The sequence below is a fragment of the Halobellus ordinarius genome, assembly GCF_031823395.1.
Lineage (GTDB): Archaea > Halobacteriota > Halobacteria > Halobacteriales > Haloferacaceae > Haloquadratum > Haloquadratum ordinarius.
On record NZ_JAVQKJ010000008.1, the window covers coordinates 1 to 115,343 of the forward strand.

Sequence of the window (115,343 nt, forward strand, 5' to 3'; positions counted from 1 at the left end):
TTCGACAACCACCGTGAGTGACGGCTACTGCATCTTCTGACTCCACATACCTGCCTCTGATGGCGTGAGACTACAAACAATCGACCCTACCCCGTCGTTGTCTTGCGTTCAACAAGGCAAGGTATTAGCAGCTTCACTTCACTCGCTAACATCTTAGTAGGCCACTACAGCGGTCATCCATCGGCTCATACTGGTTTCGATCCTCATCTGTTCACAGCTGCAATCACTTACTTTTGCGGCTATCGAGACGCGGTACTTGGTCTGCTTGCTGGTTCTGACACGCTGTAAGCATCAGGTATTCACAGTCCCACAGCCCACCAAGTTGTACAGGTAACGCACGTTCCTTGTTCAGCTCTGGTTCCACAGGAACGCTGAGCGCCTACCGGACTGGGTATTCCTGGCGCGTATATACTGCCTCATCTGGCTTGCGTAACACAGACACCTATCGTACCTGTGTCGCCTGCTGTTCCTCGTGAACCTAAGGAACCTAAGGTTCGCGCAGTCCCCGAAACTTACTGAGTACGGACAGCCCCAACGTCCACCATCGCATACCCGGTTCGGTCCTGCATTTGTTCGATAGCCTGTTCTTGCTCCGAAAGAACACGGTCAATTGTCTCTACTGCTGTTGGCTTTTCGTCTGTCCCGAGATCCATAATGAACCCACCAAGCATGAAGAGTGCCTGTTCATACCGACGTGGATCACCGTCTGGGCAGCTTTCGCGGAACGCCTGACAAAATTCACCGTACTGGTTTGGGCTTTGACTGGCAGCGCGATACAATCGCTCACCACGCTCTCGAATCCCCCAGAGATACGCGTAGGCATTCCACACACGCCGGTCATAGATCGGGAATGTCGCCGAGGATGCATTCGGCCCGCTCGCCGCAAGATGAAGCAGAAACGACGGCGTCACGAGTCCAGACCCCGAAATAATCCCTTCGTCCCGAAGCCGATCACGAACGTTTCGCACAGCCGTTGACGGTCGTTGCTCTACGTATCGATCCATATCGAGCTGCGAAATGACTGGAGCAATATCTGTGAACGGAATCCGGCGGCTCAGGTCCTTCCATTTCCACAGTTGACGCGCTCGTTCAACGAGATCAGGCTCAGCTAACGCCTGTAGGTACTGCTCGTTATCTTCCTCATAGACTCGATACATTGACGCCCAATAAGGCACGTTCAACGGTGGGTCGGACATACACATCAGCAGTGGAGCCAGCGGAATAGAGATTGTGCCAGGTACCTGCTCTGAGATCATTATTCTCAACTGCGTAGAGTCAGTCGTAGCTACGCCCGGAGCTACAGTGTAGGTGACCTAGCTCACCTTAGTAGGTGAGTGTTGACTGGAAATCGATCTCTGCAATACTCTCCCAAAGATACTTAGATAACCACACAAGTCAAAAAATCGTAAAATGGGGCTACTTGGGAAGTACGCAGTATATCAATGGGTGTCGGGTGGCAATGGTGGTGGTGGGGATAGCGACGGAATCGCTGTCCTTGTCATTATTGGCGCGATTATCGCGGCGATCGCCGGCATTCTATGGGCTGTGACAACAATTCTCTCGATTGTATGGAACTTCATTTATGGACTTGTTCGTCCGGTCCTCATTGTGTTCCCCCCTGTTACTGTTCCGCTTGCAGTGATTCTTATTGGCTGGCTATTCACGTTGATCGGTCCATACCCGACTGAGAAAATGGAAGCATTCTTAGATGGTACTGACGACAAACTCTCGTTCACTGGGAGAAGTGCCTGGGCACTCATCGCCATCAATAGCATATTCATTATGGGGCAGTTCGATCTGTTCCCAGAAGCTAATGGCGTAGTCGGAATTATTTTCGCGCTGGTAGTCGCCCTCTTTTTATTGTACGGCTTGTACGAGGTATTCCATCTCCCCTACCGATGTACTCGGTTGTTATTGCACGCGCCCGGGGGAACTCGCTACGTCATTGCGTTTCTTTCACCGGTGATATTTATGTTAGTATCGGGTGCATTCAACGTCTCACTTAATATCCCTGTAGTGTCCTCGATAAGCCTAAACTCGGAGATCGCTGTTGCTGTTGGTGCACTTACTATCCTTAATGCAACATATCTGGGTGGAGTACTCGCCGTTCTGTGGAAGCAAGACGAAATCCATCGTGAATCACCCCAAACCAAATCGGATACTCATCCAGACGATTCGTCCTCTAGTGTATCACCGACTAGCAGACATACGAGAGAGTAGGAGCTACCGGCGCGTGATAACAAGGCAGTACTGGAGTACAATTCAATGTGACTGACTGCGAGATCTGGAACGACCCGGGGTAGTTCGATGAACGCGATGCGGACAGAAGATACATACAGGAGTGATCACGCGACAGTTGTCATTACTGTCCAGATTTGAAAGATAGAACCCATTTAAAAGAAAGTGGGTGCGTGATGGAACGGTTCCAAGGACGGATGTCGAGTCAAGCGAAGTGGTGATCGACCCGGACAGACAGAGGGAGATCGATTCGCAGGGCCGAAGGAAAAGACACGGATTCAGAGTCTGGGACGCATAATGACAGTACGACTATACCGAACCCGTGTGATGGGTACTATACTTCACACATAGTTTGATAGCAATTACAGACTACTCTTCGCCTATGAAATGCCTAGGATGAGAAGCGAACCGACGTTCGTAGTCAACCCTGACGGAGACATCAGCTACGTGAACAAGGCTGCTCTGTCTCTCTTTGGAGCCTCGCCAGACCGTTCGATAGTTGGAACCTCAATCTTAGAATACATCTCATCGTCGTATCACGCGCCGCTAATTGACCAGTTCAAACGTATCGATAGCGGAGACGCATCGGCGATGGGACTGACACTCAAATCGAGTCTTGAAAGCGATGATTCCCGTGAATTCATCGCGCTAAGTACACCTGTTGAATGGGATGGTAGCGAGCAGATTCAACTCTTGCTTTTTGAGACAGATGAACAACTACCATCTGGTCTTTCCGCACGGACGATGGACGCTTCACCGATCGGGATTACTATCGACGACGCCACTCTCAACGATGAACAGGTCGTCTATGTCAACGACGGCTTCTGTGAACTCACAGGGTACGAACGCGAAGAGATTCTTGGAAGAAACTGCCGAGTCCTACAGGGCGATGAGACTGACGAAGGAATCATCGCTGACATTCGACGGGCGATCGACGCTGAAGAGCCTATTACCACCGAGATTCGCAACTACCGCAAGGACGGCTCAATGTTTTGGAATCGGCTCACAATCACACCTATTGAGGACGAAACGGGGACTGTCACGCATTTTCTTGGCTTCCAAGAGGACGTATCCGAGCGGAAGCTCTACGAACGGGAGAAAACGCTCTTTGAGATGCAGGCTGACGCAAGCGAGCAATCGGTTTTCATTACGGACGCCGCGGGAACGATTGAGTACGTCAATTCCGCGTTTGAGCGAACGACTGGCTATTCGGCCCACGAGGCTATAGGGCAAAATCCACGGCTTCTGAAATCCAGGCATCAGGATGAAGAATTCTATCGGGAGTTATGGGAGACGATCACCGCCGGTGAGGTTTGGGAAGCGGAACTCACCAATCGGCGCAAGTCTGGTGAGTTGTACCAAACGACCCAGAAGATCATACCGGTGACTGCCCCCGATGGAGCTATCACCAATTTCATCGCCATCGAAGAGGACATCACCGACGCGCAATTCATCGAGCAGGTGCTGCACGTGATGGATCGGGTGATGAGACATAATGTTCGGAACTCCGTAACAGCGATCAGTGGCTATGCTGACCTATTGGAAGACAAGTTGGATGAAGAAGAGCACAAAGCAGCGATCCAAACGATTCGGGACCACGCTGAGAAGCTCGGCAAGCTGAGCGAAGAAACCAGAGCTATTCGGGAGTTGTTCCAACGCCGTCATGCAGAACATTCCCTCTCGGTAGATACGATCGAGGGATTCGTTGCAAAGCGGCAGGAGATGCATCCTGACGCAGTACTTGATCTCTCGATAGATGTTGAGGACGGAACAGTTATCCAGAACGGAAGCTTGCTTCAGTTAGCGATTGATGAAGCGTTGGAAAATGCGATTGTTCATAACGACCGAGACGACCCTCGGGTAGAGATACAAGTGACGCAGACAACAGATGGAACGGAACTATCTGTGGAGATTGCGGATAACGGTCCCGGGATGCCGGACGATCAGTGGGACGTGATTATGGCCGGCGAAGAGACGCCACTCTCGCATACAACAGGCATTGGACTGTGGCTGATCTATTGGACGCTGACTGCGCTGGGCGGTACTATGGACTGCGCCGAGAACGAGCCACGTGGCACTATCCTCACCTTCCGAGTGCCGCTTGCCGTGGGTGGACGGATTGAGGACTGGAATTCGGACACTTGAACACGTCGGTACGTAGAACTTAGTCACTTAACGCCTGGTGCACATCTTCTTCGGTGATCTTGGCATCACCGTTGCGGAACAGGCTGTTTCGGGCCGCCTCGTCAACGAGACTGGTCAAGTCTGCGGCAGTCATTCCGTCTGTTCTTTTAGCGATCGTCCGAATCTGTTTCCGTGTCAGACGGCAAGGTCTGTTAGACAACTGTGCTTGCAGGATTGAAGCGCGGGCGTCACAATCCGGCATCCCGATATGGATCTTCTTGTCGATCCTGCCAGATCGAATTCCCGCGTCATCCAGAGACTCCAGGCGGTTCGTTGCACCGATGAATACGATATTGTGCTCATCCGTGTTCTCCAGCCGGTTCAGGAACTCATTGACAACTTTCGTGTCTTCCTCGTGTGCCCGGCCAGCACCGCGGTTCTTCAGCACTGAATCTAATTCATCAAGGAACACCACGGCTCCCCCACCCTCTTCCGCAACGGCTTGTGCTTCCTCGAAGAGTGTCTGCACCTTCTGGGACGACTCGTTGATCCACTTGCTCTGTACGTCGGATCCGCTCAGCTTCACGAACGGGAGTTCGAGTTCCGTGGCGAGGGCTTTCGCCAGGAAGGTCTTCCCCGTTCCAGGCGGCCCGTGGAAGATAATGTTCGAGGGAGTTATCCCGAGTTCGACTGCCTTCTCGCGGTGCGTCGTGAGCGGCTTAATCACGTCTTTTTCTAATTCTGCTTTCTCATCATCCATTCCCCCAACGTCATCGAAATCCACGCCTGACCTCACCGTCCAGTCGAATTCCAATTCGGTCAGGTCGATACGATTACTCTGGGTAGACTGGCTCTCTTGTCGATATTCGGCTCGTGCTTCATCTGGGGTCATCGTCAGAGTTGACGAGTCTGGTGCAGGCTGGTGGCGGTTCTGCTCGTCCGATGCCCACTGCATCGTTTTGTCTCGTACAAACTGAGGGTCAAGCCCATCCTCATCTGAAGTCGCTGGCGAAGGGGTCGGGTCTGTTTTTGGTCGCCATAGTCGATACGACGCATACGTGACAGGGACGACGAGTACTACTAATGCAGCGCCTGACTCCAAACTCGGGCCAAATCCACCTGCAGTACCCCAGCTAATGACAGTACGAATTGTTCCTGCACTCGATCCAATAAGTCCGGCACCACCAACCAGCGTGTAGGTAGTCCTACCTAGCAATTGCGGCGGTTCAATCGACTCCAGTATTTCCAACAGGACTGCTAATGTCACTATTGCGGCAACGATAATGGCAAGCAAGGCTCCACCAACGGAGAGCGGCCACACGATACCACCAATGTAGGGGTTCGAAAGCTGGGAATGTACTACAGCATATCCGCCCCTGACGACCACATACGCGAGGATAGCACTACTTCCATAGGCGCAAACCCCAGATACTGAAGGTCTCATTGACGAGTACTATCAGTCTGTGGGATGGAGAAGCGGCAGGAAATCCATCTCAGCCGGCTCAACGACGTAATTCTCCGTATCCCAATAATCGGAGCTTGGGGTCTGTTTTTCGACTCTCTCTTTCGGTGCACAGCCGATGAGCCGGACACGAGCGCTCGATGAAGTCCAACTGATCACGTGAGCGCGGATGTATAGATCTGCCTTAAGCGGCTTATCAGTACACACTAACAGATCCGGGCGACGAACCTTTCGAGTCGCGGTCGCTTTGACATCAATATCCATCTCGAAGAGCGAATGGTCTTTTCCATCATCGCCCCCGCTGTAGGTGCCTGTGTCTATGCCAATCCCGTACAGCTTTGCAACGGCGAGTTCGCCGAGAAGGCCGATCTGATGGCTGGTGAGGGCATCACGGTTACCAAACACAGTACCCTCATCGACCGCTGAGCCGTTGCGCTTCTCCGCAAGGCTCAACGCCTGCTGAATGTCTTCTTTCGTCAGTTCGACGACGGGGAGTGCTTCGAGCGGTACCTCTGCGGGAGTCAGTCCGAGAGATTTTTCTCGGGACAGGTGCTTCTGTGTCATGGGTGCTTCACTTCTAGGTGGACACCCCCGGTCGCGTCTCATCCACGCGGCCTTTCTGCGAGGCGAAACCGGGTTGATGTCTGCACCCGATTGTATGCTACCCAGTAAAAAGTAGGCTTGTATTTCTATCCAGAACTCTGTATTAGAACGCCAAATTTCGGTGGTTTCCAGGGGAAACAGGGGGGTTCAGGGAATACGAGTCAGTAAATCAGATTCCAGATTCTCCGACATAGACTCAATTTCATTCGTACTCCACTCAATCTCCCAGGTTTCGTCAATATCGGTGAAAACGAGAGAGACGCGGACTGGTCGCTCAGTTTGCTGTTGATGCAGGGCAACAGCGTAGGCCTTCATCTGGTTCTCGTAGTACTCCGCATCATCCTCGATCTCCTCTGGCGTCACAGCTCCCGTCTTGTAGTCGATGATGTGGTATGCATCGTCGCTCACGAGGAGATGATCAATATAGCCGGCAATCTCGCCGCGATCGAACTCCCCAGTGACGTACAGCTCGTCATACTGGTGTTCAACTTCAACTTCCGCGGCCTGTTGGTCAACGTATTCGATTCCTCGTTCCGCGTGTTCACTTACGCGGCGCTGCAACTCATCCGTGAGTTCGACAGTGGCGTCCTCATCAACCAGTGTCTGCTCCATAAGATTCGGCCAACGTGATTCCGGGGGGCGTAGCTCACAAATCCGGTGCACCATCTCTCCGAACACCCTCGGATCGATTCCTGCCTCGCCTGTCGTTGACTCCTGCTCGTGATCGGGGTCGCTCTCACTGTCCTGCCCTGCCAAATCATCCTCTCCGTGACGATCGTCTGGGCTATCTTCCGCCTTTTCGACGAAGGCCGTTCGAGTCTCCTCATCAACTTCCAACTCCCCATATCCGCCGAGTAGTGCAGCTAGATCAGTCGCTGACAAGCGGAATGTGATGTCACGTTCCGGTGGATCCGGTGACAGCTCCATTGTTGGATCCACGCCCCTCGAATCCGGTTCAAGCTCGACTCGGGGAGTCGGCAACGAAACCCGGTACGAACCCTTACCGTATGACCGGATGCTGGTGATTTCCGAATCTAATTTGCTGCATACTTCGTCGGGGAGAAGAGCCGGCTGTACCCAATCTCGCCAACTTGATGCCGACTCCGGATCAGCGTCAGCGATCGCAGCAAGCGACAGTTCTTCAGCGTCATCGGCGAGTTCGTGATGTCCGCACAGTAGTAGGTGATCACGAGCCCGGGTGCAAGCCACATAGAGCACTCTCTTTTCCTCGGCTCGCTCTTCTTGGCGACGACGTTCTCGAACTGTTTCACGGGCAATTGTATCTTTCATTTCGAACGGATCGTCAGGGCTCGGGGCTTTCATCCCGACCGCGTGTTCGTCGCCCACACGTTCGAATTCGACTTTCCCGCCACCGAGCGAAGCATCGTCTTTGAATCCACGGCTGAGTTCGGGGACAACCACGAACGGGAACTCCATTCCCTTCGAGTCGTGAATCGTCAGAATCTGTACTCCCTCATCGGTCGTTTCTGCCTCACTCTCGCGTCCACCGAGTTCTACCCGGCGTTCGATCCGGTTCACGAGCGTGGTGAGGCTGCGAACACCATCGTCGCTCCATCCGCGCAGTTGCTCCCGGAACTTCTCGACGTTTGCCATCGCTTGCTGAGAGCGATCGCCGGCACTCACATTTACCAGATACCCCGTGTCTTCGAGGATTTCAGTGAGGAACGCAGCCCACGATCCGTCGAAGCCGACGGTTCCATCATCACCGAGGCCAGCACGACGACGCCACTTACAGAGCAATTCGTTGGCTGCAGTCAACTCCTCTGCATCTGTCGTCGCAAGGGCGTCCCATAGTGTTTCGTCGTGGATCTTGAGCTGTGCGAGGGTATCGTCGGTGAATCCGAATAGTGGTGATCGAAGTACTGCGTAGAGAGCGCGCTCATCCTGCGGATCGGCCAGTGCTCGGAACAGGTTCAGCAACGCGGTGATCTCGGTCGTCTCGTAAAAACCGATTCCGGACGCGACAGAATACGGGACTTTCGCTTCGTCCAGCGCTCTCTCGTAGGCCTTGAGATGGGTTCGACTGCGGATGAGGATTGCAATATCATTCGGTTCAATATCACGTGGTTCAGGCGTCTCTTCGTCAGACTCGGAGCCCTCGGGATAGACCTGGTATGGCTCAGCAAGCACCTGTGAGAGGCGCGCCGCAAGGGCCATCGCTTCCAATTCGACATCGCTCTCGGGTTCAGCATCAGCGAAGTCCTCATAGTGGCCGAACCGGGCGTCTCGAAGCTCTGCGTCAGTGGGTACGAGGAGATATTCGGCACTCCCTATGTCTGCTGGATCCTCTCGCGCTGCGGTCAATCGCTGTGGCTCTGCTTCGTACGGCTCTCCGTCTTCGTCGAGGACAGCCTGGAACAGCTCGTTAATTGTCTCCAGCACTGTGGGGAGTGTCCGGAAATTCGTGGTAAGCTGATCATCTCCTTGATCGCTATCCGGTGCTGTTTCCTCGTAGATGGTTTGTTCGAGCGTTTTTGCGATCTCCTGGAACTGCGTTACGTCGGCATTCCTGAACCGGTAGATGCTCTGTTTAACGTCACCGACCACGAAGACATTCCGTGCGTCGAACGTCTCCGTTTCAGTTGCCGTTAGGAGTTTGATGAGATCCCACTGACGAGGGTCTGTATCCTGGAATTCGTCCAGCATAACGTATTCAAACTGCTCACGAAGTTCTTTCCGGACGTGCTCATTACTCTCGTCGTCAAGGAACTCAACAGCATACGTGATGAGATCGGAGAAATCGACGGCATTCTGTCTACGCTTTCGATCTTCGTATTCGTTTATAGCGAGGAGCGTCAACTGTGCTAATGCTTGAACTAGTGGGAAGCTATTCGCCTCTAGCTCCGGATCGACGCTGACTGCGTAATCTTCCGGTTGGAGTGTCTCGACAAGCTGCTCTATTGCTGCATCGAACTCGTCTTTCCACGGACTATCTCCCCAATGTGTCTTCGCTCCAGTATAGTCTGCGTAGCGTTCGCCGCCCCCTTTCGTGAGATGAATACTAAGCTTCGAGATTGTCGTCTGTTTTGAGCGAGTTGGTACGCCGTCGTCGAAGTCGTCACTGACAATCTCGAAGATCGCCACAACTTGCTTCCAGGCTGTTCCCTCTGTCGAGATGTCCGGGGGATTCTCCACCATCTCTCGAAGCGTTGCGAGAGCCTCGGTGAACTCTGGATGGGCGAGTCTTTCGGCTGCCTCGTCCGGGTCAATAGGATGGAGTTCGGACTCAACGAACGAGATGTATTCTTCCTCGGTCGCGTCGGCCCACCGTTCGGCCCATTCGATGCTCTCCGGGCGCTCATTTACGAGGTCGGTTAGTACGTCCTGCAGTTGATTACGGGAAAATCGACGCGCGAGCGTTCGGACCGCGTCGTGATTCTCGCGTTCTTCGAGGACAGTGCCAACAGTATCGTGAATCAGTGCAGTTGTCTCGTTCTCGTCGAGGGTATCGAAGCCAGGGTCGAGACTGTCGACACTCAGCGCGTGTTCTCTTAGGAGTCGGGCGCAGAACCCGTGCAGCGTGTGAATATATCCGTGTTCGAGTTCATCAGCGACCGTTCGCCAGGCTTCGAACTCGTCCGCATCAAGTGATGCAATCCGGTCGGTGATCTCACTACGGACATTATCTTCAAGCTCGTTTGCTGCTCGCTCCGTGAACGTGGTCGTGAGGATATTCTCCGGGAGCAACACCTCGCTCCCTTCTCCCCCGTCAGTCGCTGCTTCTAACGACTTCTCAATCATCCGCAGGTATCGGGCCGTCAGTGTCGTAGTTTTCCCAGTACCTGCTCCTGCGGTGAGCGTCACGTTTCGATTAAGCGCATCGACAGCTCGCTGCTGTTCGTCGGTCAGATCGTCGTACGAAACCATCGTTACTCCACCCCCACGACATCTTCAGCATCGACATCACGGGCCATCGGGGGAACATACGCCGAGATTCCATCGTTATCGATGTGCTGGATCGTCTCCTGCCGCTGATGCGACCGCACATCGCAAACGTGGGCATAGTCACAGTACCGACATCCGGCATCTGACGGATCGAGTACCGTTGGTTGGAAGCGGCCTTCTTCGATTCCGGCTGCAAGTTCACCGAGTCTTTTCGTAGTCGTTTCTTCGACGAAGGTTCGGAACGCTTCGTGCGTTTCAAAGTGTGGATACGAATGACGTAGCAACGGCGTCTCCACTTCGTCGCTTCCCTGCCAAGTAGCCATCTCCTGTGACGTGATCTGGCCGCTTCGAGAATTCACGGACGTTGGCGGGGAGACCTGATAGTAGGCTGCGCCGACGGTCTCAATCCCATCAAGGGCGTCTTCGGCCATCAAGGCATAGAGTGGCAGTTGGAAGTTCAGACCGAGTAGCGCCTCGCTTTCACCGGGGATCGATGTTCCAGTCTTGTAGTCACGGACAACTGCCTGGAGAGGGCTAGTTCCGGGAACGGTATCAACACGGTCAATCAGTCCGTGAACTGGGACTGATCCATATTGCGTCTCTATAATTGCCGGATCGTCTGAAATTGGCGTCCCGGCATCGTATGGCTGGCCGACCCGTGCCTCGAACCACGTCGGGCGGCCAGTCGTTTTCGCAGGCTCGTCAAACTCGTGTTTGAGGAATCGATAGAACAGCCCTCGGGCGACTGGCTTCCCTGCGTCTGTTTCTCCTTTGGGTCCGTAGTATCTGTTCTCCTCTGGCGTTCCAAGTCCAGCGAGGACTGACGTGAGCCACTGCTCGTGAAACGCAGTTTCTGGATAGTCAGCGAACGCGTTATCGAGTCGAGTGAGAGCGATCTCAAGGAGTTGGTCTTGGCGCTCATCGAAATCGCCACCAGGATTGACGGGCTCTCCCGACTTCGACTGCAGGGAGAGATAGTAGTGTTCGAGCGTGTCGTGGATATAGGAGCCACGAACGCCAGGATCTGGCTCTCGCGTTAGCGGATCCGGAGCTTTGATCCCGAGTACTCGTCGCATATAGTACTTGAATCCACACGCAGCGTAGGTTTCGAGTCGACTGGGACTGTAGGGTTTGCGCTCGGTCGCTGCGTGAACCTGAGCGACCGTTTCTGGGGAGAGTTTCCCGTCGTAGGGCGATAGTGTCGCGTCTGCTCGCGCTGAGGAGCACTCTACGCCATTTCTGATGCGGGTATGTTGGTTGGGGCCGAACGTTCCTGCGTCGGCTGCCTCGTCGATGAGCGCCTCTTGTTGGGCGTCTGATGCCGAGCCCCAGACCTTTCCGATGGCCCGTTGAACGTCTTCCTGACTTCCCGCTGCAGCGTGATCTCCGTCGATTGTTATCTCGTCGAGATCGATGAGCCGACGGAGTTCAGTCATCACGTCAGCCTCAACGTACGGGTCACCGTTTTGGCTACGCTGTGGTGCCGATAACTGGAGCGATGACTCATTTACGGCGATTGCACCGAACTGGTAGCGAGCTTCCTTCCCGGCATCCTTCTGCTCGAAGTCGGGATGGGCCTCATAAATCGGCTGAGCGAACGAAAGTTGTTCTATATCCGACGGGAAATGCGAAGCAGTCATACCGAGCATATAGACGTGATCAAACTCGTGTAGGAACGCTTCGCCCAACCCGCAGACGGTGACACTCTCATCATCGGGACGACCACTCCCTCGAATCGACACCCCCGCAAGAGCCCGTTCGAGCCGCTCGGTGGGATCTCCGATGTCGGGATCCGCTACGGGTGCCGAAAGCACCAGTGTCTCAAGCACGCGGTCGAGCCGATTCTGGGCACTTGATTCTCGGGCCCGGAATTCGGACGATACGGCATCGCTCTCCAGGGTCGCCAACACTCCAAGTCGTTCGAGAAGTGCATCCACGTGACCGGGGAGTGATTCAAGCTCTACCGTTGACAGCGCCTCTGCGTCCTGGACGATCGACTCAATAGTCGCAGCGACAGTTTCGTCAACGTGTTCGAGAACTCTATCGAGCCCAGTCGTCTCAACACGAGCGGCAACGCGGGTGAGTTCCTGATGATCAATCGGTTCTCCTTGATCCGACACTGAGACAAGAGGATTCGTGAGTAGCGCGAGAACCGTATCTATCGATCGCGGCTTACTGGCAAGCGTACAGATCGATTCGACGACCTCTCCCAGTGCAGTCTCTGTAAGCGGGACTTCTGTCTGTATCGTGTACGGGAGCTCATACACATCGAATGACTCCCGAATCTGGTCGGCATACTCGCTTGGGCTCGTCGGTACAACGCCGATAGTGCTCGGATCAACGCCGTCAGCGAGTTGGCTACGGATCTGCCTCGCTACGAGCCGGATTTCGTCCGAAACCGTTTCTGATTCAACGTAAGAGAGCCCCAGCGCTGCCGGATCGATGTCATCAGTCGAGGGAGCATTCTCAGGATGCCGATAGAGATTAGCCGTAACACGTCGTCGGGCGTCTACTGATGGCGTTGAGTCCGGTTCATAGTGCTCTCGTGAGAACCCGAGTTCGAGATACGTTTCGAGCGCCCGAGCGGCACCTTGATCGATCCCGGAGACAGTATCCGAATCGGCCTGCGTCGGCAGTATTGCGACTGTGGGCCACGTATTGCTAATTCGTTCCAAGAAGTCGCGTTCAAGCGCATCGAACTGCGTGAATCCACCAAGAACGACTGCATCCACAGCAGGTAGTAGTTGGTCAAGCGGCGTCTCCATCGTGATGACGTGATGCATCCGCTCTGTCCGGTACGTGTCAGGAAGCTCGTCAGCCAAGATTTCCTGCCGAACTGTCTCGATTCCTTCAGCCAGTTCTGCGGCGTGGTGAGCCCGGTCTGTTAGTCCCTCTTCGAGGAGTCGCTCGCGCATCGCTTCTGAGGACAGTAGGCCAGCAAATTCGAGTTCAGTATAGAGATTCTCGGCCGCATCAACGAGTCCTGCACGAGGGAACCGGTCGCCAACATAAAACGGGTTTGCTGGGGAGTCTATCTCTTCAACTCCGAGTTCCACAAGCCGGAAAAGAAGAGGTCTATCGATGTAGGTTACCCTTCCCTTGTACTGATTTCGTTCATAACATTCCGAAACAACATCGTCGAAGGTACGGATGCTGAGACTCGCAGAATGGCCGTGGCCCTTCCAACGATCTTTCGTTATCTCTTTCGGATGTTCCTGTTGACCGATGTAGAGAATGCTTTCGGGATGATCGCCCACCGTCGTCGAAAGTGTTCTGAACGCCTTGTGCTCCAAAAGCGAGAATGTAGGACCGGTAAAGACCTGTGTAGAAGACATACTCCGGTAGTGACTCAAGACGGACAAGAAAGTTTGGCAGAAATTTAGCCATCTGAATGTTATCGCAGTGAATCTGATTAGGATTCCCATCAGAGGCTATCTGTCGAATTCGGATGGAAGTTTTATGTTGGCGTGCCTGCCACTTGAGGAATATGAGTAAACAAAGGGGAGAAATAACGCCGCTCTTCGAGGCCTGTCAACCTCGATCCGACGTTATCGACGGGACGTTGGAAGAAGAGCAGTTTGCGGCTGACTTAGCAACCGTCGCACACGAATCTGACGAGGCGGCGTCAGTGTATCGGAACACGGGTGAATTCTTTGATACCACGTATCCAACTGAGGGCCTCACGACCCTCTTGAGTAACCTCTCCGGACGGTTCCTGAGAGCTAATGGTCGAGATTCGCACGGATACAAGAGTAGCATTCTCTGTCTCGATACAACGTTTGGCGGTGGGAAGACCCACCAGCTGATCGCATCGTATCATCTCGCTACGAATCCATCGGAGATCGGTAACCTCTCCAAATTCGTCGATAAAGACCAACTCGCTTCTGATTACCTTGATGCGGTTGACGAGGGTCTCGATGCAAATACGGCGGTCTTCGTCGGCGGGCACGTCGACGCGCAGAGTGCACGAAGCAGTCGATCCGATCCCGAAGCCCCAGATACGAACACGATGTGGGGGGAAATTGCCTACCAGTTGTTCGGGCTGGAAGGCTACCGTCAAATCGAGAGCTACGATCGGGACCGGGATGTTCCGGGCACGAACACTCTCAAGGATCTGCTCGATCTCAGTGATCAGCCCTCTGTCGTTCTTATCGACGAGATTGCAGAGTATCTCGAAGATACCTCGTCAACAACGCTCGAAGACGCGACGCTTGCGAGTCACACTGTGTCGTTTATGAAGAAGTTGCTGACGACGGCGGCACAGGACGACTCTCTGACCGTCATTTACAGCGTCGCCGATTCAGCATTCACTGACGAAGCCGAAGAGGTTCGTGGACTCGTCGATGAACTCGACCAAGTCGTAAAGCGCCAGCAGAAGATCCTCACTCCAACGGGTGAAACTGAAGTCGGTGCCGTTCTTCAGCATCGTCTCTTCGACGAGATTGATTTCGATGTGGGGAATGATGTCGCAGAACGGTACTTCCACTTCTACGACCAAGCACCGCGTCAATTCCCGCAAGAAGTCCACGAGGACAGCTATCGGACGAAACTTGAACGTGAATATCCCTTCCACCCGAGTGTCATCGAAACGCTGACCGAGAAGATCGACACGATTCCAGACTTTCAGCGCACGCGTGGGGCGTTAAAGCTCCTCGGACGGGCGATTCACTACCTCTGGAATCACCAACCCACGGAGTATGACCGACATCTCGTTCGGCTCTACGATCTGACGCCTGCGGACGACGCACCCGACGGGAGCATCCGAGCGACGCTGAATGAATCGTTATTCGAATTCGTTGATCTGAGCGCTGCCGTTACCGCAGACATCTATAACCGCGACGAGACCGCTCACGCCCAGCTTGAAGATGAGAAGTGGACTGAGAAGGGAATCCCACCTATTGGGTCACATATCACGACGACAGTACTCTGGAACAGCCTCGCGTTCGGCGAACAGGCCTCAGGAATCGCACGAAGCGCGCTGAACGAGGCAGTCGGCCATCCTGACATTTCCTTCGACCACTACGACAACGCCCTGAAAAACCTCGCAGGAGACGATATGAATGTCGCCTGCTACTACCTCTACGATGAGGACCAGATCCGGTTCAAGGCCGAGCCGAACCTGATTCGGATCATAGACCAGCGGATTCAGAACACGGCCGAGGAAAAGGGCCGAAATCGGTTTGAAGCACGGCTGGAGCGCGAGGTCGGAACTGGTGGGTTCAACATCGAGATGTCCCCCGAAAATCCCGCTGACGTTCCTGACACTTCGTCGCGCCCCACGCTCTGTGTGATGCATATGCTGACTGCTCCTGTCAAAGCGCAGCGTGGACAAGAAACTCCAGTTCCAGACAAAATCCAAGAGCTGTACGAGAAGACAGCCGCAAAACATGGCGGCAAGGTTCAGAACCGATCGTATAAGAACTACGTCCTGTTCCTGGCTCCCGACTCGGAACTGTTGGATAACGCGGTCGACCAAGCGACTCGGCTGGAAGCAATCGAGGATCTGCGGGACGACTCCCAGCAGACAGCAGACCTCTCCGACGAACAGCTCCAGGAACTCCGCGAACGCGAGGACGAAGCGCGTGGGTTGCTCGGGGAGAGCGTTCGAAACGTGTATAGACACCTGTACTATGTCGGTGACGACGGTCTCACCCACGTAACCATCACATCGGTGGACGCCGGCGGCGGGACGAAGCTGGTGGATGCGGTCCGGGCGACAATGGAAGATATGAACCGCATCATCAGAGATGATGATCCACCGAAGGGAAAGGTCTGGTTCGAGCAGAAGCTCTGGCAGAGTCAGAAGAAGCGGATGACGACAGGAGCACTCGAAGCGCAATTCGCCAGGAAACCGGGGCTGCCCTTCCTCTTAAGTACGAAGCCGCTGCGAAAGACCATTGCTCGAATGGTCTCCGATCACGGATACGCGTACTGGGACAGCGAAACAGGAACCGCTTACTGGAACGCACAAACGCAGGCAACGAACTGGAACCACGATCAGCCACTTCCCGAATCCCCGGACGTGGCGACATCAATCGCCGATTCGCAGGTCAAGATAGGTGACGAATACGAGTTGTTCGAGAGTATCGACGCCCTTCTCGAACAGCACGGCAATGAGATCGAACCCCCGAAAGCCACGGAGTGTGACGAGTGTGGTGCGGAATTACCGAAGAACAGCCCTCACTCGCTGTGTGAGGAGTGTCGGTCGAAACCAGCCGAGTGTCGTGAGTGCGGGAAGACGATTGAGGGTACGACCAAATCGGACGAGCCGATCACATGCGAGGAGTGCCGGAGTACCGGTTCGGAGCCCTGGAGCAAATCGACAGGATCTGTGAGTGCAAAACGAGCCTTCAGCGAGATCCGCAGTCACGCGGCCTCGCAGGCCGGAAGTGACTCAACGCCGGGCGTGTCGTCACTCATCGTGGAGATTGAGGGTGATGAGCCGTTCAAGCACGGGTCGTTCATAGCCAAGCGCTCGCCACTGAAATCCCGAAGTGAGGACATCACAGTAGATCTGGAGTACAAGAGTCGCGCCAGTATTGGTGAAGGCAACGCGAACTTTAGTGCGAATTTCACTGGGCCGTTAGAGGCGTTTACTACGCTCAACCAGACCCCAGAAGGATTCAGTGACCGTGCCGGTGGGCAAAAACGTATTGAACTCAAGTTTAAGTGGCAGGTAGACAAAGCCGAATCCATCACGGACGAGGAAGACGACATCTTGGCCGACCTCAGTGATGACTTGGATGGTACAAACATCACGGTCCGTACGCAGGCGAAAGGTCCGAGCGACGTTGAAGAGAATAAAGAATGAGTATCCAACACAATCAGGAACAGATTGATTCGTTCGCGCTCGGGAGTAGCGTTTATGGCGGGCGTCCAACCTTCGCCCTTGTACGGGACGAGGATGGAAAAGACGTGACGTTGACGCTGTACGAGCTGCTACCAACGGAACAGGCGAACGCCCGACGCCGCCGCCTTGAACGTCGTCGCCAGCAGGCCTCGAAAACTATGCCGTTCGGTGAGATCATCGATGAAAATGTCGATGGTGTTGATGACTGGACGTGGGACAATTGGGTGGCTGTGAAAGTGCGGCAGCTTTCGGGGAGTCGTTTACGGAGTATTCTTCAACTAGTGGATGAGAGTCTGAGGGGTTCAGAGCACAATCACACAAAAATCACTAGTACTGGTGATTCAGCAGTTCTCCTTTATGAAGGGGCTGGAATTAGACTTTCACTAGGTTTCATCGGCATCAAACCATTGAGAAGGGTTGATCGGATGCGTGCGTTATCAAGAGGCATATCAAAGATGAGTTTAGAGGAGTGCTATTACTGGTATGCCAAGTGTCGGTCACCTAACTGTCCAGGTGGGGAGAAAGCACTCCGAACGCTGTTAACGGGAAATAGAACATAAATATGACACAACATCCCACATCAGAAGAGAAGATGAATCGACTGAAGATACAGGCTCAACTTCCGATTCGAGCGGTTGGAATAGAAACTCAACGGGAACGGAAAAATTACTCAGATCTCCCCCCACAAAATTATATCCACGTCTGGTGGGCTAGGCGCCCTACCCCAGCAACCCGGCTTGGAATTTTATCCTCAGTTCTTCCGGCCGAGGTGGACAATGATTCTCTACTTAAATGGATGGGGATGAATCCATCCAACCTAACTCCCGGTTCTTCTATTGAAGAACACGTCAGAAATAAAAATAAAACCGTAGATAGTCGAGATGGATTCGTCTATGAGCATTACGGGTACAGAAAAGCATACAAAAATCTCCCTTCCGAAGAGGAATTTAAAGAACTGCATAATACTATAAAAAGTGCCTGGGGTGGAGAATTACCCACAGTTCTTGACGCTACCGCTGGTGGGGGTTCGATCCCCTTCGAAAGTGTTCGATATGAACTTCCCACTATTGCGAATGAGCTAAATCCAGTAGCTTCTGTGATACTTAAAGCAGTACTTCAACATCCTCGTGCCGGGAAAGACCTGTCTGGGGATATTGAAAAGTGGGGCAATTACATAAACGACCAGGCACGTGAAGCACTTTCTGAATATTTCCCTTCATCGACGGGAAGTGAAAAACCACTAGAATATATTTGGGCTCATACAATCACCTGCCCCGATTGTGGTTTGACTGTTCCGCTATCTCCCAACTGGTGGCTTCATAAGGAATCTGGTAGTAGCGGAATCGCTGCTCATCCGCAGATTGACGAAGAGTCTGATAGAGTAGAGTTTTCCGTAGTGAACCTTCCCAGGGATATTGAAAAGTCTGAATTCAACCCCACAGATGGTACCGTGTCATATGGAAAAGCAACATGCCCACGTTGTCAGGTAACTATTGAGACTGACGAGGTTAAGGAGCAAGCAAACTCGGGTGATATGGGGACACAACTCTACGCTGTCCATATCGAAAAGAAGACGAGTGGCGAAGAGCGGATCTTCCGTGCCCCACGAGAGGTTGACCGCGAGGCAAATGAATCTGCGAAAGAAAGTGTAGAGGGCGATCCCGAACTGGCCACTCTACTGACGACAGAAATCCCAGATGGGAAGGAAACCAAACGTCTGAAGCCGTTCGGAATAGAGAATTGGAGAGATCTTTACTCTTCCCGCCAGCTGTTAGTTCACTACACCTATTGGCAAGCATTTGAAAAAGCTAAGGAAGAAATTAGGTCGGAATACACCCAAAAAGAAGCGGAAGCAATTCTCACATATTTAGCAATTGCTGCTGACAAAGCGGTTGATTATAACTGTCGACTATCACTTTGGGATAATTCAGTACCAAAGATTGCGCACGTATTCAGTAGACATGATTTCGCTTTTGCATGGTCGTTTGCAGAAAGTAATCTCACAGTAGAGGGACTGGGCTATGATTGGGTCTTAGAGTCCACTGTAGAAGTTTATGAAGAACTTCGTGAACTGTCTGGACATAGTAATGCACCCACACAGGTATATCAGGGAGACGCTGCAGATCTACAACTCGATGACGAAAGTGTAGAAGCCGTAGTTCTTGATCCCCCCTACTATGATAACGTAATGTACGCCGAGTTATCCGACTTCTTTTATGTATGGCTAGACCAATATTTGGGAGATATTTACCCGGACTTCTTCACTGGTCAACTGACAGAAAAGGACGATGAAGCGGTTGCAAACCCGTCAAAGTTTTCGGGGATAACAGGCGAAAGCCAGTCGAAAGACGACTTAGCAAAAGATGATTATGAGAATAAGATGTCTGATATATTTGCGGATATAAATCGTGTTCTCACTAATGATGGCATATTTACTCTTATGTTCACCCATAAAAAAACAGAAGCGTGGGATACTCTTACAACTGCACTAATTGAATCAGGCTTCGTAGTTACAGCGACTCATCCCATCAGCACTGAAAATCCAAATAGTCTACATCAAGCAGGAAAGAACGCGGCTGAGAGTACTATACTTCTTGCGAGTGAAAAACGAGATAGTGAGACAGAGGACTACACCCTGTGGAGTGACATACAAAGAGAGACTCAAAAGGTTGCACGAGATAAGGCCCGTGACCTAGACGAAAGTGAGGTGGACTTTGCGAAGGTGGACGTAATCTTGGCTTCTTTCGGTCCTACACTCGAAGTCTTCACAAAGAACTACCCCGTTGTGGACGATGAGGGGGAAGAAGTAACTCCTCAGACTGCACTGGATCAAGCACGGATCGCAGTTAGAGACTATTTCATAGATAAATATCTGAATGAGGGCGTCCGCGAAGTGGATCCAAAAACGGAGTGGTATATCCTTTCATGGCTAGTTTTTGAAGCACAAAGATTCCCTTACGACGAAGCACGCCGCCTTGCTATTGGTATCGGTGAAGATCTTGACTCTCTCAAGAAACCTCATCGGATGTGGCGGAAAAGAAGTGGTGACGTACTTCTTCGGCCGCATGAGGATAGAGTCCAGGATGTGAACAAGGATTCAGATAACCGCTCTGGACGGAAACCCGTCAATCCGGACTCATTGTCATTTGCCACGTCCCTTGATAAGGTCCATGCTGCGATGCATATACTCGACGCCAAAGGGTCGACTGAAGCGTGGAACTGGCTAAATGACCGTAATTGCGGTTCCGATCCTTCATTCAAAGCAACGCTTGAGGCTCTCCTTCGTGTGCTTCCTCACGACTATGATGATTGGAAACTCGCTCGGGATCTCGCTGCTGGAGAAACCGGAGAGCTACTAGATCTCGAACTTGATGCAGATATATTCCGCGACGAAGAAGACGAGGACGGGTATCAAGGTGATCTAGACGACTTTTAGTCCAGTAACTCTTCATTGCGGAGTTTTTTTGCGCCCCGAATGCGATACGTCTTCAGTAATACCCATTGAGGTTTCAATCTCAAACGCTATTTGTCCCAAAGGAATGTGCTGCGGTCTCTATACGATCAACAGGCTATTGTGAGCATATCTCTCATCTTATGTTCGAAATCGGGATAGCTGAGCATTTCTATGGAATAATCGACGATATGAACTCTGCCCGCTTGTTTACTGTAGGGTAGGAGTGAACGCAAAACTGCCCGTCTTTTTATAATCCATACCCCTCAAAAGGTCGTAAGGAATGACGGAGCCTCTTCGTGACTACGATTGGCAGTCAATTTACGAGAGCCAACCGGGTGAGGACATCTCCTATCTCGTTGATGAGTTCTACGTCCCCGCTCTCGAACGAAGCAACCGCTACGACCGTATTGCAGGATACTTCGACAGTGGTTCGCTTGCAGCTGCTGCCAACGGAATTGAGACATTTGTTGAGAACGATGGTACGATGCGTCTCATCGTCGGTGCACAACTCCAGCCGAAGGACCGTCCCGTCTTGGAAGCCATAGCAGACGATCTCAAGGAGTCACTGGAAGAATTGGATGATGAGGATTTGGATCTCCGTCTGCAATTGCTAGCGTGGCTTCTCCGCGAGGACCGCCTCGAAATCAAAATCGCTGTGCCACAACAGGGGGACTGGGGAATCTTCCACCCGAAACTCGGTATCTTCCACGATGGCGACGATTGGATCTCGTTCGAAGGTAGCATCAACGAGACTGCTGGGGGCTGGACGCGGAACTATGAGCGTTTCAAAGTCCATCGGTCGTGGGAAAACGGGCAGTCGGACTATGTTGAGGGCGACCGGAGCTCGTTTACCCGCTTGTGGAACGATGACCACGAGTTCGTAGATGTCTATGATCTTCCAGAGGCTCTACGTGAGGAGATTATCAATTGGAAGGCACCTGATACGGATACGGAGATCCATACTGTCGTCGAGCAACTCAAAGAGCCGGATGGACCGACTGCGGCTGACAAAGGCGTCTTGCTCGCTGACGGTGCACAGGCACCCGGTGGTCTCCAACTCGCTGAGGAAGCGAGTACGATCGAACCGTGGCCGCATCAACGCGTTGTCTCTGATACGACGGTCAATACCTATCCGAACTCGTTCCTACTGTGCGATGAGGTCGGACTCGGAAAGACGATTGAGGTCGGCCTTACACTCTCTCGACTCGGGTTGACTGGAGAACTCGACAACAGCCTCGTTCTCGCACCGGCAAGCCTCGTTGTTCAGTGGCAAGAAGAACTCTGGGAGAAGTTCAATATCAATGCCTATCGGTACGAACGAGGGAGTGACTACGACTACGCTTTTATCGACTCCTTTGGACAGGAACACCCCGTTCCGGGGGCTGTTGATCTCGACATCGATGCCGATCGTCGTGACGAAGCGTGGACGACGAGTCCACTCTGGCGGTTTGTCCATACACAACAGGATGAGCCGGGACCAACAGTCGTTATTATGTCCTGGCACACGGCTCGCCTTACAGATCGGTGGGACCAGGTTGCCCCCCAAGATAACGGCACAGTTCGACGCCGTGACGATATTTCAGCCAGCTGTCGAGGGAGAGGGGTGGACGAGCGAGAGGGTGTGTGGGACGCAGTCGTGGTAGACGAGTCGCATAATGCTCGCCGAGGGAGCAATTTCTACAATCTACTTGAACGGCTCCGTGAGCACACACACTGCTACTATCTCCTCACCGCGACGCCGATGCAGTTGCATCACAGGGAGTTATACGATCTCCTGACGCTGCTTGACATTCCTGAGGAGTGGGACAACCGCGACAGTTTCGTGGAATTCTTCGAAACACGGCAAGCGCTTTCAGAAGTCTTGGACGGTGGAATCGACCTCTCCAAGCGTAAGTCCTCGGGAGAAATGTCTCAAGCAACTCTTGATGGAACCTTCCAAGATCGATTCGAGAGATCCCCGGAATACGCTGACTTCGTTCTTGAAGGACTCGTTGACGAACTTGGGCTCGAAGACGAGGGCCGGGGGGTCGCAAAACAACAATTGCTTCAGGCCTGCAATCTGGCGCGAAGCTATGGCCAGCGATACGGCAATTACCGCGAAAAAGTGGATTCGGCGATCGATGATCGTATCGATCCGTTCGGGGCTAACGAAGACAGGAAGCTCCAACGGCTCTTGTATCCAGAAACCGTCCTTGATGCAGAGATGATCATCGCATCGCGGAAGGATCGGCTGGATGCACTGGATGAACTTAGCGAGGATGGTTGGGATGTCCTACAAGACGTGTTCTCCTGGGCAACGCCCGTTGATGCCTGTATCCACCGCAACACCCGCGACACACTTCGGAAATACCAGAAGGTCGGCTTGCTTGACGAAACCGTTCCGACTCGGAAGCCTGAACGCCGCCGTATCGAGCTTAATGACGAGACGAGACGGGTATACGACCGTATCGACGAATACACTCGAACCTTCTACAAGAAGGCCCAGCAGTCAACTGAAACCGAAACTCGCGCGATCGGGTTTGTGATGACAACTTATCGCCAGCGGTTGACCAGTAGCGTCTATGCGATTTCTCAGAGCCTTTCGACGCGCCTGGATAAGCTCCGGAAACAACGGGATGTAATGGAGCGGCGGAAGCGTATTCGAGACCAGTCCGACGAAGACAGGCAGGCTGCGCTGGATACGTTGCAAGACTTCGATGAAGAGGAAATCGCTGAAATGGAAGACGCTGGTGAGAGTCTCCTTGATGTTGATCTGACGGAACTCGCTCCTAGCCTTACAGACGAAGGCATCAATCTGCTTGAAGAGGAGATCGAAGAACTGGAATCGTTCATCCATGAAGTCCAACAGATCGATGAAGACCCCAAAATGTACCAGCTCTATGACGATCTCGATATGCTTGATCGGCAGGGGCGAAACCGGATCATCGTCTTCACGCAGTATAAGGACACGATGCATTTCGTTCGTCGGAAGCTTCGCTGGAAGTACGGCGAGAATATTGCATGTTACTCCGGCGACGGGGGTGAGATGTACGACGAAGACGCAGACACATGGCGGAACGTCGGCAAGGAGCGTGTCAAACGAGAATTTGCAGACAGCGACGGTGATGTCGACATACTTATATGTACCGACTCAGCGTCTGAAGGACTTAATTTACAGGAATGTGGGGCCTTAATAAACTATGATTTGCCTTGGAATCCGATGCGCGTAGAACAACGAATCGGACGAATCGACCGTATCGGACAGCGATACGACGAGGTGATTATTCTCAACTACAGCTACGAGGATACCGTCGAGTCCGACATTTACGATCGACTTGACGATCGAATCGGTATGTTCGAGTACGTTGTTGGAAATATGCAGCCGATTCTCTCAAGCGTCGGATCCAAGATCCGTCAGGCAACGATGGAACAAGGAGTGAAGGCAGGAAGTGAGGAATACAAGCGGCTAGAACAAGACATCGAGAGCGAAATTGACGAACAAGAACAGGAAGATGACCCAGTCGAACTCAAAGATTCGTTAGCGGACCTTGACAGCGAGACGCCACTCCGCGACCAAGTCATCCGTGAAGCCCAACTTGACGCTTGGAATACGTACTCTCACCCAGATCTCGGAACTGTTGGGCATCCGGATGAAGCCCGAGACCCGGTCTTCACAGTTGAGTCTGCAGAAGCTGTATTCTTGGATAATGAGATACTAAAAGACGCAGGCATAAGTTTCGAGTCCCTCTCAGAGCTGGAAACTGAGTTTGATTTTGACGATGATAAGCACGGTGATGCTATCTACTGTCTTCGTTCATCAGACGAGGTCTCCATTGGTACGGAACCTGAAGAGGGAACCTTAGCTGAGACCATCCATACCGATCACCAGGGGATTGGAGTGACGTTTTCTGCGGAAATCGCAGATCAGTACTCGTCGCTTCGATTCCTCGCCCCGGGCAGTCCGTTATTCACACAGCTGGCACGGATTCTAATAGAAGAAGACCAGCATACAGTAGCGACTTGGGCATACGGACGTGGTGCTGACGGTATTGAAGAAACCTCTCAGAGACCCTGGTTAGTTTGTGGATGGACGGAACAAGAACAGGATACAGACCTTGTTGCCCTCTCTGACAAAGGTCGGATGGTTGAATTAGGGAAAGACGTAGAGGATTTGGAGAAGTGGGCTCAAGAATTTATAGAAACTCGGACAGCTTGAATGCTGATTGTGATTGGAAATCTTTTGTACCAAAGCTGTAAATATAGTTGCTTATATTATATTTCCTGATGACGCGGGTTCTCCATACAGCGGACATCCATCTTACTCCTGACGACCAGGAGCGAATGGACGCACTGAGAGCGCTCCTCAACCTCGCTGAGGAAGTGGAAACTGACGTTGTCACAATCGGTGGTGATCTTTTCGACCAGCCCGAAAACGTGGAACAACTTCGCACCGACTTGCGGAACGACCTTTTTTCGAATCGGCCATTCGAGATCATTCTCATTCCGGGGAACCACGATATTGAGGCGTATCGTGGTGATGTCTTCTTTGGTGACTCCTGTACCGTCATTACCGAGAAACCGTTCGGGCAATGGACTGTGTCTGATGGCGATCTCCGGATTACTGGGTTGCCGTACAGAGAACGCCCTGACGACGATCTCCTACTGTCACTCCAAGATAGGGAGCCATTCGAGGGGACAGAAGTCCTGCTCTTACACTGTAGTCTGGATGCACCGTTCGATGATTACGAGACTGGTGATGAAGGAGCGCACCGTTATTTCCCAGTCACGGAAGACCTGCTCACGGAGTTGGGGTTCGATTACTATCTTGCCGGCCACTATCACAGCCCACACCAGGTATCCTTCTCGGATGGGTCGGAGTTCACCTATCCAGGGACACCTGCGTCGACACGCACCTCTGAAACTGGCCAACGCCGTGTGAGCGTGCTTGACCCCGACGAAGGAATCAGTTTCGAACCGCTAGATACCTTCCACTACGTCTCACGCAAGTTCACGGCCACGCCGGGAGCTGAGCAGGAGTTGCTAGACGACATTCGGGCGTGGGCTCAACAGCACGTTACTGATTCTTCGGAAGCCTCGATCCACATTGACGGGTTTGTCGAGATGGACGAAGAGAAGTTCCACGACGAACTCACTGCAGCAGCTTCGCCGGCGAACGTGACGAACGAGACGCGTAACGTCGAACACATTCTATCACACCCACTGTACAGGTCGTTCGAGGCAGAAGTAGAAGAGACGGACTGGGACGACGAAACAACCGCGAAGGTGACTGAACGAACACTCGAAGTATTCAGTCAGCTCACGGCTCAGGGGGAGATCTAGTATGCGTCTCACGACAGCAGAGATCGATCGGTACGGGCCACTCTACGACTGCCGGCCGCCCTGTCAAGACGGAATCTCGGTCATATCCGGACCGAACGAGGCCGGGAAAACGCTGTATCTCGAAGCCCTGCTTCAGCTGCTTGAACCCGACGTTGCGGACGTAATGGATCCGAAACCTCGCGTGGGTCAAACACCAACGGGGCGTGTCGTCGTCGAACACAACGGCGAGCAGTACGAATGCGATGGAAAAACGTCCTTATGCGAGATTACCCAGATCGAACCGGCGCATCTACAAAGCGTGTTCGTCGTCCAGGACAACGATCTCCAACTCCCCAGCGACCAGGAGTACTACACATCGCTCATCGAGAAGCTGGGTGACATCCATACGACGGAGATCAACGCGATCCAATCAGCACTGAAAGATCGTGGACGCCTCACCAACAGACGGCTCAACATCTCCAGCGACCAATCCTATCACAACGCTGGCGATGTACACGATGAGGCAGAGACGCTTGCAGAGGAAATCCGAGACTATACTGAGGAGATCGAAGAGGAAGGATTGGATGAATTAGATGCGCGACGACTCCGTATCAAACGGGATCTTCGTGAAACGCGCAAGCAACTCGACGAACAGCAAAGAGCGAAAACCGTAGCGGAATTCGAACGCCTGTCGGAACAACTCGATACGTATCGCTCAACCAGCGACCAACTCGCCGAACTTGAAGAGTACGACCGGGACACACTTGAGGAGCTCCGCACGCTGTCGAAAGATCTGCAGCGCGATAAGGAAGACTTGCAGGAGCTCGATGATAACGTCGAGAAGAAACAGGATGAGGTCAATGAGACGGCGAAAGAGCTAGATGATCTCACCGACCAGCAGTCCGATCTCGAACGTCGTGAGTCAGCAGTTGATGAGGCACGGACTGCGTTGGAGACCTACCGAGAGCGACAGGGTGAAGCAACGGGTGCTGAACGACAAGTTGAATTAACGAGACCGGCAGCACTCGTCTCATTACTCGGTGCAGGCGGCGCAGGCGTCATCGGAGCAATCACAGGTACGCTATTAGCAATCGGGTTAGGTGTCCTACTCTTGCTCGTGTCGGCCATTAGCGGCGGCCTGTACTACCGGGCGAACAAGCGCCTTACTGGGGTTGAGACCGCCCGTGAATCTGCGGTTCAGACGGCTCGGGACGCAGGGTTCGAGGTTGAGACTGTTGATGAGGTTGCGCCTGCGATCGAAGCGTTTGAGGGTGAACTTTCGCGTATCCGCGAGCGCACAGCCAAGAAGGAACAGGAGCATCAAAACGCTCAGGAGACACTCGAAAGGCTCCAAGAAGAGAAATCGGAGCTGGAGACTCAGATTGAGGAGCAGGAGAAGGAACTCGCTGAACGGTTTGAGGAAGCTGATGTCGAGTCGATTGACGAGTTTGAAGAACAGGTCACCGCCCGTGAAGAGTTAGAACCGGACCAACAATCCGCTAAGCAGAGTCTCGTTGATCGCTTTGAGGAACCGGACGCTGACGAACCTGCGGACAAAGCGGCCGCTTGGGAGCGTGAGCTTGACGAGTTCATCAGCGATGTCGAGACAGACGAGGTTGACGCTGAAACGTACGATGAGGAGACGCTTCAGCAACTCGAAGCCCAGGTAGAGCGCCTTGAGGAGAAACGTGATGAGTTGCAGGTACGCCTTGACGAACACGACGATACGCTTGATGAATTTGACCGGCGGGCCCGGGATCTCAACACTCAACCGTTTATTGGCCGTGGTCTCGGACTAGATACGCGTTCGAAGGAAGGCCTCGAAACGCTTGCTGAGGATCTGGATTCTGTCGTCCAGCAACTCGAAGAAGATGCGGAACTGTCACGGAAAGCGTTGGAGATTTTCGGACGGATCGAGTCGCAAGAAGAACAGAAGCTATCGGAGTTATTCGACCCAGACGGTCCCGCATCCCGAACGTTCGAACAGCTAACTGGTGGTCGCTATACCCAGGTCGCATATAACCCAGAAGCTCACGATCTCGTCGTGGAGCGTCAAGATGGGCGTGAGTTCGGACCTGAAGTGCTCAGTCAGGGAACGAAGGATCAGTTGTACTTCGCAACTCGGGTATCGCTGGCACAACAACTCCTGGGGAGTACGCCTGGATTCTTACTTCTCGATGACCCGTTCCTCGCAGCGGATCCAGATCGCCTTGATCAAGGTTTTCAGACGTTGCAAGAACTGGCGAATAACGGATGGCAAATCCTCTATCTCACCGCAAAGCAAGAGGTGAGTGAAACGATGGTTGAGGAATATGATCTCAACCATACGAAAATGAATCCCCCCATCGCTGAGTAGTTAAAAAGGAACTTGGAGTGCATAGCAAGGCTCGAATTCCAAGCACCTCTCCTAAATCCTATCAACACCTATTAATTCTGTAGGGGATGGCGAACTCCTCTTCACCTGGGCAAGTATCGAGTCTCAATAGGATTAATCTAGAGTTCCGAATGGTGAGCCGGCAACCCTGCTAAGCTGCGTTTCAGCCCAGATAAGTCAGATTTTTAAAATGAATGGGGATTTTCTTTATGTCACTCACCGTTATATTCAATAACAACCATTTCACCCACGGGGAGAGTGTTGTATCCGTCAACGTCAACGAGGAGTTCCTGTACTTCGTGGGCAACGTCTGCATCTGGTCGCCCCGGGGCGATGTCACGAATTTGAATTTCGTCGTGCATTCCCCATATCTCAGACATTCTCTGGATGTTGCTGATTCTCTCTGCTAGCCAGTCAGAACCCATCTCGTCAAGGTTAACATATATAATGTATTCCATCGATCTAACAGCCTCGTCCCGGTAGTTCTGCTCTACTTCCTCGTCGTTTCGCAACATCGAAATCAGGATTTCAAGGGTTCCATCGCTGATCCAGTCGGGTTGGTCCTCGTTGTACCACATAATCATATCCTCGACTTCGTCCCAGTCGATCGGGTTGGCAATGTCGATCCCGACTGTCAAGTCATCGGTTTCGATGATTGCGTCGAACCGCTGGTTGTCGATCGTTTCCTTGTTCGCGGGGTCTGTGGTTGTTCTCGTCATAGTGTCGGTCACCGGCTCGCGCCCAAGCACGCCCACGGGAACGATCCGCGGTTTCGCCACTGATCACGTGTTTCGATTAGTTTGGTTACTCGTACGTGACGGAAACCATCGCTTCGATCGGGGTACAGTACGCGTTCGGGACTTCCTCGGTCAGTCCCATAGCGTCGCCCCACGCCTGCTTGAAGTCTTTCCCCTCGTCGTCGTCCGACTCCGAGGCGGCGCGCGCAGCCCAGTCCGTGTTGTGAGAGTCTGCAAATCGATATGTATTGCACCCTCTGCAACGATCTTCACGTCCGCATCCAACGCATCGCGGGCGGATATTAGCACGCGATGGAATCGGGCTGCGATCTTGTGGTCATCATTCTGGAGCCCACAAGGATCGTCTTTCATATGTGTATCAGCTGTTCTGACTGTTTCCACGTGTCTTGGTACGTCTTTCATTGGTTGTTCGGAATGAATTTCAATTAGATGTGGTTCAACTCCTACAGGTACTCTGAATTAAGATCACCTAGTCACTGTAGTTTTGAATCCGTTCAAGCGGTGATACACATTCCCGATCCCATTCCCACTGCTCAGGATTTTCGAGCTTGTCCTGTACATATGCTAACCCGTCTTCAACCTGCAGTGAGTGTGATCCGAGGACATTCTCGTCCATATAGATCGTCGTTTGTGATGTGGAATCCCATGTGACGGGACCATCGAAGGTAGCGAAGATGGAGAACGGTACGAGAAGCGTCTGCTCTCCTCTATCTAATGCGATCTTATGCTCTGAGCTGAACAACTGTAAGTAGTCCTCAAAGCCATCAGCTTCGCCTGTATAGACTCTGACTCTGATACTTCTCGGCCGTTCATATGTCAGCAGGTGATCAACAGTGATCGAGGCAACGTTATCGAATTCATCTATTACTTTTTCAACTACCGCTTCTAATTCGACCTCGACTACCGTATCCTCGTTTGGATCTTCTACCGCGTTGTGTGTTGTCATGGTTTGTCTCTCTAGTTTCCCTCGACAACCAGTTGCTGAATCCACTGATTCAGTCTGCGTACCGCATCTGTGCTGGACTCCAGTTGCGAGGTACATAGATCACTAACAACCCCGTACTTATAAATCTTCTACATATTTCAGTTTACTACCTTACTTACTCAAACATATTATTGTCTATATCAGGTGGAGAGCTAAGACATTCAGATTTAACTGGCTGCAGTACTATGCTTGCATATGTACGACAAACCCCTTACCGTTCCAACCGATCTTGAGATTCTTGAACTCCTTTCAACAGGAGATCGACAAACGCCTGCTAATGTAGCCGCCCATCTGGATCACGATTCACGGTATATGAGTGAAAGACTGAGAAATCTTGAGGAACGGGGATACATCCGCGATGCACCACCAGCTGACCGGAGTGGGATGTATGAACTCACTAAGCTTGGTGTGATTGCCGCGTTTCACATCCACGCATATGTGCGAGATTACCACAATACGTTCCACGCTAGAACTGAAGTTATACTTGAGAATCAACCTGAGAACACGTTCTATCCAGATCTCTTCGCAATCGACGACGCAGATCGAACTGCCCTTCACGAACTCAATAACGTGGAAGGACTTACTGTCCCGTCAGAGCTACATATCGAAATAGTCCACGACGCGGGGTATGCTCCACAAACCGCGAATGAAGCACTGTACAGTCTATTTTATCACGGACTTGCAGAACGGGTCGACAATATGGATGTCTACCGTATTACTGAACGTGGTGAGAAAGCCGTTGATCTTCTATTTGAAGATGTGACAGATCCTGTGGAACTCACCGACCGTCTCCGAGAAACATACACTGACGATGAAATGGAACGGGTCAATATCTTCGTGGATGAAGTGAGGTAGCTTGTGGGCTTCTTTGGGAGAGTCCCTCTTGATGCGCCAGATTAGGCGACCACAGTACTTGTCCTTGTGGGATGCGCGTAGTTGTCTCTTTGACCCTAGTGGCGGAGAATGAGTAGCAGAGAGGATCGATCCAAGGCAGGAAATGCGAAAAAAAGCAGTACTGACAGTAGACGCGTCTGACTCAGCGCACGACCATATCGATGTCGCGTGTGGTAGGTTCGATGAGCAGTGAATGACTTTCCGACTTTATACAACGATCCAAGAGCAATATCCCGTATGCGGTACGATTGGTTGCTGCAGCTTGCGGAAGCGACTCTTCGCGCTCGACCCCACGGGGTCGCACGCGAATGTATGCAGATGCCTCGATGTATGTACACCCCCTTCGACGCGAGCGAAACGAGGTATATAGATCGAAAGGCTGTCCGTCGGAATCACACTGATACCAGGCCAAGAACTGTTGAGCCGTTTATAAAGAATCAGTGCTCGGTCACCTTAGAACGACAGCAACTACCCTACCGTATGGACATTTGTACATAAATGGCTGACAGAACTACACTCAGACTTAGTGACGAACGGAAGCGCAAGCTGGACCGCGCCAGCGAGATCGTCGCAGGCGGGCCAGATGATGATCCGCCGATGAGTGATGTCATTGACGCAGCGCTGACGCACCTCATCGAAAGTGAAGAAAATCTACAGGGTGTCCGTGATCGCTACCCGCCGCAAGAAGTCAAAGACTGCTGTAACACGTCGGTGCTTGGACTCCGGTACCGGACTAGTATAGAATCAAATTGGCGATAACTGGCATCTCACAGCCTTTGATTCTCCATTATCTGATTGCTGTCGATAAGAATGAAATTACGTCACTGCTTCCACAACCCTTCGCTCAGATGAGGGAACAATATTTTCTGTCTTTATTTCTACTATTTCGCGTTCCCCAAGCTTTTGACTACACTCCGGTGCCATAAAGTAGATGCTATCAAGGTTTAATTCCGCTTGTGTTTCAACAGAGGCCTGCTTCTGTGGATGGCTCCAAAATAGCTCGCAGGAATAGACTTTGGCACTCCCAAAGGTATTGTGCGATTTAGGTTGCAGAATGATGGGGGCCTGAGGGGCTGTCTTTTCAAATATTTGAACAATTGATGATTTTATTTCTTCATACTCCTCTTCCGATAGAATGTCAATATGACCGTGGTCAAGTTCATTTCTGATTTTGACTAGTTGCATTCCACGGATAATATTTCGGTTAAACTCTTTCGCAATTTGATCGCGGTCTTCAAGATCAACGTCAGAAAAGTCATCCATTTGGAAAAACTGAACTAGGTCCCCCAATGTGAGGTCTTTTTCAGGATCTTGAGCGATAATCTCTTTCCAAGATGATCCGTGGACTTCTCCGTAATATTCTACTATAACTTCCAAGTATTTCTCAAATGTTGAGAAAAGCTTACTAGCCACATCTGAATAATCGCCAGTTGGACTACTGTTCTCCTTAATTTCAATCCGTTCGAGATTTCTGTGAGTGTAAATGGGGAGATAGTTTCTCCATACCGTGTCTATCGAGACTTCCGAAAGTCCTGTATCAGAAACTACTTCCTCGGAGTTATCTGGGGTGAAAGACTCGGCTACTCCGACTTTAATAAATCTTCTTAGGAGATCTTCATTTACGCCACGTGTTTTTAATCGTTGTGCAGATAGAATAGCGGTTGCTGCCGGTTTGTAGTCAAAGGAAACTGAGAGTTTCCTATTCCCTTCACTTTCGGGTTCGGATAGATTCGCAAGTATCGAGTCGATTGGAGATTTCTCAGTATTATTGAAATCATTGAGAAGATCTATCAACAACGATAGATCTGCTGCTTCATACTTAAGCTCAGAAACTGATTCTCTTATGTCTTCCAGAATTTCACTTGCTTTTTCTATATCGTCTCTAAGAAGTTCTGACTTTGCACGACATATCTTAGATCGGATACTGTGATACTGTCGTTGCTGCTCTGTAGAAACGTACTCTGAATTTTCTGCAACTTCCGAATAGCTATCAGCAGCATTATCGAAGTTCGCCTGTGTCTCTGCCAAAACTGCAGTGATATGTTCTTTGAATCCAATTGCGCGATCTCGTTCGTCATCATCGCCAAGCTGGGCATATAAACTAATAACTTCGTTTATGGCTTCAATCGCCAGTTCATAGTGCCGAGTGCTAATTCTCTGGTTTGCAAGCAGTCTAAATTGTTTAGCACGAAGGTTGGTAACCGCAGACTCTACCGAAATATCAGTCCCCTCAAACGCCTCTTCCAGTAGAGTAATCCTCTCTTTGAGGAGAGAGAGCTTGCTCCGGATTTCTTTGGAGTCTACTTCTTGAATATCGACAGAGAGAGATTGATTCTCGTCAAATTCATATTCTATGGGTCCGCCGCTCACTTCGGCAAGTGTCTTATACTGAAGAGGGGTCACCATCAAGTCGGACCGTTCCTCGTACCATTCTTCTTTCTCGTTAATAGCAACTGATAGGGCCGCTTCAAATTCGTTGATTGCATCTGATAAGTGCCCATAAGAGAGGAAGTTGAAGCCCTGGCGTAGATGCTGATTGTACTTCGATAGCTGTGCATATTTTTTGTCTCCAACTGTCGTTGACAGCTCAGCAGCACCATAATTAAGAATCGGAGCTAACTCTAGATGATCGTCTTGTTGGGTATATACTCGCGTTTTCCAGTGCAGATACCTTCCCAGTACAAACTGTAGGGTTTGGTGCGAATATTCGATAGATGGTGAGATGAGATCACGCCATAGATTAGCTGTTTCTTCAAACGTATCCCCACCAAGTTTCGCGTCTTCAATTGCATCATCATAGTCTTCAACTTCTGCTTCTGTTGCTAACTCTGTTACAGCTGAAATTGGCAGGTTTTGTTCCTCAACTTGTGACTTAGCAATATAGAACTCTAGCTGGTGATCATACAGTAGATTTGGACGTTCCTCGGCGATTTGAACTTGGTTGAGTACTTCGTATAATTCTTCAAATCTCTCGTCTTGTTCAAGATCGCGCAGAGCCAACTTGATAGCAAAATCTTCATCAACGGGTTCCAACGATTCTTGTTTGCTAAATAGCTCTAATTTCCTCTGTAAATCCTGATAACTTGTAATTCTATGATATATCCCCCCGGAATCCCCAATCATCATATTCTTAAAAAATTGTGCACGAGTACTGCCAATTGTTGCACCGTATTGGTAATTCATACTTGATAAATCAGACATTAGTGCAACGAAGGATTTGAAGTCCAGAACTCGACGGGCTTCTGTGGTAAAGTCAAAAAGAAAATCTGGAGAATTACCTTGATAGAGTTCCGAAATTCTGTCCCAGACCTCTTGCTGCTGGCCCTTTTCAATAACATCAGTACATAATTCGAGCTTCTGGGCGGAGAGAAGACTGATATGTGTCAAATCGTACCTCACATCTTCTTGCTTATTACCAGGAACCCACGGAGAGAGTTGTATACCTAATTCGGTTTGATCATCTTCTGAAAACACCTTGAGCGTTGTGTGAAGATCACCCTCTTCATTTGCGGTGACAAAGCTAGGTTCGACAGCTTGGGCTTCCCGAGGTTGAATCAAAAATTTTGGAGAATCACCACTTTCAGCGGCCACAGATATATTCAAATCTAGAGTGAGTTCTATCCCATCTTCATCAGTAATATCTTCTAATGAAAATGAGATCTCATACTCTCCATTGAGATTATGCAGGTAGCCCTGCTGATTGAACATGGAACAGTATCTACTGACCCATACAACGAGAAAGTTTGGGATGGTTGAATTGGATACTTAACGAACCATATATATCGTGCACTAGTTGGTCAAAAGAACGCTCACTATGCGAACCGATGATTATTGTGGCATAGCTACAGAGGAATATTTTGCCAAAATCCCATCTAATACTCGGTGCAGGCTGTGACTTCACTAGGTTTCTTTGGGTGCCCATCCAAGCCGAGATTCCAAAGCTCAGTCATATCGACAAGCATCCCCACGGTCATTAACTTCTCAGCCGCCCTTTGAAGATCAGAAACCTTCCGGTCTTGAAGACCCCAATAATCATCAGACCTTCTTCGACAAGAAATGCGTTTTCGGCTACTATCGATTCGAATCTGACGATCCTCTGGATGGTCAATTACGATGTCGTGCCGTTGGTCAAGTTCGTGCGAGGGCTCCCACGGCTCGTCTACACACTCAAGAAATGACTCGTATTCTGTCTCTGTGTATGGAGAGGGATGGTTGGACATGCGTATTGATTTTTTAGTCACGCTCACAAGAAAAGGGCCGCATATCGAAAACAGCAGCAAATTATGTTCGGGCGACAGAGTAATTCTCTTCTCGACATTTAGTCTTGGAGCCGACTGTCAGTGGTAGATGGACATACACTTTTCAGTTAGCCCTCTTCATCTCAGGTTATGATAGGGAAGAAAGCCAAGATCGGCATCCTCGGGGTTTTGGCGCTGATCGGTATTGCAGTTGCAATCCCGAGTGGGCTAACCTCACTAGTCGTCACGGGGATAGCTGTTGTTGGAATTGCCGTGGTTCTAATCACGTCCGTATTGCGATGAGCGACAAAGACGACAAAAGCGGGATCAGAGAAGCACTCGCCCAAGGGCTAGATCGGGACACGTCTGAGGTAAGTAACGTTCTTTCCGCTCTCAAGGACACGCCACTGAATTATCTAGAGTTAGTTCAGGAAGGTGCCGCGTTCCTCAAAGAGCTCGCTCTCACTGAAACCCCTAATGACCCCGAGGAAATCAGTGAACTCAGTCGAGACGAGATTGTATTTGCGACCTATCGAGCAAACTTTTTCGAAAAAATCCGGATGCCGGCACTCGATGACGAGCAGCTCGAACATCTCCTTATGCGAGCCCATGAGTTGTGGGGAGAATCTCCGAGCGAACCTAGGGGCCGGTGGGTTGACTGGTGCTTATGGACTCACCTTCACAGACGGCAGAATGGTGTGCCGATTTCTGAAGTGGTTGCTGGTGACAGGACTGCTGAGGATTTGAAGCAATCTTGGATCGACCGCCACCAAGCGCGCGAAGAACGGCGGCGGTTACAGAAGGTAGACAATTATGATCGATACGAAACCCCCGAAGAGGTTCCGAAATCGGTGCATCAAATCATTATGAGTCCGTTTATTGAGGAAGAAGGGATGGTGGAAGTCGAGATCGAGTCCGATAGTCCCACCCAAGAGGTATCCGAGGATCAGTAAACGACTCTACCCGAAGCAATCGTCATACTTCGCCGGTAGGATCTCGCGCGCGGACAAGAGATAGCCTGCTGCCGGCACATCCAACGACCCAACAATTATGACCGATGCGCGTGAGTTTGGATGTACGCGAACCGCCGGACGGCACCGGCCTCATCGGGAAACGTTCGATCATCGAACGAAATCAAATCTGGCATCCAAAGTCGGTTTATAAGGAACCCGACGCTGTCTGTCGGATGTTGGTCGTTCGAAAATCGGATGGGCGCTGCAGGATTTGAACCCGCGACAACTTGGTCCGAAGCCAAGCACTCTGTCCAAACTGAGCTAAGCGCCCTCGCTCGCAGATACCGGGATACGGTAATTTAAACCCACGGATTCGCCCCGGACGAGTCCGCGTCCTTTATCTCGAAGCCGCGGAACGGACGACCTATGGAAAGCGGCGGAACGGTCGGAACAGAAACTGCCCGGGGTCTCCTCGAACTCACACGCCCGGGGAACGCCATCGCCGCCGGCGTACTCACTTTCACCGGCGCGTTCGTGGCCGCGGGATTCGCTTCGAGACCGCTCGCTGTCGTTGCCGCCGTCCTCGCAACCGTCTTCGCGACAGCGGCGGGGAACGCGGTGAACGACTACTTCGACCGTGAGATCGACCGCCTCAATCGCCCGGAACGTCCGATACCGCGCGGTGCCGTCACTGCACGCGAAGCACTCGGTTTCAGCGTTGCACTCTTCCTCGGTGCCGTGGCCGCCGCGGTCGTGCTCCCGATCCTCGCGATCGCCATCGCCGTAATCAACCTCCTCGCGCTCGTGGCGTACACGGAGTTGTTCAAAGGCCTGCCAGCAGTCGGCAACGTCGTCGTCGGCTATCTGACCGGTTCGACGTTCCTATTCGGGGCTGCGGCAGTCGGCCAACTGGATCAGCCGGCCGTGCTCGTGCTGTTCGCCCTCGCCGGATTGGCGACGGTGACACGAGAGATCGTCAAAGACGTCGAGGATCTCGCGGGCGACCGCGAAGAAGGGCTTCGGACGCTCCCGCTGGTCGTCGGCGAATCGACGGCCCTCCGGATCGCCGGCGCTATTTTGGCCGTTGCCGTCGCGGCCAGTGTCACTCCGTACCTGATGGGAACCTTCGGAGTCCTCTATCTGGCGCTCGTCGTGCCTGCCGACGGGGTGATGCTCTCGGCAGTCGTTCGATCCTTCGCTGACGCCTCGCTCGCCCAGCAGCGACTAAAACGCGGGATGTTTCTCGCGACGGCGGCGTTCGTCGTCGGTCGGGCGGTCGAAGTTGTCGGCGGAGTCCCGGGAAACTGATATTGTCGGCTGTACGACTGCGAAGAATATCGCGACTCCGGGGTCGCGAATCTCTTGCAATAGTTACAGCCGACAGTATGACATTCGACTGGCGGACCGCCGATCCGTCGACTGATCGTGCCACCTTTCGTTAGGAGTAATCAAAAAGAATATTATCTGTACCCGCTATCGTCTATTCGTCTAATGACTCCCGGCGAGTCGATCCATCGGACGATCAGTATTTCCCCTTTAGCCGGCGGTTCGGCGCCGAGGAGTTCAGATGTATGACCTCGGCACGGACCTCGATGCAGAGGTCCCCCCCGGAACGAACGTCCTGGTGAGCGGCCCGCCGCTTTCCGGGAAGCGGTCGCTCTGTCTGGACATCCTGGCATCCGGGACGGAGCAAGGTGAAGGTGCGATCATCGTCACTACCAAAGACAGCGCAGACCGTGTGCTGGACGACTTTGGATCGCGTGTCCCCCTCGAAGACCGGCCGGTCGCGATCGTCGACTGCGTCACCCGGCAACAGGGAGTCGCGGAGATCCGCGACGACGACCGGATCAAGTACACCTCCTCGCCGGTCGATATGACGGGAATCGGGATCAAAATCTCGGAGTTCCTCCAGTCGTTCTACCAGGACCGCGGCATCGAGCGGAACCGCGTGATGCTCCACTCGCTTTCGACACTTCTGATGTACGCTGATCTGCAGACGGTGTTCCGCTTTCTCCACGTCTTCACCGGTCGCATCCAGAGCGTCGACGGGCTGGGCGTCTTCGCCATCGACGCGAGCGCCCACGACGATCAGACGATGAACACGCTGAAACAGCTGTTCGACGGCATCATCACGACGCAGGAGGACGGGCCGCCGTCGGTCCGGCTCGCAAACGACTGATCAATCAGTCACGACAGTTCCGCTGAAAGGGAGACGAACGACTAGTCTTCGCTGACTCCACCCGCTCTCTCTCGCAGTCGATTTCCGCAAGGTAAGTAACTGTCAGTTCAGCCCGTGAGAGGTCCACGGCGCGTCTCTCAGCAGTTCCCGGGTTCACTCACCTAGAGTTCTCCTGTTCGTCGTCTTCCGCCTCGAGTGCCTCAACGACCTCGGGAAGTTCCTTATCGAGAAAATAGCGCAGCAGGCGATACACGACGAGTGCGAACAGACCGAGTAAAACGAGATCGAGGAGATACAGTTCCAGCAGTTCCACGGGGGTCAGATCGGCGAAGTCGATGTCGCCGAATAACAACAAAGCTTCGATGGTGGCCACGAGAATGAGGAGGGGCGCAAACAGAACGTATAGGCCGATGAATAGAAGCGTCAGTTTTTGTCGTCGATCTTCCCAATTCATAGTCTCGGATTTCACCGTTCGTGAGTTAAGTCTGTGGGCGTCAATGCGGGATAGCTGCCGGTTCGTCGGACCTGAGATGTCGTTTGCCATTCCTGTGGTGAGGTTTACAACTGAACCGCTGTCCGTCTCCTCGCTCACCGCATCGCAGCAGTCCCCCCAAACCCTCGCTAGTCGTCCTGCTCCGTCCGACGCGGCAGTATTTTACCCTTGCACACGTCCGTTGTCGTATGCACGTCACGGACGACGGCGGACTACGATCGATCTTCGATGCGGAGACGGTCGCGGTTGTCGGCTGCTCGACCACCCCCGGGAAGGCCGCCCACGACATCCCCGCGTACCTCAAGCGACACGGATACCGGATCGTCCCGATCAACCCCTTCGCCGACGAGGTGCTGGACGAGCAGGCCTACGATTCGATCGCGGAGGTGCCCGAATCTATCGAGATTGACGTTGTGGACGTGTTCCGGCCCAGCGAGGAGGCGGGCGACATCGTCGATGCCGCCATCGAGCGCCACGAGTCGGTCGGGGACGTCGACGCCGTGTGGCTCCAGTTGAACATCACCGACGCCGAGGCTGGACAGCGTGCCACGGACGCGGGGCTCGACTTCGTCCAAGACAAGTGTATGAAGGTGGAACACGCCCGGCTCGTCGACTGACACTGATTACTGAGACGGGGGATTGTCAATCCGTCCGATCCTGACCGGCCGCAGTACGTCCGGAAGGATCGTTACCGTTCAGATATCGGACTCGGTCTCCTCGACCGTGTCCGACTCGGATGTGTCGTCCGCCTCCGAGGCCTCTCCTGGGGCGTCGGCTGCGGTCGACCGTTCGGCTTCGGAGATATGCGCGTCCGCAGTGACGCGCTCGACGTCGATGTCTTCCCGCTCTGCGAGCGCTTCGAGCAGCGCACGCATCTCCGCGGTCTCCTTTTCGAGGCGATCGACGCGGTCGCTGGTCTCCTGGGTCGTCTCACGCATCTCGACGACCTGATCGCGGAGGTCGTTCAATCGCGTGTAGACGTCCTCTGCCATATCCGTCACTTTCTGGAGCTTCTTTGCCGTACCTCCGAGTCCCATAGCTCCTACTGCGACCCCTGGGTTTGAGTGCGTTCCGCCTCGCAGGTGCAGAAGAGCGGCAGTCGTCACCGAAAGGGGACGCTCGCCGTCGCGTCCGCACAGTCGTTCCTCACAGACCGTCTGCGTCGATCCGACCGATCAGCCTTCGAAGCCCGCCGTAGACGGCGACGGCGATCACGACGACGGCCGCGACCGCGACGTACTCCGTACGCCCGCCGCTGTCGATAGCGAGCCGCGACGCGGTGTTGACCGGGCCGTTCGGCAACAGCGTCGTCCCGCCGAAGACGAACAACACCCCCACAGAGTAGAGGAACTGTGCGGCGCGTCGTTCGGGTGCGAGCAGCGCGATGGCCGCGCCGAGCCCACAGATCACGAGGGCGAGCCCCGCGACCAAGGCGAGCAACGCGAGGACGTTCGCCACGGCAGTGCCGTTGAGTTCCAACAGGAGCACCCACAGCGCGGCCTGTGCCGGGGCGAGTCCCGCCGCTGCGAGCAGCTTTCCGTCGACGACGTCCGCGAGTGAGACGGGCGCGACCCGGAGCAACTCCAGTGTCCCGCGGTCGATCTCCTCGGTGAGAGAGTCGACGGTGACCGACCCGGCGATGAACACCGGCAAAAAGAGCAAAAGCGGCAGCAGCACCGTGTAGGTAAAGCCGAAGTACGGACTGGACGACGCCTCCGGCGGCAGATCCAGCGGCGTCGACGACAGGAACGCCGCCCGGTCGGTTCGCTCTGCGCGTTCGAAGGAGCGGACAACGTCGCGCAACTGCACGACGACGATCGTCGTCTGCACGTTCGAGTCGGGCGCGACGGCCCTGACGAACACGCGCTCGTCGCGCGTCTCGGCGACGATCACCGCGTCGATCCCCGTCGCGCGATACTCCTGGAACGCCCGCATCGCGGTCTCCTCCGAGCGGTAGAACTGGGCGTCGACGCCGCGGACCTCCTGCGAGGCCCTGATCAGATCCTCCGCAGCGTCGCCCGTGACCGCGACGTCGACGTCGTAGCCCTCGACCTGTCCCGGGTCGTACAGCGAGACGAGGCCGACGACCAGAAACGACGAAAACGCCGCGATGAAAAGTTGTAGCGTCAGCGCGAGGACGATCGTCTTCTCCTTCCGGAGGCTGCCGAGTTCGCGGCGGGCGATCGTCACCCGCGGGTCCGTGCGGTCAGCCAAGGGAGGTCACCACCGTGAGGTTGTAGGCCGTATGCACGAGGACGCTGCCGACGAACGCGGCGGCGTACCACCGCAGGTCCCGCATCGCGCCGAGGGAGGCCAGTCCCGCAGTGACTGTGTGGAGAACGAGCGGGGCGAAAAGCAGCCCCGCGGCGGAGAAGATGCCGATCCCCGAGGGGGCGAACGCGGCCTGGCCGAGCGCCAACTCCGGAAGGCCCACCACCTGCGCGACGGCGGTGAACTTCTCGCCGACGAAAAAGCCAAGTCCGGAGAGCGCGCCGAGGACGAGCGCGACACGCGGGACCCGCGGGAACGTCCCGCTCTCGAACGCTGCGAACACGTGGAGGCTCTTTGCGAGTTCCTCGACGACGGCGACGACGAAGAGGAGGAGGGGAACGGTGATCGAAACCGGAAGCGCAAACAGTATGGCGATCGCGAGCAACTCCGCCACGAAGACGAAGGGGATCGAGAGCCCCGAGAGCACGGCGACGTCGCGCGGCCGGGAGACGCGCGCATCGAGGGCGTCGAGGAACTTCAGCGGGACCGCCCGCTGGGTGAAGAGATCCTCCTCTCGGTAGATCCCGATCCCGAGCAGGAACAACACGCCGGCACAGAGGGTGAACGGAACCGTCGCAAAGAGGAACGCGCCGGGCGTCACCGACGCGAAGGACTGGAGGTCCCGGACGACGACCGTCAGCGGCGAGATGAGCGCGATCGGCGTCACGTTCGTGAAGATCGCCGGGACGAACGTGTACGCGGTCAGGAACACCGAGACGGTGACCGTGACGAAGGTGAGTTCCTTGAACGAGCGGGCGAACATCGCCCCGGCGAACGTCGCCGAGAGAAAGACCAGCGCGATCGGGAGGACCGCGGCCACGGCGACGACGCTCCCGCCGACGGCGACGGCGATGAGCGCCGTCACCGCGACCATCGCGCCGAGGTACGGCAGCGTCTTGCCCGCCACGATGTCGCCCGGGGAGACCGGCGCGACAAGCAGGAGTTCGCCGCGGCGGTTGATCCGCTCGTTGAGCATCGTGCTCCCGTACGCCTGGACGACGAAGTTCATCGGCACCAGGAAGACAAAGGCGAGGACGAGCGAACCGAACGGGAACGGCGGCTGAATATCGGCAGGCCCGCCGGAGCCCCCGCCACCGAGCGGGTTGATGCCGCCGAGTGCGGGGACGCCGAGGGGTCCGCCACCTCCGTTCGTTGCGGATCCGTCACTACCGCCGTCGTCGCTCCCTGCGGTGTCTGTTCCGCCATCACCGCCCCTGCCGCCACCGCCGTCGGTCTCGGCGCTGGTCCCGCCGCCGGCGCCGTCGGTCTCGGCGCTGGTCCCACCGCCGGCGCCGTCGCCGTCTGCAAGCGCGCTGTCCGGGATGCCGTCCGAGCGGGAGACGTACTGCAGGACGGCGACGACCGGAAACGCCGCGGAGCCGTTCTCCTCGGCCTGCATCCGCCCGGTGTTGTACTCGCGGACCGACGTTCGGAGTTCCGCGAGCGCCGCGCGACCTTTCGGCGTGTCGGCGGCGCGGAACTCGCCGTCGCGGATCAGGACCTCGACGTCGCCGTCGGCGAGCGCGTCCGGTTCGGGCGGCCGCGGATCGAGCGCCACGCTCCGTTCGACCGGTTCGCGGTAGGGGCTGTCGGCGGCGACCCCGACGCGGTAGATGTCGCGGTCGAGCGCGACGCCCCCCGCGAGCGCCCCGGCGCCGAGGATCGTCCCGGCGACGAGCAGGGCGAGGACGCCGAGTACCGCTGTCCGCCGGTCGACGATCCCGACGGACCGCTCGATCTCCCAGCGAGCGATGCGCCGGATGGCGGCGAGATGGTCCCGAAGCGACCGCTTCACGGTCGGCTGCCCCCGTTGCGTTCGGCCGTCGCTGGCGGGTTCTCTCCGGCGAGGTCGAGGAAGATATCCTCCAGGCTCTGCTCTCTCGTCCGGATGTCGACGACGTCCCCGCCCGCCTCGGCCGCGCGTTCGCGAACCCGGCCGACGGCGTCCATATCGGGGACGACGCTCCGGTACCGCTCGGATTCTGACCGCTGATCCCGCTCTGCGCCCTCGACCGGGACGGTCGTGAAGACGTGGTAGCTCGTCGTGCCGTACTGCTCGCGGATCTCGGGGACTGTTCCGCGGGCGATGATCTCGCCGCGGTTCATAATCACGATCCGGTCGCAGATGCTCTCGACGTGATAGAGGTTGTGCGCGCTGAAGACGACTGTCTTGCCCTCGTCGGCGAGTTCCCGGGTGAACTCCAGGACGTAGTTCGTCGTCAGTGGATCCAGCCCGGACGCGGGCTCGTCGTAGATGAGCAGGTCGGGGTCGTTGACCAGCGAGCGGGCGATCGCGACCTTCCGCTTCATCCCCTTCGACATATCGCCGAGCCGACGCTCCCGGTGTTCGAGTTCCAGCCGATCCAGCGTCTCCTCGGTGCGTTCCTGCGCCGCCGTTCGCGGGACGTCGTAGAGGTCGGCGAAAAAGGAGAGATACGAGCGGGGCGTCATGTCCTCGTACAGCGGCGACTCCTCGGGGAGAAAGCCCAGGTTCCGGCGCATCTCCGGATCGCCGGCGTCGTAGCCCGCCACCCGCGCGACTCCCTCGGTGGGCTCAACCAGGCCCGCGAGCATCTTCAGCGTCGTCGTCTTGCCCGCTCCGTTCGGCCCCACGACGCCGAAGATCTCCCCACGTTCGACGGCGAAGTCGCTGCCGACGACCGCGGGGAACTCCCCGTAGGTCTTCCGCAGCCCCTCGACGCGAATCATCGCCATTACCGGCGCGACGGCGGCGCTCGAAATAAACCCGACGGCTCCCCGGTCCGGAGTCCCGGCGGATCTTTAGAACCCCGGTCCGGAGTCCCGCCGGATCTCTGGAATCCCAGTCCGAGGGATCTCCGGTCCGGGCCGCCGGCGGCGTCGGCAGGGTGGCGTCGTGCCCCCGTCCGACGCCTTACAGCTGGATGACAGGCACGGAAATACTCAAGTTCCCGACTGCGGAGGTACAAACCGACGGAGGTAACCGTGACTGACGAGGGGGATGCGGACGACAGCCGCCAGCGACCGACCGACAGCCAGGGGGCCGTCGAACGGGGGATCGAAGCGGTCGCTGACGATGCTGAGTCGCGAGCGGCCGCCCCCGACCCCGACGACCTCGAGATCCCGTTACCGTGGAACACAGTCTCCAACGAAAGCGACGATGAGGAGGCCGCGGACGAGCAATCAGACCGGGATGCGGACGGCGAAGAGTCCGACGTGACTGCGACGCCGGATGCCTTCGAGGATCTGCGGTTCGTCGGGCCGAAGACCGGCGCCGTCCTCCGGGCCTCTGAGCTCACAATCGAGGACCTCACGAAGAAACGCGTCGCCTACCGAGATCTGAAGGAAGCAGGCGTCAATCCCGGCGTCGCGGCCAAGATCAGGCGCGAACACTCGCTTTCGTGGTCGCTCGACGGGGGCGGGACCGACCTCGGCCGTCGCTCCTCGCAGGTGCGCGGCCTCGACGACGACGAGCGGGCGTGGATCGCCGACTCGTCGGGGTGGTCCGAATCCGGGGAAACCGAAGCCGACGGCTCCGGCGACGCGGCGGACGCGGAGGCAGCGTGGCGCGAACGTACTGCCCACGGCAGCGGTGGGACTGCGGAAGGAGCGGACGAGAACGCGAACGGTTCCGACGAGTCCGCTGGAATCGATACCGGGGAGGCTCCCGCGACGGACGCCGAGGCGGCGTGGCGAAAACGCAGTGCACCGACGCCGTTGACCGCCATCGAGGGTCTCGATACGGAGACCGTCACCGCACTCAGGGAGGCCGGCATCGGATCGGTCCGGCGGCTTGCGACGGCGAGTCCGGAGAGCGTCGCCGACGCCCTCGATGTCGACGTCGACCGCGTCGCCGCGTGGTGTCGCCTCGCGCGCGAGCACGATTCGTGGTAAACGCCGGCCGACAGAACGTCACTGGCCAACCGAGCACCGGCCGACAGAACGTCACTGGCCAACCGAGGACCGGCCGACAGAACGTCACTGGCCAACCAAGCACCGGCCGACAGAACGTCACTGGCCGACGGCGTGCGTTCGAGCCAGCACACCGGCTGGGTGGCATCCACCAAAAAGTACCGCAGCAGTTCTTGTACGGCTATTCGACTGAACTTCCGGGAGTAACGGGCAACAAAGAGTTTATCTACCGAGTGAGTGCATTTCGAAGCGAACTCACTGTCGTCCCTGGCACGAGTGATCCGATGGTCACCAGAGAAAACCCGACACCGGATGAGACCGGACAGACGAGCGATACCGTCGACGCCGTCCTGGACGTCGTCGCGCGCAGTGCCCCGGAGATCCGTGAAGGCCTCCCCGGCCGCAGGGTCGCTTACGGCGAGGAGAACCCTTCCGGGGAGACCCAGATGGCCGCGGACGTCTTCGCCGACGAACTCCTCTGTGAGCGGATCAGCGAGATCGAGAACGTCGGCGTCTACGCCAGCGAGGAACGCGAGGAAGGCATCGACGTCGGCAACGGCCTGTCGGTCTGTGTCGACCCGCTCGATGGCTCCTCGAACCTCAAGCCGAACGCCGCGATGGGGACCATCGTCGCCATCTACGACGACGACCTGCCGGCGACCGGCCGCGACATCGTCGCCGCGGCGTACGTTCTCTACGGCGCGACGACGACGATGGTCACCGCCCGGGAGAAGACCGACACCGTCACCGAGTACGTCATCCACCCCGACGGCAACTACCAGGTCGTCCACGAGGAGCTCTCGCTTCCCGATGATCCGACAGTCTATGGATTCGGCGGCCGCGTTCCCCACTGGGTCGAAGAGTTCCGGGAGTTTGTCGAGAGCGTCGAGTCGGACCCGTCGATGAAACTTCGGTACGGCGGGGCGATGATCGGCGACGTGAACCAGGTGCTCACCTACGGCGGCATCTTCGGGTACCCGACGCTTGGGAACGCTCCGGAGGGAAAACTCCGCGTCCAGTTCGAGGGCTACCCGGTCGGCTACATCGTCGAAACCGCCGGCGGCGCATCCTCCGACGGCCACCAGTCGCTGCTCGACGTTGAGAAGGACGAACTCCACGCGCGGACCCCCGTCTACGTGGGGAACCGGGAACTGATCGACGACCTGGAGTCCTATATGGTCGACCGCGATTGACGAAACGAAAACTAACGTATAGTTTCAAACTTTTATCTGAATTCCCGGAAAGTACTATCTCTGAGTTCTCTAAAGCTATATAGAAAAGAAGAAACTAGTTCCTGTTTCACCGAAGAACCGTCGAAAAGTTCCTCGTAGGCGTCGGTCCGCCTCCGCTCGACGGCGGCGTTGCGAGTGTCACCACGAGCAGCAGCGCGAGCCCAACGGACAGAGACAGGGGGCAACGGTGTGGTGCTGAACCCACGGTGCTGTGGCAGAAAGCAGACAAGCCCCGACGATCGTCGTCTCGGCGAGTGTTAGGCCAGCACGTGTGCAGTCTCGTAGTGAGTCCGGAACGCGAACCAGAGGCCGTGGCGGCCGGGGATCCGCTCACGCGTCTCCGAACCGGCCCGCAGTTCGTTGCGCGTCACTCGCCAGCGGGTCCCATCGTCCCCGGCGAGCGTGATCCCCTCTTCGTCGTCGACGCGGTCGACTGGCGTTGACGGCGACTCGTAGACGGCGACGTCGCCGGTCGCATCCAGCAGCGCAATCACCTCTCGACCGTCGATTTCGCCGACGAGAACCTCTTCCTCGCCGAGATCGTCGACCGGGACGACCCACACCGCTTCGGGGTCGCTCCCGGTGATCCCGTACACCGACGCCTTCTCGGGGAGTTTGCCCTCGGCCCGCCTGACGCCCGGTTGGACGATCTCCTCGCGGTTCCAGTAGTGCTCGAAGAAGTCGTTGTTGCCGTCGTAATGGGAGTACTCGTAACCGTAACCGGTGTCGATGTCGAGTGCGAGCGTCTCGGGATACTCGGCCTTCCAGTCGCCCCACTCCGTCTGCGTGACCGCGAACTGGTCCAAGAAGAGATCCGGCGACGCGGCCAGGGTGGGGCCGCCGATCGGCGTGCCGGCGTGTTGGTCCCACAGCGTCTCGGTCTCCTCGTCGTACATCACCTTGTTTCCCGAGGCGAGCATCCCAGTGCTGCCGAACGTGCGGACATCGCTGTCGCCGTCGCCGACCCGTCGGTCGTAGAGGATCGGCGCGTTACAGAGCGTACAGTAGGTGAGGCTCACCGGCACGTCGTCGAGCTCGGCGTTCAGCAGTTCGTGCGGGAACAGGATCCACCGCGGTACTGCGTAGGCCGTTCCCCCGATCTCGAAGCCGAACACGACGTGGTCGTTATGCAGGTAGCGCTCCGGAGTGTCGGCGTCGTTGTCGGCGGTTGTATCGTCGGTTCCCCTCTGCACTCTACACCCACCTGCGTCGACGGCGTCGCCCGGAACGAACGACGGCGCGTTGAGCGCCGCGAGGAAGGAGCGATCGCAGTTGCCCCATCGGATCCCCTGGAGGTCGAACTCGCGGGGTTCACAGTCCAGCAGGCCGCCGACCGGCGGGAGATACGATCGGTAGAGGCGGAGTTTCCACCCCTCGAAGCCCGCAAGCGGTTCGATCTCCTGCTGGGAGTACCACGACTCCCACTCGACCCAGGCGTGTGCGGAGTCGAAGTCGGGTTTCGCGAGGCTCGCCAGGGCGTCCGCGACGCCTGGCCAGCGCACCTCCGGCAATTCGAGATACCGCGGCGGGTCGTGCTCGCGGAGCACCGCCGGGAAGCCGAACTCCGCCCAGTCGTTCGCGATGCTGTCGATCACCAGCAGTTCGACGAGATGCGGAACGACGCGCTCGTCACCCTCCTCGGCGAGTTTCTCGATCGCGGCCGCGTGGGCGTCGACGTCGCGATCGAGAAGTCGGTCCGTCAGCGACTGCAGACGATCGGTCGTGGTATCGTCGGTGTGGTTCACAGTGCCATCCCGCACGTCGCGGAGGACTATAAAAAATACGTGCTGTGGTGTTCCACGCCGCGGGGTCAGCAGGCGCCGTCGCCGCAACCGATCCGATCTCCGACAACGGCGGCTATAAGTGTCCCTTGCCCTCAGTAGTAGGCATATGCCCGACCGCGACAGCGATGCCGTTCCGGACGGCGGCGTGCGGAGCGCCGCGCCGGCCCGGGACGCCCGATCGGACTACCAGTACGTCTCCGAGATCGTCGAACGCCCCGATCTGGTCGATGCGCTCGCGGCCCGCGTCGACGGCGAGGTCCGGTTCGACACCTACACCAGACAGCTGTACGCCACCGACGCCAGCGCCTACGAGGTGACGCCGATCGGCGTCGTCTTCCCGACCTCGACCGCCGACGTCGCCGCGGTCGTCTCCTACTGCGCCGAGGAGGAAATTCCGGTGCTCCCGCGCGGCGGCGGCACGAGCCTCGCCGGCCAGACTGTCAACGAGGCGGTCGTCCTCGACTTCACACGCCATATGGATGCCATCCGTGACGTCGACTCCGACGCCCGCGAGGCACGCGTCCAGGCTGGAACGGTCCTCGCGGATCTCAACGACCGCGCTGCGGGGGACGACCTCACGTTCGGCCCCGACCCCGCGGCCGGCGACCGCAGCGCCATCGGCGGCGCGATCGGCAACAACTCCACGGGCGCACACTCGCTCGTCTACGAGAAGACGGACCACTACGTCGAGGAAGCGGAGGTCGTCCTCGCCGACGGGACGGTCACCACGTTCGGCGAGGTGGCGGTCGAAGAGCTCCGCGAGCGCGCCGATCCCGACGGTGACGCCGAGGAGCGGATCGCTGCGGGCGTCGTCTCGGTGCTCGACGAGCAGGCCGAGGAGATCCACGAGCGCTACCCCGAACTGAAGCGGAACGTCTCCGGCTACAACCTCGATCGCCTGCTCGCGGAGGCCGAAGGCGAGTTCGGCGAGGCGGGCGTCGTGAACCTCGCGCGACTGCTCGCGGGCTCTGAGGGCACGCTCGCGGTCGTCACCGAGGCGACCGTCTCCCTCGAACCGGTCCCGGAGACGAAGTCGGTCGCGCTCCTGACCTACGACAGCGTCGTCGACACCGTCAGCGACGTCGTCCACGTCCTCGAACACAACCCGGCCGCGGTGGAACTCATCGACGACGTGCTGATCGGATTGGCGGCCGACACCTCCGAGTTCGCCGACGTCGTCGCCAAACTCCCGGACCGGACCGAAGCGGCGCTGTTGGTCGAGTTCTACGCCGAGGACGAGGCCGAAGGCCGCGAAAAGGTGCGACAGCTCCTGGCGGATCGGGTGCCCGGTCGGGCTGACTCGGATGAGGATCAGGAGAACGTTGACACCGATACGACGACTGATGAGGACGCCGAAGCGACGAACGATCCCGAACGATTCGCGTTCGACGCGCTGGAGGCCCACGACGACGAGGACCGCGCGGAACTGTGGAAGCTCCGGAAGTCCGGGCTCCCGATCCTCCTCGGCCGGACCAGCGACGCGAAGCACATCAGCTTCCTCGAGGACTGTGCCGTCCCGCCTGAGCACCTGCCGCGGTTCGTCACCGAGTTCCAGGAGGTCCTCGAGGACAACGACACCTTCGCGTCCTTTTATGCCCACGCCGGCCCGGGCGTCCTGCACGTCCGGCCGCTCATCAACACCAAGTCCGCGACCGACCTCGACGCGATGGAGGCAATCGGCGAGGCGGTGACGGACCTGGTCGTCGAACTCGGCGGCTCCGTCTCCGGCGAGCACGGCGACGGTCGCGCGCGGACCCAGTGGAACCGCAAACTCTACGGCGACCAGCTCTGGGAAGCCTTCCGGGATCTCAAGACCGCCTTCGACCCCGACTGGCTGCTCAACCCCGGCCAGGTCTGCGGCGACGTCGCGTTGACGGAGAACCTCCGGTTCGACCCCGACTACGAGTTCGCGGCCGGCTTCGACTCGGCACTGGAGTGGGACAACGAAAACGGGATGCAGGGGATGGTGGAGCTCTGTCACGGCTGCGGCGGCTGTCGCACCCAGCAGTCGGAGGGCGGCGTGATGTGTCCGACCTACCGTGCGGCCGACGAGGAGATCCAGAGCACGCGCGGCCGGGCGAACATGCTCCGGCAGGCGATGAGCGGCGACCTCCCGGACGATCCGACCGGCGAGGAGTTCGTCACCGAGGTGATGGACCTCTGTATCGGCTGCAAGGGCTGTGCCAACGACTGCCCGAGCGAGGTCGACCTCGCGAAACTCAAAGCCGAGGTGACCCACGCCTACCACGAGGAACACGGCTCCTCGCTGCGCTCGAAACTGTTCGCGAACGTCGACACTCTCGCAGAACTCGGCAGCACCTTCGCGCCCGTCTCTAACTGGGCTGCGAAAGTGCCCGGCGCGCGCACGGTTCTCGAAAAGACGATTGGAATCGCCAGCGACCGCACGCTGCCGACGTTCGAGCGGGAGACGCTCCAGGACTGGTTCGCGGCCCGCGGTGGCTCCCGTGTCGACGCCGACGCGGCCGACCGCCACGCCGTGCTCCTGCCGGACACGTACACGAACTACAGCCACCCGGACGTCGGGAAGGCAGCGGTCGAAGTGCTGGAGGCCGCGGGCGTCCACGTCGACGTCGCCGACGTCACCGACAGCGGCCGGCCGGCGTTCTCGAAGGGCCACCTCGACGTCGCCCGCGAGACCGCCCGCGAGACCGTCGACGCGCTCGCACCGCGGATCGAGTCGGGCTGGGACGTCGTCGTCGCCGAGCCCTCAGACGCCGTAATGCTGCAGTCCGACTACGGCGACCTGCTCTCGGGCTCGGCGGTCGAGACGGTCCGGGCCAACAGCTACGGCGTCTGTGAGTATCTGGACACCTTCCGACTCGACGAAAACATCGACTTCGCACCGCCGGCGCGGTCGATCGCGTACCACGGCCACTGCCACCAGAAGGCGACGAAGAAGGATCACCACGCCGTCGGCGTCCTCCGTCGTGCGGGCTACCGCGTGGATCCGCTGGACTCCGGGTGCTGTGGGATGGCCGGGAGCTTCGGCTACGAGGCCGAACACCACGCGATGAGCGTCGCCATCGGCGACACGCTCAAAGGACAGGTCGACGACAGCGACGCCGAGGCCGTCGTCGCACCCGGCGCGTCCTGCCGGACACAGCTCTCGGACCTGGGAGCGTCTGTCGACCGTTCGCTATTGCCGAGGGCCGAGGGGAGCCGCGAGGAGCCGCCGACCCCGATCGAGGCGCTTTCGGCCGGCCTGGCCGACCAGTAGACCGTCGGACGGACTGTTTTCGACACTGCCCGCGCACGTCCTGCGATCGCAAAACGGACAGCAGACGCTCTCATACTGATTACTCTCACTTTTTACCGCCGAGCACCACGCCCGTTGGCGGCGTTCGGCGGCAAGAGACGAGAGTAATCAGTATCAGGCGGGGTCGCTGTCGGGGACACCGTCGTCCTCCGCGTTGTTTCCGCTCTCCGGTGCCGTCCCCCGGTAGAACAGGCCCGCCCCGAGGAGCGTGGCCCCGCCGATCAAAAGCAGCGGCGGGGCGTTGCTGCCGGTGCCTTCCGTCAGCACGTTCAGGACGATCGGCACCGAGAAGGCCGTCGCTGCCTGGGCGGCGGTGAAGATCCCGACGATAGCGGTCGCGTTCGCGGGGCCGAACCGATCGATGATGATCGGCGAGAAAAGCGGCGCGATGGCGCCGAGGCCGATACCGAAGACCACGAGCAGGACATACATCGGCAGCGGAGCGGAAATGACAGGTAACACGCCCATCGCCAGCGACGCGAGAACCACGCCGAAGGTGAGCGTGATTCGCATCCCGATCCGATCGGCGAACTCGCCGCTTGCAACCCGCGCGGCGACGCTGACGACGCCGACGATCCCGAAGGCGGTCGCGGCGACGGTCCGCTCGATCCCGTTGGCGGTCAGGATCCCGACGAGGTCCGCCGAGAGCCCAAAGTACCAGCTCCACAGGAGCGCGAATCCGACGACCGCCGCCACGAAAGGAGGGTCGGTCAGGTTCCCACGCAGCCACGACACGTTCACCGGCACGCCGTGTGCAGCCGCCCTGCCGGACGGTCGCCGGTAGAGGAGACTGGCGAGCAGGATCGTCGCCGCGGTCACGCCACCGACGACGACGAAGGCACTCCGGATGTCCGTCCGTTCGAGTAGCCACACCCAGACCGGCGGCAACACGAAGATCCCCAGGCCGTTGCCGGTCATCGTGATGCCCATCGCCCGGCCCTGGTACTGGTCGAACCACTGCGGCACGAGCGAGATGACGACGACGAACATCGTCCCGCCGGCCATTCCGATCAACGCGAAGGTGGCGGCCAGCCCGAGATACGAACTGGTGATCTGGAGGAGGCCGACGGCGACGGCGAAGACGCCCCCGGCGGTCGCGACGACGGGACGGAGCGGCAGGCGGGCGATGACGACGCCGATCAGCCCGCCCGCGATGTAGAAGACCGCGATCGTGATCGAAAAGACCGAGGAGACCCGCAGCCCGGAGAGGCCGAACGCCGACGCGAGCGCCTCCGAGTAGACGGTGAACGTGAAGATGAGGCCCCAATCGAGGATCAGGATGACCAGACCGAGCGCGACGATGAGCCAGCTGGTCAGCGAGTCCAGGGCGTCGGGTTCGGTTTCAGTCATAGGTGAGTTTGCTGCCCAACCCTGACACGCAACTGCGGGCTGGTGGGTTCGTCCGTACCGTGATTCTATGCTCTTTTATCGTTTTCTTTCCCCGGCTGTCGTCCACTCTCCGACGTGACTCCGTCCCGGTATCACCGATGTAACCGGGTTACAGTCGATGAAACTCCCGATTTGACCAAACTTTCATTACTGATACGGCGTAACACGACTGTATGGCACTCGAAGGACAGTCACCGTACAGCATCGAAGCCGATTGGAGCAAACTGTATATCGACGGCGAGTACGTCGACCCCGAAAGCGGCGAGACCACGCCCGTCGAGGATCCCTCCACCCGTGAGGTCGTCACGGAGGTCCCGCGCGCATCGGAGGCAGACGTCGACGCGGCCTACGAGGCCGCCGTCGAGGCACAGAAGGAATGGGAAAACCAGCCCCCGGCCGCCCGCCAGGAACACGTCCAGGGACTCATCCAGGCGGTCGACGAACACGCCGAGGAGATCATCGAACTCAACACGACGGAGATCGGCGGCATCCACGGCGTCGGCGAGACCGCAGTCCAGATCACACAGGACCACCTCGCCGAGGCCGCGACGCTGCCCCGACGGATGAAGGGCGAGACGGCCGCCTCGAACATCCCCGGCAAGGAGAACATCGTCTACCGCGAGGCCAAGGGCGTCGTCACGGTCATCTCGCCGTGGAACTTCCCGCTGAACCTCACTGCTCGCGCGCTCGCCCCCGCCGTCGCCGCCGGGAACTCGGTCGTGCTCAAACCGTCGACGGACGCGCCGATCATCGGCGGACTCCTCTGGGCCCGACTCGCCGAGGAGGCCGGCTTCCCCGACGGCGTGATCAACGTCGTCACGGGCAAGGGCTCCGAGATCGGCGATCACCTCGCCGGCCACCCCGACAGCGACGTCGTCGCGTTCACCGGATCGACCGAGGTCGGCCAGCACGTCGCGGGCCTCGCCGCGGAGAACCTCGCCGTGCCGGCGATGGAACTCGGCGGCAACAACGCTCACATCGTCACCGGGGACGCGGACCTCGACCAGGCCATCGACACCGCGGTGTTCGGCTCGTTCATCCACCAGGGACAGGTCTGTATCTCGATCAACCGCCACATCGTCCACGAGTCGGTCTACGACGAATATGTCGAGCGGCTGACCGAGCGCGCGGAGCAACTCCCCGCCGGGAGCGCACACGACGAAGTCGTCCTCGGACCCATCATCAACGAGTCCCAGCGCGACCAGATGCTCGACTACGTCGAAGAGACGATCGAGGCCGGCGCGACGCTCGAAACGGGCGGCGAGACGGTCGAACTCGACGGCGTCGAGGACTCGCTCGTCGTCAGGCCCACGGTGCTTTCGGACGCCACGAACGATATGGCGGCCTCCTGTAACGAGCACTTCGGCCCCATCGCGCCCGTGATCCCGTTCTCCGACGTCGACGAGGCGATCGAACTCGCGAACGACACCGAGTACGGGCTCGCCGGCTCGGTCCACGCGGGCGACGTCGGCACCGGGCTGCAGATCGCAAAGCGGATGGACACCGGCAACGTCCACGTCAACGACCAGGGGATCAACGACGAGGCGCACGTGCCCTTCAGCGGGACGAAGGCCTCCGGCATCGGCGGCTACAACTCCACGGACTTCCTGGATGAAGTGACCGAAAAGAAGTGGATCTCGCTGCAGCACGAGCCGCGGGAGTTCCCCTTCTGAGATCCTCCTGAGATGCTCCAGGAGACGGTGTGTGTCGTCGCCGGCGGCGGCAACGGCCTCGGCCGGGCGGCGGCACACGAACTCGCAGACCACGGCGCCCGCGTGGTGGTCAACGACCTCGGCACCGAGGTCGACGGGACGGGCAGCGACCCGTCAGTTCCCGAAGCCGTCGCCGAGGAGATCCGCGAACGCGGCGGGACCGCCATCGCCCACCACGGCGACGTGAGCGACTTCGCGTACGCCGAAGAACTCATCGCGGACACGGTCGCGGAGTTCGGTCGCGTCGACTTCGTCTGCAACTTCGCAGGCATCCTCCGCGACGGGATCAGCTACAAGCTCTCGGAAGACGAGTGGCGGAAAGTCATCGACACGAACCTCACCGGCCAGTTCGCGCCGCTTCGTGCCGCGGCGACCCACTGGCGCGAGGCGAGTAAGGCTGGCAACGCGGAGGACGGCGACGGCTTCGATCGGTAGCGCTCGTATCTCGCGGTCAGCGGCGGGGCGGCGCGCGGCGCCCTCGGCCAAGCCAACTACGCCGCCGCGAAGGCCGGCATCCTCGGGATGGTGCGGTCGGTCTCGACGGAACTGGTCCGCTCGGACGTCCGGGTCAACGCCCTCGTCCCGAACGGCTACACCCGGATGACCGAGACGGTCCCCGAGGAGCACCGGCCGTACACCGAAGCGGAGATGCCGCCCGAACGCGTCGCGCCGCTGGTCGCGTACCTGGCGAGCGAGGCCGCCGAGGACATCACCGGCTGTACGCTGTATGCGGGCGGCTATCGGGTCGGCGTCTACTCGGACCCGGCGATGGACGCCGTGGGCGTCAACCCCGAGGGGTGGACGCTCGACTCGATCGCCGAGCACTTCCGCGAGGACGTCGCGGCCGACGCGGAACTGACGCGGACGGAGTCCTACCTGTAACGCCTTCCGGAACTCGCGTCGCCGCCGGGCGGTCGGAGTGCAGCCGACATCATCCTCGAACGACGCCGTCTCGGCCGGAAAGGCATCTTTTATCACTGATTCCGACGATTGTCCGTGTATGCGATTCGTCCGCTACGACGACACCCAGCTCGGACTGCTCACCGACGACGGCACCGGTATCATCGACCTCACCGACCGGCTCGGGCTCGAAAGCGACGAGCCGCTCGTCGAGTACATCGAAGGCGACTACGACGCGTCCGAATACGAGGACGAAGATCCCGACCACGACGTCGCGGACGTCCAGGTCGGCTCGCCAGTCGGCCGGCCGGGGAAGGTCATCGCCGCACCGCTGAACTACGAGAAGCACATCGAGGAGGCGATCGCCGACAAGGACATCACCACCGAGGAGTGGTTCTCGATCAAGGACAAGGGCTACTTCCTGAAAGCGCCCTCCAGCGTCGTCGGCCCCGACCGCGGCATCGAACTCCCCTTCTCCGACCGCCGGACGGACCACGAGATCGAACTGGCGTTCATTATGGGCGAGGAGACGAAGGACGTCACCGCCGATGAGGCGTGGGACAAGGTCTTCGGATACACGATCCTGCTGGACATCTCTCTGCGCGGCGGGCAGGACCGCTCGAACCGGAAGTCCTACGACACCTTCTGTGTCATCGGCCCCTGCGTCGTCACTCCCGACGAGATCGACGACCCCCAGGACCTCCAGATGGAACTGCACCTCAACGGCGAGCGCCGCCAGTACGAGAACACCGGGGATATGGTCTACACCTGCGCTGACATCGTCCAGTACGCCTCCCTCGGCGCGACCCTGGAAGTCGGCGATGTGATCACGACCGGCACGCCGGAGGGCGTGAGCGAACTCCACGGCGGCGACACCATCGACGCCGAGATCGAGGACGTCGGCTCGATGACCGTCGACGTCACCGAACGCGACGTCAGCTACGCCGAGGCCAACGTCCAGAAGGGCGGCCAGGAGTAACGGCGGCTCACGGCACCGACTAACGCTGTTCGGTTCCCGGTTTTTTACTTCGCTGAACACCGAGTCCGGGGCGACACTGGCAGCCCTGCCGCTGCCTGTGGGCTGTGATCATCAATAACCGCACCGAAATACTGTGATTATCAGTAGCCGTACCAAAATAGAAGGGTGAGCGATCCCCGAGGAGCTGCGGTCCCGACGTCGAGCCCGATGACGACGGTGTGTCTACGACGACGGTTCGGCCTCGGCGTAGAGGTTGAACGCCTCGAAGACCGGCTTGTCGGTGATCGCGAGCAGGGTCGCCTCGCCGTCGGGTTCGTGGTGGTGGATCTCGTCCGGCGGGACGATGAAGATATCCCACTGGCTCCACTCGAAGGCTTCGTCACCGATGTGAGTGGCACCCTCGCCGTCGATGACGAAGAACACCTCCGTCATATTGTGGAAGTGCGGATCGGTCGCCTCCTGCATCAGCTGGGCGCGGAACGACATCGTCGGGAACAGCGGCGGCTCGCCCGACGCCGGGTTGACGTACGTGAGGCTGTAGCCGTCGTTCGGGTCCGGGTCGTTGTTGTCCGCCCGCTGTTCGAGCGACTCCACCATATTCGCCCACTGGAACCGGTACGGTGGCGTCGGCTCCTGGTTCCCCTCGAAGGGGCCGGGAATGCCGTCTTCTTTCAGATCCGACTCGGCGCGCCCGCGGCCGTACTGTGAAGCCCAGTAGCCCTGACTCTTCGTGACGGGCTGGCGTTCGAGTTCGTGGTACTCGAAGGTGTTCTTGGCGTTCAGCGAGTCGAGCACGAGCGGGAGATCCAGGACGTCGAGCCACGCTGCCGTCTCGTCGCTGTCGTTGACGTGGTCGTGCCACTCCCACTGCGGGGTGGTGATCAGGTCGTTGTCCTTCATCGGGAACTCCTCGCCCGCGACGACCGTCTTCATATCCTCGTGGCCGTCGATCGCAAAGCGCAGGGCGTTGGCCCCGTGACGGTGCGAGGGCGCCGTTTCGCCGGGCGATACCGTCTGGACACCGACGTAGATCGTGTTCGAGATGGCGTTCGCCGTGTTGATCGGGACGGCGACGCGCCGCTGGAATCCCGGTGGGAGTTCCGAGATAGGGACGTCCGCCTCGATGGCGTCGATCGCCTCCTTGATGTCCTCCCACTTCCAGATGTCCGCCTCGGGATCCTCCAGGACGGTGCCCATATCGTCCTCGATCTCCCAGAGCGGCTGGAGGCTGTGCTCCTCGAGGATGTCCCAGGTCTCGGAACTCATCTCTAGGAGTTCCTCTGGCTCTTGCTGTGCCATACCCAAGTGTTGGGAAAACTCGATAATAAGTGTGTTGGACGTATGCACGCCGCGAATCGCCGGCGTCGAGGCTGCAGCGGTTTGCAGTGTCCGAGTACCGAGTCGCCGGCCCCCCTATGCGACGGCCTGTGCCTCGAACACTTCCTCGGTGTCGAACAGCGATCGGCAGTCCTCACATACCATCTGTCGCTGGATCGCGTACTCCCAGAGTTTGCCCCCGCACTCCAGACAGTCGAAGTGCGCTTCGACGAACGGGTCTTCATCCGCGTACGGGTTCGTGAACTCCGCCATACACCGCTGTAACGGCGTAACTGTCAAAAGGGTATCGCTCGGAGCGGCGAGAATCCCGTCACACGGCAGGGATCGGCCGCAGCATACTGATTACTCCCCGTCGGCGTACTCGACGAACTGAGAACGGATCTCTTCGGGGATCTCGCGGGCGCCACCCCCGTCGGTTCCGGCACAGACCCGCTGCTCGTAGCCCGAGAACGCGAGAGTGTCGTCGCCGACGTAGGCCTCGTACTCGAACCGGACGGCCCGCGTGCTCGGGTCGGGGGTGAGCGTCATCCGGACGTCGTCGCCGGCGTGTAACGGATGGTCGAACTCGAAGCCCATATCCACGAGCGGGAACCCGAAGTCGTAGTTCGCCGTGAGTTCCCAGAACGGGTAGCCGATCTCCTGCATAAACATATCCGAGGTCTCGTGGAGCGCATCGACGATTCGCGGGTAGTGGGCGATCCCGTGCGGGTCAGTGTCCGAAAATCGGACGGTCCAGGTGCGTTCGAACATTAACGTTCCTCAAGCACGACGAGTGCATCGAGCGCAATCACTCCATCGGTTGCCGCCAGAAGTGGGTTGACGTCGAGTTCGGCAATCGGCTGTTCGACGACTAGATCACCCACTGCAGCGACCGCCGCCGCCAGCGCGTCGATGTCGGCGGGATCGCTCCCCCGGTAGCCTTCCAGCAACTCGACGGCCTGCAGTTCCTCGATGGCCGAGCGGGCCTCCGCGCGGTCGATCGGCGCGATCCGGTGGCTCGTGTCCTCGAAGATTTCGGTGAACACGCCACCGAGGCCAGTGAGCACGACCGGACCGAACGACGGGTCACGGACCCCGCCGACGATCACCTCGGTGCCCTGTTCGAGGTCCATCGCCTCCTCGACGAGGACGTCCGCGTCGATATCCCGCTCGGCGGCGGCGTCGAAAATCTCCGTCGCGGCCGAACGAACTGCTGCGGCGTCGTCGAGTCCGACAGCGACCCCGACGCCCCCGGCCCACTCACTTTTGTGAGTGACCGCCGGCGAGGAGACTTTCACGACGACCGGATAGCCGATCTCGGCGGCGGCTTCGACGGCGGCGTCTGCGTCGGGGCAGACCGTGAACCTGGTCGTCTCGATACCCACCGACGCCAGCAGTCGCTTGCCTTCGGCCTCCGTCAGCGTTTGTCGGTCGTCCTCGCGGGCGGCAACGATCGGTGCCGGCGTCGAATCACTCATCGGGACGCACCTCCGGGTTGCGGGCTGCCGTAACTTGTGGCTCCCCACCGATTTCGCCATCGGAGGCTCCGCCGTCGGGCACGGGGTCGCTGCCGGTCGCGCCGTCGCTGTGTAGCCGTGCGTAGCGGGCGAGTGCGCCCGCAGCGTCCGCCGCCCGCTCGGGGGTCTCGAAGAACGGGATGCCGACGTCCCGCAGCCGTTCGCGCTCGTCGGCCATCGACTCCTCGATCCCCTCGGTGGCGAACAGGACCGGCTTGTCGACGCGCTCGGCCAGGCCGTCGAGATCGTCGACCGGGAACCCCAGCGCCGCCTCGAACAGTTCGTAGACGAGTACGATGTCCACGCGGTCGTCCTCGGCGACGGCGGTCACGATCTCGCCGAACTCCGGCATCGGCCGACCGGTGTCCACCGGGTTGTCGGCGTAGGTGATCCCCGGGAGAATCTCGTCGACCCGCGCTTGGGTCTCCGGGGAGAGTTCCGGCAGTCGCCCGCCCGCCCGCTGGATCCGGTCGGTGATGATGATCCCCGGCCCGGCCTGGGCGGTGACGACGCCCACGTTCGGACCGTCGGGGGTCGGCGAGTTCCCGACCGCCGCGGCTGCATCCAGGAGTTCGTCCGTCGCGTCGACCGTCGGGACGCCGTACTGCGCGAACCCGGCGGTGTAGAGTTCGTGATCGCCGGTGAGCGCGCCCGTGTGGGACTCCGCGAAGTCGCCGACGTCGGACTGGCCGACCTTGTAGGCGATCACCGGCGTCTCGCTCTCGCGGCAGGCTTCGAGTAGCCCACGGCCGTCGTCGGTCCCCTCGACGTGGAGGACGATCGCGTCGGTCCGCTCGTCGCCGTCGAAGTATTCGATCGCCTCCGCGAAGCCGACGTTCGCGCGGTTCCCGAGGCCGACCTCGGCGGAGACGCCACGGTTCTGTCGGCGAGACTGGAACGCCAACACGAGCCCGACGCCCCCGCTCTGGGCGACGACCGCGATGTTCCCCTCCGGGATCTCCTCGACTCCGCTGGCGAACGAACACCGGAGGTTCAAGGCGGGGACGATGAACCCGCTCGTGTTGGGGCCCAGAAGCGAGATATCGTACTCCTCGGCGACCGCGACGGCGGCGTCCTGGAGGTCTTCGCCCTGCTCGCCAGCCTCGGCGAAGCCGCTGGCGTAGATCACCGCGGCGCCGATCCCGGCCTCACCGCACTCTTCGAGCACGTCCGGGACTGCGGGGCCCGGCACACAACAGAGCGCGAGATCGACCTCGCCGTCGATCTCCGTCACCGACGGGACGAACTCCTTTCCGAACAGTTCACCCTCCGTCGACGGGTTCACCGGATACACCGGCCCGTCGAACCGGACGGCGTTTACCATCGCTTCGTATCCGATCTTGCCCTCGGTCTGTGAGGCGCCGACGACCGCGATTCCCGAGGGTTCGAACAGGTGTGTGAGACTCACACCCGCCACTATACTCAACTCCGTCAAAGCGTTTTCCCACTGGCCGCGCTGTGCTCGCCGGTCGGTCTGATTCGGGAGTTGACAGCGGTTCCGGCGTTCTCTCTTCGACCGCCTCCGGTAGCTTCCGGGCCGGCCCCTCGGCTACCGTTTCCCGCCGAACTCGACGAACGCCGCGATTTTCTCGCTTGCGTTCTCGGTCACGCTCGATCCGTGGTAGACCAATCCGACGTCGAAGTCGAACGCCAGGAGTCGGTCGAGCGACTCGTCGGCGGTCGCGAGATCCGCGGAGTAGTGTGCCGTCGGGAGGACGAAGTGACCCGCCGGCAGCCCCCGGGCGTCCGATCCGAACAGCGCATCACCGATCACGGCGATCCCGTTCGGCTCGTCGACCAGCGCGTGGTGGGCGTCGGTGTGGCCCGGGACGTGGACGGCGGTGAACGGTCCGATGCGGTCGCCGTCGCCGAAGCGGTGATCGACGTCGACGTCGACCTCGACACCCTCGGGAACCCATGTTTCGAGATCGAAGCGCTCTGTGAGTCCCGCGAGGCCGCCGACGTGGTCGGGGTCGCCGTGGGTGACGATGATCCGTTTCGGGGTGACGCCCAGGTCGTCTGCGGCCGCCGCGACGGCGTCGACGGTGTCCTCGAAGCCGGCGTCGACCAGCGTCGGCGTCTCGCCGTCGAAGAGGAACACCCGCCAGCGCGCATCCGGGGACTCCTTTACCGTGATGTCGTAGACGTCCGGTGCGATCTCGACGATCGTCTGGTCACTCGTCATCGTGGGACCATACGACGTCACCCCTGTTAAAAATATAGTCGCGTTTGCGATTGCTCACCTCCTCCGTTCGCACGCAGTCGTGCGATCCTGTGCTCGAAGACTTGCAGCCGGTTCCATAGTCCGTCGGGGCGGGAGATCCGGGGGACTGCGACCGCACCGACACTCTCATTACGGTTCACGGTGAGCGACCGACACGGAAAATGACGGACGGAATTGGGCTGCGACCGGGACGGATGTTCCCCTTCGATCCGGCCTGGCTCTCGGTTCCGGCCGGGCTGCTCGCGGTCGGTGCGGTCCTGCGGTACGCGCCGCTTGCCGCCGACACCGCCCGGATGCTCGCGATCACGTTGTTCTGCGTCGTGCTGTGGATCGGCTCGCCGGTCGAACCGTGGTTTACCGCCCTGCTCGGGATCGGTCTGATCGGCGTGACGTTCTCGACGGACCTCGCGCTGTTCGGCTTTCGCTCGCCGGCGACGTGGCTGGTCGTCGTGGGACTGCTCATCGGCGAGGCCGCACGGGCCAGCGGGCTGGCGGAACTCGTCGAACGGCTCGCCTTGAACCTGATGCCCGAGCGGATCACCACCGACGCCGTCGCGGTGTACCGCTATCTGCTCGTCGTCCTCTCCGTTGGCAGTTTCGCGCTCGCGGTGCTTGTGCCCTCCTCGCTGGTTCGCGTGCTCATCCTGGCTCCGATTCTGGGTTCGATCGGGGAACTGTTCACCGAGCGGGAGGCGAGGATCGGCATCTTCCTCGGCCCGCTGTTTGCGACGTACTACGGCGCCTCCGGCGTGTTGACCGGCTCGCTCGCGAACATCATCATCACGGGTCTCGTCGAGTCCGGCGGCGGACCCGCGATCTCCTGGGCAGAGTGGTCGCTGTGGATGGGGCCAGTGATGGGAATCGGTCGCGTCGTGGTCATCGTCGCCGTCACGTACCTCCTGTACCGGCCGCGCGATCGGGACGCGATGGCTACCCCGGAGAACGTCGAATCGATCGCGGCCTCGCCCCGGGAGCGACGGATGCTCGCGTTCCTGCTCGTCGGTGTCGCCATCTGGGCGACCGACTTTATCCACGGGCTGCACCCAGTGTTCGGGGCGGTCGTCGTCGCGCTGCTGTCGTTTCTGCCGCGGATCGGCGTCATCGACCACGAGTCGGTCGGGGAGACTGATTTTTCGATCATCTTCTTCCTGGGAGCGATCTTCGCTATCGCCGAGGGGCTCCAGCGGACGGACTTCACCGACCTGGCCGCGGAGACGTTGCTGTCGTATCTGCCTGCCGATCCGTCGTTGCCGCTCGTGTTGGTCTTCGTCGTCGCCGTCTCGATGCTGCTTGCGTTCGTGATGGAGGGGATGGCCGTCGCGAGCGTGATCACGCCAGTCTTCGTCACCTTCGCGGAGAGCGCGGGGATCTCGATCGTCCCGGTCGCGATGGTCGAAGCCGTGGCGCTGAACAGCTACTTCTTCCCGTATCAGTCGGCCGTCCTGGTTGCGATCCTCGGGCTGGGCGTCGTCGACACGGTGGAACTCAGCCGGATGGCGAGCGTCTACACGATCGCGACGCTCGTGATTCTTTTGCCGATCCAGATCGGGCTGTTCGCGCTGTTTTTCTGACGGCGACGTCGTCAGTTTTGCTCGGAGGCGACAGCCCCGAACGCGTCGCCGTCGATTTCGGGAAGTCGCCGCTTACGAGAAATACGTCTCGACCAACTGGTCGCGCAGTATCGTCCCGGTGTCCGACCGCGGGAGCGCCTCGTCGGTGATCGCATACGCCCGTGGGCGCTTGAAGTCTGCGAGGCCGTCGTGCTGCAGGCAGTACTCCGTGAGCTCCTCTTCGCTGACCTCTTTGCCCTCATCGGTGACGACGACAGCCGTGACGACCTGTCCCCACTGCTCGTCGTCCTGCCCGAACACGCAGGCTTCGGCCACGTTGGGGTGGTTGCGGAGGACCCGCTCGACCTGGGCAGGGTAGATGTTCTCTCCGCCGCTGACGATCATATTGTCGACGCGGTCGACGATGTAGAGGTAGCCCTCCTCGTCGACCCGGGCGACGTCGCGAGTGCGGAGCCAGCCGTCGAAGAACGACTTCTTCTCGGCCTCCGGGTTGTCGATGTAGCCGGTCGACATACCGGGACCGCGGGCGATGATCTCGCCGCGCTCGCCCGCGTCGACGGTCGCCTCGGGGTCGGGGTCCTCCGAGAGCGGTACCGACTCGACCACGCGGATCTCCCAGGCGAACGCCTCCTTGCCGATGGTTCCGGGGTGTTCCTCCTGCGCGCTCGGGTGGGCGAAGGTGAGGTCCGGTCCCGCCTCGGTCATCCCGTAGGTGTTGTACACCTGCTCGCTGAGGTGCTCGTGGGTCTCCTCGACGAGGCTCTCGGTGACGATCGCCCCACCGGTCCGGATGTACGAAAGCGAGTCGGTGTTGTAGGGGGTCTCGGCGTCCCGCTGGACGTCGTTGAGCGTCTTGAGCTGTGTCGGGACAGCCAAAAGCCCCGTCACGTCGTGCTCCTCGATCAATTCGAGCGCCTCCTCGGGGTCGTACTCCGAGTGCAGGACGACGGTCGCGCCCGCGACGAAGTGGGGGTAGAGCCACGCGTCGGTCGTCACCATATGGTACCACGGTGAGGTACACAGCGCGATGTCGGTCTCGTCGAAGCCGTGTTCCATAATTCCCTGGATCGCCCCGTACCAGAGCTGTTCCTGGTCGAACGGCACCGCCTTCGGGACGCTCGTGGTGCCGCTGGTGTACAGTACTGCACACTCGTCGCCGTCGGCGTCGACGGGCTCGGTCGACGCATCCGCGAGGACGGCCTCGTAGGATTCGACGTCCTCGTGGTCGATGTCGCGGTCGCCGGCGTGGATCGCGGCGTCGAAGGAGCCGCGGTCCAGCAGTTCGAGCGCCTCGTCGGCGTTTGCGTCGTCGAAGACGAGCGCTTCGGCATCCGCGGTTTCGGCCATCTTGACCAGTTCGCCGACCGTCGCCCGGTAGGAAAGTTGGACCGTCGCGCGGCCGCGCTTGTTCCCGGCGAACATCGATTCGATCGCCGAGACGTGATTGATCGCGAGGACGGCACTCCGCCCCGTGTCGACCCGCTCGTTCAGGGCGTTCGCGAGCCGTGTCGCCCGCTGGTCCAGTTCCGCGTACGTGAACGAACGGCCGCTGTCGGTGATGAGGGCGGCCTTGTCGGGATAACAGCGTACCGTTCGGTCGAGGGCGTCTCCAAGTTTCATAGTGGCGTGTTAGGTGTTTCCAGACCAACAGCAGTGTTAATTGTTTTGATCGATGAACGGGATCCGCAGGTTCGCGACTGGAAACCGCCGATATCGCCGCAATCGAGTTGTCGACGGTCTCACTGTCGTGCGATCAACGACCGTAGCGACCGTGACCACGATCCTATTTCACCCTCCCCGTCGAACTGCCCCGTATGTCCGACGGGGCGCGTCGTCGGGGTCGGCCGGTCACGGGACTGCTCACCTACGTGCGCCCGACGTTTATGCTCCCCGCGGTCGGAATGTCCGTCTACGGCGCACTCCTGGCTCCAGCGCGGGTATTCCAGCCGGAAATCGCCGCGCTGCACGCCGGTACTGTCGGCCTCGCGCTCTTCGTCGCCCACCTCCGGGACGGCTACATCGACGGCTACCGTCGCGACGAGGAGACGCCCCGACTCGACGCGTCGGCACTGCAGTCGGGGATCCGACTGGGAAGTGCGGTGCTCCTCGTTGCCGCTGGTGTGCTCTTCGTCGCTGCCGGACCGCTCGCTGCGCTCTCGGCCGTCGTCCTGCTGGCGCTCGCGCTTTTGCACGCGCCGTATCTCGACCGACACCCCGTGACTGTCACAGTCGACTACTCGGTCGGGATCGGGGTGACGATCCTCGGCGGGTACACGGCACAGGCGGCCGGCTTCCCGCTCGCCGTCATCGCCGTCGCCGCGCTCTTTACCACATTGCTCTCGGGCATCAAGATCGGGATCGACAGCCTCGATACGGCGTTCGATCGGTCGATCGACAAGCGGACGGTCCCGGTCGCTCTCGGCCCGACGAGTGCCTCCGGGGTCGCCGCCGCCGTCTTCCTCCTGGCAGCGCTTGCGACTGTCGCAGTCGGGATTGGTATCGATACCGTCGGTTCGCGGTTCGCGGTTGCGGCGGCGGTCGTTCCGCTCGGCTGTCTCGCCACCACGGGCCTGGCGGCTCCCGAACCTGCAGTGCGGATCCAGATGGGACTGACGTACGTCTTCGCTGCGTTGCTTTTTCTCTCGGCGTGCGGCCAGGGGTGTGCAGCAATAGCCCCGGTGCGGAACGTGGCCGCGACGGCTATCGGCACCGCGCTGTGACTCTCGCGTCTCTCCTTCGTGGGATAGCAGCGATCCACGAGCCTACCTGTATGCGATCGTCAGGTCGATCTCGTCGGCCGCGGCCCGGAGTCGTTCGAGAATTTCTCCCTCACAGCGCTCTTTCGACATCCGGTGTGCGGGGCCGGCGACGCTCAGTGCCGCCTGCACGTCGCCGTCGACGGTCAACGGCACGCCGATCGCGTGGACGCCGGACAGATCCTCGCTGAGATTGAGGGCGTATCCCCGTTCTCTGATCGTCTCCAGTTCCGCCGCGAGGCGGTCTCGGTCGGTGATCGTGTTCTCCGTCCGCGCAGGCAGACCGTGTCTGTCGACGATCCGGTCGACCTCGTCTTCGGGGAGATGCGCCAGGATCGCCTTTCCGCCGGAGTTGTAGTGCATGTGCACGCTCTCCCCCAGAATCGTGTTCACGTTGATGTCGTTGTTGCCGCCACGACCGTAGACGTAGATCGCTTTCCCGCCCTGGTGCGCGATGAGCCAGACCATCTCGTCGGTCTCGCGTTCCAGCCTGTCGACCGCGAACATGCCGGACTCGAAGACGTCGAGTTGCCCGCGGACGTACTGTCCGTACTCGAAGAAGGTGAGCCCGAGGTGGTACTCGTTGCCCCGCTTGACGACGAAGCCACGGTCGCGAAGCGTCGTCAGGTGGCCGTGGACGGTGCTCTTCGCGACGTCGAGACGGGTTGCGAGTTGTGTCACGCCCGCGCCGTCCAGTTCTCGAAGCTGTTCGACGATGTCGAACAGCGTTTCGTCCGATTTGATCCCGCCGCCCCGTTCCTGTTCGCGTCGCATAGCGACAATTGCCACACGACGAACAAGTAAGTACCGCGTCGGCCTCGGTAGGTGCCGACTGTGTAACAGTATCCGCTCTGTGTTCGATGTGATCGAACAAAAGCCCTATTCGTCGGCTACGTAACAACCGTACGGCTGTTACCGGCGCTCGAACCGGGAACCCGGATCGTAGTGAACCCTGTAACCTCCCGAATACGGACGCTGAAGTCTCCGGCAGAAGGAATTCGGTTCCCCAGAGCACCAGTCTGTTCGATGCTGTCGAACAAGCCTTAGTCGGACCGGTCACGGCCCAATCGCGCTGCCCGGAAGCGCGCCGCCAGATCTACGTACGTCTCGTGGGTCCGATCGATCGTTGCTAACTGCTCTTCGGTCAGCGGTTTGGTTTCGGCGGGCGTTCCGTACGCCATATGCCCGGATGAAATCGTCTGATTATGCAACACTACCGCGTTCGCGGCGACGATGCAGTGGTCTTCGACCGTTGCCCCGCGCATCACCGCGCTCTGCATCCCGACGAGCGAGTGGTCGCCGACCTCCGCGTAGTCGACGACAGCGCCGTGGCCGACGGTCACCTCGTCGCCGAGCGTCGCCCCGTGGAGCGTCGTGAACTCTTGGACGTTCGTCTCGGTTCCCACCTCTACCGGCGTTCCGTGTCCCCGGAGACAGACGAACGGCCAGAGACTCGCTCGCGCTCCGACGCTGACGTCACCGACGAGATACGCCATTTCTGACACGAAGGCGTCGTCAGCAACAGCCGGTTCCGCGTCCTCGAAGGTCCGTTGCATACCGCGCCCCTACACCGGTCGCGATCATAAACCTGGGTGACGTCACGCCGCCAGTCCGGTTGGCCCCCCACCGATCCGTGCACCCCGCGACCCGTCCGTCGTTCAGACCGGCGACATCCCCCGAATATCGCCGAAATATAAGTAGGTGGCTGATCGAGTGGGAAATATGGTCCGAGTACTACTCGCACTCGACGACAACATCCCACAGGCACACGCACAGACGAACGCAGTCGAGGATCTGATCGGCGGAGAGGAGGGGGTCACGGTGTACATCCTCCACGTCTTCAGCGACAACCCCGAAGGCGCGTCCGTCCAGCAGGTCGAGGCTGTCCGGGAGGCCCAGGAACGACTCGAAGAGGCGGGTGCGGAGGTCCAACTGCTCGAAACCAGCGGATCGCCGGCCGAAGAGATCCTCCGGCACGCTGAGGAACACGACGTCGACCGGATCTGTGTGGGCGGCCGCAAGCGCTCGCCGACCGGCAAAGCGCTGTTCGGCAGCGTCACCCAGCAAGTCATCCTCGACACCCACCGCCCGGTGCTCGTCTGCGGTAGCACCGAAGAGGAGTAGGCGCCCCTCCCTCTCGAGGGACGATTCCGCTCCTGTCGACGCCCCCGGAGCGACGCGGTTCCCTCGCCGTCCGTTCGGGGAGTCCCCCGAGAGAGTGTTCGATCCATAGTGTCGACCCCCCTCCTCTCCCGTTCAGTCGTCGCCGATTGCGGAGCCGAGGTTGCGTTCGAGCGCCTCGACGTTCCGGCGGATCTCGGCGACCTGCTCGGTCTGCTGTCGGTTCGCGGTCGCGAGTTCGGCGATCTCCTCTGCGATCCGCTCGACGCCCTCGACGGTCGTACTCAGCATCGTGGAGATGTCCTCGGCGCTGGTCGCCTGCTCGTCGGTGGCTGTCGCGATCTGTTCGAGCTGTTCGGAGACGTCCGCGACCGCCTCCTGGATCTCCCGTTGGTTCTCGTTGACAGCCTCCATCTGCGTCTCGATCTCGTCGATCCGCTCGGCCGTCTGCTCGACCCCGTCGATCGTGTCCGTCGCGATCCCTGCGATCGACTCGACGAGTTCCTCGATGCGGTCGGCCTCGGTCTTCGACTCCGCCGCCAGCGACTTCACTTCGTCGGCGACGACGGCGAACCCCTCCCCGGCCTCTCCCGCTCGGGCGGCTTCGATCGACGCGTTCAACGCGAGGATGTTGATCTGGTCGGCGATGTCGTCGATGAGCGCGACCACGTCGTCGATCTCCTCGACGCGCGATTCGAGATCCTGGGCGTCGGAGGCCATCCGATCGCTCGCCTCGGCGACTGCCTCCACCGTCTTCAGCAGTTCCGTCGTCGATTTCTCCGAGTCGGCGGCCAGTTCCTCCGTCTCGGAACTCTGGGTGCTGATCGTCTCGACGCTGGCGGCGACCTCCTGGGTCGTCGCGCTGAACGTCTGGATCTCGTCGTCGACCTCCCGGACGTGCTCGGCCTCCGCTTCGGCGGTGTCGGCGATCACGTCGACGTTAGAGGTCACCTGCTTCGAGGCCTCCTCGAGACTCTCGACGGTTCCTTCCAGATCCCCGCTGACTTGCTTTTGGACCGATTCAATCGATTGCCGCTTCTCGACGAGGTCGGTCACGCGGTAGAGAATCTCGAAGGCGCCGACCGTCTCGCCGTCCGGGGCTGTGAGCGGGACGCCCATCGCGCGGCCGTGCTTTTCCTCGCCCGTCGGTGTGGTAATCGTCCGAATCTCCGATTCGCGGATCGTCTCTTCGGTGTTCGCTACCTCCTCTGCGAGCGTCTCCGTGACGTCTTTTGTCCCGATCACCTCGTAAGCGGGCTGACCGAGCGCTTCCTCTGCCGGCAGGCCGGTAAACTCCGTCTGCATCTCGTTCCAGTGTGTCAGCCGGCCGTCGCCGTCGACGACGATCACTGGTTCGGGAATCTCGGCAGCGAGTTGATTGAACAGATGGCGCCAGTGGTCCCGTTCGGCGCGGTAGCGTTCGGCCTCGTCGGCGCCCTCGGGGATGTCGGGGGCGAGCGACGCTTCCTCGGTCATCGGAGGTTGCTGTGTCATTGAACGGGCGTGGTCGGTGCCGGTATTTAATCCTCCGCGCCCGGTTTTCACTGCTGATACTGATTGTCCTCGCGGCGCTGGACCAGCGCCGTCGTCTCGAAACTCACGACCACCTCGTCGTCCCCGTTCAGACACTCGATGGCCGACGTGACAAAGCCCCAGTCGTCGCGGCCCTCGGAGGCGCGCTTCGAGAGCACCTCCGTGCGCAGGCTGAGCGTATCTCCGGGCGTGACGGGGTTCCGCCAGCGAATGTTGTCGGCGCCGACGCCCGCGAGCGCGGCCAGCGGATCCGGCCGGTCGGCGATCATCCGCATACACATCGCCATCGTGTGCCATCCGGAAGCGACCAGTTCACCGAACATCGAGTCGGCTGCGGCCGCCTCGTCGAGGTGGAACGGCTGAGGATCGTACTTCTCGGCAAACTCCATAATCTCGTCTTTCGTCACGGTGTAGGACCCGAACGAGTCGGTCGAGCCCACCACGACGTCCTCGAAGTACCGCATATTTCGGCCAGGCACGCAGGGATAGAAAACCCTTCGCCTGGAGCGACCACTGCGGGCCGTCGCTCCACCGCCGGCGTACCACAAACGTTTATATATCAGAGGTCACAGAATCCGGGTATGGGACAGCAGACGGATCTCAAAGAGGCGGCTGAAGCGGCAGAGGAACTCCCTGATCCCCACGACATCGTCGGCAAAGACGAGGAGATTCCCCTGCGTGAGGTGTTCGACGACACGTTCGTAGAGGAGAACACCGACTTCGAGACCTTCGACGAGCTGGTGGCTGCGAGCCCCTCCGATGCGTCCTCCGCGGACGATCTCGGTCGCGTCGGCGACGGCGAGTGGGACGAGTTCGTCGCGGAGTCGACCATCTACGACGACGAAAAGGAGTTCGTCTTCGCCGCACGCGACCACTGGGTCGGCGACAAGCTCGGCCTGAACTGACGACAGCGGGTCACCGTCGGTCCCGGACGCCCGGCGTTTCATCGACGCCCCCGCGTCGCAGACGACGATCGATTTTGCGTTAGTGATTCTGCCGTACCCATCGAAAACGGCCGCATACGGCCGTCTCCCTCGAAGTACAACCACAACGATTATGAGGTGTCTGTCACAAGGTTACAGTAGACGATGAGTTCCAGCGACACCGACCAGCCAGTGTTGATCGCCGGTGCCGGACCGACCGGAATGACGGCGGCCCTCGCGCTGAACGCACGCGGCGTCCCGGCGACGATTCTCGAAGCCGACCCCGCGGATCGCGACCGCGCCGGCAGCCGCGCGATCTACGTTCACGGCTCGACGCTCCGCACGCTCGAACGCGTCCACCCTGGCCTGGGGAAAAAACAGGTCGAAGCCGGTCTCGTCTGGCCGACGCGCCGGACGATGTGGCGCGGCAAAGACGTCTTCAAACGGACCTACGACAACCCCGGCGGCGACGGCGAGTTCCCGCATTTCACCAGCCTCCCGCAGGTCAAGACGGAGCAGTTTATGCACGAGGCCCTGGAGGAGGCCGGCATCGACATCCACTGGGAGGCCGGCGTCGAATCCGTCGAATCGACGCCCGACGGCGTCCACGTCGAGACCACCGACGGGCAGGAGTGGGACGCGCCGTACCTCATCGGCGCCGACGGCGGCGGCTCGCAGGTCCGCAAGGAGATCGGCGCCGAGTTCCACGGCGACGAATCCGAGAACTCCTTCATCATCGTGGACGTCGAGACGCTCGACGGCAACACGATCGAGGAGGATCCGCTCCCGTTCGAGCGGCTGTTCCACTACGACGCGCCGGCTGCCGACGGCCGGAACGTGATGCTCGTCCCCTTCACCGGCGGGTGGCGGCTCGACGTCCAGTGTCTGGGCGACGACGACCCCGAGGAGGTCGCCGGCGAGGAGAAGATGCGCGAGATCGTCGCCGACGTGATGGGCGAAGAGTACACGGACAACATCAAGTGGACCTCGACGTACAAGTTCCTGCAGGTCATCTCCGACAAGTTCGTCGATGAGCACCGCCGCGTGCTCTTGGCCGGCGAGGCCGCACACCTGCTTGCACCCTTCGGCGCCCGTGGAATGAACTCCTGTGTGGCCGACGCCGACGAGGCAGCCTCCGCGATCACGGTGGCGCTGCAGGCCCAAACCCGGGGCGTCCACGACCACGAGATCGACCGCTACGCCTCCCGGCGCAAGCAGGCCGCCGAGTACAACATCGACGCGGCGGGGCAGGCGCTGGAGTACCTCGAAGACAGAGACCCGGTGACAGTCCTGCGGAAGGAGGTCGCCGCGTCGCTGGCTGATCACTTCGAGGTCGCCGGCGAGTACCTCGACGACGCGCCGTACGGGCCGCACGACGCCCCGCCGACGTCCGCCGGCGGCAACTACTGACTCGGTCTTTGGTATCGGTTTACTGCTGATCGCAAATCGGGGTCCGCGATCGGCAGCCGGAGATTACAACAGTTCTCGTGAATCCCTCGCGGACGCGATTCATCGAATTCGCTGTCCCATCGGTAGCCCGCAGTTCGTTTCCACCGGCATTCCCCTGAACGACGACGTCGTCGGGGTCGGCCATCGACTCGGTCGCGACGGGCTCGATATCGTCAGCCGCGACCGACCGAGGGCGGTGTGACAGCTCGTGTGCCTATTCGAGAACTACCGTTTCGGTGAGTATATCTGATACCATAGTTGTCGGGTGGCCGTTGACTGTCAGAATCGATGATGAGGAACTCTCGCTATTCGTCGAGCGGGAGCGCTCCTTCCGTCTCGATGAACTGATCACGGAGGTTCCTCTTGTCGAACTTGTGAGTCGTCGTTTTGGGGATTTCCTCGACGAACCGGAATACGTCCGGGAGCCACCACTTCGGGAAGGTCTTCAGTAGATACCCCCGGAGTTCCTCCTCGTCCAGCGACTGGTCCTCGCGAACGACGTACGCGACCGGTCGCTCCTGCCACTTCTCGTGGGGCACGGAGACGACGGCCGCCTCGGCGACCCCCTCGGCGTCGATGAGATTGTTCTCCAGTTCGACCGAGGAGATCCACTCCCCGCCGCTTTTGATCGCGTCGTCGAGTCGATCGACGATGTCGAGGTAGCCGTACTCGTCGATGGTCCCGATATCGCCGGTCTTGAACCACCCGTCGTCGGTGAACGACTCCTCGTTGGCCTCCGGCCGCTTGAAGTAGCCGTCGGTGAGCCACGGCGAGCGGGCGTGGATCTCTCCCGGGGTTTCCCCGTCGTGTGGCACCGGTTCGCCGTCGATATCACGGAGACGGATCTTCGCGCCCGGCGCCGGGATGCCCGCCTTGCGCTTGAGTTCGTAGCGCTCCTCGTCGGGAAGCTCCTGCATCTCGGTCGTCTCGAAGGTGTTTGTCAGGTGCGGCGACGCTTCCGTCATCCCGTAGCCCTGGTAGATCGGGGCCTCGTAGACCTCCTCGTACTTCTGCATCAGCGAGGCTGGCGGCGCGCTGCCGCCCGTCAGCACCCGATCGAGCGATTCCAGCGGTTCGCCCCCGGCGGATTCGAGGTAGCTGTCCATCTCGATCCAGACGGTCGGCACCGCGGCGGCGACGGTCACGTCCTCCGCGTCGACGAGGTTGGCGACCGCCTGCGGCGAGGTGTGCTGGCCCGGCAGGACCAGTTTCGAGCCGTAGAACGTCCCCGAGTAGGGAAAACCCCAGCCGTTGACGTGGAACATCGGCACGACCGGCATCACGGTGTCTCCCTCCCCGACGCCGAATACGTCGGCGTGACCGTGGATCAGCGTGTGCAGGAACATCCGTCGGTGGCGGTACTGGACGCCCTTCGGGAGGCCGGTCGTCCCCGACGTATAACAGAGCGCGAACTCCCGTTCCTCGTCGAGTTCCGGCCAGTCGTAGTCGGTGTCGTAGCCCGCGATGAACGACTCGTAGTCGACGACGGGATCGAGGCTCGTCTCGGGCACCTCGTCCGCGAGGACGACGTACTGCTCGACGGTCTCGAGGTCGTCGGCGATCGCCTCCACGGTCTCGACGAACTCGGGATCGACGAACAAAAGCCGGTCTTCGGCCTCGTTGATGATCTCCGTCAGGTGGTGTTCCGGCAGCCGGTGGTTCGTCGTGTGGATGCTCCGGCCGCTGCAGGAGGGGCCGAAGTACAGTTCGTAGTGCCGGTAGTGGTTGACCGCCATCACCGACACGCGGTCGCCGGTCTCCAGCCCGTAGTCGTCGAGAGCGTGCGCGAGCTGACAGATTCGCTCGTAGGCGTCCGCGTAGGTGTAGCGGTGAATCGACCCGTCGGTCTGTTTGGTGACGATTTCCTTGTGATCGAAGAGATCGACCGCCCGCTTTAGGAACTCCGTGATCGTGAGTTCGTAATCCTTCATCGCGCTACGCCTTCGGTTCGACCCGGTAAAAAACCCGTTCGTGATCGATCGGTTCGTCGACCTCGACGATCTCGTGTTCGACGGGATCGCCGGTTTCGAGATCCTCGCACTCGGCGTTCTCGACGCGCGCCGACACCTGGATGTCGCCGAGGTCGCCGAACACGAACGCCACTTCGTCTTCCATTCCCATCGGCGCGCACGCTCGCACCGTCGAGAACGCGAACTGTTGGCCCTCTTGTGGGAGGTCGACGTAGTCGAGATTCTCTGGTGATTCTGTCCGAACGTAGGTAGGCTGTCGTATCGGAAACGGCAGTGGCCGTCTGAGACGCTCGAACGCAGTTCCGAGAGTTCCCCTGCCTGACTCGGCTACAGCGAAGTCTCTGGTGGATGAACAGATCGCACGGAAGAGCGGCCTCGATCCGTCTCAAGGCGCGTACTGGTAGTTGACCGAGACGACATTTGCCGACTGCTGCACCTCGGCGGCGAGTTCCTCGCGGTAGTCCGGGTCCTGAAGCCGATCGCTCGGACAGACGATATCGATCGATCCGAGCACCTGGTCTTTCACCTGCACTGGTGCCGCAACCGAACCCATCCCGACAACCTGCTGGTTGCTGTCGACGGCGTATCCTTGTGTGCGGATAGTCTCCAGTTCCGCGGTCAGATCGTCGGGATCGGTGGTCGTGTGATCGGTCTTTGCCTCCAGACCGTGCGTTTCGATGATCTGATCGATTCGTTCCTCCCCCAGGTGTGCCAAGATGGCCTTCCCGCCTGCGTGCGTGTGAATCGGAGTTCTGAGCCCCGGATAGGTCCCGAGTTGGAGCGAATCGGACCCGAATTCGGTGTGGACGATCACGAATTCCCCGCGCTCCTCGACGTTGACGCTCGCCTGCTCGCCAGTTTCGCCGGCCAACCGCTCCAGTTCCGGTTTCGCGACGTGGAAGAGCCGATTCCGGTATTTCACCTGACCGCCGAGTTCCAAGAGTTGAAAGCCCAGCCGGTACCTGCCGCTGTCGTTGACCACGTAACCCATTGTCCGAAGCGTCCGCAGATAGTCGTGGACAGTGCTCTTCGGGAGATCCATCCGACGCGACAGTTCGGCCACTCCGATTTCTTTCTCCTGCTTGAGAAGGTTCAGTATCTCGAATGCGCGCTGGACCGTTTTCAGCGGCGGGGCATCGTCGGTCATCCTTACTCGTCTTCACGTCGTCGGTAAGGTAAAGACTACGGTTATCTCGGACGCTGTGGCTCCCACGGTGGCGATACGACTGCAATGGCGCTTTGATCTCAGTTCCAATTGCCGCCTGTTCTGACTCGGTTGACTCGTCCGATATCGTCACTCTGACGGCATTTTGCGGGACGATTCGGATCGATATCTACTCAGGTGTTGATCTCGAAGTGGGCCGAACCACGGCCTCGGTTCCACACCCACGAAGGGATAACTTACTATCACCCGTCCGATATTCCCGGACAATCGGCGATATACTCGGAGTTCGGACCAGAACCGAACCCGCGGTTTTTCTCTCTGACCGGTGCCCGCGATGACGTGTAACTGTAACGAAGGTACGATTGTTATTCTGATCGCGGGCCAGGATAGATTTTCCACGCGTATTCGGCGCGGTGAGACGGCCGCCGGAGGCGGTATCATACCACTTGTATAATATGAAGTGACTGCCGTGAAGTTCACCTAACAACACATATAGGCGTGAGTTGGGAATTTTTATCATATTATAATCATCATCTCGTCGCTCCCTCGGTAGATCAGGAACAGCACAGGGGGAGTGTGTCATTTGTTCCAAGCAATAACGGGAATGTCGAATCTCCTCTCAAAGGCCAGGGAAAACTCGGAATCGAGTACACAAAGACTATATACGCGAGAACTGATACGGCAGGTATGGCGACTTCCGAACAACTAACTGAATCCGCACACTTCTCCGTCGAGAATATCGGCGGCATCGATTACACGGAGGTAGACATTCCCCCCGGCGTAACTGTCCTCACTGGCAAAAACGCGACGAACCGAACTTCGTTCCTGCGATCGATTATGGCCGCGATGGGGAGCCAACGTGTCTCGCTGAAGGGTGACGCCGACTCCGGGAAAGTATCGATGACACTCGACGGCGAAACCTACGAGCGGACGCTCAAACGGGTGGGCGACGGGGTCCAGTTCGAGGGTGAGGGGTATCTCGACGATCCGGAGGTCGCGGATCTGTTCGCGTTCCTGCTGGAGACGAACGACGCCAGACAGGCGGCCGCTCGCGACGACCAGCTCCGCGACGTCATTATGCAGCCCGTCGACGTCGACGCCATCCGCGCGGAGATCCGGCGTCTCGAATCCGACAAGGGCGAGATCAACGACGAACTGGCGCGGATCGAATCCCGCAAGCGGGAACTGCCGGAGCTGGAAAAACGGCGCAACACCCTCCGAGAACGGATCGAGGAGAAGCGCGACGAACTCGCCGAGCTCGAAGAGGAGATCGACGACAGCAGCCGGGACGTCGAAGAGGGCCGCAAGGAGCAGGCCGAACTCGAAGAACGCTTGCAGGAGCTTCGGGAGACGCGCTCGGAACTGGAGTCGGCCCGCCGGAAGATCGAGCGCCAGGAGGAGAGCGTCTCCTCGCTGAAGCGCGAACGGAGCGAACTCGAGGACGACCTCGAAGAACTGCCGGAGACGCCGATGGGCGATCACCGCGATCTGGACGCCGAAATCGACCGGCTCCGGTCGGAACGGCAGGATCTCAACACCGAGATCAACGAACTCCGGAGTCTGATCCAGTACAACGAGGAACGGCTCGAAGCCGAGGATTACGACCTCCTCGACGGCTCCGAAGCCGCTGGCGACGGCTCGAACGGTTCGGTGACCGACCAGCTCGTCGATAGCGACTCCGAGACAGTGGTCTGCTGGACCTGTGGCTCCTCGGTCGACCGCGGACAGATCGAATCCACGATCGAGCGGCTGAAATCTCTCCGGTCGGAGAAGGTCGAGGAACTCAACGACGTCAAGAGCCAACTGGACGAACGGAAGGCCGAACAGCGTGAGGCCACGAAGAAGCAGAAGCGTCGGTCGGAGATCGAACGAAAGCTCGACGACATCGACGCCGAGCTCTCCCGTCGGGACGAACAGATCGAGGCGCTGAAAGCGCAGCGTACGGAACTGACTGAGGACGTCGAGTCCCTCGAATCGAAGGTCGAAAGCCTCGAGTCCGCAGACTTCCAAGAGATCCTCTCGCTGCACAAGGAGGCAAACCAGCTGGAGTTCGAGATCGATAGCCTCGAATCGGACCTCGAGGAAGTGACCGACGAGATCGAGGAGATCGAGGCAGCGGTCGAACGCGCAGAGGAGCTCCGCGAGGAACGCGCGGAACTCGTCGACGAACTCACCGACCAGCGGACCAAGATCGACCAGATCGAATCGGAAGCGGTCGAATCGTTCAACGACCACATGGAGTCGATCCTGGACCTGCTCGGCTACGAGAACATCGAACGCATCTGGATCGAGCGGATCGAGGAAGGCGGCGGCAACGACGTCCAGACGCGGTTCGAGCTTCACATCGTCCGGACGACCGAGAACGGGGCCGCCTACGAGGACACGATCGAACACCTCTCAGAGAGCGAACGGGAGGTCACTGGACTGATCTTCGCGCTCGCGGGCTATCTCGTCCACGACCTCCACGAGACGGTGCCGTTTATGCTGCTGGACTCGCTGGAGGCCATCGATTCGGACCGGATCGCCGCGCTGGTGGAGTACTTCGCGGACTACGCCGACTTCCTCGTGGTCGCACTGCTGCCGGAGGACGCCCAGGCACTCGACGACGACTTCACGCGCGTCACGTCGATCTGAGACACGTCGGCCGTCTCTCACCCCGGCGATAGCCCAGTACATTTTTGGGACTCTTCGGCGAAAGGACCCCAATGCCAGATTCGACCGACAATCGACCGTCGAGCAAGGTGGCGCGGCTGATCGGGGAGTACGATCTCGACGGCCTCGGTGACGAACTTGAGGCCCGCTGGACGGGCGACGGCGTCGAGCGGACCAGTCTCCGTGATCTCGCCGACTACTTCAACGAACGGCTCCTGGAGCAGGCCCTGCTCGATGCGGGGATGAGCGCGCTCGAGAGCGACGTCTCGACGACCTACCGGAACCTGACCGACGACGACGTGAGTCCCGGGGTTCGGACCGACGCCCGGAACCGACTCGAAGCCGGCGGCGTCGACGTCGACAAGCTCGAATCCGACTTCGTCAGCTACCAGGCGATCCGATCGTATCTGACTGATTACCGGGACGCCGAGTACCGCCGGCTCTCCGACGAGGAGAAAGTCGAGAAAGACCTCCAGAGCATCCAGCGGCTGATGACGCGGACGCTCTCGGTGACGGAGGAACGGATCGAGAAGCTCCGGGAGACCGGCCGCGTCGACGTCGAGGAGTTCGAGGTCCTCTTGGACGTTCAGGTCCTCTGTCAGAGCTGTGGGGAACAGTATTCGATTTCGGAGTTCCTCGAATCGCGCGGGTGTGAGTGTCAGCGGGACTGATCGGGCGTGAGTGGAACGTCGTAGAACAACCACGCTGTCGAGAGACCGGGGTGTTTTACCATACGAAACGGTGGGAGACCGCGGCCTGCGAATTCGGACAACCCCAGATTTTACAACAGTTCACCCGCAACCCGAGGGGTATGTCACAACAGATCCCCCAGGAGGGGGGAGCACCCCGCGACGATCCGGCTCCGACAGCCGGGACGGGCGCGTACGAAGCGCTGGCTTCGGATCTCCGTGCAGAGGTCGACGGCGCCGTCCGGTTCGACGAGTACGCGCAGGTACTGTATGCGACCGACGGAAGTATCTACCAGGCGCGACCGGCGGGCGCCGTAGAACCGAAAGACGTCGCGGACGTCCGGTCTGCCCTGTCGATTGCGGCCGACCACGACGTGCCGGTGATCGCGCGTGGGGCCGGCTCCTCGCTCGCCGGTCAGGCGGTGGGTCCAGGGTGTGTCGTCTTGGATCTGTCGACCCATATGGACGATATCCTCGAGGTCCGTCCAGAGGAGCAACGCGCGGTGGTCCAGCCCGGTGTGGTGCAGGATCACCTCGACGCACGGCTGGCGGAAGACGGGCTCAAGTTCGCGCCGGACCCGGCCTCGTCGAACCGCGCGACCGTCGGGGGCGGCATCGGCAACAACTCCACTGGCGCCCACTCGGTCCGGTACGGCATCACCGACGCCTACACCGAACGCCTGAAAGTCGTGCTCGCGGACGGCAGTCTCATCGAGACCCGCGAGATCGTCCTCGACAGCGACGAGTGGGACCGACTCGTCGCGGCCGACACGCGCGAGGCCGAACTCCACCGAGCGGTCCGCGACCTAGTCGAAACACACGAAACGGAGATCGAGGCCCGCTACCCCGAGCTGAAACGCAGCGTCTCGGGCTACAACCTCCAGAAGGTCGTCTACGAGAACGACGACGGCGAGCGCGTCATCAACCTCTCGAAGCTGTTCGTCGGCGCCGAATCGACCCTCGGCGTCGTCGTCGAGGCCGAACTCTCGCTCGTCACGAAGCCCGAGGAGACGGCGCTTGCGCTGTACTGCTTCGACGACCTCATCGAGGCGCTGGAGGCCGTCCCCCACGCCCTGGAGTACGACGTCAGCGCGGTCGAGTTGATGGACGACGAGGTGTTCCGGCTGGCCAGAGAGTCCGATCAGTACGCCCAATACGAGGAGCCGATCCCCAACGACGCCGCCGCGGCCCTGATGATCGAGTTCGACTCCGAACTCGTCTCCGACTTCGAGGCGGCGATCGCCGAGACCAACGAGCGGTTCCTCGACTACGGCGACGCCTTCGACGTCATCGAAGCCTACTCCGAGCCGGCGCAGGCGGATCTCTGGAAGCTCCGCAAAGCGGCGATTCCGCTGCTTATGAGCCTCGAAGGCGATCCCAAACCCTACCCGTTTATCGAGGATGCGACCGTCCCACCCGAGGAACTCGGCGAGTATACGGCGAAGTTTATGCAGATCCTCGAGGACCACGATACCTCCGCGGCGTACTTCGCCCACGCCGGCAGCGGCACCCTCCACATCCGCCCGATCCTCACGCTGAAAGAGGAAGAGGGGATCGACAAGATGCGGTCGATCGCCGACGACGTCACCGACGTCGTCTTGGACCACCACGGCGCGTTCTCCGGCGAACACGGCGACGGGCTGGCGCGGACGGAGTTCAACCCCAAGATGTACGGCGAGGAGCTGTGGGGCGCCTTCCAGGACCTCAAATCCGCGTTCGATCCCGAGTGGCGCCTCAACCCGGGGAAAGTCGTCTACCGCGAGGGCGAGCCGACCGATATGCGGGAGCATCTTCGGTACGGCGCCGACTACGCCTCGATCGAGCCGCAGACGACGCTGGATTTCTCCGACGAGGGCGGGTTCTCCCATCTCGTCGAACTGTGCAACGGCTGTGGGACGTGTCGCCAGCAGGACGACGACGTGATGTGTCCGACCTACCGGGCGACGGACGACGAACTGGCGACTACCCGCGGGCGCGCCAATATGCTCCGGGCGGCGATCAGCGGCGAGATCCCCGAAGAGCGGCTCCGGTCCCCGGAGTTCCAGCAGGACGTTCTCGACCTCTGTGTCGGTTGCAAGGGCTGTAAGTCCGACTGCCCGACGGGGGTCGATATGGCGAAACTCAAAGCCGAGGTCAAACACCAGTACTACCAGGAGAAGGCGCCGGACCTTCGCTCGAAGCTGTTTGCGAACATCGATACCGCCTCCAAGTGGGGTTCGCGGTTCGCGCCGCTCTCGAACTGGGCGACAGCGATTCCCGGGTCGCGGGCGGTTATGGAGAAGGTCCTCGGGATCGCGTCCGATCGACCACTGCCGCCCTTTGCGGGCGAGTCGCTCATCGAGTGGTCCGAGGAGCGCGACCCGGGCGTCTCCGCGGTCGAAGCCGACCGCAAGGTCCTGCTGTTCCCCGACACCTACACGAACTACAGCTATCCGGCACCGGGGAAGGCGGCCGTGCGGGTGCTCGAAGCGGCGGGAGTGCACGTCCACGTCCCGACGGACGTCGCCCCGAGCGGCCGCGCGGCCTACTCGGTCGGCCTCCTCGATCGGGCGGCCGAACGCGCCCGGGAGAACGTCGATACCTTCACCGACTACATCGAGGAGGGCTGGGAGATCGTCGCCGTGGAACCGAGCGACGCCGTCGTCTTCCAGGACGAGTACACGGATCTCCTCTCGACCGACGCCGCAGCGCGCGTAGCGCGAAACGCTTACGGCGTCTGTGAGTACCTCGACACCCACCGGCTCGTCGAGGAGCTACCGGTCCAGCCGGGGGGACTCGACCGGGCACTCGCCTATCACGGCCACTGTCACCAGCACGCCGCCGGCAAGGACCACCACGCGGTCGGCGTCCTCCGCCGCGCGGGCTACGACGTCGACCCGCTGAACTCGGGGTGCTGCGGGATGGCCGGCAGCTTCGGCTACGAGGCCGAACACTACGACGTTTCGAAATCGATCGCCGACCGGCTGTTCGAGAAGATAGACGCGAGCGAGGCGACACAGGTGGTCGCTCCCGGCGGCTCCTGTCGCAGCCAGATCGGCGACAGGGAAGAGGCAGCGGAGAACCCACCCCACCCGATCGAACTCGTCGATAGCGCAATCGATCGGTGAGACAGCGCGATTTGGCAGTGTAAAACGCGGACGTCCCGACGGTCGAAGACGGTTGATCTCGCCGAGATCCGATGAATCACCTAACAGATGTACGGCTGATATGCAAGCTGCTACCCCCCTCAGGAGTAGGTAATGCTCAGTTCGACAAGGTTGGCGGTGTTCTTGATTTCGTCGACGTAGGCCTGGCGTGCTGACTCGTCGGCGAGGCGGTTCTTTGGAACCGAGAGGCTGATCGCTCCTTCGACGACGCCCGTGTCCGTGAGGATCGGGGCGCCGACGCACCGCAGTCCGCGCCAGTTCTCCTCGTCGTCGAATGCATAGCCCTGCTCCTCGATGCGGTCGAGTTCCTCGAACAGCGTCGCCTCGTCGGTGATCGTGTTGTCCGTCGTGGCCGGAAGCCCGCGGTTGTCGAGGATCGCCTCGACGCGTTCCCGGGGGAGATGTGCGAGGATGGCTTTCCCGAGTGCGGAGTTGTGGAGCGTGAGCTGACTCCCCACGTGGGTGTCGATTTCGACGGCCTCCTCGCCTCGCGCCCGATAGAGGACCACGCCGAGTCCTCGCTCCTCCGTCGCGAGCGTGACGAGTTCACCTGTCTCCCCTGCGAGCCGATCGAGTTTCGGCTTCGCGGCCTCGTACAGCTCCACCTCGTTCCGCAGGATGCCACCGATGTGAAGAAAGCTCAGACTCAGGCGGTACTCCTCGGCCTCCTTGACGACGTACTCGTGTTCGCGCAGGGTACTGAGGTGGTTGTGGACCGTGCTTTTGTTCATCTCCAGGTCCTCGGCCAGTTCGCGAAGCCGGGCCGAGCGGCGTCGCTTCAGGGCCTCGACGATCCGGACCGTCTTTTCGACGGATTTGATCGGGTGATTCGCTTTCTCGGTCATACGCCCCATAGCGATTGGATCGGCATCAATGTTTACTATTGGATAACGCTCTACGAACCGACAGAAAACGATCATCTGGGTATTAAACCCGCGCTTAACAGATTGCCGCCGATCGAATCCCGGTCACTGCATAGGGAGGGTTCGAAAACGACCGTTTGTCATCACAAAACGGATGTCGAGGCACGAGTGTGGGTCGAGACCGGTGGATTGCCGACCGTCTCGTCGTGTCGCTCGGAACTTTTAATACGCTTCCCCGGGAGGATCCGCCCGTCCGATATGAGTACTGAAAGACATTACACTCGGGAGTTCGTGCGAACGTTCTTCACGTCGCCGACGGCCGTCGAGGGTGAAGACGACTCAGCGAAGATGCTTCGGAGCGCGGCCGGGTTGCGCGGGATGCAGGCCCCGGACGTCTGGGTCCCGGACAACGAGGACGCCACCGCCCCGTCGATGCGGGAGGAAGGAATCGATAACATCATCGAGGTCGTCGCCGAGCACGGCGCGGACTTCCCGGGAGAGATTCATCCGCGGGTCGTCTGGCACCGCGAGGATCCCGCAAAGCGGTACGCGGGGTTCCAGCAGATGCTGCGGATCGCCCGCTCCGACACCGGAGCTATCGAACATATCGACGGCTTCGTGATCCCGGAGGTTGGCGATATCGACGACTGGAAGAAGGCCGACGAGTTCTTCACGATCATCGAGACCGAGTGCGGCCTCGAACCGGGGTCGCTCTCGATGTCGGTCATCGTCGAGTCCGGCGAGGCCGAACTCGCCCTCGGCGACCTCCGCACGGAGATGGGCAAGCCGGCGAACAACCTCGAACGCCTCTTCCTCCTCGTCGACGGTGAGGTCGACTACACCAAGGATATGCGGGCGATGACGCGGACCGGCGAACTCCCGCCGTGGCCCGAACTGCGTCACAACACCTCCCGGGGCGCCAGCGCCGCCGGGCTCGTGGCCGTCGACGGCCCCTACGACGACATCCGTGACATCGAGGGCTACGAGGAGCGGATGGCCGACAATCGCGCGAAGGGAATGACTGGCATCTGGTCGTTGACGCCCGGACAGGTCGTCACGGCCAACAAAGCCCCGCTGCCGCCGAAGACCGGGTCCTGGCTCCTCGACGTGGGCGACCGCGAAGTCGAACTCAGCGCGGAAGACGGACAGCAGGTGTACGACGGCTCCGAGGTGGGACTGGAAGTCACGGGCGACCGGGAGTACACACTCCGCGTCGGCGACGACGAACGCGTGCTCGACGAGGACGAACTCCGTGAGGAACTGCTGGATATGACCGCCTACGTCCCCAGTATGACCGACATCGTCGATTCGATGGAAGAGTTCGAGGCGGCCAAGGAGGCCGGGAAGGGTGCGATCGCGATGACGCAGTCGACAACTGTGGTCATCGACGGTGTGAGCGTCGAGATCAGCAAAGACCGGATGTGGGACGAGGCGACGTACCAGGCGGCGGGGACGCCGATCGCGCTGTTCCAGGACGTCTACGAACACCGGCCGGATCAACACGAGGAACTCGAAGAGATGTACGGCGAGGAGATCGTCGAGCGGGCGACTGCGGTCGGGAACTGATCGGGCGGCCTTTCGGCTCGGGAACTGCCCGGGATGCCGACGCTCACTTCTCGGGATCTACCCGGAAGCGTCGTCCGAATTTCCCGGGAGCTACCCGGAAGCGCCGTCCGATTCATAATGATTACTCTCACTTTTTCCCGCCGAGCGCCACCCCCGCTGGCGGCGTTCGGCGGTAAGAGACGAGAGTAATCATTATCAGTCGGCGCGTGTTTCCGCGGGCTCGACCACCGTGTTCCGGAGCGTCCCGACGCCCTCGTAGGTGATCTCGATCTCGTCGCCCGGTCCGACAGTTCCCGGGTTGGCTGGACTTCCGAATGCGATGACGTCGCCGGGGCGAAGCGTGAACCGTCGGGAGAGGAAGGCGACGATCTTCTCGGGGCCGAACAGCATCAACTCCGTGTTCGAGTCCTGCCGCTTTTCGCCGTTGATTATCGTCTCCATCTCGATGCCCTCGGGATCCAGGCCCGTCTCGATCCACGGACCCAGCGGGCCGGAGCCGTCGAACGCTTTTCGGGCGGTCCGGCCGCCCTGATCGAGCGCGTCGACGTCGTTCATAATCGTGAAGCCGCGGACAACCTCGGAGACGTCCGCTGCCGCGACGTCGCGGCAGCGGCTGTCGATGACGGCGGCGAGTTCACCGGCGTAGGTCAGTTCCTCGGTCCACTGCGGGTACCGGATCGGATCGTCGGGGCCGGCGAGCGCAGCGGGCGGCTTGATGAAGAAGTCCGGTTCCGACGGTCGCTCGTAGTCCATCTGATCGAGGGTTTCCGCGTAGTTGCGGCCGACGCAGTACATCGCCGACGGCGAGCAAGGGGCCGTGAGCGTGCCGTCGCGCCCGACGACGTACTCGCCGTCCGGTGCGTGGATCACCCCGTCTCTGTACTGGCCTTCGACGATCCCCTCGGGCGTTTGTAATCGTGCGAGTCGCATACGCTGGGAACGACGAGCCGAAATATATGACTGTTGAAACTGGGTGTTCGACTGGGTTTGTCCACGCGGCGCTCTCGGAGACGGCGCCGCGCATATCTCGTCCCGATTTCGGGGTGACCCGACTCCTGTATTTCGAACATAAGATAGTCAATAAATGAGTAGAATACCCGTTCTCGTGATTTACTTCTCTGTGAGGCGGATACCGTATCTGGTCTGTGTAGGAGTTGAGATGGAAGTTTTCGACGGCTGATGAAGAGAACGTAACCTCGAAAACAGTAGTTTCAATCTGAAACATACATCAGTTCGAATATAGATAGTGTCTCTCCTGGCGGAGTTTCAGTTCCAGTTCGTTGGCCGCGCCCAGAATCTGATCGGCGATACCGTCTTCCAGTTGCTGGTCGGTCAGTCGGTTCGCCGGCCCGACGCCGAAGGGGTGCGAGTCGCCGAGTAGCACCCGAGTGTCACAGGGGTTGTGTTCGAACCGCCGAGAGATGACAGGCGTAACTCGATCACTTTCTAAATGTGAAAACGAAATACGCAAGATACGCTAGTAGCTTTGCAATCCACCGGTCGAAACAGAAGTACATCTGTTATCATCAGACCGGACCTGGCAGCCGAAACCGGCCGTTCTTCACCGCCCCTGCCGTGACTTTCCAACGAAGCAGTAGAATCACAACAGATTCTTTGCTTTTGAATCTTCATCCGGAAATATCTCCCTACTTTTTTCGTCTGGCTTGTTTTCTTCGAATAATTCACCTTGGATCTTCGGCGGTCGATCGTTTTGAAATACAGAATACCTCAGAGACGGTGTCATCTCCCACCACTGGAAACGCGATTCCGCAGGCTTTGCGACCAGAGGGGCGCTTCCCGTCTATCGCGTCGTGCAGGTGTCTCAGCGCATCTGGGTGAGCAAGTGGTGACATCCTCCTCGACACCGATCTGCTCGGTCAGGACCGATTACTCCCGGATGGGGTATCCATCAACAAGTATAAGCGGCAGCCAGCGAGTCTTCGCTGGTAGATGCTCACCCCGTCTTCCCATCTGAAAATTCTCATACTGATTACTCTCACTTTTTACCGCCGAGCGCCGCCAACGGGGACGGCGCTCGGCGGTAAGAGACGAGAGTAATCAGTATCAGGGGGACCGACTGCCGCGAACCGCTTTAACCTGCGAATGATGTCACTTCTCGAATTGGATTCGAGCACTCGGCTGTCGACGCTCTCTATAGCAGTCGCTCTGCTTGTCGCCCTCGCCGTTCGATTCGGTGCACCCGTCGATCCGGCCGGGGAGACGATGCTCGCGATCACCGTCTTCTGTGTCATCCTCTGGATCGGGAACGTCTTCGATCCCGCCTACACGGGTGTGATCGGAATCGGGCTCATCGGCGTTGCCTTCCCGGTCGATCTCGCATTTTCGGGGTTTGCTTCGCCCGCGACGTGGCTGATCGCGTTCGGCTTGGTGATGGGCGAAACGACCCGGCGGAACGGCCTCGCCGGGTGGGTCGGTGGGTCGTCGATCGACTCACGCCGATGCATCCCTCGTCCGCGGCGGTTCGGACCTACCGGCGGTTGCTGTTCGGGTTGTCGGCAGCCGGACTGCTCTTGGTTTTTCTCATTCCCGTCGGGATCGTCCGTGTGCTGGTCCTCGCGCCGATCGTCCTCGAAGTCGGCGACCGGTTCGATTCACGGGAGGCGACACTCGGACTGTTCTTCGGGCCGATTTTGGTCACGTATCTGGGCACCACGTCGGTGCTTAGCGGCGGCTCGCCGAACATCGTCGTGCTCGGCATCTTCGAGTCTGTCACCGGGGCCTCGATCGCGTGGACCGACTGGTTCGTTCGCCTGTTTCCCGTGATGGGGATCGGGCGGTTGTTCGTCATCGTTGGGGTCGGCTACGCGCTGTACCGACCGAGTCCGGGCTGGGAGATCCGAACGTCTACCGAGGCTCGCCGGCCGATGTCGAGTTCGGAACGCCGGATGCTCGCCTTCCTTCTGGCCGGCGTCGCGCTGTGGGTGACAGACGTCGTTCACGGGCCGCATCCGGTGTACGGCGCGTTGCTCGTCACCGTCCTTGCCCTCCTGCCCGGGATCGGGATCGCCGACTTCGAGGAGACCGTCGGCGACGTCGACTTCTCGATCCTGTTTTTCGTGGCCGCCGTGCTGACGATCGGCACGGGGCTGACGCGGACGAACGTGGCAACGGCGCTCGCCGAACGGTTGCTGCTTTACGTGCCGACCGACGCGTCGCTCGTTGTGATCCTGGCGGTCGTCTTCCTGTTCACCGTGGCCCTGCTTTTCGTCGTCAGCGGGCTGGCTGCCGCAAGCGTCGTGACGCCCGTGCTGCTCACGTTCGCCGTCGATGCCGGCTTACCGCTCCTCCCGGTCGCGCTGACCGAGGCCGTTGCGCTCTCGATGCCGTTTTTCCCCTATCAATCGGCCGTGCTCGTCGTCATTCTGGCGTACGATATCGTCGACGTTCGGGAACTGATCCGGGTCGTCTCGGCGGCCACGCTCGCGACGATGCTGCTTTTGGTCCCGATCCAACTCGTCGTGCTCGCCGTGCTGGCTGGGTGACCCGATCGGCGGTCGCGGGCGATCGGCGACGGGTTTTAGTGCTGGCTTGCGTATCTTCGGACGATGCTCCACGCCAACGGCTCGCTGCTGACAATCGACGTCGGCGACAGGACGACGACAACGGAAAACATCGACGAGGAACTCGCGGAGTTCATCGGCGGGCGCGGCGTCGCGACGAAACTGGCACACGATCGGATCCCCTTCGACGCGGACCCGCTCGGTCCGGAGAACCGCGCATATCTGGCTTCCGGCCCCCTCCAGCAGTCGGATATGAGTTTCACCGGCCGGATGAATATGACCGGGCTCTCGCCGCTGACCGAGGGACTGCTCTCCTCGAACGCGGGCGGGTATCTCTCCCGAAACTTCGTCGGCACCGGCCACTCGGTCGTCGAAGTAACGGGCGAGAGCGACGAACTGCTGGCCGTCCACGTCACCGACGACGGCGTCGAGTTCGAGGCCGTCCCCGACCTCGAAGGCGCGACAGTCCCCGAAGTCACGGAAGCGATGAACGAACGCCACGGACTGGAGAGCGAGAACCTCGTCTCGATCGGCCCTGCGGGGGAAAACGAGGTTCGGTTCGCCTCGGCGATGACCTACGACGCCCGCGCGTTCGGCCGCGGCGGCCTGGGCGCCATCCTCGGCTCGAAGAACGTCAAGTGCCTCAGCTTCGAGGGCGACTCGGCGCCCGAGATCGAGATGCCGAACGAGGACGTCCAGATGGACGTCCACCGGCAGGCGGCGACAAGCGACGACATCTTCCGCCGGCAGGGCACGACCCATCTGGTGCAGATTCTCAACGACAACTTCTCGCTGCCGACGCGATACTTCTCCGAGCAGTCCTTCGAGGGCGCCGAAGGAATCAACGGCGACCGCGTCGAGGAGAAGAAGTACAAGAAGGCGGCGTGTTCGGTGTGTGCGTTCGCCTGCAAACTCCCGACCCGCGACGAGGCGAGCGGACTGGAGACGGAGGGGCCCGAGTACGAGACGATCTTCGCGTTCGGCAGCAACTCCGGCGTCGACGACATCGTCGACATTATGAAGTCCAACGACCTGTGTGACAAGGTCGGCGTGGACACCATCTCCTGTGGGAACACCATCGCCGCGTATCTGGCGAGCGAAGACGAGTTCGGCAACGAGGAGTTGATCCACGACCTCATCGAGAAGATCGCCCACCGCGAGGGCGTCGGCGACACACTCGCGGAGGGGATCGACCGCATCCACGAGGATCTGGGCGTCGACAACTGGACTGTCAAGGGGATGGACTTCGCCGCCCACGATGGCCGTGTCGTCCACGGACAGGGGCTCTCCTACGCGGTCGCGGGCCGCGGCGCCGACCATATGTACTCGACGACGATGATCGCAGAGTACAACGACGACATCCCTGCGAAGGGAACCGCCGGGAAGGCCGAGTTCGTGATCGACAACGAGAACCGCAACGCGATCCGCGACTGCGCGGTGCTGTGTCAGTTCGGCCTCGGGCGCGTCATCGAGGAGGACATCTTCGAGGCGCTGTTGGCCGAGGATTACGAGGACCTCCTTGCGGTCGGCGACCGGATCGTGAACCTCGAGCGCCACTTCAGCAACCAGCGCGGCCTCGATGCGGAGGACGACCGGCTCCCGTACGACCTGCCGGATCTCGACTCCTCGATTCAGGAGTACTACGAGCACCGTGGCTGGACCGAGGACGGTATCGTCCCCAGCGACCGCGTCGCCGACTTCGCGCAGGCCGCCGACGACTGAGACTGAGTACTCTCGTCTCTTCCCACCGAGCGCCATCCCCGTTGGCGGCGCTCGGCGGTAAACAGTGAGAGTAATCAGTATGAGACGGACTGCTGTAACCGTTTCGTTCATCGATAATCTTCGCCCGGGTCGTCGCGTTCGGTTCCGAACCGTTAGCTCAGCGAGAGTCGAAAAAATCCGCACCGATCCGCGGGCCGTCGCTCAGTCGTCGGCTTCGGCTTCGGCCTCGTCGGGATCCTGTGACTTATAGCGATCCCGCAGGTGGTGTGCGCCCTCGTCCGACCAGTCGGTCTCGTCGGTCGGGATGTAGTCGTACTGCCGGCGGGCGTGCTGGCCGGCTTTGCCGCCCCACCAGACGAAGCCATCGGAACCGTCCTCGGGGGTCCAGGTGACCGTCTCCCACTCGGGATCGAAGATCAGGTAGCCGCCCGCGAAGATCTCCACCTTGTTCCCGGAGGGTTCGAGGTAGTAGTTGAAGTGTGCCTGACTGATGCCGTGGCGCGCGGGGCCGCCGACGAACTCGATTCCGCGCTCCCGCAGCAGATCCGCGGCGCGTTCGAGTTCCCCGCGGTAGCCGCCGTCCATGTAGTAGGCGACGTGATCCATCTTGTCGACGACGTTGGCGTCCGGCGGGGGCGCGACGAACGCGATCTCGTGAACTAACGGAGAGACGCTGAGCCACGCACCGGCCTGGTTGCCCTCGGGATCTAACCCCTCCTCGCGGAGGTTGAAGCCGAGGACGTCCTGGAACCACTCCGAGCACTCCCTGACGTTGCTCACGTTGAAGTTGACGTGGTCGATACGGCGGAAGCCAGCGCCGCGTTCGGGTTTGCGCGCGGGCTGATTTTTGAGTCGGGGTTTGTGCTCCTCGTCGACGGTATCGAACGCGCGGTCGACGTCGTAGACGAGTTCCCAGTACTCGGGGGTCGCGCCGGGGTAATCGAACTTCAGCGCGCGGCCCTGGCCGGGTTCGGCGCCTTCCTCGACCCACTCAGTGTCGTATCCGGACTCCTCGATGCGTTCTTTGAGCACCTCGAAGTCGTCTTCGTCTTCGAGCATCCAGGCGACGTGTTTACAGCCCCATTCGTCGCCTTCCCGGAGGATGAGCGTGTAGTCCTGCCAGTCGCCGAACGCAGCCAGGTAGTAGGCGTCTTCTTCCTCGTGGCGGACGTACATTCCCATCGTATCCCGGAAGTGCTCCAGCGACGCTTCGAGATCGGGACAGTATAGCTCTGCGTGTGCAAGTGTTGCAATTCCCATACGATTCGATGGCCGGTCCATTGTTAATAATAATTGTATTCGAGTACAGGGAACTGAGAACCACCTCAGACTTTTTATTGTGACAAAACAAACATTAAAAGTTGAATCGCTTAGAAAAACGTATATGTGTAAACAGCGAAGAAACTTCGTATGGCAGAACTTGCCAAACTCGGTCACATAGCCTTCGAGACGCCCGATCTCGAGGAATCGCTCTGGTTCTTCCGCGACCTGATGGGGATGAAGGTCGTCGAACGCGACGAGGACACGGCGTACCTCTGTGCGCTTCGAGATTACGAGCACCACACGATGAGCCTCACAGAAGGCGAGGCGGGAGCGGTCGATCACATCGCCTTCCGGGCGAAGAACCCCGAGTCCGTCGCGGAGTACGCCGACCGCTTCGCGGAACTGGGGCGCGACGTCTGGTGGACAGCGGACGACCACGAAGCAGGCATCGGCGACTCGATCATGTTCGAGTCCGAGGCGGGCCACCGCTTCGAGATCTACTACGAGATGGAGAAGCCGGATATCGACGGCAAACAGCGCTCGAATATCCCGATGCGCCGCTATAGCCCCGAGTACGCCAACCGGGTGTATCCCCAGCGGATCGATCACACGCACGTCCAAGATGGGACCCCGGAGGCGACCTCGCGGCTCTTCGAGGAGGAGTTCGGGATGGGGCTCAACGAGGTCTTCAAATCGTCGGACGGCACGACGTGGGGCTGGTGGCACGCGACGACGCCGCTGCCGCACGACATCGCCGTCCACCGACTGGAAGAAGAGGCCACCGAGTTCCACCACATCGCCTACCACCTGGATCACCTCCAGGATCTGTGGGACGCCGCAGACATCCTCTCGGAGAACAACGTCGAGATCGACGGCGGCCCGGGCAAACACGCCATCACCAACGCCAACTACCTCTACGTGAAGGATCCGGCGAGCGACATCCGGCTGGAACTGTTCGCCGGCCCGGGCTACCTCAACTTCGAACCCGACTGGGAGACAGTCGTCTGGCAGGAAGATATCGGCACCGAGTCGGATCACCAGTGGTTCGGCACGCAGTACAGCCTCGGCGGCATCCCGTACACCGAGTAGCGCCGTCCCGCTTCTGGAGGTTCGTCGGGCCTTTCCTTCCGAAGAGCCGTCGACCGGCACTCGCGACCCGAGCTGCGACCTCCTATTCGTCGGCCAGCCGTGCGTTGACGGTACCGATGGAGGTGAACTCCACGGCGATCACGTCGCCCGGCGCGAGGTCGACCGCGGGGGTCAAAGAGCCACTCAAGACGAGATGGCCCGCTTCGAGCTTTTCGTCGAGATCCGCGAGCGTGTTCGCGAGCCAGGCCACCGAGCGGGCGGGATGATCGAGGACGGCCGCGCCGACGCCGGAGGATTCCAGTGTCCCGTTCTTGTAGAGTTTCACGCCTTCCAGCGAGAGATCCGAATCGGCGGGTGTCGTCCGCTCGCCCGCGACGTACAGCGCCGAGGACGCGTTGTCGGCGATCGTATCCTGGATGCGGATGTCCCAGTCGGCGACGCGGCTGTCGATCACCTCGACGACCGGCAGCACCGAGCCGGTGGCGTCGAGGACGTCCAGATACGTGACCGGCGGCTCGAGCGGCTCGTCGAGCAGGAATCCGATTTCGGGTTCGACCCGCGGTTCGATCAGATCGTCGCCGGGAATCTCCCGTCCCTCGACGAACATCGTATCGAGCAGCCGGCCGAAGTCCGGCTCGTCGACGCCGAGTTGCTCCTGGATGCCGTCGCTCGTCAGCCCGATCTTGTGCCCGACGATCTCCGCGCCGTCGTCGAGACGACGCTCGATCAGCCGGGTCTGGACGTCGTAGGCGTCCGCCATCGTCAGGTCGTGGTCGGCGGTGAGCCGGTCGATCGGCGACTGGGTGCGGAGCGCCGTATAGAGGTTCTCTGCTAACTCTTCGCGGGTGTCCGGTGAAACTCCCATACCCAGCATAGCTCGCGGCGTCATCAAATAGGTTGGTGATCGATCCGTCGGTCTCCGGTACGGATCCACGTCATTTATGATAGATCCCGCCCCGTTGTGGGGTATGGACGTCATCCACAGCGCGATCTGGGTATCGGACGTCGAGGCGACCCTGGAGTTCTACACCGAGGTGCTCGACTTAGAGAAGACAAACGACTTCGTCGGCGGCGACGACGCACGAAACGTCTACGTCGGCGGCGAGAGCGACACGGAGATCCAGTTCAAACACAAGCCCGAGCACGACCTCGGCGAGCCGTCGACACGGCGGTTCGACCACCTCGCTCTCGAAGTCGACGACACCGACGCCTTAGTCGAGCGGCTGACCGAGGAAACCGACAGCGAACTCCTCCGCGGGCCGCTGGATTCGACGGGCGTGAGCGCGCGGATCGCGTTCGTCACGGATCCTGACGGCCACGTGCTCGAACTGATCGAGCCGCGCGACGACCTCTGATACTGATTACTCTCACTTTTTACCGCCGAGCGCCGCCAACGGGGACGGCGCTCGGCGGTAAGAGACGAGAGTAATCAGTATGAAGGCGCGATCCGGGAAAAACGAAAACGGCCTGTCTCAGTCGTCGGACGCGGCGTCGGCGGCCGTGCCCGCGTCACGCTCTTCGGCGAGTCGCGCGGCGACGTCGGTGATGAGGTCCTCCTGGCCGCCGACGACCTCCATCTCGCCGAGTTCGACGAGGACCTCGCGGGGGTCGATGTCGTACTTCTCGCCCACGCGCCGGGTGTGCCGCAGGAACGACGAGTACACGCCCGCGTAGCCGAGCATCAGCGAGTCGTTGTCGAGTTCCGGCATCTCGTCGTCGTCGATCATCGGCACGAGGACGTCCTCGGCGGCGTCCATCACGCCGAAGAAGTCCGGGTTGACGTCGTAGCCGGCCTTCTGCAGGACGCCGACGAGCACTTCGATCTGCGCGTTGCCCGACCCGGCGCCGAGGCCGCGGAGACAGCCGTCAGTCGTGACTGCGCCCTCCTCGATGGCCGCGAGCGTGTTGCCGATCCCGAGGCCGAGGTTGTTGTGGGCGTGGAAGCCGACGTCGATCGAGAGTTCGTCGACGAGGGGGCTGATGCGGTCGCGGACGTCGTTCGGCAGCAGCGCGCCCGCCGAGTCCATCAGGTAGACGGCGTCGGCGCCGTACTCCTCCATCAGTTTCGCCTCGTTGAGGATCCGCTCCGGTTCGGCCATGTGCGAGAGCATCAGGAGGCCGTTGGCCTCCATCCCACGGTCTTTCACTTTGTCGAAGTGGTCCTCGGAGATGTCCGCCTCGGTGACGTGCGTCGCGATCCGGCAGATGTCCGCGCCGCGGTCGATGGCCATATCGAGCTCCTCGACCGTCCCGATGCCGGGCAACAGGAGCACCGAAAGCTCCGTGTCCGTGAGTTCGGGAACGACCGCGTCGAGGTACTCCTCGGTGTCGGCCGCGGCGAACCCGTAGTTGATCGAGGAGCCGCCCATCCCATCGCCGTGTGAGACTTCGACGACGTCCATCTCGGCGGCGTCGAGCGCGGCCGCGACCTCGGCCATCTCCTCGGGCGTGAACTGGTGGTCGACGGCGTGCATCCCGTCCCGGAGCGTCATATCGACCAGCCGCACGTCCGCGTCAGTCATCGCCCCCACCTCCGACGACGCCCGCATCGACTGGCTGCTGTGCGACCCGTTCGGCTGCGCCGAGTGCTGCGCTCGTCATAATATCGAGATTGCCCGCGTAGGGGGGCAGGTGCTGCCCCTCGCCTTCGACTTCCAGCATCGTCGTGAGGATGATCGAGCCGTCGAGATCGTAGGCGACCTCGTCCTGATCTTTGACCGTCGGTTCGAGCGTGACGTCGTAGCCCGGGACGTACTCCTGGACCTCGGACTCGATCCGCGAGACCGAATCGCGGACCTCGTCGACGTCGGTGTCCCCGTCGACCATCGTGTAGACGGTGTTTCGCATCATGATCGGCGGTTCCGCCGGGTTGAGGGTAATGATCGCCTTCCCCTCGTCGGCGCCGCCGACCGCTTCGAGGCCCGCGGCGGTGGTCTGCGTGAACTTGTCGATGTTCTGTCTCGTACCCGGGCCGGCGCTCTTGGAAGCGATATGCGAGAGCATCTCCGCGTACTCGACGTCGGCGACGCGGTCGACCGCGTGGACGAGCGGGATCGTCGCCTGGCCGCCGCAGGTGACCATATTGATGTTCTCGTGGCCCTCCGCGACGACGTCGTCGACGTTGACGACGGGCACCGTGTAGGGACCGATCGCCGCGGGGGTCAGGTCGACCGCGAACAGGCCGAGGTCCTCGTAGACGGGCGCGTGCTGCTCGTGGATGCCCGCGCTCGTCGCCTCGAAGACGAGGTCGAAGTCGTCGGCGTGTTCTTCGATGCTGTCGATGCCGTCCGTGCCGACGTCGACCCCCTCGTCGACGGCGGCCTGCAGGCCCTCCGAGTCCTCGACCGGGAGGATGCCGACCATCCGCTGGAGATCGATCTCCTCCCCCCGATCGAGTATCTTGTACATCAGGTCGGTTCCGATGTTACCCGGACCGACGATCGCCGCATCTAACGACATACGCCGAAATACGAATCTATCGTACAAATAACTTCCCTTGACCGGTCCCGAAACCGGCTGTCGGCGTGTCGGCTACGGGTTAGGAACCGACAGCCTCCACCGGTCGAGTGAGGGGATCTGCGACGGAGACAGCGGGGAACTGGCGGCCGGGACGACGGCGCGTTCAGAACAGGTAGTCCCGCGGCTCCCGCTGGACTGACGTCCACTTCGTCTCGGTGAACTCGTCGATGATCCACTTGCCGTTGTACCGGCCGAGCCCTGATTCCTTCACCCCGCCGAAGGGGACGTGCGGTTCGACGTTGACCGGCTGGTCGTTGATGTGAACCATCCCGACGTCGATCTCGTCGGCGACGTCACGGGCGTGCCCGCGGTCGGCCGAGTGAACGGAGCCGGCGAGCCCGTACTCGGTGTCGTTGGCGATCTCGATCGCCTCCTCGTCGTCGCTGAAGGGGATGATCGGCGCCACGGGCCCGAAGTGCTCGTTGCACGCGGCGGCCATCTCGTTCGTCACGTCGCGGATGACGGTCGGCTCCACGAACAGGCCGTCGGCCTCGCCGCCGGTGAGGAGCGTCCCGCCCGCCTCGACCGTGCGGTCGACGTAGTCCAGCATCTCGTCCCGCTGGGACTCGTTGATGATTGGCCCGATCACGACCTCGTCGTCGAGCGGATCACCGACCGTCAGTTCGCTGGCCCGCTCGGCGAGTCGTTCGGCGTACTCGTCGTAGAGCGACTCGTGGACGAGGTGTCGGTTGATCGAGATGCAGACCTGCCCCTGGTTCCAGAAGGAGCCGAAGGTACCGGCGTCGACGGCCTCGTCCAGGTCGGGGTCCTCGAGGACGACGTGGGGGTTGTTGCCGCCGAGTTCCAGCGCGGGGAACGCGAAGTGGTCGATGGCGTTGTGGCCGACGAGCCGGCCGGCACCGGTCGACCCGGTGAAGGCGATCACGTCGCCGTCCGGGTGCGAGGCCACCCGGTCGCCCGCCTCCGGCCCCGTGCCGGTGACGACGTTGAGGACGCCGTCGGGGAGGCCGGCCTGCTCGAACAGTTTGGCGAGGAGAAGCCCGCCGGAGATGGACGACTCCTCCGCCGGCTTGAGGACGACGCTGTTCCCGAGCGCGATCGCGGGCGCGACCGCGCGGATCGAGAGCTTCATCGGGACGTTCCACGGCGAGATCACGCCGACGACGCCGGCGGGTTCTCGCTGGATGATGTTCTCCTTCCCGGGGATCTTCGATTGGTTGTGGCCGCCGGAGGCGCGGAAGGCGAAGGAGGCGGCGTCGTGAACGAAGGTGACCGTCCCGCCGTGTTCGATGTCCTGTCGGGGCTTCGTGGCGCCGGTTTCGACCGCCAGCATCTCGCGGATCTCCGCCTCGTACTCGTCGATGAGGTTCGCTACCTCCCGGACGACCGCGGCGCGCTCGTCGGGCGTGGTGTCCGCCCACTCCTCTTGGACGCCCGTGGCTGCCGCGAACGCCCGGTCGACGTCCTCGCTGGACGCCGCCGGGACTTCCGCGATCGATTCGCGGGTCGTGGGGTTGCGGACGTCGATCGTGTCGCGGTCCTCCGGCGCTACCCACTCGCCGTCGATGTAGAGGCCGTTCCAGGCCGCGTCGATAGCGATCTGCTGGCCGATGTCGGGTTGACTCATACACTACGCATACCGTCCTGACGAGTAAAATGATGTCGACCACGCAAATCCAGCGATGTATATTCCGAACGTTTTCGAGTAATTGATATTAGTTACGTCCAGTACCGGATGCGCGGGTCGTCGACGTCTGCCGAAAGTATAATGAGCACACCAGCGAACGTAGGGGACGTATGCCACTCAGCGAAGACGAGATCGACCGCCTCGCGACGACACTTTTCGAGGCCTACGAGGAGAAGGAGCCCATCGAACCGCTGTCGGAGGAGACCGAATTCTCCACCGAGGACGCCTACCGGATCCAGTTCGAGGTGTTCGACCGGCTCAGCGCGGGCGGCCGCGAGGACATCGTCGGCCACAAACTCGGCCTCGTCAGCGAGGCCAAACAGGAACAACTCGGCATCCCGGAGCCGATCTTCGGCTACGTCGCCCACGAGACGGTACTGGAGAACGAACCGATCCCGACCGACGAGATGATCGCGCCGCGCATCGAGGCCGAGATCGGCTTCATCATCGACGAGGACCTCGAACCGCCGGTTTCGACGATGGACGTGCTCACCTCGACCCGCGCGGTCGTGCCCGTCGTCGAAATCCTCGAAAGCCGGTTTCAGGGCTGGTCGATCCCCTCGGCGCAGGACGTCATCGCCGATCTCACCTCCGCCGGGAAGGTCATCGTCGGCGAGCAGTACCGCGACGTGACCGACCTCGATCTGGCGATGGAGGGCGTCGCCGTCTCGGTCAACGGCGAGGTCGAAGCAACCGGTCTGGGAGCTGACATTATGGGCAACCCTGCCCGCCCGCTCGCGTGGCTCGCCGAACGACTGGAGGACGTCGATGACGGTCTCCGCGAGGGCGAACTCGTGATGAGCGGCGGGATCACGGCCGCAATCGACATCGAACCCGGCGACGTCTACGGGATCGACTTCGCAAATCTCGGATCGATCGACGTCCGCGCCGAGTGAGGTTCCCCCCGGATCGAGACTCAGGTCGTTCCCTGTCTGAATACCGTGGATTTTCCGCCTGAAAACAGGCTACCGCTCAAATCGGGGGCACAGAAAGGACAGGTAATCCGGCGAACACTGCGACGGCTACACTAACATACGTACGTTTGTTCTTCCACGCTCGTCGGGGACCGGGCCGGCCCCAGCCGCTGAGCAAACCGTTTCAAAAGTGAAAACGACAATCAGTCGATCAGGCCCGAGAGGTTGTCGGCGAAGATATCCGCCTGCGTGTCTTCGTCGACGTTCATCCGCTCGACGGCGTCGATAGTGACGTCGACGGTCCGGCGGCCGCGCTCGGGACTGAACGGGTAGTCGGTGCCGAAGATCACGTTTCCATCGTTGAAAAATGACGCCGCACAGTCGAGTGCGGGTGCCGAGCCCGAGACGGCGGTGTCGGCGTAGAACTTCTTGAAGTACTCCTCGGCGGGTTCCGACAGCGACGCTGCGTTCTCGTGGAACCCGGGGTAGTTCTCGGGGTAAGCGAACCGCTGCTGGTAGAACATCTCGATCCGGCTGCCGTAGTAGGGGACCATCCCGCCGCCGTGGTGGGAGACGATCTGCAGATCGGGGTACGCCTCCATCACGCCGCCGAACACCAGCCGTGACAGCGCCAGCGTCGTGTCGAAGGGCCACCCGAACAGTCGGTGTTCCATATACTCCGAGGCCCAGTCGTACCACTCCCACAGTTGCGGGTGGATCCAAAGCGGCGTGTCGGTCGCCTCGGCACGTTCGTACAGCGGCCAGAAGCGGTCGTCGTCGAGGGGCCGACCGTCGACGTTCGAGAAGATCTGGACGCCGGCCATATCGAGGTCGTCGACACAGCGGTCGAACTCCGCGAGGAACTCCTCGCTGACCTTCGGGATCGTCGCCACCGGGATGAAATCGTCGGGATGTTCCTCCGCGAGGCGACGGATCTCGTCGTTCGCGAGCCGCGTGATGTCTAAGGCGAGGTCGTGGTCCATCCCCTGGAACATCGTCGGCAGCGCGAGCGTGATGATCTGTTTGTCCACGCCGTAGTCGGCCATATCCTGCTTTCGCTGCTCGATGTCCCAGAGGAACTCGGGCCGGCCGGACAACCCCTGGAACCCGAACTGCTCGGTCAGATCCTCGAAGAACCGCTCCGTCAATACGTGGGTGTAGCCGTCGACGATTTCTGGCATACCCCTACCACACCGGACCGTGGTCATAATTGTTCCCACTGATGGGTGCGAGGACCGCCCCAGCGACGCTCACAGCCGTTGCAATCTGTGCGAAGCCACGAACGTTCGCTACTCCTCTGCGTATTTGATGTCCAACGCGAGTTCGTGGGCCGTGCTCTCGACTTCCGCGGTGATGTCGTCGTCGAAGCCGGCGTTGCCGAGTCGTTTCGTCGGTGCGGAGATACTGATCGCGCCGAGGATCTCCCCGTCAAGTTGAACGGGTGCGCCGATGCAGGTGAGGCCTTCGGTCCGCTCCTCGTTGTCGGTCGCGTAGCCCCGCTCGCGGATCTGTTGTAGCTCCGCAAACAGTTCCTCCCGCTCGGTGATCGTGTTCTCGGTCGCCTTCGGCAGCCCCCATTCGTCGATAATTGCCTCGACGCGCTCCCGGGAGAGGTGTGCGAGGATCGCTTTCCCGATTCCGATGTTGTGCAAGCGGAGCCGATAGCCGACGTGAGTGTCGAGACTGACGGCGTAGCTGCCGCGGGACTGATAGAGGTACACCGCGCGGCCGCCCTCCTCAGTGGCTAGGTTGGCCAGCATCCCGGTGTCGCTCGCCAACTGGTCGATCTTCGAGCGGCCGTGCCGGTACAGCGGCGACCGACTGCGGACGTGGCCGCCGAGCGAGAGGAATTTCAGGCTGAGCGAGTACTCGTCGCCGTTTTTCTCGACGTATCCGTGCTCTCTGAGCGTACTGAGATGGTTGTGGATTCCGCTTTTGCTCATCTCCAGCCGCTCGTCGAGTTCGGTGAGTCGGAACCCGTCGGCGGTGTCGAGCGTCTCGATCAACGCCAGCGTCTTTTCGCTGGTTCGAACGGGGTGGTTGGCTTTCTCCTTCATACGGGATCTACATACTGGATCCTCCAAACGTTTTCGGTGTGAAAACTCAAGCTGCCGCCTCAAAATAAATCTAATCCAGTTTGAAGAATTACTATTTATTTATATATTGCCTAAAATACGCTTTTTCAAGGCCTCAAATTAGATATTGTATAATAAAATTAAAACTATATAGGAATTTATAATTTAGACAACTATTATTGCTGACCCCGTTCCCATCTCGCTGAGTTCCGGCCAGGAATTCCTTCAACACCCTTAAATTCCATCCGAGCGAATATGCATAATATGTCTGAAATTAATCCGTTCGAGAGTTTGCAGGAGCAGGTCGACGACGCCGCGGCGTATCTCGATGTCGCTCCGGACGTGATCGAACGCCTGAAACATCCCGAACGGGTTCTGGAACTCAGTCTCTCGGTTGAACTCGACGACGGCACGATGGAGCAGTTCAAGGCGTTCCGATCGCAGTTCAACGGCGACCGAGGCCCCTACAAGGGCGGGATCCGGTATCACCCGGGCGTCTCCCGCGACGAAGTGAAGGCACTCTCGGGATGGATGGCGTACAAATGCGCCGTCGTTGGTATCCCGTACGGCGGCGGGAAAGGCGGTATCGTCGTCGACCCCTCAGAGTACTCGACGTCGGAACTGGAACGGTTGACGCGCTCGTATGCGACCGAACTGCGGCCGCTCGTCGGTCCCGATCGTGACATTCCGGCGCCGGACGTGAACACGGGCCAGCGGGAGATGAACTGGTTCAAGGACACCTACGAGACGCTCGAACGGACGAATGCACCGGGCGTCATCACAGGCAAGGCGATCTCCTCCGGCGGCAGCGCGGGACGCGTCGAGGCCACCGGCCGTTCGACGATGCTGGCCGCCCGCGAGGCGTTCCGACATCTCGGTCGTGACGTCTCCGACGCGACAGTCGCTGTACAGGGATACGGCAACGCCGGGTCAGTGGCGGCCAGACTGCTCGAAGATCAGGGAGCGACGGTCGTCGCCGTCTCCGACTCCTCGGGCGCGGTCTACGATCCCGACGGACTCGACACCCGTGCGGTGAAGTCATTCAAGAGCGAGACGGGATCGGTGTCGGGCTACGAAAACGTCGAGGAATTGACGAATGAGGAGCTGCTCACGCTGGACGTCGACCTGCTCGTCCCGGCGGCACTAGAGAACGCCATCGACCGCAAACTCGCGGAGGATGTCCGGGCGGAGGTCATCGTCGAGGCTGCAAACGGTCCCCTCACGCCGAACGCGGACGACGTCCTCACGGAGCGCGACGTGGTCGTCATCCCGGACATCCTCGCCAACGCCGGGGGCGTCACCGTCTCGTACTTCGAGTGGGTCCAGAACCGACAGCGGTTCTCCTGGCGGGAGGAACGCGTCAACGAGGAACTGGAAGCGGTGATCACGGACGCCTTCGACGACCTCGTCGACGCCTACGAGTCCCGCGATCTCCCGAACTTCCGGACCGCTGCGTACGTCGTCGCCACCCAGCGGATCGTCGACGCCTACACCGAGGGCGGCAACTGGCCGTAGCGTTCGTCTCCGGTCGTTTCTCTCCGTTTTCTCAGGCGACGCGACACCGATTCCCGATCGGTCCGACGCCAACCCGAGGGGTTGAAGTCCGTTCCCGCCGGGGACGTAGATAATGCGTCAGGACCACCTCATCTCCGCGACGCAACTGTCGCGGGCCGACATCGAGGCGGTGCTCGACCGCGCGGCGGAGATCGACGCCGATCCGACCGCCTGGCAGGAGCGCCACGCCGGATCGGTGCTCGGCCTCTGCTTTTTCGAGCCGAGCACCCGCACGCGGATGAGCTTCGACACCGCGATGAAACGTCTGGGGGGACAGACCGTCGATATGGGTTCCGTGGAGTCGACGTCGGTGAAGAAAGGCGAGACGCTGGCCGATACGATGCGCGTCGTCGAGGGGTACGCCGACGCGCTCGTCCTCAGACACCCCTCGGAAGGATCCGCGAAGATGGCCTCGGAGTTCGTCGACGTCCCGCTCGTCAACGCGGGCGACGGGGCGGGGCAGCATCCGACCCAGACCCTGCTTGACCTCTATACGATGCGCGAGAACGCCGGTCTCGACGACATCACGGTCGGCATTATGGGCGATCTGAAATACGGCCGAACGGTTCACTCGCTGGCGTCGGCGCTGACGAACTTCGACGTCCGGCAGCACTTCATCAGCCCGGAGAGCCTCCGTCTTCCACGAAACGTCCGGTACGACCTTCACGATTCAGGCGCGCAGGTCCGTGAACACACCGAACTGGAGGCGGTTCTCGCCGAACTGGACGTCCTCTATGTGACTCGGATCCAGCGGGAGCGCTTCCCGGACGAAAACGAGTATCGCAAGGTCGCCGGCGAGTATCAGATCGACACCGACGACCTCGATGCGGCCAAGGAGTCGCTGACGGTGATGCATCCGCTACCGCGGGTCGACGAGATCGCGCCCGCCGTCGACGACACGGACCAGGCGAAGTACTTCGAACAGGCTCACAACGGCGTTCCCGTCAGGATGGCCCTTCTGGATATGCTGCTCGACGACACCGGAGGTGCACAATGAGCGACACCGACCGCGAACTGCGCGTCTCGAAGATCCGCAACGGCACCGTCATCGACCACCTCGCCGCCGGGCAGGCGCTGAACGTCCTCGCGCTGCTCGGGATCGACGGCTCCGGCGGCGAGAGCGTCTCCGTCGGGATGAACGTTCCCTCGGACAAACTCGCGAAGAAAGACATCGTGAAGGTCGAAGACCGGGAGCTGAGTCAATCGGAGGTGGACGTCCTCGCCGTCATCTCGCCGGAGGCGACGATCAACATCGTCCGGGAGTACGAGGTGATCGAAAAAGAGCGAATCGACCGTCCGGAGTCGGTCGCGGGGGTCCTCGCCTGCCCGAACCGGAACTGTATCACCAACGACGAGGAACCCGTCGAGACACACTTTGTCGTCCTGGATGATGGCCTCCAGTGTGAGTACTGTGGCGAAATCGTCCGCGAGGACGAGGTCGCGACACACCTCGACGTCTCCTGACGGCACCGAACGGAGTCTTGACGGCACCGAACGGAGTCTTGACGGCACCGAACGGAGTCTTGATGGCACCGAACGGAGTTTCCTCCCCCGCACGAACGCTCGACAGCCACCGGACGGGGAGGGAAATGATTTTGTACCGAGGCGGCGAACGGATAGGTATGTCCGGAAAAGCAAAATTCATCCTGGTACTGGCGCTCATCGCACTCGTCTACTTCGTCGTCTCCGGCGGCGAAGACCCCGTCGAGGTCGACGTCGACGACGAGTAACCAATCCCACCCCGTTACCCCCTTTTTCCGCGATCGATTCGGAGAGCCGCGGCCATCTGAGAAACCCACAGAAGCCCCGTCGCTCGGTCCCGACGGACTGATACCGCTTGGCGCGGAACGACGGGTATGTACGGTGTCGTCACGCGGAACGCCGAGGAGGTCGGCTGGAACGAGTTCGACGTCGGCTTCTACGAAGTGAAGGACGTGACCGGGCGGGCCTCGGAACCGCTCGCCGACGCGGTGAATATGCTCTCCTGTTTCGGCGACACCGCGGCGGTCGACGCCGACCCCGACCTTGTAGCCGTCGACGAGGACGGGACGCCGGCGACGCGCGAACAACCGTACTTCGATTGGTCCTACGTCTGCCCGACACACGAGCAGTACCGCGCGGGTCTCTTCGAGATCGTCGAGGACGCCGCGGAGGCAAACGAAGACGTCCGGCTGGACGACGTCGGCTTCCCGAGAGAGGGATACTGCCGCTGTGACCGCTGTGAGCGGCAGTTCGCGGCGAGCGGCCACGAGAACCGATCTGCGTGGCGCACCGCCGTCGTCACTGAATTCGTCGCCGAAGCTGCCGACCGGATCCCCGGCCGGACGTACCTCACGCTGTATCCGGATCCGTATCCCGGCCACCTGGAAGCGCGGGCCGGCATCGACGTGGCGGCGCTTGCGCCTCACGTCGACGAGTTTGTGGTGCCGCTCTACGACACCCACTACGCGACCACGTACTGGCTCGAAACGATCGCGAAGGGGTTCGAGAGCCTGCTCGATCCGCTGGAAACCACCTTCTCGATCGAACTGTACGCCGTCGACGTCGACGTCGACGATCTCGTCCGGGCCACCGAGGTCGCCGAGACCTACGGCCGGAACGTCTACTTCGGCTACGACGCCTCGAACGCCGCTGCAGCGATCAGACGGAAAGACGCCGAGGGACGATCCGGGGTCACACACCGCCCCGACGGCACCGATGGGGACCTCTCCGAGGAGTCGCGGTAGTCGGTCAACCGGGGGAGGATTGTTTTTCACCCGGAATCGAATTCTCGGCAGGCGCGATCATCGGGACGAACGGACCGAAACTCCTCTCAGAGCACCCCAGCGAGGAACGCGACGACGACGATTCCGGCGACGAACACGACCGCAGCGAAGGCGAACAGCCCGGCCATAAGCCTACGCTGTTCCGACGTGGATTGGGGCATACCAACAGTCTGGGTCCGGATTCGCTTATTACTCTCGGCCGCGATCCCGAAACGACACGCGCGATTCTTTCTCCCACCGCCGTTTCCTGTGGCGACGAAGCCGCACCGAGAATCGGGCAGTGTCGATCACAGTGGGAACTCGGTGAACGAGAGCCCGACGGCGAAGAGGACGGCGTAGGCCGCAAGCAGGCGGCCAGTCCGTTCGAGGGTCGGGTTCAGGACGTCCCCGGCCGTCTCTTCGAGCATCGTCCGCGTGATCGAGAGGGCATACGGGAGCGTGAGGACGGGCAGCGCCGCGGCGACGGTGAACCCGGGGCGAAGGACGAACCACAGCGGCACGGCGTACGCCAGCAGCAGCAGGACGACGAACTCCGCGCGGGCGAACCCGTAGCCGAAACGCACCGCGAGGGTTCGCTTGCCGGTCGTGGCATCCTCCTCCTTGTCGCGGACGTTGTTGACGACGAGGATATCCGTCGACAGCGCTGCGATCGGCAGCGCGGCGATCACTGCCCCGAGTGGAAGGGTTCCGGGCGGAATCCCGACGGTCAGCGGGTCCGCCAGCACTGCTGCGGCCTGGACGTAGTACGTGCCCGTGACTGCGACGAGACCGAAGAAGACGAAGACGAAGAGGTCCCCGAGGCCGTGATAGCCCAGCGGGTACGGGCCGCCCGTGTATGCGATCCCGGAGGCGACCGAAAGCAGGCCGATCACCAGGATCGGCACGCCACCGACGTAGACCAGATACGTCCCGAGAAGGATCGACGCGGCGAAGGTCAGATACATCGCGCGCTTGACGGTCTCGGGTGCGATGAGACCGCCGGCGGTCACGCGGGTGAAGCCCTCCCGCTGCTCGGTATCGGCGCCCTGGACGGCGTCGTAGTAGTCGTTGGCGAAGTTGGTACCGATCTGGATCAACGCGGCACCCAAAAGGGCGGCAAGCGCGGGCAGCGCAGCGAAGACGCCGTCGTGCACCGCCAGTCCGGTCCCGACGATCACGGGGGAGGCCGCCGCCGGCAACGTCTGCGGACGGGCGGCGATCACCCACGCCTCCCGCTTCGTGATGTCCTGCGTGCTCATTACGATGCCATCAGAGCGGCGGTGGCGTCAAAGTTCGCATCCACCTTTTTTGACGGGGGTCCTCGGCCGCGCGCAGCGCGGCCTCGAACCCCCGCAAAAAATCTGGACCAAAAAATGCCGACTGAGCCGTCCGACGGCTCAGTCGGGGAACCGCTCGCTCCGCTCGCGGATGCTCAGTACAGACGAACGCTGTATCACATCGGGTCGTCATTTACTCAGGATCTGCCAGGAATGAGCTGCTGAATACAGAGCGTGAGCTCAGCACGGTTCCCGCGTCTGCTACATCACAATATAATTGACCCATCCTCACGGGTCGTAGATTTCTGTGTTGGAGTTCCCATTGGCGGTTATCTCGGTTCCACACTCTGGGCAGAAGTCCACGTCGCCGTATTCAGTTAAGTCTGCCTCGCACGCTGGACAAACCTGCTCAGTCGCATCTGTGGCCTCCGTAATCGCGTAGATGGTGTCACCGCCACTGATATACACCTTTCCGTCGGAGATCGCTGGTGAGGAATCACTCGGATATCCGATTTCATACTCCCACAACAGTTCTCCTGTGTCCGTATTGATTGCGTACAGGTGACCGTCCACATCTGTGAACGAATTCGCTTCATTACTTGCTACGTAGACGACTCCATCAGCCACCGCAGGTGATGAGTCCACTCTCCCATCGGCGCTGAACGCCCACTCTTTTTCACCTGTCACTGCATCGATCGCGTAGAGGTACTTGTCGCGGCTCCCGACGTAGACTGTGCCATTCGCAATTGCAGGTGATGATCGGATCTCATCGTCTGTCTCGTAATGCCACTCTTCGCGACCGGTTGTCGTATCAATCGCGTAAAGGTGTCCATCTCCGCCCCCCACGTAGACAGTGTTCCCTTTGACTGCTGGTGTTGAGGGATGCAGAGAAACGCCGATGTCTTCAAACTTCCAATGTGGATCCTCCGGATGCTCATCAGAATACTCGTCACGTCGGAGAGGGATACCGTGTGCCCCGTTCCGATCAAGCGCATACACTCCGTGGCCGTCGTTAATATACAGGGAGTTGCCTGCTATTGCAGGAGCGCCGGAACCGTATTTATAAATATACCATTCCGCTGTACCTGTCCTAGTATTTATTGCATACAAGTTGTTGTTCCGATCACCCACATAGACTGTTCCAGCGACAACGGCAGGGGCTGCTCGGAAATACTGCCGATCTTTGTCGACAACAGAATCGAACTCCCACTCAAGAATTCCGCGAGTAGCATCAATTGCACAAAACCCGTTTTCGTTCCCGACGTAGACGGTTGAATTCTCTACTGTCAAGTCGGATTTTACCTTCTGACCTGTATCACACGTCCACTCCTGCCGTCCAGTCGAGGAATCGAAGGCATATACGTTGCCGTCCGTGCTGCCTACGTAGACCAACCCGTTCTTGACGACCGGTGAAGAAGTGAATGAGTCACTCGTCTGGGCAGTCCAGCTCTCCGTTACATTCGTCTTTGGCCCAGTATCGTTGGAGACGTGTCCAGTGCGACCCAGATCGAACTGAAATGTCGGCCAGTTCTTCTCGTGCATCAAATGAGTTATGTCGGTAGGTGGATAATAGAATTAAGGGTTCCACGCTTAGAGCGTCTGATGAGAGACCGTTGGGAGACTTGATTTAATACAGACGAACGCTGTATCACAGCTGGTCGTCATCTACTTACGATCTGTCAGGAACGGCCTGCTGAATATAGAGGCTGTGTCTATCACAGAGTTTCAGTTGATTAAACCTGTTTCGTGCTGCGTGTCAATCGAAGCCGATAGGACCGAGTTCCTTCTCTTGCGTTGTCGCTTATCAGGTTCCAGTGCGTAGTTCATCCTATGGCAACCGTAGCCAAATTCACAGTTCAAGCGGACACGTTTCCGCTGGGTGCGCTCTTTCGAGGACATTCAGAGGTGGAGATTGAACTCGAGCGCATCGTTCCCACGCGACCGGCACTCATTCCGTATATTTGGATCAGAGGACTGAGTCAAAGCGAGATCTCGTCAGTACTCACCAGCGCGAGCCAAGCACCGGACACCAAAAGTATCAAACAACTCGATAAGGTCAACGGAGCGTACTTGCTTCGTGTCGAATGGAAGCCAGAGAGACAAGGGCTCCTCCGAGCCATCAGTGAGACGAATGGGACGCTCATTTCGGGGACCGGGACAGCCGACTCGTGGACGTTCGAAGTCCGTGGTGAAACCCATACCGCCATCACGCATCTCCAAGAATACTGCCGCGAGCACGATATTCCAGTTTCACTCACATCAATTCGAACTCTCTCCTCGGCCACAGTTGGACAGGAGTACGGCTTGACTGCCGCCCAGCGAAAGGCGCTGGTTCTGGCCTACAATCGCGGCTACTATCAGACACCGCGGGAGGTGTCACTGGATGACCTTGCGGGCGAGTTCGAGATTACTGGCCAAGCATTCGGGTCCCGCCTCCGCCGGGGTGTCAATCAGCTCGTCAAAAGTACGTTGATTAATACCGCGTGACTCCCCAAATCAACACATTTCATATGAAAAGTCAAGGTTGATACGGTCACTTAATCTACAGCGGACCAGATGACCTCATCAACAAAACCGAACGAGTCGCCGGACAGAGACGCGGTTGCGTCCGATCACGTGACATTTAGCGAGGAGACGGGGACCTACTGGACGGAATTCGATGGTCATACACGTCAACCCACGGAAGCAGTGGTATTCGCCGTTGCAGAAGCAACCCAAACAGATCCACTCGATCTCCCTCCCCTCTGCTCTGCCTTGGATCCCGATGCACTAAATATGCTCTTCGAGACCAGCACCAACAGTCGGCCTCAGGCCACGATAACCGTCTCTTTCGAGTATGCCGACCACCAGATAGTTCTCAAGGAGCACGGGAGCATCGTGGTTACACCGCCAGCACCAGGGAGGTAAGTCCTGATCACAGCGGGCCACAGATTCATCAATTTGTCTCGGAGGAAAGTGGTGTATTCGCACGTTGTATTCAGCACGACTCTGTATAGATCGATGGTAATTGGCAGACCACTTGATAGTCAACACGCACGTTCTGATGGATCATTCACGACATATCGGCGAAATAAACTGCAGTGAGAGTAGTTCTATGATCTCCCATCCTACGGAACAATCAACCCATCAACGAACAACTGAGCCAGGAGAGGAACACCGACAAGCATTCGGGCGAACGAGCGGTCCGAAGGACCCGGAAGTGAGCGCGATTCACCGAGATCGAGGCCGACGGCCGAGATCTCGGCATTTTTTGGTCCAGATTTTTTGCGGGGGTTCGAGGCCGCGCTGCGCGCGGCCGAGGACCCCCGTCAAAAAAGTGGGTTAGTAGTGCCAGGGGAACTCGGAGAAGTCCGGCTCGCGACCGTCGAGGAACGCGTCGCGTCCCTCCTGGGCCTCGTCGGTCATATACGCCAACCGCGTGGCCTCGCCAGCAAACACCTGCTGGCCGACGAGTCCGTCGTCCGTTAGATTGAACGCGTATTTGAGCATCCGCATCGCAGTCGGCGACTTGTTCGTCATCTCTTCGGCCCATTCCAGGGCAACGTCTTCGAGGTCCGCGTGGGGAATTGCTTCGTTGACCATCCCCATCTCTGCGGCCTCCGCCGCGGAGTAGGTCTTGCCGCGGAAGAACACCTCTCTGGCCTTCTTCTGTCCAATCTGCTTTGCGAGCAACGCCGAGCCGAACCCGCCGTCGAACGAGGCCACGTCGGGATCGGTCTGGAGGAACTTGGCGTGCTCCTCGGAGGCGAGCGTCAGATCGCAGACGACGTGCAGCGAGTGGCCGCCACCGACGGCCCACCCCGGCACGACGGCGACGACCGGTTTCGGCATAAATCGGATGAGTCGCTGGACTTCCAGAATGTGGAGACGGCCCGCCTTCGCCTCGCGGACGAGCGGGTCGTCGGACTCGTCGGCCTCGTCGTCGTCGCGGTACTCGTAGCCCGACTCCCCGCGGACGGACTGGTCGCCGCCGGCACAGAAGGCCCAGCCGCCGTCTTTCGGTGACGGCCCGTTCCCAGTCAGGAGGACGCAGCCGACGTCGGCCTGCTTGCGTGCGTGATCGAGGGCCGCGTAGAGTTCGTCGACGGTCCCCGGCCGGAAGGCGTTGCGCTTCTCGGGGCGGTCGAAGGCGATCCGGACCACCGGGAGGTCGCGCTCGCGGTGGTACGTGATGTCGTCGAACGCCCCGGCACCGTCGACCTGCTCCCAGCGCGACTCGTCGAAAATCTCAGAGACCATACCGGGAGACGGGTCGGACTCAGCAAAAAGATTCGTTTCGGCCGAGAAGGACCCCCGCGGACGGCTGCAGTTCAGTCGGTCGCAGCGAGCACTCGATCGACCGTCCGCTCGCGGAGGTCCTCTCGGACACGGTGGCTGGCTTCGGCGTCCGTCTCCACCTCGATGACGTGCGAACCTTCGCTCGTCGTCGCATCCGCGAAGGCATCGCGGAAGGCGTCGCGGTCGCCGCCGTCGACGCGCGCGAACGAGAGATCGTACAGGTCCGCCGTCGGGGCGAAATCGAGGCCGTGCGGCGTCACGAACTGCGAGGTAAACGGCGGGTCGTACGCCTCGATCGGGAGCATGTGGAAGATCCCGCCACCGTCGTTGTTGAGCAGCACGATCGTCGCCTCGACGTCACACCGCCCGAGCGCGAGCAGGCCGTTCATATCGTGGTAGTACGCCAGATCACCGGTCACGAGTGTCAGGTCGTCGGTCGTCGCCGATCCGGCACCGAGCGCCGACGAGACGATCCCGTCGATGCCCGACGCGCCGCGGTTGCCGAGAGCGATGTATCCGCTCGTCGTCGGTACGCCGAAGCGATCGAGATCGCGGACTGGCATCGAGTTCGAGACGAAGATCGTCGACGGGTCGGGCGCGAGATCCGTGACGTCGGCGAGGATGCGTCCCTCACAGAATCCGTCGTGCCCGTCGAAAACGGCCGCGTGTTCTTCCTCGGCGGTCGTCCACCGCTCGCGCCACGCCGCACTCCCCGGTCCCGCGAGGAGTCGCGAGAGCCGGGCAAACAGCCTGGACGGGTCCGCGACGACGAGGTCGGTGGCGGTGAACTCCGCCTCACGCCACCCGGCGGCGGGGTCGACGACGACCTGCGTCGCGTCGACCGCGGCGAGATACTTCCTGAGCGGCTTCGACGTGGGCGAGGCGCCGGCCCGAATCACGACCCCCGGGTCGGGCCACGCCTCGCGGACCCGCTCGCCGAGATAGGCGTCGTAGCCGCCGATCACCGGCGTCGTCCGAACCAGTCCGCCGTAGCGAACACCGGAGAGCGGATCCGCGAGCACCGGGAAGCCGCTGGCGTGAGCGAACGCGCCCACCGCTTCGGGATCGATGCCCGGCGCGTCGGTGGGACCGACGACGACGAGTCCACGGGGCGCAGAAAGGTCTGCGGCAAGGTCCCGGAGCGCGTCGTCGTCGAGTTCCGGGACGCCTGATGTGGTCTCGACGAACGCGCCGTCCCGTCCGTGCGCCGCCCTTTCTGGGAGGTCGGCGGGGACGTCGCCCGCGACCGGCGTCGGCTCCAGCGGCTTGCGGAACGGGAAGTTCAGATGTACCGGACCTGCCGGGGTCCCGGTCGCCTTCGCGACCGCGCGCGCCGCCGTCGTCCGCAGAGAACGAAGCTTTCGCGGCGTCGCCTCCGGCTCTGCCACGTCCCGGTACCACCTGACTGCGTCGCCGTAGAGCTTCTCTTGGTCGATCGTCTGGTTGGCGCCGGAGTCGCGAATCGACGGCGGCCGGTCGGCGGTCAAAAGTAAAAGCGGCACCCGTGACTGCGAGGCTTCGATCACTGCCGGATGGTAGTTCGCGGCCGCCGTCCCGGAGGTACAGACAAGCGGCGTCACGTCTCCGGTCCGCCGGGCACGCCCCAGCGCGAAGTACGCCGCCGACCGCTCGTCGAGATGTGAGAAGACGTGGATGTCCTCGTGGCGGTCGAACGCGACCGTCAGCGGGGTTGATCGGCTCCCCGGCGAGATGCAGACGGCGTCGACGCCCGCGGCGACGAGTTCGTCGACCAGGGCCCGCGCCCAGAGCGTATTCCGGTTGGGGTCAGTCATCGTCTCTGACTGTCTCGTCGCACCATTACTCGTCGCTCCGTTCCAGTTCGTCGAGGATCGGTCGGTACTTCAGTTGTACCTCGTCCCACTCGGAGTCGGGATCGGAGTCGCGGACGATCCCGACCCCGGCAAACAGGGTCGCGGTGTCGGCGCTCGCGACTGCCGAGCGGAGCGCGACGGCGAAGGTGCCGTAGCCCGCGGCGTCGATCCAGCCGACCGGTGCCGCGTACCAGCCGCGGTCGAACGGTTCGGTCTCCCGGATGGTTTCCAGGGCGGCTGCGGGCGGCAGACCACCGACTGCCGGGGTCGGGTGCAGCGCCTCGACCAGCGAGAGGACGTGTTCGTCGCGGTCCAGCGTCGCCGTGATCGGCGTCCAGAGGTGCTGGACCGTGGCGAGGCGCTTGATCTGCCGTGGGCCGACGTTCACCGAGGCAGCGTACGGCGAGAGCTGTTTGCGGATCGTCTCGGCGACGAGGTCGTGCTCGTGGGCGTTCTTCTCGTCGTTGGCCAGTTCCTGTGCCAGCCACTCGTCCTCGGCGGGGGTTTCACCGCGCCCGGTCGTCCCCGCGAGCGCGCCGGTCTCGACCGTCCGCCCGCGCACCGAGACGAGCCGTTCCGGCGTCGCGCCGAAAAAGGACGCTCTCTCCCGGTCCCCCGAGGGAGCCGGTTCGACGAGAAACCGATAACACTCCGGGTACCGTTGCCCCAGGCGAGAGAGCACGTCCGGCAGGCGGAGTTCGGCCGCGAGATCGACGTCGAGCGCCTGCGCGAGGACGACCTTTCGGAGATCGCCGGCCTCGATGCGGTCAATCGCCGCATCGACGCCCGACTGCCATTCCGACCGGGTAGTGGTCTGTATTCGCTCCTCGACGCCGGGCGGGTCGGCGAGGTCGCCGGGGTCGGGCAGACTGGCGATCCGTTCCCGTTCGGCCGCGAGCCGGGTCTCGACGTCCTCGGACGACGTCTCCGGATCGACGGCGTTCACCGTCAGCCACGACTCGTCGTCGGTCCAGGTGATCTGCACCCGAGGAAAGACGAATCGGGCGCCGGGAAAATCCGTCCACGGCTCCCGGCTTGTCCCCTCGGCGTGGAACGCGAAACCGCCGAACAGTCGGGGTCGGGCCGCCTCCGTCCCGGCGTGGACGTCGCCCGAGGCGAAAAGCGCCTCCGAACGCTTCCGGATCTTCTCGAAACGATCGGGGCCGTCTGCCGTGAGTGTCGCCGCCGCGCCCTCACCGACGACAGTTGCCTCGTCGGGAGCACTCCAGACTGTCCGGGGCGCGTCGGCCGCCCGGAGGACGGCGCGGAAGGAGGGGATCTCGATCCGCTTCGAGCGGCTGAGGAGTCTGCCCTCGTCCGCGTCGGTCCGCAACGAATCCATTACCGCTCTTCGGGGTCCCACACCCTTTTATTTGACTATCGGGACGTTTGCAACCTTTTGCTCCGTCCAAGCGCGCGACGGCGCACGGATCGACGAGAAATCGGGTATAGCGGGGTCGACCACCACCTTCCGGCCGCCGTCGGCGAAATTTCTCCCGCACTGGACGGCTATCCGTACCGCTCCTGGTTCCAGGGGTCCGCCGTCACCGAGTACCCACGCTCCTCCCAGTAGCCGTGCTCCGGTTCGGTCAGAAACTCGACGCCGTCGACCCACTTTGCCCCCTTGTAGGCGTACTTGTGTGGCGTCACGACGCGGAGCGGTCCGCCGTGCTCGGCCGCCAGGTCCTCGCCGTCGCGCCCGTAAGCGAAGAGCACCTCCGGACGATTGCAGTCCTCGAGCGGCAGATCGGTGGTGTACCCGTCGAGCGCGTGAAACAGCACGTGGACGGCATCGTCGTGGACGCTCGCCCGCTCGGCGATCGCCGGGAACGGAACCCCGGTGAACTCACAGTCTAGGGCGGTCCATCCCGTAACACAGTGGAAGTCCTGCCGCTGCGTCGTCGCGGGCAGGTCGCGGAACGCGTCGTACGATAGCGTCAGTTCGTTCTCGACGGCGCCCCAGACGTCGAAGGACCACGTCTCGCGGGTCCAGGAGGGTGTCGCGCCTTTCGAGAGCACCGGGAACTTGGAGCTCTCGTGCTGTCCCGGCGGAACCCGCTCGTCGCCGAATTCCCGGTAGAGATCGGTAACGTCTTCGACCATAGGGTCGCTACCGGCGCGAAGTATCTAACAGTAACGACAAGTAGGTACCGATTAACCAAACTATTCTGATTAGAAGCAAAATAGACATACATTAATGTGAAAATATAGTTGCTTAAATGGTCAAACTCCGCCGCAGGCTTTAAATAACCCGGATCCAAACCCCCTCACGTTCAAATGCCCAAGGTGAACATCAACGTCCCCGAACATCTCGAGATGCAGATCGCCCAGCTCGTCGATCAGGGCGAGTTCGTCAGCCGCGAGGAAGCCATCGAGGAGCTGCTTTCGACCGGGTTGCGCGCGTTCAAGACCAGCGGCCCGATGGACGAGGACGATCATCTCGAGGACGACGGAATGATGGGCCACGAAGACGAGTACGTCTTCTGATACTGGTTACTCTCGTCTCTTCCCGCCGAGCGCCAACCCCCGTTGACGGCGCTCGGCGAGAAAAGTCAGAGGAATCCGTATGAGAGGTACCAGCACGGACGGCAGGGTCCAGACTCGACCCGCGATGTCGACGCCCGTGGGAATATCCACCAATAATACTTAAATCGATCTCCTACGTATCCACGTCTATGCACAAAGAAGAGCTACTGGAGTTACACGAACAGATGGTGATCATCAAGGACAACTTCGCCGCGCGAGAGGAGGTCGACGGCAGTATCTTCGACGAGTACGAGGAAATCGGCGTCGACCCGTCGCACGTCCACAAATCCAAGAGCGAGCACAAACACGCGGTGTTCGTCCTCGGCAACGCTCTGGCGTCGGCGATGAGCGAAGACGAGTTCTCGAACGCGGGCCGCGTCGGCAAGCGGATGCAGGAACTCGCCGAGGACGCCGAAAGCAAACTCTGAGAGGCATTCGTTCCGTAACGAGGTCACCGTTCTTTCGCGATTCTCGCTTCGTACTGATTACTCTCGTCTCTTCCCGCCGAACGCCTTCGACGGGGATGGCGCTCGGCGGTGAAAAGTGAGAGTAACCATTATCAGTCTTCCACCCGGTGACCGAGGGCGGCAGTTCGATCCGGGACGGGCGGTTTCTTAACCGTTCGGTGACTTCCCTCCCACGATGGATTCGCTTCCGGTGGAGTTGCTCCAGCGTGTCGGCGTCGTCGCAGCCTTCGTGGTGTCTGTCGCCGTCGTTCTCTTATTGGATCGGCGATCATCGCTCCTTGCGTCGCTCCGCCGCCGCCTCATCCTGGGTGTTCCGTGGGGCACCCTCGTGTCGGCAGCGTTCGTTCTCGCGGTCTATCTCCTGGTACAGGGCGGATACGACCACTGGTACTCGCCGGTGACGATACCGTTCCGCGCGTGGTCGTACTTCTACCCGCTCGGGATCGCCACTGCAGCGTTCTCTCACGGGAGCGCGGGCCATCTCGTCGGCAATCTCGTCGGAACGCTCACCCTCGCGCCGCTGGCGGAGTATGCGTGGGGGCATTTCCCTCGGGGACGCGGCGCCCACTCGTTTTCGTCGCTCCGGACGAACCCGTACGTTCGAGCCTTCGTCGCCTTCCCCGTCGCTGTCGTCGTCGTCGGACTCCTCACGTCGATCTTCGCGATCGGGCCGATCATCGGCTTCTCCGGGGTCGTCTTCGCCTTTGCGGGCGTCGCGCTCGTCAACTACCCGCTGGGAACGGTGATCGCACTCGCTGGTGGCAGCGCGCTCCGCCTGGTGTACAGCGCACTCCGGAATCCGGTGCTCACCGCCAGTGGACGGCCGACGTACGTCACGCCGTGGTGGGCCGACATCGCCATCCAAGGGCACGCAATCGGACTGTTGATCGGCGTCCTCATCGGCCTCGCAATCGTTCGCAGACGACAGCAAGCGGCCCGTCCGAGCGCCCGACGGCTCTGGCTCGGGGCGCTTTTGTTCTCTGTCGAGCAGTCGCTGTGGGCGGTCTACTGGTTCCGCGGCGGCGAGACGTTCGTGCTCTACCGGGCTGTCGGCGTCATCCTCGTCGCGGCGCTCGCGCTCATCATCGTCTTCGCGGTCGTTACCCGCGACGACCCGCTCTTTTCCTGGGAGCTTTTGGGCGACAGCGGCGTCGTCCGCAACTGGCAGGTCGCCGCCGGGATCCTGCTGCTCTCGACGGCTGCGCTCG

At 60.2% G+C, this 115,343-nt stretch carries 89 protein-coding genes, 1 tRNA gene and 1 pseudogene (1 of these 91 running past the window's edge); 45 read left to right on the plus strand and 46 right to left on the minus strand.

The window, feature by feature from the left end:
• Positions 1 to 512 precede the first annotated feature (512 nt).
• Entirely contained in the window at positions 513 to 1,196 is a 684-nt protein-coding gene (locus tag RJT48_RS12610) for a hypothetical protein (protein ID WP_311172650.1), read from the minus strand.
• Between the two features lie 214 nt (positions 1,197 to 1,410).
• On the opposite strand from RJT48_RS12610, the gene RJT48_RS12615 reads away from it, so the two are divergent.
• Both RJT48_RS12615 and RJT48_RS12620 read left to right on the plus strand, forming a co-directional pair.
• Positions 1,411 to 2,220, plus strand: coding sequence for a hypothetical protein (locus tag RJT48_RS12615; protein ID WP_311172651.1), 810 nt, complete (start codon positions 1,411 to 1,413; stop codon positions 2,218 to 2,220).
• A 414-nt stretch (positions 2,221 to 2,634) separates the two neighbouring features.
• Entirely contained in the window at positions 2,635 to 4,383 is a 1,749-nt protein-coding gene (locus tag RJT48_RS12620) for a PAS domain-containing protein (RefSeq protein ID WP_311172654.1), read from the plus strand.
• A gap of 19 nt (positions 4,384 to 4,402) precedes the next feature.
• Here the strand turns inward: RJT48_RS12620 and RJT48_RS12625 are convergent, their stop codons facing one another.
• The 4 genes from RJT48_RS12625 to RJT48_RS12640 all read right to left on the minus strand — a co-directional run bounded on the left by RJT48_RS12625 (position 4,403) and on the right by RJT48_RS12640 (position 13,668).
• The gene (locus RJT48_RS12625) at positions 4,403 to 5,317 is read right to left on the minus strand and encodes an ATP-binding protein (protein ID WP_311172655.1); all 915 of its coding nucleotides are present in this window, start codon (positions 5,315 to 5,317) and stop codon (positions 4,403 to 4,405) included.
• A 501-nt stretch (positions 5,318 to 5,818) separates the two neighbouring features.
• Positions 5,819 to 6,388, minus strand: a complete 570-nt coding sequence (locus RJT48_RS12630; protein WP_311172656.1) for a hypothetical protein — start codon at positions 6,386 to 6,388, stop codon at positions 5,819 to 5,821.
• Positions 6,389 to 6,574: 186 nt separating this feature from the next.
• On the minus strand, positions 6,575 to 10,315 hold the full coding sequence (locus tag RJT48_RS12635; RefSeq protein WP_311172657.1) for a UvrD-helicase domain-containing protein: 3,741 nt from the start codon (positions 10,313 to 10,315) through the stop codon (positions 6,575 to 6,577).
• A gap of 2 nt (positions 10,316 to 10,317) precedes the next feature.
• Positions 10,318 to 13,668 (minus strand): PD-(D/E)XK nuclease family protein, encoded by a 3,351-nt coding sequence (locus tag RJT48_RS12640; protein ID WP_311172659.1) that lies wholly within the window; start codon positions 13,666 to 13,668, stop codon positions 10,318 to 10,320.
• Positions 13,669 to 13,820: 152 nt separating this feature from the next.
• Between RJT48_RS12640 and RJT48_RS12645 the strand changes: the two genes are divergently transcribed.
• The 6 genes from RJT48_RS12645 to RJT48_RS12670 all read left to right on the plus strand — a co-directional run bounded on the left by RJT48_RS12645 (position 13,821) and on the right by RJT48_RS12670 (position 28,291).
• Positions 13,821 to 17,144 carry an ATP-binding protein gene (locus tag RJT48_RS12645; RefSeq protein ID WP_311172660.1) on the plus strand — a complete coding sequence of 1,108 codons (3,324 nt, stop codon included), beginning with the start codon at positions 13,821 to 13,823 and terminating at the stop codon, positions 17,142 to 17,144.
• Positions 17,141 to 17,743 (plus strand): DUF7680 family protein, encoded by a 603-nt coding sequence (locus tag RJT48_RS12650; protein WP_311172661.1) that lies wholly within the window; start codon positions 17,141 to 17,143, stop codon positions 17,741 to 17,743. The genes RJT48_RS12645 and RJT48_RS12650 overlap by 4 nt, the downstream gene beginning before the upstream one ends.
• Positions 17,744 to 17,745: 2 nt before the next feature.
• Positions 17,746 to 20,619: a DUF1156 domain-containing protein gene (locus RJT48_RS12655; protein ID WP_311172663.1), complete on the plus strand. Its 2,874-nt coding sequence runs from the start codon at positions 17,746 to 17,748 to the stop codon at positions 20,617 to 20,619.
• A gap of 298 nt (positions 20,620 to 20,917) precedes the next feature.
• Positions 20,918 to 24,832, plus strand: coding sequence for a helicase-related protein (locus RJT48_RS12660; RefSeq protein ID WP_311172664.1), 3,915 nt, complete (start codon positions 20,918 to 20,920; stop codon positions 24,830 to 24,832).
• A gap of 68 nt (positions 24,833 to 24,900) precedes the next feature.
• Complete coding sequence (locus tag RJT48_RS12665; RefSeq protein ID WP_311172665.1) at positions 24,901 to 25,956, plus strand: metallophosphoesterase family protein; 1,056 nt, start codon at positions 24,901 to 24,903, stop codon at positions 25,954 to 25,956.
• Position 25,957: 1 nt separating this feature from the next.
• A complete protein-coding gene (locus RJT48_RS12670; protein ID WP_311172666.1) occupies positions 25,958 to 28,291 on the plus strand; it encodes an ATP-binding protein in 2,334 nt (777 codons plus the stop codon).
• A gap of 230 nt (positions 28,292 to 28,521) precedes the next feature.
• Here RJT48_RS12670 and RJT48_RS12675 read toward each other — a convergent pair whose 3' ends face one another.
• Both RJT48_RS12675 and RJT48_RS12680 read right to left on the minus strand, forming a co-directional pair.
• Complete coding sequence (locus tag RJT48_RS12675) at positions 28,522 to 29,088, minus strand: hypothetical protein (RefSeq protein WP_311172669.1); 567 nt, start codon at positions 29,086 to 29,088, stop codon at positions 28,522 to 28,524.
• Positions 29,089 to 29,536: 448 nt separating this feature from the next.
• Positions 29,537 to 30,109: a hypothetical protein gene (locus tag RJT48_RS12680; protein ID WP_311172670.1), complete on the minus strand. Its 573-nt coding sequence runs from the start codon at positions 30,107 to 30,109 to the stop codon at positions 29,537 to 29,539.
• A gap of 138 nt (positions 30,110 to 30,247) precedes the next feature.
• On the opposite strand from RJT48_RS12680, the gene RJT48_RS12685 reads away from it, so the two are divergent.
• Together RJT48_RS12685 and RJT48_RS20640 are read left to right on the plus strand one after the other, a co-directional pair.
• Positions 30,248 to 30,907, plus strand: a complete 660-nt coding sequence (locus RJT48_RS12685) for a winged helix-turn-helix transcriptional regulator (protein ID WP_311172671.1) — start codon at positions 30,248 to 30,250, stop codon at positions 30,905 to 30,907.
• A gap of 537 nt (positions 30,908 to 31,444) precedes the next feature.
• Entirely contained in the window at positions 31,445 to 31,705 is a 261-nt protein-coding gene (locus tag RJT48_RS20640; RefSeq protein WP_345784751.1) for a DUF7386 family protein, read from the plus strand.
• A gap of 57 nt (positions 31,706 to 31,762) precedes the next feature.
• Here the strand turns inward: RJT48_RS20640 and RJT48_RS12690 are convergent, their stop codons facing one another.
• The gene (locus tag RJT48_RS12690; protein ID WP_311172672.1) at positions 31,763 to 34,654 is read right to left on the minus strand and encodes a hypothetical protein; all 2,892 of its coding nucleotides are present in this window, start codon (positions 34,652 to 34,654) and stop codon (positions 31,763 to 31,765) included.
• Positions 34,655 to 35,334: 680 nt separating this feature from the next.
• Here RJT48_RS12690 and RJT48_RS12695 point away from each other — a divergent pair.
• Positions 35,335 to 35,487: a hypothetical protein gene (locus RJT48_RS12695; RefSeq protein WP_311172673.1), complete on the plus strand. Its 153-nt coding sequence runs from the start codon at positions 35,335 to 35,337 to the stop codon at positions 35,485 to 35,487.
• On the plus strand, positions 35,484 to 36,137 hold the full coding sequence (locus RJT48_RS12700; protein WP_311172675.1) for a hypothetical protein: 654 nt from the start codon (positions 35,484 to 35,486) through the stop codon (positions 36,135 to 36,137). The genes RJT48_RS12695 and RJT48_RS12700 overlap by 4 nt, the downstream gene beginning before the upstream one ends.
• A 256-nt stretch (positions 36,138 to 36,393) precedes the next feature.
• On the opposite strand, the gene RJT48_RS12705 is transcribed toward RJT48_RS12700, so the two are convergent.
• Positions 36,394 to 36,468 (minus strand) — tRNA-Arg (locus RJT48_RS12705).
• 95 nt (positions 36,469 to 36,563) lie between these two features.
• Between RJT48_RS12705 and RJT48_RS12710 the strand changes: the two genes are divergently transcribed.
• Together RJT48_RS12710 and RJT48_RS12715 are read left to right on the plus strand one after the other, a co-directional pair.
• Positions 36,564 to 37,445 (plus strand): geranylgeranylglycerol-phosphate geranylgeranyltransferase, encoded by an 882-nt coding sequence (locus RJT48_RS12710; protein ID WP_311172677.1) that lies wholly within the window; start codon positions 36,564 to 36,566, stop codon positions 37,443 to 37,445.
• A gap of 259 nt (positions 37,446 to 37,704) precedes the next feature.
• Positions 37,705 to 38,316 carry an RAD55 family ATPase gene (locus RJT48_RS12715; protein ID WP_311172678.1) on the plus strand — a complete coding sequence of 204 codons (612 nt, stop codon included), beginning with the start codon at positions 37,705 to 37,707 and terminating at the stop codon, positions 38,314 to 38,316.
• Between the two features lie 157 nt (positions 38,317 to 38,473).
• Here RJT48_RS12715 and RJT48_RS12720 read toward each other — a convergent pair whose 3' ends face one another.
• Complete coding sequence (locus RJT48_RS12720; RefSeq protein WP_311172679.1) at positions 38,474 to 38,908, minus strand: hypothetical protein; 435 nt, start codon at positions 38,906 to 38,908, stop codon at positions 38,474 to 38,476.
• Between the two features lie 89 nt (positions 38,909 to 38,997).
• On the opposite strand from RJT48_RS12720, the gene RJT48_RS12725 reads away from it, so the two are divergent.
• Positions 38,998 to 39,426 (plus strand): CoA-binding protein, encoded by a 429-nt coding sequence (locus tag RJT48_RS12725; protein WP_311172681.1) that lies wholly within the window; start codon positions 38,998 to 39,000, stop codon positions 39,424 to 39,426.
• Positions 39,427 to 39,504: 78 nt separating this feature from the next.
• Here the strand turns inward: RJT48_RS12725 and RJT48_RS12730 are convergent, their stop codons facing one another.
• The 4 genes from RJT48_RS12730 to RJT48_RS12745 all read right to left on the minus strand — a co-directional run bounded on the left by RJT48_RS12730 (position 39,505) and on the right by RJT48_RS12745 (position 43,789).
• A complete protein-coding gene (locus RJT48_RS12730) occupies positions 39,505 to 39,846 on the minus strand; it encodes a DUF5798 family protein (protein WP_311172682.1) in 342 nt (113 codons plus the stop codon).
• A 109-nt stretch (positions 39,847 to 39,955) separates the two neighbouring features.
• Positions 39,956 to 41,023 (minus strand): ABC transporter permease, encoded by a 1,068-nt coding sequence (locus RJT48_RS12735; protein WP_311172683.1) that lies wholly within the window; start codon positions 41,021 to 41,023, stop codon positions 39,956 to 39,958.
• Complete coding sequence (locus tag RJT48_RS12740; protein ID WP_311172684.1) at positions 41,016 to 42,875, minus strand: PrsW family intramembrane metalloprotease; 1,860 nt, start codon at positions 42,873 to 42,875, stop codon at positions 41,016 to 41,018. Before RJT48_RS12740 ends, RJT48_RS12735 begins: the two co-directional genes overlap by 8 nt.
• Positions 42,872 to 43,789 carry an ABC transporter ATP-binding protein gene (locus RJT48_RS12745; protein WP_311172936.1) on the minus strand — a complete coding sequence of 306 codons (918 nt, stop codon included), beginning with the start codon at positions 43,787 to 43,789 and terminating at the stop codon, positions 42,872 to 42,874. Before RJT48_RS12745 ends, RJT48_RS12740 begins: the two co-directional genes overlap by 4 nt.
• Positions 43,790 to 44,044: 255 nt before the next feature.
• Between RJT48_RS12745 and RJT48_RS12750 the strand changes: the two genes are divergently transcribed.
• Both RJT48_RS12750 and RJT48_RS12755 read left to right on the plus strand, forming a co-directional pair.
• Positions 44,045 to 44,953 (plus strand): DUF7409 domain-containing protein, encoded by a 909-nt coding sequence (locus RJT48_RS12750; RefSeq protein ID WP_311172686.1) that lies wholly within the window; start codon positions 44,045 to 44,047, stop codon positions 44,951 to 44,953.
• A gap of 302 nt (positions 44,954 to 45,255) precedes the next feature.
• Positions 45,256 to 46,164 (plus strand): class 1 fructose-bisphosphatase, encoded by a 909-nt coding sequence (locus RJT48_RS12755; protein ID WP_311172687.1) that lies wholly within the window; start codon positions 45,256 to 45,258, stop codon positions 46,162 to 46,164.
• A 296-nt stretch (positions 46,165 to 46,460) separates the two neighbouring features.
• On the opposite strand, the gene RJT48_RS12760 is transcribed toward RJT48_RS12755, so the two are convergent.
• Positions 46,461 to 47,948 carry a DUF3179 domain-containing (seleno)protein gene (locus tag RJT48_RS12760; protein WP_311172689.1) on the minus strand — a complete coding sequence of 496 codons (1,488 nt, stop codon included), beginning with the start codon at positions 47,946 to 47,948 and terminating at the stop codon, positions 46,461 to 46,463.
• 145 nt (positions 47,949 to 48,093) lie between these two features.
• On the opposite strand from RJT48_RS12760, the gene RJT48_RS12765 reads away from it, so the two are divergent.
• Entirely contained in the window at positions 48,094 to 51,225 is a 3,132-nt protein-coding gene (locus tag RJT48_RS12765) for an FAD-binding and (Fe-S)-binding domain-containing protein (RefSeq protein ID WP_311172690.1), read from the plus strand.
• 153 nt (positions 51,226 to 51,378) lie between these two features.
• Here the strand turns inward: RJT48_RS12765 and RJT48_RS12770 are convergent, their stop codons facing one another.
• Positions 51,379 to 52,614, minus strand: coding sequence for an MFS transporter (locus RJT48_RS12770; RefSeq protein ID WP_311172691.1), 1,236 nt, complete (start codon positions 52,612 to 52,614; stop codon positions 51,379 to 51,381).
• Positions 52,615 to 52,826: 212 nt separating this feature from the next.
• Between RJT48_RS12770 and RJT48_RS12775 the strand changes: the two genes are divergently transcribed.
• From RJT48_RS12775 to RJT48_RS12785, 3 genes and pseudogenes are all read left to right on the plus strand, one after another.
• The gene (locus RJT48_RS12775) at positions 52,827 to 54,326 is read left to right on the plus strand and encodes an aldehyde dehydrogenase family protein (RefSeq protein ID WP_311172692.1); all 1,500 of its coding nucleotides are present in this window, start codon (positions 52,827 to 52,829) and stop codon (positions 54,324 to 54,326) included.
• A 12-nt stretch (positions 54,327 to 54,338) separates the two neighbouring features.
• A pseudogene (locus tag RJT48_RS12780) lies at positions 54,339 to 55,247 on the plus strand (SDR family oxidoreductase).
• Between the two features lie 118 nt (positions 55,248 to 55,365).
• Positions 55,366 to 56,244 (plus strand): fumarylacetoacetate hydrolase family protein, encoded by an 879-nt coding sequence (locus RJT48_RS12785; RefSeq protein ID WP_311172693.1) that lies wholly within the window; start codon positions 55,366 to 55,368, stop codon positions 56,242 to 56,244.
• Between the two features lie 222 nt (positions 56,245 to 56,466).
• Here the strand turns inward: RJT48_RS12785 and RJT48_RS12790 are convergent, their stop codons facing one another.
• The 6 genes from RJT48_RS12790 to RJT48_RS12815 form a co-directional block, all read right to left on the minus strand.
• On the minus strand, positions 56,467 to 57,543 hold the full coding sequence (locus RJT48_RS12790; RefSeq protein ID WP_311172694.1) for a cupin domain-containing protein: 1,077 nt from the start codon (positions 57,541 to 57,543) through the stop codon (positions 56,467 to 56,469).
• Positions 57,544 to 57,657: 114 nt separating this feature from the next.
• Complete coding sequence (locus tag RJT48_RS12795) at positions 57,658 to 57,834, minus strand: hypothetical protein (RefSeq protein WP_311172695.1); 177 nt, start codon at positions 57,832 to 57,834, stop codon at positions 57,658 to 57,660.
• Between the two features lie 90 nt (positions 57,835 to 57,924).
• On the minus strand, positions 57,925 to 58,332 hold the full coding sequence (locus RJT48_RS12800) for an acyl-CoA thioesterase (RefSeq protein ID WP_311172697.1): 408 nt from the start codon (positions 58,330 to 58,332) through the stop codon (positions 57,925 to 57,927).
• Positions 58,332 to 59,039: an acetate--CoA ligase family protein gene (locus RJT48_RS12805; RefSeq protein ID WP_311172698.1), complete on the minus strand. Its 708-nt coding sequence runs from the start codon at positions 59,037 to 59,039 to the stop codon at positions 58,332 to 58,334. The genes RJT48_RS12800 and RJT48_RS12805 overlap by 1 nt, the downstream gene beginning before the upstream one ends.
• Positions 59,032 to 60,486, minus strand: coding sequence for an acetate--CoA ligase family protein (locus RJT48_RS12810; protein ID WP_311172700.1), 1,455 nt, complete (start codon positions 60,484 to 60,486; stop codon positions 59,032 to 59,034). Before RJT48_RS12810 ends, RJT48_RS12805 begins: the two co-directional genes overlap by 8 nt.
• Before the next feature lie 141 nt (positions 60,487 to 60,627).
• A complete protein-coding gene (locus RJT48_RS12815; RefSeq protein WP_311172701.1) occupies positions 60,628 to 61,263 on the minus strand; it encodes an MBL fold metallo-hydrolase in 636 nt (211 codons plus the stop codon).
• A 200-nt stretch (positions 61,264 to 61,463) separates the two neighbouring features.
• Here RJT48_RS12815 and RJT48_RS12820 point away from each other — a divergent pair, with 200 nt between their 5' ends.
• Positions 61,464 to 62,873: an SLC13 family permease gene (locus RJT48_RS12820; RefSeq protein WP_311172703.1), complete on the plus strand. Its 1,410-nt coding sequence runs from the start codon at positions 61,464 to 61,466 to the stop codon at positions 62,871 to 62,873.
• A gap of 72 nt (positions 62,874 to 62,945) precedes the next feature.
• On the opposite strand, the gene RJT48_RS12825 is transcribed toward RJT48_RS12820, so the two are convergent.
• Positions 62,946 to 64,493: a class I adenylate-forming enzyme family protein gene (locus RJT48_RS12825; protein ID WP_311172705.1), complete on the minus strand. Its 1,548-nt coding sequence runs from the start codon at positions 64,491 to 64,493 to the stop codon at positions 62,946 to 62,948.
• 194 nt (positions 64,494 to 64,687) lie between these two features.
• Between RJT48_RS12825 and RJT48_RS12830 the strand changes: the two genes are divergently transcribed.
• Positions 64,688 to 65,593: a UbiA family prenyltransferase gene (locus tag RJT48_RS12830; protein WP_311172707.1), complete on the plus strand. Its 906-nt coding sequence runs from the start codon at positions 64,688 to 64,690 to the stop codon at positions 65,591 to 65,593.
• 42 nt (positions 65,594 to 65,635) lie between these two features.
• Here the strand turns inward: RJT48_RS12830 and RJT48_RS12835 are convergent, their stop codons facing one another.
• Complete coding sequence (locus RJT48_RS12835) at positions 65,636 to 66,403, minus strand: IclR family transcriptional regulator (protein ID WP_311172708.1); 768 nt, start codon at positions 66,401 to 66,403, stop codon at positions 65,636 to 65,638.
• A 269-nt stretch (positions 66,404 to 66,672) separates the two neighbouring features.
• Positions 66,673 to 67,185, minus strand: a complete 513-nt coding sequence (locus RJT48_RS12840; protein WP_311172710.1) for a gamma carbonic anhydrase family protein — start codon at positions 67,183 to 67,185, stop codon at positions 66,673 to 66,675.
• Between the two features lie 166 nt (positions 67,186 to 67,351).
• On the opposite strand from RJT48_RS12840, the gene RJT48_RS12845 reads away from it, so the two are divergent.
• Positions 67,352 to 67,753 (plus strand): universal stress protein, encoded by a 402-nt coding sequence (locus tag RJT48_RS12845; RefSeq protein WP_311172711.1) that lies wholly within the window; start codon positions 67,352 to 67,354, stop codon positions 67,751 to 67,753.
• 132 nt (positions 67,754 to 67,885) lie between these two features.
• Here the strand turns inward: RJT48_RS12845 and RJT48_RS12850 are convergent, their stop codons facing one another.
• Positions 67,886 to 69,244 (minus strand): methyl-accepting chemotaxis protein, encoded by a 1,359-nt coding sequence (locus RJT48_RS12850; RefSeq protein WP_311172713.1) that lies wholly within the window; start codon positions 69,242 to 69,244, stop codon positions 67,886 to 67,888.
• 47 nt (positions 69,245 to 69,291) lie between these two features.
• Positions 69,292 to 69,747 (minus strand): MaoC family dehydratase, encoded by a 456-nt coding sequence (locus RJT48_RS12855; RefSeq protein ID WP_311172714.1) that lies wholly within the window; start codon positions 69,745 to 69,747, stop codon positions 69,292 to 69,294.
• A 117-nt stretch (positions 69,748 to 69,864) separates the two neighbouring features.
• Between RJT48_RS12855 and RJT48_RS12860 the strand changes: the two genes are divergently transcribed.
• Together RJT48_RS12860 and RJT48_RS12865 are read left to right on the plus strand one after the other, a co-directional pair.
• A complete protein-coding gene (locus tag RJT48_RS12860; protein ID WP_311172715.1) occupies positions 69,865 to 70,188 on the plus strand; it encodes a hypothetical protein in 324 nt (107 codons plus the stop codon).
• A 183-nt stretch (positions 70,189 to 70,371) separates the two neighbouring features.
• Positions 70,372 to 71,616: an FAD-dependent monooxygenase gene (locus RJT48_RS12865; protein ID WP_311172716.1), complete on the plus strand. Its 1,245-nt coding sequence runs from the start codon at positions 70,372 to 70,374 to the stop codon at positions 71,614 to 71,616.
• 344 nt (positions 71,617 to 71,960) lie between these two features.
• On the opposite strand, the gene RJT48_RS12870 is transcribed toward RJT48_RS12865, so the two are convergent.
• The 3 genes from RJT48_RS12870 to RJT48_RS12880 all read right to left on the minus strand — a co-directional run bounded on the left by RJT48_RS12870 (position 71,961) and on the right by RJT48_RS12880 (position 74,772).
• Positions 71,961 to 73,586 carry a long-chain fatty acid--CoA ligase gene (locus RJT48_RS12870; RefSeq protein ID WP_311172717.1) on the minus strand — a complete coding sequence of 542 codons (1,626 nt, stop codon included), beginning with the start codon at positions 73,584 to 73,586 and terminating at the stop codon, positions 71,961 to 71,963.
• A gap of 4 nt (positions 73,587 to 73,590) precedes the next feature.
• Entirely contained in the window at positions 73,591 to 73,776 is a 186-nt protein-coding gene (locus tag RJT48_RS12875) for a hypothetical protein (protein WP_311172718.1), read from the minus strand.
• Between the two features lie 234 nt (positions 73,777 to 74,010).
• Positions 74,011 to 74,772: an IclR family transcriptional regulator gene (locus RJT48_RS12880; protein ID WP_311172719.1), complete on the minus strand. Its 762-nt coding sequence runs from the start codon at positions 74,770 to 74,772 to the stop codon at positions 74,011 to 74,013.
• Positions 74,773 to 75,477: 705 nt separating this feature from the next.
• Here RJT48_RS12880 and RJT48_RS12885 point away from each other — a divergent pair.
• The 3 genes from RJT48_RS12885 to RJT48_RS12895 all read left to right on the plus strand — a co-directional run bounded on the left by RJT48_RS12885 (position 75,478) and on the right by RJT48_RS12895 (position 81,238).
• Positions 75,478 to 77,424 carry an archaea-specific SMC-related protein gene (locus RJT48_RS12885; protein ID WP_311172720.1) on the plus strand — a complete coding sequence of 649 codons (1,947 nt, stop codon included), beginning with the start codon at positions 75,478 to 75,480 and terminating at the stop codon, positions 77,422 to 77,424.
• Positions 77,425 to 77,495: 71 nt separating this feature from the next.
• Positions 77,496 to 78,113: a rod-determining factor RdfA gene (gene rdfA / locus RJT48_RS12890; RefSeq protein WP_311172721.1), complete on the plus strand. Its 618-nt coding sequence runs from the start codon at positions 77,496 to 77,498 to the stop codon at positions 78,111 to 78,113.
• Between the two features lie 140 nt (positions 78,114 to 78,253).
• Complete coding sequence (locus tag RJT48_RS12895; protein WP_311172722.1) at positions 78,254 to 81,238, plus strand: FAD-binding and (Fe-S)-binding domain-containing protein; 2,985 nt, start codon at positions 78,254 to 78,256, stop codon at positions 81,236 to 81,238.
• A 119-nt stretch (positions 81,239 to 81,357) separates the two neighbouring features.
• On the opposite strand, the gene RJT48_RS12900 is transcribed toward RJT48_RS12895, so the two are convergent.
• Positions 81,358 to 82,122, minus strand: a complete 765-nt coding sequence (locus RJT48_RS12900) for an IclR family transcriptional regulator (RefSeq protein ID WP_311172724.1) — start codon at positions 82,120 to 82,122, stop codon at positions 81,358 to 81,360.
• 276 nt (positions 82,123 to 82,398) lie between these two features.
• Between RJT48_RS12900 and aceB the strand changes: the two genes are divergently transcribed.
• Positions 82,399 to 83,706 carry a malate synthase AceB gene (aceB, locus tag RJT48_RS12905; protein WP_311172725.1) on the plus strand — a complete coding sequence of 436 codons (1,308 nt, stop codon included), beginning with the start codon at positions 82,399 to 82,401 and terminating at the stop codon, positions 83,704 to 83,706.
• A gap of 195 nt (positions 83,707 to 83,901) precedes the next feature.
• Here aceB and RJT48_RS12910 read toward each other — a convergent pair whose 3' ends face one another.
• Positions 83,902 to 84,636, minus strand: a complete 735-nt coding sequence (locus tag RJT48_RS12910; protein WP_311172726.1) for a fumarylacetoacetate hydrolase family protein — start codon at positions 84,634 to 84,636, stop codon at positions 83,902 to 83,904.
• 316 nt (positions 84,637 to 84,952) lie between these two features.
• Here RJT48_RS12910 and RJT48_RS12915 point away from each other — a divergent pair, with 316 nt between their 5' ends.
• On the plus strand, positions 84,953 to 85,087 hold the full coding sequence (locus RJT48_RS12915; protein ID WP_311172727.1) for a hypothetical protein: 135 nt from the start codon (positions 84,953 to 84,955) through the stop codon (positions 85,085 to 85,087).
• Positions 85,088 to 85,988: 901 nt separating this feature from the next.
• Here RJT48_RS12915 and RJT48_RS12920 read toward each other — a convergent pair.
• Positions 85,989 to 86,171 (minus strand): hypothetical protein, encoded by a 183-nt coding sequence (locus RJT48_RS12920; protein WP_311172728.1) that lies wholly within the window; start codon positions 86,169 to 86,171, stop codon positions 85,989 to 85,991.
• On the opposite strand from RJT48_RS12920, the gene RJT48_RS12925 reads away from it, so the two are divergent.
• Together RJT48_RS12925 and RJT48_RS12930 are read left to right on the plus strand one after the other, a co-directional pair.
• Positions 86,166 to 87,209 (plus strand): SLC13 family permease, encoded by a 1,044-nt coding sequence (locus RJT48_RS12925; RefSeq protein ID WP_311172729.1) that lies wholly within the window; start codon positions 86,166 to 86,168, stop codon positions 87,207 to 87,209. The two genes, RJT48_RS12920 and RJT48_RS12925, sit on opposite strands and share 6 nt — an antisense overlap.
• Before the next feature lie 63 nt (positions 87,210 to 87,272).
• Entirely contained in the window at positions 87,273 to 88,949 is a 1,677-nt protein-coding gene (locus tag RJT48_RS12930; RefSeq protein ID WP_311172730.1) for an aldehyde ferredoxin oxidoreductase family protein, read from the plus strand.
• 201 nt (positions 88,950 to 89,150) lie between these two features.
• Here RJT48_RS12930 and RJT48_RS12935 read toward each other — a convergent pair whose 3' ends face one another.
• A complete protein-coding gene (locus RJT48_RS12935) occupies positions 89,151 to 90,209 on the minus strand; it encodes a VOC family protein (protein WP_311172731.1) in 1,059 nt (352 codons plus the stop codon).
• A gap of 150 nt (positions 90,210 to 90,359) precedes the next feature.
• Here RJT48_RS12935 and RJT48_RS12940 point away from each other — a divergent pair, with 150 nt between their 5' ends.
• Complete coding sequence (locus RJT48_RS12940) at positions 90,360 to 91,301, plus strand: VOC family protein (protein WP_311172732.1); 942 nt, start codon at positions 90,360 to 90,362, stop codon at positions 91,299 to 91,301.
• Between the two features lie 82 nt (positions 91,302 to 91,383).
• On the opposite strand, the gene RJT48_RS12945 is transcribed toward RJT48_RS12940, so the two are convergent.
• Positions 91,384 to 92,166, minus strand: coding sequence for a 2-keto-4-pentenoate hydratase (locus tag RJT48_RS12945; RefSeq protein WP_311172733.1), 783 nt, complete (start codon positions 92,164 to 92,166; stop codon positions 91,384 to 91,386).
• A gap of 103 nt (positions 92,167 to 92,269) precedes the next feature.
• Here RJT48_RS12945 and RJT48_RS12950 point away from each other — a divergent pair, with 103 nt between their 5' ends.
• On the plus strand, positions 92,270 to 92,656 hold the full coding sequence (locus tag RJT48_RS12950; protein ID WP_311172734.1) for a VOC family protein: 387 nt from the start codon (positions 92,270 to 92,272) through the stop codon (positions 92,654 to 92,656).
• 117 nt (positions 92,657 to 92,773) lie between these two features.
• Here the strand turns inward: RJT48_RS12950 and dmpG are convergent, their stop codons facing one another.
• The 3 genes from dmpG to RJT48_RS12965 form a co-directional block, all read right to left on the minus strand.
• Positions 92,774 to 93,823 (minus strand): 4-hydroxy-2-oxovalerate aldolase, encoded by a 1,050-nt coding sequence (dmpG, locus tag RJT48_RS12955; RefSeq protein ID WP_311172735.1) that lies wholly within the window; start codon positions 93,821 to 93,823, stop codon positions 92,774 to 92,776.
• A complete protein-coding gene (locus tag RJT48_RS12960) occupies positions 93,816 to 94,760 on the minus strand; it encodes an acetaldehyde dehydrogenase (acetylating) (protein WP_311172736.1) in 945 nt (314 codons plus the stop codon). Before RJT48_RS12960 ends, dmpG begins: the two co-directional genes overlap by 8 nt.
• Positions 94,761 to 94,923: 163 nt before the next feature.
• Complete coding sequence (locus tag RJT48_RS12965) at positions 94,924 to 96,408, minus strand: aldehyde dehydrogenase family protein (RefSeq protein WP_311172737.1); 1,485 nt, start codon at positions 96,406 to 96,408, stop codon at positions 94,924 to 94,926.
• A gap of 170 nt (positions 96,409 to 96,578) precedes the next feature.
• Here RJT48_RS12965 and RJT48_RS12970 point away from each other — a divergent pair, with 170 nt between their 5' ends.
• Positions 96,579 to 97,364: a 2-keto-4-pentenoate hydratase gene (locus RJT48_RS12970; protein WP_311172738.1), complete on the plus strand. Its 786-nt coding sequence runs from the start codon at positions 96,579 to 96,581 to the stop codon at positions 97,362 to 97,364.
• A gap of 221 nt (positions 97,365 to 97,585) precedes the next feature.
• On the opposite strand, the gene RJT48_RS12975 is transcribed toward RJT48_RS12970, so the two are convergent.
• Together RJT48_RS12975 and RJT48_RS12980 are read right to left on the minus strand one after the other, a co-directional pair.
• Complete coding sequence (locus RJT48_RS12975; protein WP_311172739.1) at positions 97,586 to 98,563, minus strand: amidohydrolase family protein; 978 nt, start codon at positions 98,561 to 98,563, stop codon at positions 97,586 to 97,588.
• 108 nt (positions 98,564 to 98,671) lie between these two features.
• Positions 98,672 to 99,439 carry an IclR family transcriptional regulator gene (locus RJT48_RS12980; RefSeq protein ID WP_311172740.1) on the minus strand — a complete coding sequence of 256 codons (768 nt, stop codon included), beginning with the start codon at positions 99,437 to 99,439 and terminating at the stop codon, positions 98,672 to 98,674.
• A gap of 282 nt (positions 99,440 to 99,721) precedes the next feature.
• Here RJT48_RS12980 and RJT48_RS12985 point away from each other — a divergent pair, with 282 nt between their 5' ends.
• The 4 genes from RJT48_RS12985 (at position 99,722) to RJT48_RS13000 (ending at position 103,737) form a co-directional block, all read left to right on the plus strand.
• Complete coding sequence (locus tag RJT48_RS12985; RefSeq protein WP_311172741.1) at positions 99,722 to 100,972, plus strand: Glu/Leu/Phe/Val family dehydrogenase; 1,251 nt, start codon at positions 99,722 to 99,724, stop codon at positions 100,970 to 100,972.
• Positions 100,973 to 101,084: 112 nt separating this feature from the next.
• Positions 101,085 to 102,008: an aspartate carbamoyltransferase gene (pyrB, locus tag RJT48_RS12990; RefSeq protein ID WP_311172742.1), complete on the plus strand. Its 924-nt coding sequence runs from the start codon at positions 101,085 to 101,087 to the stop codon at positions 102,006 to 102,008.
• The gene (gene pyrI / locus RJT48_RS12995) at positions 102,005 to 102,475 is read left to right on the plus strand and encodes an aspartate carbamoyltransferase regulatory subunit (RefSeq protein ID WP_311172743.1); all 471 of its coding nucleotides are present in this window, start codon (positions 102,005 to 102,007) and stop codon (positions 102,473 to 102,475) included. Before pyrB ends, pyrI begins: the two co-directional genes overlap by 4 nt.
• Positions 102,476 to 102,867: 392 nt before the next feature.
• Complete coding sequence (locus tag RJT48_RS13000; RefSeq protein WP_311172744.1) at positions 102,868 to 103,737, plus strand: hypothetical protein; 870 nt, start codon at positions 102,868 to 102,870, stop codon at positions 103,735 to 103,737.
• 326 nt (positions 103,738 to 104,063) lie between these two features.
• Here RJT48_RS13000 and RJT48_RS13005 read toward each other — a convergent pair whose 3' ends face one another.
• Together RJT48_RS13005 and RJT48_RS13010 are read right to left on the minus strand one after the other, a co-directional pair.
• Complete coding sequence (locus RJT48_RS13005; protein ID WP_311172745.1) at positions 104,064 to 105,014, minus strand: 1,4-dihydroxy-2-naphthoate polyprenyltransferase; 951 nt, start codon at positions 105,012 to 105,014, stop codon at positions 104,064 to 104,066.
• A gap of 306 nt (positions 105,015 to 105,320) precedes the next feature.
• Complete coding sequence (locus RJT48_RS13010) at positions 105,321 to 106,574, minus strand: outer membrane protein assembly factor BamB family protein (RefSeq protein ID WP_311172746.1); 1,254 nt, start codon at positions 106,572 to 106,574, stop codon at positions 105,321 to 105,323.
• Positions 106,575 to 106,862: 288 nt separating this feature from the next.
• On the opposite strand from RJT48_RS13010, the gene RJT48_RS13015 reads away from it, so the two are divergent.
• Together RJT48_RS13015 and ddfA are read left to right on the plus strand one after the other, a co-directional pair.
• Entirely contained in the window at positions 106,863 to 107,519 is a 657-nt protein-coding gene (locus RJT48_RS13015) for a helix-turn-helix domain-containing protein (RefSeq protein ID WP_311172937.1), read from the plus strand.
• 69 nt (positions 107,520 to 107,588) lie between these two features.
• The gene (gene ddfA / locus RJT48_RS13020) at positions 107,589 to 107,939 is read left to right on the plus strand and encodes a DdfA family disk-determining factor (protein WP_311172747.1); all 351 of its coding nucleotides are present in this window, start codon (positions 107,589 to 107,591) and stop codon (positions 107,937 to 107,939) included.
• Positions 107,940 to 108,353: 414 nt separating this feature from the next.
• Here ddfA and RJT48_RS13025 read toward each other — a convergent pair whose 3' ends face one another.
• From RJT48_RS13025 to RJT48_RS13040, 4 genes are all read right to left on the minus strand, one after another.
• On the minus strand, positions 108,354 to 109,271 hold the full coding sequence (locus tag RJT48_RS13025; protein ID WP_311172749.1) for a 1,4-dihydroxy-2-naphthoyl-CoA synthase: 918 nt from the start codon (positions 109,269 to 109,271) through the stop codon (positions 108,354 to 108,356).
• A 71-nt stretch (positions 109,272 to 109,342) separates the two neighbouring features.
• On the minus strand, positions 109,343 to 111,103 hold the full coding sequence (gene menD / locus RJT48_RS13030) for a 2-succinyl-5-enolpyruvyl-6-hydroxy-3-cyclohexene-1-carboxylic-acid synthase (RefSeq protein WP_311172750.1): 1,761 nt from the start codon (positions 111,101 to 111,103) through the stop codon (positions 109,343 to 109,345).
• 25 nt (positions 111,104 to 111,128) lie between these two features.
• Positions 111,129 to 112,484: an isochorismate synthase gene (locus RJT48_RS13035; protein ID WP_311172751.1), complete on the minus strand. Its 1,356-nt coding sequence runs from the start codon at positions 112,482 to 112,484 to the stop codon at positions 111,129 to 111,131.
• 167 nt (positions 112,485 to 112,651) lie between these two features.
• The gene (locus tag RJT48_RS13040) at positions 112,652 to 113,245 is read right to left on the minus strand and encodes a molybdopterin-dependent oxidoreductase (RefSeq protein WP_311172752.1); all 594 of its coding nucleotides are present in this window, start codon (positions 113,243 to 113,245) and stop codon (positions 112,652 to 112,654) included.
• A gap of 174 nt (positions 113,246 to 113,419) precedes the next feature.
• Here RJT48_RS13040 and RJT48_RS13045 point away from each other — a divergent pair, with 174 nt between their 5' ends.
• The 3 genes from RJT48_RS13045 to RJT48_RS13055 form a co-directional block, all read left to right on the plus strand.
• Positions 113,420 to 113,629 carry a ribbon-helix-helix domain-containing protein gene (locus RJT48_RS13045; RefSeq protein WP_311172753.1) on the plus strand — a complete coding sequence of 70 codons (210 nt, stop codon included), beginning with the start codon at positions 113,420 to 113,422 and terminating at the stop codon, positions 113,627 to 113,629.
• A gap of 188 nt (positions 113,630 to 113,817) precedes the next feature.
• The gene (locus tag RJT48_RS13050; protein WP_311172754.1) at positions 113,818 to 114,096 is read left to right on the plus strand and encodes a UPF0058 family protein; all 279 of its coding nucleotides are present in this window, start codon (positions 113,818 to 113,820) and stop codon (positions 114,094 to 114,096) included.
• Positions 114,097 to 114,310: 214 nt separating this feature from the next.
• Positions 114,311 to 115,343: the 5' portion of a rhomboid family intramembrane serine protease gene (locus tag RJT48_RS13055; protein ID WP_311172755.1), read on the plus strand. The gene runs 620 nt beyond the window's last position; only the first 1,033 of its 1,653 coding nucleotides appear in the window; its start codon is at positions 114,311 to 114,313; its stop codon lies off the right edge, out of view.

Bases quoted from the DNA above. Each gene is read 5' to 3' on its own strand.
- RJT48_RS12840 (WP_311172710.1), bottom strand. From the start codon at position 67,185: ATGCAACGGACCTTCGAGGACGCGGAACCGGCTGTTGCTGACGACGCC.
- RJT48_RS12825 (WP_311172705.1), bottom strand. From the start codon at position 64,493: ATGAAACTTGGAGACGCCCTCGACCGAACGGTACGCTGTTATCCCGAC.
- RJT48_RS12730 (WP_311172682.1), bottom strand. From the start codon at position 39,846: ATGGGACTCGGAGGTACGGCAAAGAAGCTCCAGAAAGTGACGGATATG.
- RJT48_RS12965 (WP_311172737.1), bottom strand. From the start codon at position 96,408: ATGAGTCAACCCGACATCGGCCAGCAGATCGCTATCGACGCGGCCTGG.
- RJT48_RS12865 (WP_311172716.1), top strand. From the start codon at position 70,372: ATGAGTTCCAGCGACACCGACCAGCCAGTGTTGATCGCCGGTGCCGGA.
- RJT48_RS12895 (WP_311172722.1), top strand. From the start codon at position 78,254: ATGTCACAACAGATCCCCCAGGAGGGGGGAGCACCCCGCGACGATCCG.
- rdfA (WP_311172721.1), top strand. From the start codon at position 77,496: ATGCCAGATTCGACCGACAATCGACCGTCGAGCAAGGTGGCGCGGCTG.
- RJT48_RS12820 (WP_311172703.1), top strand. From the start codon at position 61,464: ATGACGGACGGAATTGGGCTGCGACCGGGACGGATGTTCCCCTTCGAT.
- RJT48_RS12960 (WP_311172736.1), bottom strand. From the start codon at position 94,760: ATGTCGTTAGATGCGGCGATCGTCGGTCCGGGTAACATCGGAACCGAC.
- RJT48_RS12745 (WP_311172936.1), bottom strand. From the start codon at position 43,789: ATGATTCGCGTCGAGGGGCTGCGGAAGACCTACGGGGAGTTCCCCGCG.
- RJT48_RS13045 (WP_311172753.1), top strand. From the start codon at position 113,420: ATGCCCAAGGTGAACATCAACGTCCCCGAACATCTCGAGATGCAGATC.
- RJT48_RS12805 (WP_311172698.1), bottom strand. From the start codon at position 59,039: ATGAGTGATTCGACGCCGGCACCGATCGTTGCCGCCCGCGAGGACGAC.
- RJT48_RS12635 (WP_311172657.1), bottom strand. From the start codon at position 10,315: ATGGTTTCGTACGACGATCTGACCGACGAACAGCAGCGAGCTGTCGAT.
- RJT48_RS20640 (WP_345784751.1), top strand. From the start codon at position 31,445: ATGGCTGACAGAACTACACTCAGACTTAGTGACGAACGGAAGCGCAAG.
- RJT48_RS12650 (WP_311172661.1), top strand. From the start codon at position 17,141: ATGAGTATCCAACACAATCAGGAACAGATTGATTCGTTCGCGCTCGGG.
- RJT48_RS12845 (WP_311172711.1), top strand. From the start codon at position 67,352: ATGGTCCGAGTACTACTCGCACTCGACGACAACATCCCACAGGCACAC.
- RJT48_RS12930 (WP_311172730.1), top strand. From the start codon at position 87,273: ATGCTCCACGCCAACGGCTCGCTGCTGACAATCGACGTCGGCGACAGG.
- RJT48_RS12775 (WP_311172692.1), top strand. From the start codon at position 52,827: ATGGCACTCGAAGGACAGTCACCGTACAGCATCGAAGCCGATTGGAGC.
- RJT48_RS12790 (WP_311172694.1), bottom strand. From the start codon at position 57,543: ATGGCACAGCAAGAGCCAGAGGAACTCCTAGAGATGAGTTCCGAGACC.
- RJT48_RS12875 (WP_311172718.1), bottom strand. From the start codon at position 73,776: ATGGGAATGGAAGACGAAGTGGCGTTCGTGTTCGGCGACCTCGGCGAC.
- RJT48_RS12725 (WP_311172681.1), top strand. From the start codon at position 38,998: ATGCACGTCACGGACGACGGCGGACTACGATCGATCTTCGATGCGGAG.
- RJT48_RS12870 (WP_311172717.1), bottom strand. From the start codon at position 73,586: ATGAAGGATTACGAACTCACGATCACGGAGTTCCTAAAGCGGGCGGTC.
- pyrI (WP_311172743.1), top strand. From the start codon at position 102,005: ATGAGCGACACCGACCGCGAACTGCGCGTCTCGAAGATCCGCAACGGC.
- RJT48_RS12985 (WP_311172741.1), top strand. From the start codon at position 99,722: ATGTCTGAAATTAATCCGTTCGAGAGTTTGCAGGAGCAGGTCGACGAC.
- RJT48_RS12755 (WP_311172687.1), top strand. From the start codon at position 45,256: ATGGTCACCAGAGAAAACCCGACACCGGATGAGACCGGACAGACGAGC.
- RJT48_RS12975 (WP_311172739.1), bottom strand. From the start codon at position 98,563: ATGCCAGAAATCGTCGACGGCTACACCCACGTATTGACGGAGCGGTTC.
- RJT48_RS12815 (WP_311172701.1), bottom strand. From the start codon at position 61,263: ATGACGAGTGACCAGACGATCGTCGAGATCGCACCGGACGTCTACGAC.
- RJT48_RS12630 (WP_311172656.1), bottom strand. From the start codon at position 6,388: ATGACACAGAAGCACCTGTCCCGAGAAAAATCTCTCGGACTGACTCCC.
- RJT48_RS13015 (WP_311172937.1), top strand. From the start codon at position 106,863: ATGGCAACCGTAGCCAAATTCACAGTTCAAGCGGACACGTTTCCGCTG.
- RJT48_RS12625 (WP_311172655.1), bottom strand. From the start codon at position 5,317: ATGCAGTGGGCATCGGACGAGCAGAACCGCCACCAGCCTGCACCAGAC.
- menD (WP_311172750.1), bottom strand. From the start codon at position 111,103: ATGACTGACCCCAACCGGAATACGCTCTGGGCGCGGGCCCTGGTCGAC.
- RJT48_RS12695 (WP_311172673.1), top strand. From the start codon at position 35,335: ATGATAGGGAAGAAAGCCAAGATCGGCATCCTCGGGGTTTTGGCGCTG.
- RJT48_RS12670 (WP_311172666.1), top strand. From the start codon at position 25,958: ATGCGTCTCACGACAGCAGAGATCGATCGGTACGGGCCACTCTACGAC.
- RJT48_RS12835 (WP_311172708.1), bottom strand. From the start codon at position 66,403: ATGCGACGCGAACAGGAACGGGGCGGCGGGATCAAATCGGACGAAACG.
- RJT48_RS12645 (WP_311172660.1), top strand. From the start codon at position 13,821: ATGAGTAAACAAAGGGGAGAAATAACGCCGCTCTTCGAGGCCTGTCAA.
- RJT48_RS12690 (WP_311172672.1), bottom strand. From the start codon at position 34,654: ATGTTCAATCAGCAGGGCTACCTGCATAATCTCAATGGAGAGTATGAG.
- RJT48_RS12655 (WP_311172663.1), top strand. From the start codon at position 17,746: ATGACACAACATCCCACATCAGAAGAGAAGATGAATCGACTGAAGATA.
- RJT48_RS12830 (WP_311172707.1), top strand. From the start codon at position 64,688: ATGTCCGACGGGGCGCGTCGTCGGGGTCGGCCGGTCACGGGACTGCTC.
- RJT48_RS12980 (WP_311172740.1), bottom strand. From the start codon at position 99,439: ATGAAGGAGAAAGCCAACCACCCCGTTCGAACCAGCGAAAAGACGCTG.
- RJT48_RS12715 (WP_311172678.1), top strand. From the start codon at position 37,705: ATGTATGACCTCGGCACGGACCTCGATGCAGAGGTCCCCCCCGGAACG.
- RJT48_RS12925 (WP_311172729.1), top strand. From the start codon at position 86,166: ATGCATCCCTCGTCCGCGGCGGTTCGGACCTACCGGCGGTTGCTGTTC.
- RJT48_RS12940 (WP_311172732.1), top strand. From the start codon at position 90,360: ATGGCAGAACTTGCCAAACTCGGTCACATAGCCTTCGAGACGCCCGAT.
- dmpG (WP_311172735.1), bottom strand. From the start codon at position 93,823: ATGACTGACGCGGACGTGCGGCTGGTCGATATGACGCTCCGGGACGGG.
- RJT48_RS12765 (WP_311172690.1), top strand. From the start codon at position 48,094: ATGCCCGACCGCGACAGCGATGCCGTTCCGGACGGCGGCGTGCGGAGC.
- RJT48_RS12770 (WP_311172691.1), bottom strand. From the start codon at position 52,614: ATGACTGAAACCGAACCCGACGCCCTGGACTCGCTGACCAGCTGGCTC.
- RJT48_RS12855 (WP_311172714.1), bottom strand. From the start codon at position 69,747: ATGCGGTACTTCGAGGACGTCGTGGTGGGCTCGACCGACTCGTTCGGG.
- RJT48_RS12945 (WP_311172733.1), bottom strand. From the start codon at position 92,166: ATGGGAGTTTCACCGGACACCCGCGAAGAGTTAGCAGAGAACCTCTAT.
- RJT48_RS12660 (WP_311172664.1), top strand. From the start codon at position 20,918: ATGACGGAGCCTCTTCGTGACTACGATTGGCAGTCAATTTACGAGAGC.
- RJT48_RS12610 (WP_311172650.1), bottom strand. From the start codon at position 1,196: ATGTCCGACCCACCGTTGAACGTGCCTTATTGGGCGTCAATGTATCGA.
- RJT48_RS12710 (WP_311172677.1), top strand. From the start codon at position 36,564: ATGGAAAGCGGCGGAACGGTCGGAACAGAAACTGCCCGGGGTCTCCTC.
- RJT48_RS12620 (WP_311172654.1), top strand. From the start codon at position 2,635: ATGAGAAGCGAACCGACGTTCGTAGTCAACCCTGACGGAGACATCAGC.
- RJT48_RS12785 (WP_311172693.1), top strand. From the start codon at position 55,366: ATGCGATTCGTCCGCTACGACGACACCCAGCTCGGACTGCTCACCGAC.
- RJT48_RS12910 (WP_311172726.1), bottom strand. From the start codon at position 84,636: ATGCGACTCGCACGATTACAAACGCCCGAGGGGATCGTCGAAGGCCAG.
- ddfA (WP_311172747.1), top strand. From the start codon at position 107,589: ATGACCTCATCAACAAAACCGAACGAGTCGCCGGACAGAGACGCGGTT.
- RJT48_RS12850 (WP_311172713.1), bottom strand. From the start codon at position 69,244: ATGACACAGCAACCTCCGATGACCGAGGAAGCGTCGCTCGCCCCCGAC.
- RJT48_RS13035 (WP_311172751.1), bottom strand. From the start codon at position 112,484: ATGGATTCGTTGCGGACCGACGCGGACGAGGGCAGACTCCTCAGCCGC.
- RJT48_RS12685 (WP_311172671.1), top strand. From the start codon at position 30,248: ATGTACGACAAACCCCTTACCGTTCCAACCGATCTTGAGATTCTTGAA.
- RJT48_RS13010 (WP_311172746.1), bottom strand. From the start codon at position 106,574: ATGCACGAGAAGAACTGGCCGACATTTCAGTTCGATCTGGGTCGCACT.
- RJT48_RS12700 (WP_311172675.1), top strand. From the start codon at position 35,484: ATGAGCGACAAAGACGACAAAAGCGGGATCAGAGAAGCACTCGCCCAA.
- RJT48_RS12795 (WP_311172695.1), bottom strand. From the start codon at position 57,834: ATGGCGGAGTTCACGAACCCGTACGCGGATGAAGACCCGTTCGTCGAA.
- RJT48_RS12920 (WP_311172728.1), bottom strand. From the start codon at position 86,171: ATGCATCGGCGTGAGTCGATCGACGACCCACCGACCCACCCGGCGAGG.
- RJT48_RS13005 (WP_311172745.1), bottom strand. From the start codon at position 105,014: ATGAGCACGCAGGACATCACGAAGCGGGAGGCGTGGGTGATCGCCGCC.
- RJT48_RS12950 (WP_311172734.1), top strand. From the start codon at position 92,270: ATGGACGTCATCCACAGCGCGATCTGGGTATCGGACGTCGAGGCGACC.
- aceB (WP_311172725.1), top strand. From the start codon at position 82,399: ATGAGTACTGAAAGACATTACACTCGGGAGTTCGTGCGAACGTTCTTC.
- RJT48_RS12885 (WP_311172720.1), top strand. From the start codon at position 75,478: ATGGCGACTTCCGAACAACTAACTGAATCCGCACACTTCTCCGTCGAG.
- RJT48_RS12640 (WP_311172659.1), bottom strand. From the start codon at position 13,668: ATGTCTTCTACACAGGTCTTTACCGGTCCTACATTCTCGCTTTTGGAG.
- RJT48_RS13025 (WP_311172749.1), bottom strand. From the start codon at position 109,271: ATGGTCTCTGAGATTTTCGACGAGTCGCGCTGGGAGCAGGTCGACGGT.
- RJT48_RS13000 (WP_311172744.1), top strand. From the start codon at position 102,868: ATGTACGGTGTCGTCACGCGGAACGCCGAGGAGGTCGGCTGGAACGAG.
- RJT48_RS12860 (WP_311172715.1), top strand. From the start codon at position 69,865: ATGGGACAGCAGACGGATCTCAAAGAGGCGGCTGAAGCGGCAGAGGAA.
- RJT48_RS12970 (WP_311172738.1), top strand. From the start codon at position 96,579: ATGCCACTCAGCGAAGACGAGATCGACCGCCTCGCGACGACACTTTTC.
- pyrB (WP_311172742.1), top strand. From the start codon at position 101,085: ATGCGTCAGGACCACCTCATCTCCGCGACGCAACTGTCGCGGGCCGAC.
- RJT48_RS12900 (WP_311172724.1), bottom strand. From the start codon at position 82,122: ATGACCGAGAAAGCGAATCACCCGATCAAATCCGTCGAAAAGACGGTC.
- RJT48_RS12880 (WP_311172719.1), bottom strand. From the start codon at position 74,772: ATGACCGACGATGCCCCGCCGCTGAAAACGGTCCAGCGCGCATTCGAG.
- RJT48_RS12665 (WP_311172665.1), top strand. From the start codon at position 24,901: ATGACGCGGGTTCTCCATACAGCGGACATCCATCTTACTCCTGACGAC.
- RJT48_RS13050 (WP_311172754.1), top strand. From the start codon at position 113,818: ATGCACAAAGAAGAGCTACTGGAGTTACACGAACAGATGGTGATCATC.
- RJT48_RS12800 (WP_311172697.1), bottom strand. From the start codon at position 58,332: ATGTTCGAACGCACCTGGACCGTCCGATTTTCGGACACTGACCCGCAC.
- RJT48_RS12680 (WP_311172670.1), bottom strand. From the start codon at position 30,109: ATGTACCTCGCAACTGGAGTCCAGCACAGATGCGGTACGCAGACTGAA.
- RJT48_RS13040 (WP_311172752.1), bottom strand. From the start codon at position 113,245: ATGGTCGAAGACGTTACCGATCTCTACCGGGAATTCGGCGACGAGCGG.
- RJT48_RS12615 (WP_311172651.1), top strand. From the start codon at position 1,411: ATGGGGCTACTTGGGAAGTACGCAGTATATCAATGGGTGTCGGGTGGC.
- RJT48_RS12935 (WP_311172731.1), bottom strand. From the start codon at position 90,209: ATGGGAATTGCAACACTTGCACACGCAGAGCTATACTGTCCCGATCTC.